Origin of the sequence: Pseudomonas sp. URMO17WK12:I12 (genome assembly GCF_000514395.1) — a bacterium.
In the GTDB taxonomy this organism is placed as follows: domain Bacteria; phylum Pseudomonadota; class Gammaproteobacteria; order Pseudomonadales; family Pseudomonadaceae; genus Aquipseudomonas; species Aquipseudomonas mucoides.
This window is the reverse complement of the sequence record NZ_AZVV01000005.1, coordinates 1-114,701: the sequence shown is the minus strand read 5'-3', so window position 1 is coordinate 114,701 and position 114,701 is coordinate 1. Positions and strand designations below refer to the sequence as shown.

The following is a 114,701-nucleotide window of genomic DNA, read 5'->3' as shown; positions in this document are numbered from 1 at the left end:
CATTTGATTTCGTTGGGGTCCAGGCGCAACGAGCGGCTGACCTGATGCACGGCCAGCCCCCACTCATAACCCTGGACCGAAATGACGTATTGCAGGCCCTGGCGGAAGTCATCGCGGTAGCGGTCGGGCATGACCCAACGCGCGGTATCGAGGACTTTCAGGTTGCCGGCCTGGCTCGGGAGAATCCCGAGGAACCACTCCGGCTGACCGAACAGCGGCGTCAGCTCGTGACCAGCCAACGAATATATCGAACCGAGGCACACCAGCGGCACCGCCAGCGTCAGGCCGGCGACATCGAACAACAGGCATTCGAAGGGCTCGGCGGCCCACGATGGACGCCCGTCAGTTTCGACCGGAGGCGGCGTGTTGCTCGGCGGGAGATGAACTTCGACAACCGGCGGCACCAGCGTTTGCAGCAGCGGTGCGATGGTCGATACCGGCGCGAGGATCGGTGCCGGTGCTTCCATGACAGGTGCTGGCGCCTTCACGACTGGCGCAACGACAGGGGCCACAACCACCGCGGCATCACGCGCCTGCTCTTCGAGCACCGCCAACTGAAACTCGTCGAGGGTGCTTTCAGGCTCGATCACTTCGACGGGCGCTTCGATGACGGGCGCCAGCTCCTCGGTCGCGTCCTGCAGCAAGCTGTCCAGATAGCTCTGGAGCGCCAGTTGCGGGCGAGAGGTGATTTTCACCGGCCGATTCATTTAAGCACCACGCAAGGAAGGTTCATCTCACGCCACCTGCGCAACGGATTGCTGCGCCAGCAAATGCTTGAGCAGCGCGCGGTAAGCCAGAACGCCGCGGCTCTTGCCGTCGAACTGCGAAGGCGTGAGCCCGGCCCGGCTTGCGTCACGCAGACGCGTGTCGACCGGAATGTAGCCTTGCCAGATTTCTTCCGGGTACAGGTCGCGCAGCACCCGCAGAGTCCCGAGGGAAGCCTGCGTGCGGCGGTCGAACAAGGTCGGGATGATGGTGAACGGCAGCGCCTGTTTGCGTGAGCGATTGATCATCGCCAGGGTGTTGACCATGCGCTCCAGGCCTTTGACGGCCAGATGCTCGGTCTGCACCGGGATCACCAATTGCTGGCTCGCCGCCAAGGCATTGACCATCAGCACGCCGAGCAACGGCGGACTGTCGATCACCGCATAATCGAAGTCCTGCCACAACTGCGCCAGGCTCTTGGCAATCACCAGGCCCAAACCACTCTGCCCCGGCGACTGACGCTCAAGGGTGGCCAGCGCGGTGCTGGAGGGCAACAGGGAAATGCTTTCGTGGCTGGTGGGCAACAGCAACTGACCGGGCAAGCCTTGCGGCACGCTGCCCTTGTGCAGGAACAAGTCGTAGCTGCTGTGTTCCAGGGTGTCGGGGTCGTAGCCGAAGTAACTGGTCATGGAGCCGTGCGGGTCGAGATCGACCACAACCACGCGCTTGCCCGCCTCGGCCAGCAAACCGGCTAAAGCGATAGAGGAAGTGGTTTTACCAACACCACCCTTTTGATTGGCAACTGCCCAGACTCTCATTCGAAGGGTTCCGCCCGGCCGACTAGGTCGACCGAGAAATAGCTCAGCGTGTTAATACGGGTGACGGAGAATTGACGGCGCTCTCTCGTACCGGCGACTTGACCGGGGTCGGTGCAGTTTGTGTGCCAGCACGCTTCAACGCGGCGTCCGGTTGTGCATGAGCGGTACCGGTGCCGGTCAGGCTGCGGCGCACATCGAGATTGCGCGACACCACCAGCACCACACGACGGTTGCGTGCGCGGCCTTCGGCAGTGGCGTTGTTGGCCACCGGCTGGAACTCGCCGTAGCCCACGGACGCCAGGCGGCTGGGGTTCACACCCTGCATCGCCAGCATGCGCACGATGCTCGCGGAACGGGCCGAGGACAGCTCCCAGTTGGTCGGGTACTGCGCGGTGCGAATCGGTTGATCGTCCGTAAAACCTTCGACGTGGATCGGGTTGTCGAATGGCTTCAAAATCCCGGCGACCTTGTCGATGATGTTGAACGCGATGTCGCTGGGCATGGCATCGCCGCTGCCAAACAACAGGCTGGAATTGAGTTCGATCTCGACCCACAACTCGTTGCCACGCACGGTCATCTGGTTGGAGCTGATCAGGTCACCAAACGCGGCACTGATGTCATCGGCGATACTTTTCAGCGGGTCGTTGGAACCGGCAACCCCGGCATCGACCTGCTCGCTGTCTTTCACCAACGGTTTTGCCGGCGTCACGGTCATCGGCCGCTCTTCACCGACCGGAATCGGTTTGAGCGAACGATCGGCGTCGGTGAAGACCCCGATCAACGCTTGCGAGATGACTTTGTACTTGCCTTCGTTGATCGAAGAGATCGAGTACATGACCACGAAGAACGCGAACAGCAACGTGATGAAGTCGGCATAGGAAACGAGCCAGCGTTCGTGGTTCACATGTTCTTCAGGTTGGCGACGACGTGCCATGGTCCATGTCTCCCATCAATCCATGAAGCCCTGAAGCTTCAACTCAATAGAGCGAGGGTTTTCACCTTCAGCGATCGACAGGATCCCTTCCAGCAACATTTCGCGATAACGCGACTGACGCAAGGCCACGGACTTGAGCTTGGAGGCAATCGGCAGCAACACCAGGTTGGCACTGGCCACACCGTAGATGGTCGCGACGAAGGCCACGGCAATGCCGCTGCCCAGTTGGGTCGGATCGGCCAGGTTGCCCATGACATGGATCAGGCCCATCACTGCCCCGATAATCCCGATGGTCGGCGCGTAGCCGCCCATGCTTTCAAAGACTTTGGCGGCCTCGATGTCGCGGCTTTCCTGGGTGTAGAAATCCACTTCCAGGATGCTGCGAATCGCTTCCGGTTCGGCACCGTCAACCAGCAGTTGCAGGCCTTTGCGCGAGTAGCTGTCAGGTTCGGCATCGGCCACCCCTTCCAGGCCGAGCAGGCCTTCCTTGCGGGCGGTCAGGCTCCAGTTCACCACGCGATCAATGCCACCGGCCAGGTCAACGCGCGGCGGAAACAGAATCCAGCCAAGGATTTGCATGGCGCGCTTGAAGGCGCTCATCGGCGATTGCAACAAGGCTGCGCCGATGGTGCCACCCAATACGATCAGGGCTGCCGGGCCGTTGGCCAGCGCGCCAAGGTGGCCTCCTTCAAGGTAATTGCCGCCAATGATGGCGACGAACGCCATGATGATGCCAATCAGGCTTAAAACATCCATCAGATACACGCCTCGACCAGGTGCTTGCCAATATCTTCCAACCCGTAGATCGCATCGGCGAGATCGGCTTTGACGATGGCCATCGGCATGCCGTAGATCACGCAACTGGCTTCATCCTGAGCCCAGATCGCGCTGCCGCTCTGTTTGAGCAGGCGAGCCCCTTCACGACCGTCGGCGCCCATGCCGGTCAGCACGACCGCCAGAACTTTGTCACCGTAGGACTTGGCAGCAGAACCGAAGGTGATGTCCACGCTTGGTTTGTAATTCAGACGCTCGTCGCCCGGCAGGATTTTCACCGCGCCACGGCCATCGATCATCATTTGCTTGCCACCCGGTGCCAGCAACGCCAGGCCAGGACGCAGGATGTCGCCATCCTCGGCTTCCTTGACGCTGATCCGGCAGAGCTTGTCCAGGCGTTCGGCGAAGGCCTTGGTGAACGCCGCCGGCATGTGCTGGATCAATACCAGCGGCGCCGGGAAGTTGGCCGGCAACTGGGTCAGGACCCGTTGCAGCGCTACCGGACCGCCCGTGGACGTGCCGATGGCCACCAGTTTGTAGGCTTTGCGTTTTGGTGCAGGCGACGATGGGCCGGACGACACAGGCGCATGGGTGCGTGCCGGAATCGGCGCCGGCGCCGGACGCGACGGTGCATGGCTGCCGTAACTGCTGGCGCTTGCAGGCGCAGGAGTTGGAGCAGGCGCGGCGACCGGGGCCGGAGCACTGTAGGTATTGGCGCGACGGTTACTGCGCGAAATGCTCAGGATCTTTTCGCACAGCAGTTGCTTGACCTTCTCCGGGTTACGGGAGATGTCTTCGAAATTCTTCGGCAGGAAATCCACGGCGCCGGCATCCAGCGCATCGAGGGTGACCCGGGCGCCTTCGTGGGTCAGCGAGGAGAACATCAACACCGGCGTCGGGCAGCGCTGCATGATGTGCCGCACGGCCGTGATGCCGTCCATCATGGGCATTTCGTAGTCCATTGTGATCACGTCCGGCTTGAGGGCCAGGGCCTGATCGATCGCCTCTTTTCCGTTGGTCGCCGTGCCGACGACCTGGATATTCGAATCCGCTGAAAGAATTTCCGAGACGCGGCGGCGGAAAAACCCCGAATCGTCCACCACCAGGACTTTGACTGCCATAAACACTCCGTTAGACGGAGCGAGGCTCAGTCGCCCCGCTCCACCAGAATCAAATACGCCGCGTGGCGTAACGCTTGAGCATGCTCGGAACATCGAGAATCAGCGCAATGCGGCCGTCACCGGTGATGGTGGCGCCCGACATGCCTGGGGTTCCCTGGAGCATTTTGCCCAATGGCTTGATGACCACTTCTTCCTGGCCCACCAACTGATCGACGACAAAGCCGATCCGCTGCGTGCCCACCGAAAGGATCACCACATGGCCTTCGCGCTGCTCTTCGTGAGCGGCGGAGCTGACCAGCCAGCGCTTGAGGTAAAACAGTGGCAGCGCCTTGTCGCGCACGATCACCACTTCCTGACCATCCACCACGTTGGTGGTCGACAGGTCGAGGTGGAAGATCTCGTTGACGTTCACCAGCGGGAATGCAAACGCCTGGTTGCCGAGCATGACCATCAGCGTCGGCATGATCGCCAGGGTCAGCGGGACCTTGATGACGATCTTCGAGCCCTGGCCCTTGGTCGAGTAGATGTTGATCGAACCGTTGAGCTGGGAAATCTTGGTTTTCACCACGTCCATGCCCACGCCACGACCCGACACGTCGGAGATCTCGGTCTTGGTCGAGAACCCTGGCGCGAAAATCAGGTTGTAGCACTCGGTGTCGCTCAAGCGATCCGCCGCATCCTTGTCCATCACACCGCGTTTTACCGCGATGGAACGCAGGACGTGCGGGTCCATGCCTTTGCCGTCATCGGAGATCGACAGCAGGATGTGGTCACCTTCCTGTTCCGCCGCAAGTACGACTCGACCGCCACGGGACTTGCCCGAGGCTTCGCGTTCTTCCGGCGACTCGATGCCGTGGTCGACCGCGTTGCGCACCAAGTGGACCAGCGGGTCGGCCAGGGCCTCGACGAGGTTCTTGTCGAGGTCGGTTTCTTCGCCGACCAGTTCCAGGTTGATCTCTTTCTTGAGCTGGCGAGCCAGGTCGCGAACCAGGCGCGGGAAGCGCCCGAAGACTTTCTTGATCGGTTGCATCCGGGTCTTCATGACCGCGGTTTGCAGGTCAGCCGTGACCACGTCGAGGTTCGACACCGCCTTGGACATGGCTTCGTCGGCACTGTTGGCACCCAGGCGAACCAGGCGGTTACGCACCAGTACCAGTTCGCCGACCATGTTCATGATTTCGTCGAGACGCGCGGTATCGACCCGCACGGTGGTCTCGGCTTCGCTCGCCGGTTTTTCCGGTGGCGGCGCAGCCGGAGCACGGGCCGGGGCCGGTGCAGCAGCGGCAGCCGGTTTCGGTGCCTCGGCTTTCGGTTCTGGTGCCTTGGCCGCCGGTGCCGCTGCCTTGGCAGTGGGCGCCGGGGCAGTAACGACAGTGCCTGTCGCCACATCGGTGAACTTGCCTTTACCGTGCAATTCGTCGAGCAGCGATTCGAACTCGTGATCGGAGATCAGATCCCCACCCACCGCCGCCGCAGTTGGCGCAGGTGTAGCCGGTACCGAAGCAATGGCCGACTCCAGCGCATCCACCGCAAAGTTGCCTTTGCCGTGCAACTGGTCGAGCAGTGCTTCAAATTCGTCGTCGGTAATGTCGGAGCTATCGCCCGCCGCTTTTGGCGCAGCCGGTGCGGCTGGCGCAGGGGCCACGGCATCAACGGCGAACTGGCCTTTGCCGTGCAATTGATCGAGCAACGACTCGAACTCGGCATCGGTGATTTCGTCGCTGGCAGCAGCATCGCTGACAGGCGTTGGTGCTGCAGCCACTGGCGCTTCGGCCTGAGCCTTGACGGCGTTCAGCGAGTCCAGCAGTTGTTCGAATTCGTTATCGGTGATGTCGCCCGATTCGCTTTCGGCGGCAGGTGCTTCAGCCACGAGAGCAACCGGTGCAGCTTCATCTGCCGTTTGCGGCTCGGCCAGACGGGCCAGGGCCTCCAGCAATTCAGGTGTCGCCGCCGTAACCGGGCTGCGCTCGCGGACCTCGCCGAACATGCTGTTCACCGCGTCCAGCGCTTCGAGGACCACGTCCATCAGTTCCGAATCGACGCGACGCTCACCCTTGCGCAGGATGTCGAACACGTTTTCGGCGATGTGGCAGCACTCCACCAGCTCGTTGAGCTGGAGGAAGCCGGCGCCCCCTTTTACAGTGTGAAAACCGCGAAAAATTGCATTGAGCAAGTCCGCATCATCCGGTCGGCTTTCCAGCTCGACCAGTTGTTCGGACAGTTGCTCTAGAATCTCGCCGGCCTCAACCAGGAAATCCTGAAGGATCTCTTCATCGGCGCCGAAGCTCATTAAGGGGGTGCTCCTACAGGTCTAAAAACCTAAAAAACCTAGAATGCTGAAACGCTAAAATCCCAGGCTGGATAGCAAATCGTCCACATCGTCCTGACCGGACACAACGTCTTCTCTTTTATCGGCATGAATCTGCGGACCTTCACCCTGAGAGAGATGTTTTTGTGGATCTTTTTCGGCGAGCATCGATTCACGGTCATGTTCGATACCCGCAAAGCGGTCTACCTGGCTGGCCATGAGGACGAGCTTGAGCAAATTGCTTTCAACTTCGGTGACCAACTGGGTCACGCGCTTGATCACCTGACCGGTGAGGTCCTGGTAATCCTGAGCCAGCAGGATGTCGTTGAGGTTGCTCGACACCGTGCGGTTGTCCTCGGTGCTGCGTGTCAGGAAACCGTCGACGCGGCGGGCCAGCTCACGGAACTCTTCAGCCCCGACTTCGCGGCGCATGAACCGGCTCCAGTCCGTGCTCAACGCCTGGGCTTCTTCGCTCAGGCTGTTGACCAGCGGCGTGGCGCTTTCCACCAGGTCCATGGTGCGGTTGGCCGCGGCCTCGGTCAGCTTGACCACATACCCCAGGCGCTCGGTGGCGTCCGTGATCTGCGACACTTCCTCGGCTTGCGGCATGTTCGGGTCAATCTGGAAATTGACGATCGCGCTGTGCAGCTCGCGAGTGAGCTTGCCCACTTCCTGATACAGGCCACGGTCACGGGTCTGATTGAGCTCATGGATCAGTTGCACAGCCTCGCCGAACCTGCCTTTTTCAAGGCTGGCGACCAGTTCGACGGCATGTTTTTTCAGGGTCGATTCAAAATCGCCCTGTGAAGATTCTTTATGCTCCATAGCTCCCCCGTGGCGCAGTGGATCAACCGATGCGTTCGAAAATCTTCTCGATTTTTTCTTTCAACGCCTGGGCCGTGAAGGGTTTGACCACATAGCCGTTTACACCGGCCTGGGCCGCTTCGATGATCTGCTCGCGCTTGGCTTCAGCGGTCACCATCAACACCGGCAGGTGCTTGAGCTTTTCATCGGCGCGCACGTGGCGCAGCAGATCGATACCGGTCATGCCAGGCATGTTCCAGTCCGTTACCAGAAAGTCGATGCTCCCGCTGTTGAGAACCGGAATGGCGGTAGTGCCATCGTCAGCCTCGACCGTGTTGGTGAACCCAAGGTCACGCAACAGGTTTTTTATGATCCGCCGCATCGTTGAGAAGTCATCAACGATGAGGATTTTCATGTTCTTGTCCAATTCGACCTCCAAGCAGTCTTAAACGCGCCCAGCACCTGGACGCGCCATTTCAATCAATTCGGCAATTCACTCGATGACTGTCTGGAGCACAACAGATCGCGACCGGTGCCGTTCAAATCCGCACCAGCCCCGTTCGCAGTGTCCCCACACTGCCTTCAGCGCGCTCGCCACTCCCCCAAACGCCCCCGCAAACGGGCCGCGCACTGGCTGTGTAACTGGCTGACCCGCGATTCGCTGACCCCCAGGACCTCACCGATTTCCTTGAGATTCAACTCTTCGTCGTAGTACAGCGCCAACACCAGTCGCTCGCGCTCCGGCAAATTGGCAATCGCGTCCGCCAGCGCCGCCTGGAAGCGTTCATCTTCCAGATCGCGTGACGGCTCGAGATGAGCACTCGCGCCATCCTCGTGCAGCCCTTCGTGTTCGCCGTCCTGCAACAGATCGTCGAAACTGAATAAGCGGCTGCCCAGGGTGTCGTTCAAAATCCCGTAATAATCGTCGAGACTCAATTGGAGTTCGGCCGCAACCTCGTGATCTTTAGCGTCACGGCCGGTTTTAGCTTCAATAGAGCGAATTGCGTCACTGACCATACGGGTATTTCGGTGGACCGAACGTGGCGCCCAGTCCCCCTTGCGTACTTCATCGAGCATGGCGCCGCGGATTCGTATGCCCGCGTACGTCTCGAAACTGGCGCCTTTGCTGGCGTCGTATTTGGTCGATACTTCGAGCAGGCCGATCATCCCGGCCTGGATCAGGTCTTCAACCTGGACACTGGCCGGCAGACGGGCCAGCAAGTGGTAAGCAATGCGTTTGACCAGTGGCGCGTAACGCTCGATCAGCTCGTACTGCGCGTCACGTGCCGACTTCTTGTAGAGGTTGTAGCCACTGGCTGTCATAGGACGGGTCCTGCGGTCTGTTGCACGAGGCGCTCGACGAAAAACTCAAGGTGCCCGCGCGGGTTGGCAGGCAGCGGCCAGGTATCAACTTTCTGCGCGATGGCCTTGAACGCCAGGGCGCACTTGGAACGCGGGAAGGCTTCATACACGGCACGTTGTTTCTGCACAGCCTTGCGCACGCTTTCGTCGTAAGGCACCGCGCCGACGTATTGCAAGGCAACGTCGAGAAAGCGGTCGGTGACCTTGGTCAACTTGGCGAACAGGTTGCGACCTTCTTGCGGGCTCTGGGCCATGTTGGCCAGGACACGGAAGCGGTTCATGCCGTAATCGCGGTTAAGCAGTTTGATCAGCGCGTAGGCGTCGGTGATCGAGGTCGGCTCGTCGCAGACCACCAGCAAGACTTCTTGCGCTGCGCGAACAAAGCTGACTACCGAGTCACCTATGCCCGCAGCGGTGTCGATCACCAATACGTCGAGGTTGTCGCCGATGTCGCTGAACGCCTGGATCAGGCCGGCGTGTTGAGCCGGGCTCAAATGAACCATGCTCTGGGTACCGGACGCGGCCGGAACAATTCGAATACCGCCCGGGCCCTGCAACAGAACGTCGCGCAGCTCGCAGCGGCCTTCGATCACGTCGGCCAGGGTACGTTTGGGTGTCAGTCCCAACAGAACGTCGACGTTCGCCAGGCCCAGGTCAGCGTCCAACAGCATGACGCGACGGCCGAGTTCAGCCAGGGCCAGTGACAAATTCACTGACACGTTAGTCTTGCCGACGCCACCTTTGCCGCCGGTCACCGCGATCACCTGTACGGGATGCATGCTGCCCATGTTATTTCTTTACCTTGTCTTGCATAGACGGAGGCCACATTACTGGCTGCGCGTTCGCAAATGGAACAATGCATGGCAGACCATCGATGTAGGTACAAAAACTGTTCATGACTACCTTAGCCAACCTGCTTGGTCGGGCTGTGGTAAATATCAGCGAACATATCAGCCATGGCTTCTTCGCTGGGTTCTTCCTGCATTTGCACGCTCACGGCGCGACTGACCAACTGATGACGGCGCGGCAGATGCAAATCATCCGGAATCCGCGGACCATCGGTCAGGTACGCCACCGGCAATTCATGACTGATCGCCAGGCTCAGCACCTCGCCCAGACTTGCCGTTTCATCCAGTTTAGTCAGGATGCAGCCAGCGAGCCCGCAGCGCTTGTAACTGTGATAAGCGGCTGTTAGAACCTGTTTTTGGCTGGTGGTTGCGAGCACCAGGTAATTTTTTGATTTGATGCCACGCCCGGCCAGGCTTTCGAGCTGCATGCGCAGGGCCGGATCGCTGGCCTGAAGGCCTGCGGTATCGATCAGCACCACGCGTTTGCGCAGCAGCGGCTCCAGCGCCTGAACCAGCGACTGGCCCGGATCGACGTGGGTCACCGACACATTGAGAATGCGCCCCAGCGTCTTGAGCTGCTCCTGGGCGCCAATGCGAAAGCTGTCCATGCTCACCAGCGCGATGTTCTGCGCGCCGTACTTGAGCACGTAACGGGCAGCGAGCTTGGCCAGGGTGGTGGTCTTGCCCATGCCGGCAGGGCCGACCATGGCAATCACGCCGCCCTCTTCCAGTGGCTCGACTTCCGGTGTGGCAATCATCCGCGCCAGGTGCGCCAGCAACATGCGCCAGGCCTGACGGGGCTCATCGATATCACCGATCATGGCCAGCAGATCGCGCGACAACGGGCCGGACAGGCCGATGCGTTGCAGGCGACGCCAAAGGTTGGCCTGGGCCGGACGACTGCCTTGCAGCTGATTCCAGGCCAGCGAACCGAGCTGTACTTCCATCAGTTCACGCAGGCTGTTGAGTTCGAAGCGCATCGAGTCGAACGCGCGTGGATCAACGCCGCCAGCAGCCGGTGCCGGGGCAGGCGCCGAGCGACGCGGTTCGGCGTAGGTCGGTTCGATCAGTGGCTCGGCAGCGGTCAGTGGCAGGCCGGCGAACAACTGGCGATTGGTGGTGTTGTCGCCTTCGGTCTCGCCATCGCCACGCAGGCTCAATTCGGCCTGGGCAGTCACAATGCGCGATTGGGTCTTGCGCAGCTCATCCTCGAGTTCCATGTTCGGAACGCGCGGGGCCAGCGCCGACAATTTGTAATCCAGCGCAGCCGTCAGCTCGACACCGCCGGCGATCCGGCGATTGCCAATAATGGCGGCATCGGCGCCCAGCTCATCACGAACCAGTTTCATGGCCTGACGCATATCGGCGGCGAAAAAACGCTTAACTTGCATAAACCACTACCTCAGCCGTTGGGCCCTACTGTCGCAACGATGGTCACTTGCTTGTTGTCAGGGATTTCCTGATAAGCCAACACATGCAAACCCGGGACTGCCAGTCGGCCAAATCGCGACAACATGGCGCGAACCGGGCCGGCCACCAGCAGAATCACCGGCTGACCTTGCATTTCCTGACGCTGCGCCGCATCGATCAACGAGCGCTGCAGCTTCTCTGCCATGCTTGGCTCCAGCAGAACGCCCTCTTCCGAGCCTTGTCCTGCCTTCTGAAGACTATTGAGCAATATCTGTTCCAACCTTGGCTCCAGGGTGATCACTGGTAGCTCGGAGTCAGTGCCTACAATGCTTTGGACGATTGCGCGGGATACACCGACCCGCACAGCGGCCACCAAAGCGGCAGTATCTTGACTCTTGGCGGCGTTGTTGGCGATCGCCTCGGCGATGCTGCGAATGTCGCGCACAGGCACCTGTTCGGCCAGCAGCGCTTGCAACACCTTGAGCAGCTGCGACAGCGAAACCACGCCCGGCACCAGCTCTTCAGCCAGTTTAGGCGAGCTTTTGGCCAGCAATTGCATGAGTTGCTGGACTTCTTCGTGACCGATCAGTTCGCTGGAGTGCTTGTACAGGATCTGGTTCAAGTGCGTGGCAACCACGGTACTGGCATCGACCACCGTGTAACCGAGCGATTGCGCCTGGGCGCGCTGGCTGATTTCGATCCAGACCGCCTCCAGGCCAAAAGCCGGATCTTTGGCGGTTATGCCATTAAGCGTGCCGTAGACCTGCCCCGGGTTGATCGCCAGTTCGCGATCCGGGTAAATCTCGGCTTCTGCCAGGATCACGCCCATGAGCGTGAGGCGGTAGGCACTCGGCGCCAGGTCGAGGTTGTCACGGATATGCACCGTCGGCATCAGGAAGCCCAGGTCCTGGGACAGCTTCTTGCGCACGCCCTTGATCCGCGCCAGCAGTTGCCCCCCCTGATTGCGGTCTACCAGCGGAATCAGGCGATAGCCGACTTCCAGGCCAATCATGTCGATAGGCGTGACGTCATCCCAGCCCAGCTCTTTGGTCTCCATGGCGCGGGCCGGCGATGGCAGCAGTTCCTGCTGACGCTTGACCTCTTGCAGCGCCTGGACCTTGACCACGTTCTGCTTCTTCCAGAACAGGTACGCACCACCGGCAGCGAGAGCAGCCATGCTCAGGAAGGAAAAGTGCGGCATGCCGGGCACCAGGCCCATCACTGCCATCAGTCCCGCCGCGACAGCCAACGCTTTCGGCGAGGCGAACATCTGGCGATTGATTTGCTTGCCCATGTCTTCCGAACCGGAAGCACGGGTCACCATGATCGCGGCGGCCGTGGACAACAGCAGTGATGGCAATTGCGCCACCAAACCGTCACCGATGGTCAACAGCGCGTACACCCGACCGGCATCGCCAAAGGTCATGCCGTGCTGGAAGATACCGACCGCCATGCCGCCGATCAGGTTGATGAACAGAATCAACAGGCCGGCAATGGCGTCACCGCGCACGAATTTGCTGGCACCGTCCATGGAACCGTAGAACTCAGCCTCCTGGGCGACTTCCATCCGGCGCAGTTTGGCCTGGTTCTGATCAATCAGGCCGGCGTTCAAATCGGCGTCGATTGCCATTTGTTTGCCGGGCATCGCATCGAGGGTGAAGCGCGCGCTCACCTCGGAAATCCGCCCGGCACCCTTGGTCACCACGACGAAGTTGATGATCATTAAAATCGCGAAGACCACGATACCGACCACGTAGTTACCGCCGATCACCACCTCACCGAAGGCCTGGATCACCTTACCGGCGGCGGCGTGGCCGTCCTGACCGTGGAGCATCACCACCCGCGTGGAGGCCACGTTCAGCGCCAGTCGCAGCAACGTCGCGACCAGCAGAATGGTCGGGAACACCGCGAAGTCCAGCGGCCGCAAGGCGTAGACGCAGACCAGCAAAACGACGATCGACAGTGCGATGTTGAACGTGAAGAACACGTCCAGCAGGAACGGCGGCACCGGCAGCATCATCATGGCCAGCATGACCAGCAGCAACAACGGCACGCCCAGATTGCCCCGACTTAAGTCGGCAACGTTTGTGCGAGCACTGTTGAATAACTGAGAGCGATCCACGGTTTTCCCCGTTCCTTTAAAGCAAACTTTTGACGCCTGAAGCTGGCGCAAAGCGGCTATTGCAAGAAGCCTTCCAACTTTTGCAGAGGAGGTAAATAGAGGGATTGATTGGAGTTTTTTTGTAGCAGCTGTCGAGCCTGCGAGGCTCGACAGCTGCTTCAGGGGTGGGTCAGGAATCGCGGCGCAGATCCGGTGGAATCGGCAGGTCATCCTTGAGCGGCTCAGGCGGCTTGCCTTTGCCGGCGCGGTGCTGGCGGATCTGGTAGACGTAAGCCAATACCTGGGCGACCGCCAGGTACAGGCCACCGGGTATTTCCTGCTCCAGCTCGGTGGAGTAATAGATCGAACGCGCCAGGGCGGGCGATTCGAGCAGCAAGACATTGTTGGCCACGGCGATTTCGCGGATTTTCAAGGCCAGGAAGTCACTGCCCTTGGCCAGCAGCACCGGCGCGCTGCCTTTGTCCGGGTCGTACTTGAGCGCCACGGCGTAGTGGGTCGGGTTGGTGATGACCACATCGGCCTCGGGAATGGCCGCCATCATCCGCCGTTGCGACATTTCGCGCTGCAACTGGCGGATGCGCTGTTTGACCTCCGGCCGCCCTTCCTGATCCTTGTGCTCGTCGCGCACTTCCTGCTTGGTCATCAGCAGTTTCTTGTGGCTTTCCCACAACTGCACCGGCACGTCGACGGCGGCGATGATGATCAGCCCGCAGGCCATCCACAAGGTGCTCCAGCCCACCACTTGCAGGCTGTGAATGACCGCCATCTCCAACGGCTCGTGCGCGATGCGCATCAGGTCGTCGATGTCGGAAGACAACACCGCCAGTGCCACGAACAGCACGATCAGAAACTTCGCCAACGCCTTGAGCAGCTCGACGATGGCCTTGGCCGAGAACATCCGCTTGAGCCCCGCGCCAGGATTCATGCGACTGAACTTCGGTGCCATGGAACCCGCTGCGAACAACCAGCCACCCAGGGAAATCGGACCGATCAACGCGGCCAGCAGCAAGGTGATCATCAACGGCTGAATCGCCACCAGCGCAATCTGCCCCGAATGCAGGAGGAAGGCGCCCATGTTGCGTTGATCCAGAATCACTTCCCGCGAGAGCGTGAAGTTCATCCGCATCAGCTCCATCATTTCCTGCGCGAGGGCGCCGCCGAAAACCAGCAGGCCGCCGGCGCCGGCGAGCATGATCGCCAGGGTGTTGAGCTCCTTGGAACGCGCAATCTCACCCTTGTCCCGTGAGTCTTTTTTGCGCTTCTCCGTGGGGTCTTCTGTTTTGTCCTGACCGCTTTCGCTCTCAGCCATGACTCAGCGCGCCCGTGCGAGTTCGCGTAAAAACTGCAAGGCCTCGGTGGCCAGCGGTTGATACTGATTGATGATGTCCGCCAGCCCGACCCAGACGATGAACAGCCCGAGCACCAGGGTCAGCGGAAAACCGATAGAGAAGATATTCAGCTGCGGCGCGGCCCGGGTCATCACGCCGAACGCGATGTTGACTACCAGCAGCGCCGTGATCGCTGGCAACACCAACAACAACGCCGCACCGAGGACCCAGCCGAGCTTGCCGGCCAGTTCCCAGAAATGATTGACCAACAATCCGCTGCCAACCGGCAGGGTGGTGAAGCTTTCAGTCAGGACTTCGAACACCACCAGATGCCCGTTCATAGACAGGAACAGCAGTGTCACCAGCATGGTGAAGAACTGCCCGATCACCGCCACCGAAACGCCGTTGGTGGGGTCGACCATCGACGCGAAGCCCATGCCCATCTGAATGGAAACGATCTGCCCGGCGACCACGAAGGCCTGAAAGAACAGCTGTAAGGAAAAACCCAGAATCGCGCCAATCAGGATCTGCTCGGCGATCAGCAGCAGCCCACTCAAGTCCAGCGCATTGACCGGCGGCATCGGCGGCAGCCCCGGAGCGATCACCACGGTGATCGCCAACGCAAAGTACAAACGCACACGTTTGGGCACCAGCGTTGTACCAAACACCGGCATGACCATCAGCAAGGCGCCGATGCGAAACAGCGGCAACATGAACGTCGCCACCCAGGTACTGATCTGGGTGTCGGTCAGTTGCAACAGCGACGGCATGGTTTAGCCAATGACCTGAGGAATGCTGCCGTACAACTGCAGGATGTATTCCATGAACGTCTGCACCAGCCATGGGCCGGCAACGATCAGCGTGACCAGCATGACCAGCAAGCGCGGGAGGAAGCTCAGGGTCTGTTCGTTGATCTGCGTGGCGGCCTGGAACATCGCCACCAACAGGCCGACCAGCAGGCTCGGGATCACCAGCACGGCAACCATCATCGTGGTCAGCCACAGCGCTTCGCGAAAGATGTCTACCGCGACTTCCGGCGTCATGGCGAGACACCGCCGAAGCTGCTCGCCAACGTACCGATGATCAACGCCCAGCCATCCACCAGCACGAACAACATGATCTTGAACGGCAGGGAAATGATCAGTGGCGAGAGCATCATCATGCCCATCGCCATCAGCACACTGGCCACCACCAGGTCGATGATCAGGAACGGAATGAAAATCATGAAGCCGATCTGGAACGCGGTTTTCAGCTCAGACGTGACAAACGCCGGCACCAGAATGGTCAGCGGCGCCTGATCGGGCGACGCGATGTCGGTGCGCTTGGACAGGCGCATGAACAATTCAAGATCGCTGCTGCGCGTCTGCGCCAGCATGAAGTCCTTGATCGGCACCTGAGCCTTGGCGACGGCATCCTGGGCGGTCAGTTTTTCCGCCAGATACGGCTGCAAGGCGTCCTGATTCACCCGGTCAAACACCGGCGCCATAATGAACAGCGTCAGAAACAGCGCCATGCCCGTGAGGATCTGGTTCGACGGTGTCTGTTGCAGGCCCAGGGCCTGGCGCAGGATCGAGAAGACAATGATGATCCGCGTGAAGCTGGTCATCAGCATGACGAACGCCGGGATGAAACTCAGCGCGGTCATGATCAGCAGGATTTGCAGGCTGACCGAGTATTCCTGAGCACCATTGGCGTTGGTGCCCAAGGTGATCGCCGGGATCGACAACGGATCGGCGGCGAACGCCAGCGGCGCAGCCAGCATCAGGGCCAGCGTCAAGACGATGCGTAACGCACCCATTACTTCTTATCCTTTTGATCCTTGCCGAGCATCTCCAATAGACGCTGGGCAAACTCCGGGGTCGCTTTTTCAGTCACGCCCGGCACTTGCACCGGCTCTTTGAGCACATGCAACGCGGTGATGGTGCCAGGACTGAGGCCAAGCAGAATCTGTTCGTTGCCGACCTGCACCAGCATCAGACGATCACGGGGACCGAGTGCGCGGGAACCGATCAACTCGATCACCTGCCCTTTGCCGGCCGGCCCGGCCTGCTGGAACCGGCGCAACAGCCAGGCGAGGAAGAAGATCAACCCCAGCACCAGCAGCAAGCCGAAGACCAACTGCGTCAATTGCCCGGCCACGCCACTGCTGACCGCCGGCGCGACCGCCGTCGTAGCGGTCGCAACCGTCTCGGCGGCCAGCGCACTGAAGGGCATCGCCAGTACACACCCCAGAACCTTTTTCACTTAGCGCAGCTTCTTGATGCGTTCGCTTGGGCTGATCACGTCCGTCAGGCGAATGCCGAACTTCTCGTTGACCACGACCACTTCGCCGTGAGCGATCAGCGTGCCGTTGACCAGTACGTCCAGCGGCTCACCGGCCAGACGATCGAGCTCGATCACCGAACCCTGGTTGAGTTGCAGCAGGTTACGGATGTTGATGTCGGTGCTACCCACTTCCATGGAAATCGACACCGGGATATCAAGGATCACGTCCAGGTTCGGACCTTCCAGACTCACCGGGTCGTTGTTCTTCGCCACGCTGCCGAACTCTTCCATCGGCAGACGGTTGGACGACGAGCCAGCGGTATCGGCGGCCAGCAAGGCGTCGATATCGTCCTGACCGGCGTCACCGGTTTCTTCCAGGGCCGCAGCCCATTCATCAGCCAGCGCCTGGTCGTCCTGCGCGTTCATATCGTCGTTCATCATTTGTCCTCGGCGGGCAAAAATTCGGTTAGTAGCAGTCTGTTAAAACAAGGAGGTTTGAGCGCCGGTCAGCGGCGCTCGATCGGCTCGATCACCTGCAACGCAAGGTTGCCTTTGTGCGAGCCCATCTTGACCTTGAACGCAGGCACGCCATTGGCGCGCATGATCATTTCTTCCGGCATCTCGACCGGGATGATGTCCCCCGGCTGCATGTGCAGGATGTCGCGCAAGCGCAACTGGCGACGCGCAACCGTAGCGCCGATCGGCACGTCGACATCCAGCACGTCCTGACGCAGGGCGTTGACCCAGCGCTCGTCCTGATCGTCGAGGTCCGACTGGAAACCGGCGTCGAGCATTTCGCGCACCGGCTCGATCATCGAGTACGGCATGGTCACGTGCAGGTCACCGCCACCGCCATCGAGTTCGATGTGGAAGGTCGACACCACCACCGCTTCGCTGGGGCCGACGATGTTGGCCATGGCCGGGTTCACTTCCGAGTTGATGTACTCGAAGTTCACTTCCATGATCGCCTGCCAGGCTTCCTTCAAATCGACGAAGGCCTGCTCCAGCACCATGCGCACCACGCGCAGTTCGGTCGGGGTGAATTCACGCCCCTCGATCTTGGCGTGACGGCCATCGCCGCCGAAGAAGTTGTCCACCAGCTTGAACACCAGCTTGGCGTCGAGGATGAACAGCGCAGTGCCGCGCAACGGCTTGATCTTGACCAGGTTGAGGCTGGTCGGCACGTACAGCGAGTGCACGTATTCGCCGAACTTCATCACCTGCACACCACCGACGGCAACGTCCGCCGAGCGGCGCAGCATGTTGAACATGCTGATGCGGGTGTAGCGGGCGAAACGCTCGTTGATCATTTCCAGGGTCGGCATGCGTCCGCGGACGATGCGATCCTGGCTGGTCAGGTCGTAGCTTTTGACGCTGCCGGGCTCAGCAACGTTATCGGTCTGTACCAGACCATCGTCGACGCCATGCAACAGCGCATCGATCTCATCCTGGGACAGCAGGTCCTGCACGGCCATGTCGTGTTCCTACTGCAGTACGAAATTAGTGAAAAGCAACTGTTCGATAACCACTTTGCCGAGTTCTTTTTGCGCCACTTCCTGCACGCTGGCCGTGGCCTTCTGACGCAACATTTCCTGGCCAACCGGCGTGGCCAGGGTGTTGAAATCCTGACCGGAGAACAGCATGACCAGGTTGTTGCGGATCACCGGCATGTGCACCTTGAGCGCGTCCAGATCGGCCTGGTTGCGGCCCTGCATGGTGATGCTCACCTGCATGTAGCGCTGACGGCCATTCTGGTTGTAGTTAGCCACGAAGGCCGGCGCCATGGGCTCGAAAATCGCGGGCTGCTTGCCGACCACGGCGGTTTCCGCCGCAACCGGTTTGCTCTGGGCGCTGTGCATGAAGAACCAGGTCGCCCCCACGGACATGCCGATCGCCAGCAGCAAGGCCACCACGATCAAAACAATCAGCTTGATCTTGCCTTTGGTTGCGGGGTCTTTTACTACTGCTTCGCTCTTCGCCATGCCAATAATCCGTCACTATTCGGGTTTTCACAGTCGCACGGCAAGGCAAGAGCAAGTGTTATGCCAGAAGTGTCGGGAGGGCGCTGGGCGGGGATTTCAGGGACACCACAAAAAATGTAGGAGCGAGCCTGCTCGCGATAAGGCAGTAACATTCAACCGCTTCGTTGACTGTTACACCGCTATCGCGAGCAGGCTCACTCCTACAAGGGTTTTGCGTTTTTATCAGGCGTAGTAGTCGACGGCGCTGGAGCCAATCACGCTGGTAGCAGCTTGCGCCACTTCAGCCACCGTCGGCGCGAGTTCTTCATCCATTGAGTCGAGGCGACCACCACTGGCATGGGTGCGACCACCCTGCCCCTGTTGCGCCTGTTCCTGGCCCTGTCCCTGCCAGCCACGGGACTGGTCGGACACGTTGACGTCGACTTGCCCCATGCCCTGCTGGGTGAACATGTCACGCAGGCGATGCATCTGGCTGTCCAGCGCTTCACGAACGCTTGGATGGGCACTCATGAAGGTGACCTGAGTCTGTTGATCCGGGACCATGTTCACCCGAATGTCCAAGCGCCCCAGTTCGGCCGGTTGCAACTGAATGTCGGCCGCCTTGAGATTGGCGCTGGAGAGGTACATGACCCGATTGACCACTTCTTCGGTCCAGCCACTCTGGTGCATGGCGATCGGCTGATTCACCGGCAAGGCGTTGGCTGTTTTCGGCGTGGCCGCCTGAGTCAATGCCGCCAGACGGTTGGCGAAGTCATCGACACGGGTGTCGCTGCTGGCGGATTTCAGGTCTTTCAGGCCGTCATCGATCAGACCGCTGAACGCCTTCTCGCCGCCCTGGCTGGTACTGTCCTTGTCGGCTTGCACGTCGAGCATGTTCGCCATGCCGGCGGCAAAATTCTGCGCCGAGGTCAGTTCGCCGTCAGCCTGGGCCTGGGCCGGCGACGCTTTGGGCTGGGACTGGCTGGACGCGGAAACGTGACCACTCTGCTCCATGGCCAGGCGCACTGCCGGCAGGGCATCGAGCGGATCGGCTTCAGGATCGAAATCACTGTCGGCGGTTGCAGCGACGGGCGCAGGAGCCGTTTGCGCAGGGGCGGCAGCCGTGGTCGCCGCAACGGGTGATGCCACTGCCGGTTGTGCGGTAACGGCCACCGGCGCAGCGGGCTCGACGGGTGCCGCGATCACCGGCTGCACGACTGCCATCAAGGCTGGATCAAGGGACGGATCGAGGCTTGGGTCGGCTGGCGCGGTGTCGGCCACCGGCGTCTCGGAGGTATCCGGTGCGACATCATCGGCAACCGCATCCTCGGCCGGTGCCGGTTTTTCGGCGGGCAAGGAATTGCCGCTATCGGCAACCACAGGTTCCGGGGCGGCAGCCTTGTCACTGCTGCCGTCTGTTTTTGCAGTGCCTTGCGGCGCATTGTCAGCCGCCGGTTTGGTTGATTTATCAGCGGCCGCGACAGGCTTGTCCTGAGCCTGATTGGCGTAGACCTCAGCAAAGCTGGACGCCTTGTCCCCTGGCTCGGCAGCCACCGCCGGGGTATTGGCGGACGCGGCAAGCGTCTTGGCCGCTGTGCTGGCCTGAAGAAGTGAATTAGGGGTAACGGGCATAAACGGTCTCCGCTGCACTGGGATCGTAGGTACAGTGAGCGAGATGTCTGCAAGGGTCGAGCCAGGTTTAACCATCCGGCGCTAAAAGCGCCGGGTGGTCAGGTTACTCGGAGAGAGAACGCTGTTTTTCTGCCTCGTAAAGCGGTCGGACGATGGCGAATTCGCCGTCGATTTCCCCCACCAGCTTTTCAATGCCCGCGAGGCTCTTTTGGTTGGCGCGCTGCTCCAGCTCATGACACAGCTCAGCCAGGCGAGTGGCGCCCATGTTGCTGCTGCTGCCTTTGAAGCTGTGGGCAGCATCCCTGAGTTGCATGGCATCGGCATAATTCTGCAGAAGCTTCAAACGCTCTTCGGAGTCGCGAATGAACGTATCCAGTAGCTCCGGATACTCATCCTCCATCACTTCCTGCAACGCGCTCAGCACGTTTGGGTCCAGATGTGTGTCAGCCACTTGCTCACTCCTTGATCAAGAATGGGTGAATTATGCCAGAGCCTCCCAGGAAAACTCCACGCGTGCGCAACGACCCTCGTCAGACCAACTGGCGTTACGGCCCAACTGGCGGACAAGACTGACACCACGTCCCGACAAACGGACGCCATCCAGGGGGCGTTCCAGCACACGCGCCACGTCAAATCCCTTGCCGCTGTCTTCAACCCGAACGACCAGGCAACCGCCCTTGCCTTCTGGCGTCACCTGCAAATGCACCCGCACAAAACCGTCCTGCAATCCCTCCAACCGCTCATTGCGTAGCTGGTAATAGCGTGCAAAACCCGACGCATCGCGCTTGAGGCTTGAGTCCAACCCCAGCACGCCGTGCTCCAGCGCATTGGAGTACAGCTCGGCGAGCACACTGTAGAGCGCGCCGCTTTGAGCCCGCAACCCGTGGACCTCAAGCAGTAACTGCAAAAGGTACGGCAGCGGATTAAAGCGTTTGAGGGTCTCGGCGCGAAACTCGAAATTCACCGACCAGTCCAGTGGACAGGACTGGCCGCTGTCGGAGTACACCAGCGCCGGCGGCGTCAGTTGCGTCGCCTCCAGCAGGCTGACCTCGACCATGCTCACATCATCCCGGGCCTCACCGCCAAAATTGCGCAGCGCCTGCTTGATTTCCCCAAACAATGCGTCAGGTTGACGATTGGCTGCAAACACCTGCTGCAACCGGTCCACACCAAACAACTGCTCATTGCCATCGCACGTATCGATGACCCCGTCGGACAACAGGAACACTCGGTCCCCGACAGCCATCGGGAACACTTCGGTGCGGTCATTGAACGTTTGCGGGCTCAGCACGCCCAGTGGCAAGTGACGGGCCGTCAGCGGCTTGCGTTCACCCGTGGCGATGGAATGCAGATACCCATCCGGCATTCCGCCATTCCAGACCTCCACCGAGCGTCGCTGAAAGCTCAGGCACAGCAAGGTTGCGCAGCAGAACATGTCCACCGGCAAGATGCGTTTGAGCTTGGCGTTCATCTCGCGCAGGGTTTCGGACAGGCCGTAACCCTTGGCGGTCATGCCATAGAAGACTTCGGCCAGGGGCATGGCGCCCACGGCCGCGGGTAAACCATGGCCGGTGAAATCCCCCAGCAGCACGTGCATGTCGCCCGCCGGGGTAAAGGCAGCCAGCAGCAGATCACCGTTGAACAGCGCATAAGGCGATTGCAGGTAGCGGATATTCGGTGCATTCAGGCAGCCGGAATGCGCGACCTTGTCGAAAACCGCCTTGGCCACCCGCTGCTCATTGAGCAAATAGTCATGATGCCTGCCGATCAGGTCGCGCTGCTGCAACACCGTGGCCTGCAAGCGACGCAAGCGATCCATCGCCTTGATCTTGGCGGCGAGGATCACTGGGTTATAAGGCTTTGCCAGAAAGTCGTCGCCGCCAGCCTCCAGGCATCGGGCCAGGGCTTCGCTTTCGGTGAGCGAGGTCAGGAAGATGATCGGCACCAGGGTTTCCCCGGCGAGCAGCTTGATTTGCCGTGCCGCCTCGAAACCGTCCATCACCGGCATCATCGCGTCCATCAACACCAGGTGCGGTTGCTGCTGACGAAACGTTTCGACCGCCTCGGCACCATTGGCGGCCGTCAGCACGTTATGGCCCTGGCGGCGGACAATGCTCGACAGCAGCATGCGATCGGCCGCGCTGTCTTCGGCGATGAGGATCGTCAGGGGTTCGAGCGACTGCATGGCAGTCAAGTGACGTTGAACAGCTTGTCGAAATTGGAGATGGCGAGGATCTTTCTCACGTCCGAATTGCTGTTGACCACGCGAATGTCGGAGTTGTCACCCCCGGCGTGATCCCGCAACAGTAGCAACATGCCCAGCGCGGAGCTGTCGAGGTAGGTCGCTTCTTTTAAGTCAACCACGACCGAATTCGGCATTTTTCCGCCATTGTGACGCTCGTACGACTCACGAAATTCCTGGTGCTTGGCGAAATCGAATCGCCCCTTGATCGAAATCGTGAGCTTTTTCCCATCCTGGGAGACTTCTGCATTGACTGACATTTAACGGCTTCCCTGTCATTGGCTAACGTGCTGTACAAGGTTTAGCACTTGGTTGGAAGGGGAGCAAGATTGATAGTTTGCAGTGTCTTCGAGTACGCCTTCGCGGGCAAGCCTCGCTCGCACAGGATTCGTGTCGTGCAAAGCAAATACGATCAACACAAGACCTGTGGGAGCGTGGCTTGCCCGTGAAGAACGATGACACGGAACCACTGATTCAATACGGATCCTGTCTGGGCAAGCGCTGCGACAACTCATCGAGCAATTTCTGCTCGCGCTTGTCTTCCAGCTGCCGTGCCTCGTCCATGTAGCGCTGTACAAGTTTTCGCAGGCCTTCGACACGGGCAAACGCCTGCTGCCAGGTATCGCGCGCCTTGTTCAGGTTGTTTTGGTGCCAGTTCAGGCTCTGCCGCTGCTGATCGATGGCCGTACCGAGTTGCGCCAGGAAGCCCTGATACCCCAGCAACCACTGGCCGGAAACGCCACTGCTGCCGCGCACGATCCATTGTTCCTGGTATTCGAGGCGGAAGGCTTCAAGGTCGGCGAGCTTGCTTTCCGCCACTCGCACCTGACCCTGAAAATGCCCGAGGCGCATGACTGCGGCTTTCTCGGCCTTTTCGGCCATGTCCACCACGGGCGCCAGGCGCGCGGCTCGGCTCAGTGCCATGGCCGGTTAGCCGCCCGCGGCAGGAGCGAAGATGGACGCGAGATGGTTGACGCTGGCGCCCATGCCGATGTTGTCGTTCAAACCCTGACGCAGGTAAGTGACCATGGCTGGCTGGAGGGAGATCGCGGTGTCGGTTTCACGATCACCGCCCGGCACGTACGCGCCGACGCTGATCAAATCGCGGCTCTGCTGATAGCGTGACCAGTACTGCTTGAACATCTGCGCGCGAGCCATGTGTTCCGGGCTGACCACCGACGGCATGACCCGGCTGATGGACGCTTCGATGTCGATGGCCGGGTAGTGACCTTCTTCGGCCAGACGCCGGGACAACACAATGTGGCCGTCGAGCACGCCTCGCGCGGCATCGGCAATCGGGTCCTGCTGATCATCGCCTTCGGACAACACGGTGTAGAACGCCGTGATCGAGCCACCGCCCTTCTCGGCGTTACCGGCGCGCTCCACCAGTCTGGGCAACTTGGCGAATACCGACGGCGGGTAGCCCTTGGTGGCAGGCGGTTCGCCGATGGCCAGCGCGATTTCCCGCTGGGCCTGGGCGAAACGGGTCAGGGAATCCATGAGCAACAGGACGTTCTTGCCCTTGTCGCGAAAATATTCGGCGATACGCGTGCAGTACATCGCCGCGCGCAGACGCATCAGCGGCGCATCGTCCGCCGGCGACGCCACGACCACGGAACGCTTGAGCCCTTCTTCACCGAGAATGTGCTCGATGAATTCTTTAACTTCTCGACCCCGCTCACCGATCAGCCCGACGACGATAATGTCGGCTTCGGTGAAGCGCGTCATCATGCCCAGCAACACCGATTTACCGACACCGGTACCGGCGAACAGCCCGAGCCGCTGACCGCGACCGACCGTCAACAACCCGTTGATCGTACGAATGCCGACGTCCAGCGGTTCGCTGATCGGTTCGCGCTTGAGCGGGTTGATGGTGGGGCCGTCCATCGGCACCCAGTCTTCAGCCTTCATCCCGCCCTTGCCGTCCAGCGCACGACCGGCGCCATCAAGCACCCGACCGAGCATGCTCATGCCCATTGGCAAACGACCGGTATCGGCCAGCGGAACCACACGGGCACCGGGCGCAATACCCGCGACGCTGCCGACGGGCATCAGGAAGACTTTGCTGCCGGAGAAGCCCATCACTTCGGCTTCGACTTGCACCGGATGGTAGCTGTCGTCGTTGATGACCATGCAGCGACTGCCCATGGCGGCGCGCAAGCCTTCGGCTTCGAGGGTCAGGCCGACCATGCGCAGCAAGCGGCCTTCAAGGATCGGCGCGCCAGCCAGTTCAGTGGCCTCGGCGTAACCGCCCAGGCGTTTGGCGAAGCTGGTGCGGTCAAGGCGCATCAGGGACGTCCAGTTCCGCGTCGACCGGCGCGACAGCAGGCTTTTCATCGACCGGCAGTTCCAGATGCAGATCCGGCGCAGACGGATGCAACGCCTGATCGTGCAACTGATCGAACAGTTTGGCCATGACCTGGGCGACGCGGGTTTCGACGGTGGCGTCGATACGGCTGTGTTCGGTTTCAACCCGGCAACCGCCAGGTAACAGCGACTCGTCTTCGACGATGCGCCAGGTTTCTTCGTGGCGCTCGCGCAGGGCTTTGACTTGTTCGAAGTCCTGCGGATTGATGTACAGGCGCACATTGCCCACGCCCAACGGCAGCAGCTTGAGCGCTTCACGCATGACGTGTTCGATCTGCGTCGAGTCGATGGCCAGTTCGCGCTGAATCACTTGTTTGGTGATGTGCTGCACGAGGTCGACCAGGGACTTCTCAATGAAGGTGTCCTGCTCGGCGATAGGCTCGAACAGGTTGACCATCAACTGCTCCAGACCGGCAATCTTCGGCGCCAACGCTGCTTCGGCTTCCTGACGAACCTTGAGCGTGGTGCTGTGGAATCCTTCTTTCTCGCCCACCGCGAAGCCTTCGTTGTAGGCTTCCTGGCGAATCGCTTCGAGTTCTTCGAGGGTCAGTGGCTGGACTTCGTCCAGCGGCACTTCTTCCATCTCCGGCGGCTCGGGCTCAGGTTCTGGCTCGGGTTCCGGGACGAAAGGGTCGAAACTGGGCAGCGCCCAGACGTCGAAACCGGCAACGTGCTTGCCGCGAATCAGGTCGGTCTGGGACTCATCATGTTTGGACGACATAGTGACCTTAGATCATCTCTTCGCCGCCCTTCCCGCCGAGAACGATTTCTCCGGCTTCGGCCATACGGCGGGCAATGGTGAGGATTTCTTTCTGCGCGGTTTCCACGTCGCTGACGCGCACCGGGCCTTTGGCCTCGAGGTCGTCGCGCAACAGTTCGGCCGCCCGTTTGGACATGTTCTTGAAGATCTTTTCCTTGACGCCTTCGTCCGAACCCTTGAGGGCCAGCACCAGCACGTCGGAAGACACTTCGCGCAGCAACGCCTGAATCCCGCGGTCGTCGACATCGGACAGGTTGTTGAACACGAACATGAGGTCTTCGATCTGACCGGACAGGTCTTCGTCGACTTCGCGGATCGAGTCCATCAGTTGACCTTCGATCGAGCTGTCGAGGAAGTTCATGATGTCGGCCGCACGCTTGATGCCACCCAGGGTGGTGCGCGAGGCATTCGAGTTGCCGGAGAACTGCTTCTCGAGAATCTGGTTGAGTTCTTTCAGGGCCGCTGGCTGCACAGTGTTCAGCGAGGAGACTCGCAAAATGATGTCCAGGCGTACCTTGTGGTCGAAGTTGCCGAGCACTTCGCCGGCCTGATCCGGGTCAAGGTACGCGACCACGATGGCCTGGATCTGTGGGTGCTCGTAACGGATCACGTCGGCGACGGCGCGCGGTTCCATCCACTTCAGGCTGTCGAGGCCGCTGGTGTTGCCACCCAGCAGGATACGGTCGATCAGGCCGTTGGCCTTGTCTTCGCCCAATGCCTGAGTGAGCATTTTGCGCACGTAGTCGTCGGAACCGACGCCCAGGCTGGTCTGGTCGCCGACGATGTCGACGAACTCGCTCATGACCTGTTCGACCTGCTCGCGGTGCACGTTGCCCATCTGGGCCATCGCTACACCCACGCGCTGGACCTCTTTAGGCCCCATGTGGCGCAACACCTGGGCAGCATCGGTCGAACCGAGGGACAGCAGCAGGATCGCGGCTTTGTCGACCTTGGTCAGTTTGGCGGCAACGGCTCGGTTATCACTCATCTGCGTTAATCCACTCTTTCACGACCTGGGCCACGCGACCCGGGTCTTCTGCCACCAGACTCTTGATTGCATTCAACTGTGCGTCATAGCCTTCGCTCGGGCTCGGCAGCAGGATGCTTTGCGGGCCGCCGAGGCTGACGCGGTCGTTGGCCAGTTCGCCGTCCAGGCCGCCCATGCCACCCAACTCGACGTCGCTGCCGATGCCGGCCAGTTGCTTGCCTTTGCCGCCACCGGTGATGTTGTTGAGCACCGGACGCAGCACACCGAACACCAGCACCAGGATGAACAACACGCCCAGCACTTGCTTGACGATGTCCCAGAACCACGGCTGCGAGTAGAACGGAATGTCGGCAATCACTTCACCGCGTTCTGCGGAGAACGGCATGTTGATCACGCTGACGCTGTCGCCACGGCTGGCGTCGAAACCGACCGCGTCCTGCACCAGGCGAGTGAAGCGCGCCAATTCGTCGGCGCTCCACGGCGCACGGGTGGTTTCGCCGTTAGCCGCGTTGACCTTGACCTGATCGTCGACCACCACCGACACCGACAGGCGATTCAATCGGCCCTGCTGTTGCTTGGTGTGGCTGATGGAACGGTCGAGTTCGAAGTTCTTGGTGGATTGTTGACGCTTGTCCGCCGGGTACGGCGCCAGCATTGGCTGACCGGTGGCCGGGTCCATGATTTGTTGACCGTTGGCATCGATCAACGGCTGGCCTGGCTGCACCATGCCGGCCGAGGCCGTCGAGCCGCCGGTGGTTTGCGGTGCCGAGGCTGGCGACGGTGGCTGGTTGCTCAAGGCACCCGGCACACCTTGCGGGCCATTGCTGGCGGTGCGTTGTTCATTGACCGACTGCTCGCTGCGCAACGCCGGCTGATCCGGGTTGAACTGCTCGGAGGTCGACTCGACGGCGCTGAAATCAACATCGGCAGACACTTCGGCTTTATAGCGATCGTTGCCCAGCACCGGTTGCAGGATGTTGTGCACGCGCTGGGTCAGCATGGTTTCCATGCGGCGGCTGTAATCGAATTGCTTGCCGGCCATGGTCAGTTCGGAGTTCTCCGCCTGATCCGACAGCAGGTTGCCCTTCTGGTCGACGACGGTGATCTGCGATTTGCTCAGTTCAGGAACACTGGTCGCGACCAGGTTGATGATCGCGATCACCTGGCCCGGTTCCAGCGAACGACCGGAATACAGCTCAACCAGTACCGAAGCGCTTGGCTTGCGTTCATCACGCACGAACACCGAGCTTTTCGGAATCGCCAGGTGCACGCGGGCACCCTTGACGTTGTTCAGGCTGGAAATAGTCCGCGCCAGTTCGCCTTCGAGGCCGCGACGATAACGGGTCGCTTCCATGAACTGGCTGGTCCCCAGACCCTGGTCCTTGTCGAGGATTTCAAAACCGATGTTGCCGTCGCTGGGAGTGACACCAGCCGCCGCGAGTTTCAGTCGTGCACGGGACAAATCATCGGCCTTGACCAACAAGGCACCGGAGTTCGGTTCAACGGTGTAAGGAATATCGGCGGAGGCCAGGGTGTCCATGACCTGCTTGGCGTCCATACCGGCAAGGCTGCCGTACAGAGGCCGGTAGTCCGGCTGCTGCGACCACAGCACCACGGCAAAACCAATCGCCACGCTCGCAGCCAGGCCGACCAACAGGCCTACCTGACGCAACATGGTCATCTCGGAGAGGTTTTCCAGGAAGGACAACCCGAACAGCGGCGGTTTGCCGTCTATTGGGGTGGCCTTGGCCGGAATGTTATCGGCGACTGCTTCTGCCATGACTCAATTCGTCCTTAAACCGGCATCTGCATGATGTCTTGGTAAGCCTGAACCAGTTTGTTGCGCACTTGCGTCAACGCCTGGAAAGACACGCTGGCCTTCTGCGAGGAAATCATCACGTCCGTCAGGTCGACGCCGCTTTTGCCGATTTCGAAGGCACTGGCCAGCTGATTGGATGCCTGCTGAGTGTCGTTCACTTTATTGACGGCCTGACCGAGCATGTCGGAAAAGCTGCTGCCACCCAATTCAGGGACTGCGGCAGTCGATTTCGGCGCAGACATGGCATCCATTTGCATGGAGCGCATATCCAGCATCAACCGATTAAATTCAATACCTTGGCTCATGATCTACTCTCGTTGGCGACCCGCAATTTTTTGACACTCACTCGGCGGGTACTGAGGTGTTAGCAACAAGGGTGCCAGCTCCGTGGCCACTGCAAACAAAAGCGCTCCCCTATTCAAGCCATAACGCACTATTTAGCAGCTGGCGAAGCCTGCGTCCGGCTGCTACAGGGGTCAGGTGGCGAACAGGTACGCTTCCACGTCCATGCCGGCGTCACGCATCTGCGCCAGCTTGTAGCGCAAGGTGCGCGGGCTGATGCCCAGGCGCTCGGCGGCCTCTTTGCGACGACCGCGCTCGGAACGCAGGGTATCGATGATCATCTGGAATTCGCGACGCCGCAGGTCATCGCCCAATGCGCCAGCCGACTCAGCATCCACCTCGACTGCTCGCAACGGTGCGGCTGCCAACGTCGGCAACGGCGCACAGGCCACCGGCCCCGACAGGCAGAAATCCTGCGGCTGGATCAAACCACCCTGCTGCAGAATCAACGCACGCTGGATCGCATTGTCCAGCTCACGCACATTGCCCGGCCACGGATAGCCGATCAGGCACGCCTGCGCCTCGGGCGACAGTTTCGCCGCCGCGTGCTTCATTTTATTGACGTGCTTGGCCAGCAGTCGCTCGGCCAACGGCAGGATGTCGGCGGTGCGCTCGCGCAGCGGACGCCAGGCCAGCGGAAACACCGACAGTCGATAGTAAAGGTCTTCACGAAAACGCCCCGCCGCCACTTCACCGGCCAGATCACGGTTGGTCGTGGCAACGACCCGAATGTCCAGGGTGATGGTTTTGCGTGCGCCAACGCGCTCGACTTCACGCTCCTGCAAAACCCGCAGCAGCTTGGCCTGCAGCCCAAGGGGCATTTCGGAGATTTCGTCGAGCAGAATCGTGCCGCCGTCGGCTTGCTCGAACTTGCCCGCCTGCGCTGCGATGGCACCGGTGAACGAACCCTTTTCATGGCCGAACAACGTGGCTTCGAGCATGTTGTCGGGGATCGCGGCGCAGTTGATCGCAATAAACGGCTGACTGGCGCGGTGGGAATGCTGGTGAATGTAGCGGGCCAGCACTTCCTTACCAGTGCCGGACTCGCCAGAGATCAATACCGTGGAATCACTGCGCGCCACTCGGGCGGCCAACTCCAGCAATTGCGCGCTGGCCGGTTCGAACGCCACCGGACCTTCGCCCTCGGCCGTACCGAGATTGCCCAACGCGTGACGCGCGACCAAATCCAGCAAGGCCTTCGGTTCGAACGGCTTGACCAGATAGTCCGCTGCGCCCTGGCGCATCGCATCGACTGCGCGCTCGACGGCGCCATGAGCGGTCATCAGCAATACCGGCAGTTGCGGCTGACGCGATCGCAGCAAGCCAAGCAACTGATGCCCGTCCATGCCCGGCATATTGACGTCGCTGATCACCAGATTGAACGCCTCGACGGCGACTGCCGCCAGCGCGTCCTCGGCCGAACCGACTGCTTTGAAATCGTGCCCCGCCAGCATCAGCGTATCGGCCAGTGCCTCGCGTAGCGCGCGGTCATCCTCGACCAGTAGAACCTTGATTGCCATGCCTTTCATTCCGCTCCCTGAGCGCCGGACTTGTCACCCGAAAAAAGCGGCAGGACCACCTGCGCACAGGTGCCGCGCCCCGGCCGCGAGCGCAGTTGCAATTCGCCCTGATGCGCACGGGCCACGGCCTTGACCACGGTCAGGCCCAGGCCGGTTCCGGTGGTCTTGGTGGTAAAAAACGGCTCACCCAGACGCGCCAGCACCGTGCTGTCGATACCACTGCCGCTGTCGCTGACGCACACGCGCAGGCTGTCCTCGCGGGTGTACAAGTGAACCTTCAAACGGACATCACCGGCACTCGCCTGGATTGCATTCTCGATCAGGTTGAGGATCGCCCCGATCAGCGTGTCGCGGTTGCACAGCAACTCGCCAGCATGACTGTCGCACTGCCAACGCACGGGCAGGTCCTGGACCTGCGTCAGTGCCGCCGCTTGCAGCGATTGCATCAGTTGCTTGGGCGTGACGCGATCGGTCAGTGGCAGCTCGCCGCGAGCAAACACCAGCATGTCGCGAACCTGATGCTCCAGCTCATGCAGACGCTCTTTCAGGCGACCGGCAAACCGCTGCTGTGTAGCGACCGGCAGTTCCTGCTCGGTCAAGTGACTGGCGTACAGCAATGCGGCCGACAACGGCGTGCGAATCTGATGCGCCAGCGAGGCAACCATTCGCCCCAGGGAAGACAAGCGTTCGTGGCGAGCCAGTTGATCTTGCAGATGACGGGTTTCAGTCAGGTCGTTAAGCAGCACCAATTGACCCGGCTCGGCGTCCAGCGAGCGAGTGGCGATCGAAAGTCGCCGACCGTCCTTGAGCGAGATTTCGTGACCGTCGTCCTTGCGAGGCGCGAAGCATCGGGCGATGACGTGACGCCAGAGTTCGCCTTCGAGCGGCAGCCCGAGCAATTCACACGCTGCCGGATTGGCTTCACGCACGATGCCTTGGGCATCGATGACGATGACACCACCGGGCAACAGGTCGAGGAGATTTTGCAGACGATTGGCCAGGCGTTCTTTTTCCGCCAGCTCTTGCATGCGCTGGGCACTGACCACCGCCAACTCGCCCTTGAGCTCGGTGACCCGGGCTTCAAGCATGCTGTAGGAATCGGTCAGCTGACTCGACATCTGGCTGAACAGCGCAAACGCCTGCTCAAGGCCAAGCCGGCTTGCCTGCTCTACGGACGACGGTTGTCCCGAAGCGTCTGGGACAGGAGACATCTGGGCGGCTTGGGGCATCGTGCTCTCTCGCTGGCTGACCGTCAGTTAAACGGAACGTTGCGAGGGATGTAGCAATACCCGTGCCTAAAAAAAACCACCCAAAAATGAAGGACTTGAAAAACAGGCGTCAATCCTCCGCCTGTTCATCTCCATCGCGACGGCTCATGCCGTACTTGCGCATCTTTTCCACCAGCGTGGTGCGTCGAATCCGCAGGCGTTCGGCGGCACGCGCGACAATGCCATTGGCATCATCCAGTGCCTGCTGAATCAGGCCCTGTTCCAGACCACCGAGGTAGTCCTTCAGGTCCAGGCCTTCGGGCGGCAGCATGGCGTTGGCGGTGAAGTCCGGGGTGTGACCGTTGATGGCCACCCGTTCTTCCAGATCGCTGCGCAGGCTGTCGACCAGTTGCTCGTCTTCGTCGTCGACGTAGCGGAATTTCTTCGGCAACTCGACCACGCCGATCACTCCGTACGGGTGCATGATCGCCATGCGCTCCACCAGGTTGGCGAGTTCGCGAACGTTGCCCGGCCAGCCGTGACGGCACAGCGACATGATCGCTGCCGAGTTGAAACGAATCGAGCCGCGCTTCTCGTGCTCCATGCGCGAAATCAACTCGTTCATCAGCAACGGGATGTCTTCGACGCGCTCGCGCAATGGCGCCATCTCGATCGGGAACACGTTCAGGCGATAGTACAAGTCTTCGCGGAAGGTGCCGATCTCGATCATGCTTTCGAGATTCTTGTGAGTCGCGGCAATGATGCGCACGTCGACGCTTTGGGTCTTGTTGCTGCCCACGCGCTCGAACGTACGCTCCTGCAGCACGCGCAGCAGCTTGACTTGCATCGGCAGCGGCATGTCGCCGATTTCATCAAGGAACAGCGTACCGCCGTTGGCCAGTTCGAAACGCCCTGCACGGCTGGTGATCGCCCCGGTGAAGGCGCCCTTCTCGTGGCCGAACAATTCGCTTTCCAGCAACTCGGCCGGGATCGCCCCGCAGTTGACCGGAACGAACGGCGCGTCACGACGCTTGGAGTGGTAGTGCAAGTTGCGCGCAACCACTTCCTTGCCAGTACCGGACTCACCAAGAATCAGCACGCTGGCGTCGGTGTCGGCCACTTGCTGCATCATCTGACGGACGTGTTGAATCGCCCGGCTGGTGCCGACAAGGCTGCGGAACAGATTGGGTTCACGGTGACGACCGCGTTCGCGGGCCTGGTCGTACATCTCGCGATAGACCTGGGCACGGTGCAGGGAGTCGAGCAATTTGCTGTAGCTGGGCGGCATTTCGAGGGTCGAAAGCACTCGGCGACGCTGGTCTTCTGGCAGGTCAACGGAAGAATTATCGCCCATTAACAAAACCGGAAGGAACTCATCCCAGGTTGCGAGTGTCTTTAACAAGCCCGTAAGTGCGCCAGGAGCATTGACCGTCCCGATCAGGACGCAGATTACTTCACGACTTGATGACAAAGAGCCGACAGCCTGCTGCCAGTCATGGCTTCCGCAGGGTAAATTTTCTTCACCGAGAAAATTTAAAATCACCGCCAGGTCGCGGCGGCGGACGCTATCGTCATCAATCAGCAGAATTTTGGTTTCACGCCACATGCAATAGCAACTTCCCTAGTCAACTCAATGCCCAAAAATGATGGGGCAAGCTAGACGCTTGCAGACACATTCTGCCTGTACACGCCTGAAATCTGTAACCAGCCACTAGTTAAGTCAAAAAACCGTGCACAGTCAAATTTATGGCGCACTATGTTTGGATTAACCGAGGATTAATTAACCAAACAGATGGTAAACCTTTGCCGCGTTCTGTGCTTGATGGATCTGCGACATCTCGTCGACTATCGCTTGCCTCTCCCCCGTCGCGGCTTCAAGCAGCTGCTTGTAGACCCCCAGCAACTCCTCAAGGTTGTCGCGCAACGCGGCCTCGTCCACCGAAGCCTCACTCAAAACGTCTTCCATGCAGGATCGGCACGCCAGATCCAACTCACCGATGGCTTCCCAATTGCGCTCGGCCAATGCACCGACCAGGGCGTCGCGGGTGTGTTCGATTCGCTGCAATACAAGACTCATGGTGATCTCCTTAAAACTGCGGACCCGGTGCGGCAATACCATCCCAACCGTCTTTGACTGTACGAAGCAAATCAGCGACTTCGTCGAGAATCTTCGGGTCAGTCTTGATGTTGGCTTCAGCCAGGCGCTTCATCATGTAGGCATAGAGATTGTCGAGCTCACCGACGGTTTCGATGGAGTTCTCAAGGTCCAGACCTTCACGCAAACCACCGATGATGCCGATGGCCTTGCCGATCAAAACACCCTTGTTAGGAATGTCTTTACGCTCCATGGCGCCTTTGGCCTGGGCAATACGGTCCAGACCACCTTCCATCAGCATCTGTACCAGTCGATGAGGGCTGGCTTCGGAAGTTTGCGCTTGAGCGCCAATCTTCTGGTATTGGCGAAGGGCTAACATTGGATTCATGTTGTACCTCATCAAAATTCTGTAGTTCGTCTAACCAGTGTATCGACAACGCGTCAAAAAACTTTAGATTCAAATGCAAAAAGCCCGGAGCGCTTGAAAACGCTGCCGGGCTTTTGGCGTTTTGCGTGTTACGAGTTCTTCTGCTGCGCGGCCATGGCCTCGAACATTCCGGTGATGTTGCTGGCGGTTGCCTTCAACTTACCGACGAGGGTATCCATGTCGTTGTACTTTTTGGTCAGTACAGCGGTCAGTGTTTCGACCCGACGATCCAAGGCAGCCTGATCAGCCGTCAGCTTGGTTTTGGTTACATTCAGGTTGGTGGTGCGAGTGTCGAGAATGCCACCGGTATCGGTGTACGGCTTGATCACATTGTTCATGCGTTCGAGCAGACCGTTGGTGCCGGTAAACAGGGTCTGGACTTCGCCACCGAGCTTCTTGTCGTTCATCGCAGCAGTGAACTTGGTGCCGTCGAAGTTCAACGCACCGGTCTTCTGGTCCGTGGTGATCCCCAACTGCGAGAGCACGGTCAGTTTGTCGCCGGCACCGGTCTGGGACAACGGCCCACGAATAGCAGCCAACAGCGAGCGCGGCAACGGGTCACCGGTCAGCGCAGCCGAGACAGTCGGCTTGCCATCGTCGTCCAGGGACGGCTTGGTCAAGGACGTCACCGCGTTGGCAACGGCGTTGTAGGCGTCGACAAACTTCTGGATCGATGCCTTCAGACCATCGTTGTTGGTCGCAACGTTAACGGTCGATGTACCGGCGCCGGTCAGGACCAGGCTCAAGCCAGAGATCGTCTTGTCGACGGTGTTGGACTTGCTGGTCATCGCCAGGCCATCCACCGAAAACACCGCATCCGCCGCCAGGCCGCCAATCGCACCCGAAGAAGTGGCGGTCGGTACGGCCGCCATAGGGGCTGTGCCGTCGATGGTCAGCTCGGGGATACCGGTCGCGGAGATATCGGAACCTGCACCCGTCGTGGTCGAACCCAACACCAGGCGCGAACCGAAGCTGTCGGTCACGATGTTGGCACTCAGGCCGCTGGCCTGGTACTGGCTGTTGATCGAATCACGCACCGATTGCAACGTGGCGCCCGCACCGACGGTCACCGGATAGCTGGTGCCGTTCTGGGTGATGGTCAGCGTGCCTGCCGTGATCGGACTGGTCGCGCCGCCAGCAAAGGCCGCAGAGGCGACTTTCGAGGAGGTAGCCAGACTGGTGACTTTGACCACGTAATTGCCGGCAACAGCGGTGTTGCTGGACGTGGAAGTCAGTACTTTGGGGTCGGAGGACGTTGCCGAATAACCCGTGAACTGAGGGGTGGTGGTGCTGCCCAGATCGGTGAGTGCTTTCTGGAACGTGGCCAGCAGCGACTTCAGCGTACCAATCCCGGAGATGCTCGCCGTGTTGGTCGTGGTCCCACGGTCGATCTGACCTTGTTTGGCCGCTTTGTCAGCGTTGACCAAGGCTTTGACGATAGCACCGGTATCAAGGCCTGAACCTAAACCCGTGCCCGGTAAAATTGGACTTGCCATGTGGAACTCCCTTCAGTGTGTCGCCGGTCTTTTGACCACTACAACGCCCAAAAGAACATAGCAACAAAATTCGTGCCAGCTGTCAGGCTTTCGCGCTGAACAACAAGCTGCTTGCATCATTCAAACTATTGGCCAGTTTCAAGACTTCTTCGTTGGGGATCTGGCGAACCACCTCACCCGACTCACTGGCAATGACTTTCACCACGACTTGCCCTGAAGGCTCATCGATCGAGAACTCCAGGTTACGCTTGACCGACTGAACGAATTTTTCAATTTCCTGGACCGCCATTTTCAGCTTGTCCTGTTCAGTTTGAGCCGTCTTGCGCGCGTCCTTGACGTCGACCACTTTCGCGGGCGCCGCTTGAGGCTTTTCCGCAGCCTTGTCGGCAACCGGAGTCGCGTGCTTGGCCGCCGGATAAGACAAGTTCAGCTTCACGCTCATATCCATGTCCATCACCTCTCAAAGTAAAAAAGCGAGAGGGCACGACCAGCGCACACCCCTCGCCAAAACTCAATCAGCTATTACTGAAGCAGTTTCAGTACAGCGGATGGCAGTTGGTTGGCCTGAGCCAGAACTGCGGTGGAAGCTTGTTGCAGAGTTTGTTGCTTGGTCAGCTGTGCAGTTTCAGCAGCGAAGTCGGTATCTTGTACGCGACCCAGTGCAGCGGCGGCGTTTTCGTTGATGTTCTGCAGGTTGGAGATGGTGCTGGTCAGACGGTTTTGTGCAGCACCCAGGTCGGCACGGCTGGTGTTGATGGTTTGCAGAGCCACGTCGATCTTGGTGATTGCAGCAGAGAACGAAGCCTGAGCAGTTGCCGAGCTGTTACCAGTGATCTGCAGGGTAGCCGAGTCAACAGACAGGGTTACGGCGTCGAAGCCGGAAGCCAGGGTCAGAGTGATCTGGTTAGCCGAACCGGTGTTGGAACCGACCTGGAAGGTCATGGTGCCAGCAGTACCGTCGATCAGGTTTTTGCCGTTCAGGTTGGTCGACTTGGCGATACGAGTCAGTTCGTCCGACATTGCCGCGAATTCTTTGTTCAGCGCGACGCGGTCTTGAGTACCGTTCGAGTCGTTTCGTGCCTGAACAGCCAGTTCACGCATACGCTGCAGAATGTTGGTCGATTCCTGCATCGCGCCTTCAGCGGTCTGAGCGATCGAGATACCGTCGTTGGCGTTTTTGATAGCCATAGTCTGACCGCGGATTTGCGAGGTCATACGGGTAGCGATTTGCAGGCCGGCGGCGTCGTCTTTAGCGCTGTTGATTTTCAGGCCGGAAGACAGGCGAGACATCGAAGTCGACAGAGCGTCGGAAGCACGGTTGAGGTTCTTCTGAACGTTCAACGATGTGACGTTGGTGTTTACTGTTAAAGCCATGACGAATTCCTCGTTGGTTGGGTACTGCGGCTTCCGGCCCTGGCAACCGCCGGGTATGGCCTAGAGAACCTTCGTAATAGTTATCGTCGCCAATGCAACTTGCTTTAGGGGATTTTCAAAAATATTTGCCATCACGTTGCCACCCCCTGTAAATCAAGGGGTTGGCAGCGTGATAACAACGAAAAGCTGACGTCAGGGAACTGTCGGCGACGGGATTGGCGAGGACTCGCCTGCACCGACAGAAGAAAAATTGCTTAAAGGGACAGGCTGTCGGTCAGCAACTCGACCAGTTCGTACTCCAGATAATCTGCCAGGGCGAGCCAGTTCTGTGCTTCCTGACACGCAAACATCTGACCGAGCACAAACGCCCATTGCTGCTGTACGTCCTGCGCCTTGGTATCGAACGTCGGGTGAACCGCACCAACCAGCTCGGTCATCGCCAGCCCCGCTTCTACATCGCGCCCCAGACGGAACAAGGTGGCGCAGTGCTGTGCTTCGGCAATAAAAGATTCACGAGCACTCATGAGGCGATCTCCGGATGAAAAACGGTTCCGGCGATCATCGCCCCTGCCCGACTGCTGTTATAGAAGCGCACCTGCGGATGGCCGGCGATAAACCGCTCCAGCTCACACAAATAGCTGCGGAAATTGAGCTGAGTCTTGATGCGCTGCCCGTGACCATCCAGCACCCAGTGTTTGGCGGCGCCCAGTTGCGGTCCCAGGTCGCCGTCGTTCCAGCCTGCGTGGGTCTTGTCGCCAGGGAAGGCGAAGTCGGCACCGAACAAAGTGATTTGCGTTGCGCCCATCTTCACCGCCAGGTCGGCGGCCGGGTGAATCACGCTACCGCCGACATACAACTCGCCCCTGGGCAATTGCGCACGCAACGACTGATAGATCGGACTGGCGGAGTAACTGCAATGACGTGTCCCTTGCCAGGCTTCGAGCACCAATGGATCGAGCATGGGCATGTACACCAGCGTGATGTCGGCCGTGTCTTCCGGCGGCAAGTGCCGGGCTGAAATGCGCTGGTCGATGCTGACCACCACGTCGGGACGGATGCCATGCTTGAGCAATGGGCGAAAAGCGGTGTCGACGCAGATGAACAACGGCCGCTCAGCCTGGCTGCGAATGACGCGCAATGTCTCGAAATGCTGTTCCAGGCTCGGGCCGGTGGCAATGACGAACACCTCCTGGCCGGGACGGGTAGCGAATAATTCGGTCACGTCAGGATCGGTTTGCACCAGCGCCAGACACGCTTGCATGCGCTCGATAATCTCAGGCGACTGCGGGTCGAACTCTCGGTTGTTGAAGGCCAGGTGAGTTTCGCTGATCAGGCGATCACGAATCTTCGCACTGAAGTCATCGGCCAGGACCAGTTCAGACGGCAAGGCAAAAAACGGCAGCTTGATTTCCGCAAGATCACCGGCATACAGCAGCTCGACTCGCGGATCGCTGAGCCACGGCTGCTGATCAAGCAATTGCAGCACCAGGTTGAACACCGCACCGTTGAGGATGTGCACGTACAAGCGCTCAAGCCCGATGCGCTCAAGCAACGCCGTTTGCAGATCGCCAAGACCGGTGCCGTAAACATGCAGCACCGGGCTGTCGAGCGGCAAGCTGTCAGCCTGGACCCTGGCCTCGCGGCTGCGATCATGGCGGCTGGTCAACTGAATGCCGTTGATGCTCAACGTCGAGCCCAGGCCTTCCACCAGATCCGCCTGCAACAGGCTCGTGTCTTCCACCAGCAAGCGCACAGCCAATGCCGGCCAGCGCTGCTGGATGACATCGACGTTGTGCTCAAAGAACTCGCTCATGCCGCCTCGCTTATTGTCCGGGCAAAAAAATAGCGCTCAAGATTACACCTTGAGCGCTTTTTTTGTGTCTGGCTTTCTTTGACTGAAGCGTCGCCGTCAAGGGCGATAGATGATCGCCGAGCCCCACGACAAACCAACGCCGAAACCACTCAGCGCTACACGCTTCCAGCTGGAATCCAGTACGTGCTTTTCCAGCAGCAATGGAATGCTCGACGACACGGTATTGCCGGTCTCGACCATGTCCTTGAGGAACTTCTCCGGCTCGCCTTCGAAGCGCCGTGCCACGGCATCGACAATGGCCGCACTGCCCTGGTGAATGCAGAACGCATCGACATCGTCAGCCGTCAGTTGCGAATCGGCCAGCAGCTCATGCAAATGCGCCGGGACTTTGAGCAACGCAAAGTTGAACACTTGACGACCGTTCATGAAGAACACGCCATCGGTCACTTTCAGGTGAGGCGCGCCGGAACCGTCGGTGCCAAACTTGGCCTTGCCCAACTGCCATGGAGCGTTTTCGCCCATCCAGGTGGCGGTGGCGGCATCGCCGAACAGCATGGTGGTGTTGCGGTCTTCGGGGTCGACGATCTTGGAATATGGATCGGCCGTGATCAGCAGGCCATTCTTCAGGCCGGCGGCTTCCATGAAGCCCTTGATTGCGTAGATGCCATAGACGTAGCCGGAGCAGCCCAGGGAAATATCGAACGCCGCCACGGTGGTGGGCAGACCGAGTTTGTCCTGAACGATGGCCGCGGTGTGTGGCAGGCCTTCTTCGTCACCGTTCTGGGTGACCACGATCAGCACATCGACCGCTTCACGTTTCAAATCAGGATTGTTGGCGAACAGCGCATTGGCTGCTTCGACGCACAGGTCCGAGGTTTCTTGCCCATCGTCTTTGCGCGGCAGGAAAGCGGAACCGATCTTGCCAAGGATGAATTCTTCATCCTTCTCGAATTTTGCACCTTGTGCGTAATTGTCTATGCCGGCTACAGGAACGTAGCTCGCAATGCTTTTTATGCCAATCATTACGGCTTCCCAATAATAAACAGCCCAATACCACCGCTCGCAAGGATTCGAGGGCGCCGACAAACAGAGAAAAACGTCGCCCCGAAGCCGCGACGGCGGGAAGAATAAAAGGCTATCACTGGGCCAGAAACAGGCCAGGCGCCACCTTCCCGATTTATACAATACAGTGAAGATGCGCGTTATGACTCACAGGTCACTCTATTTTGCCGAATCAAGCCGATAAGGTGTTATTCGACCAAGGACCAGTCCAGCGGGGTTCCACGCGTGATAGCGTGGCGGGCGCGGCGGCCCAGAAGGGTTTCAGCGTGCTTGGGGGCCAGGCCCAGCCCCGGACGGATGGCGCGCAGATTGGCCGTGGTGAAGGGCTCGCCGGCGGCCATGTCCTGGGTGACATAGAGCGAGCGACGGTAAACAAGGGATTTGCGCTCGGCTTCTGTCACGCCGTAATGCACCTGGCCCATCGCCTGCCAGGCACGCTCAGTCTCGACGACCAGACTGGCCAGCTCCGCCGGTTCCAGCGAAAAACTGGCATCCACGCCACCGGCCGCGCGGTCGAGGGTGAAGTGCTTCTCCACCACCGTCGCCCCCAGCGCCACCGCGGCCACGGAAACGCCAACCCCCATGGAGTGATCGGACAAACCGACCTGGCAACCGAACAATTCACGCAGATGGGGAATCGTTCGCACATTGCTGTTGGCCGGAGTCGCGGGATAGGTGCTGGTGCACTTGAGCAGCACCAGGTCCTTGCAACCGGCCTCACGGGCCGCGCGCACGGTTTCATCGAGCTCGGCGATGCTGGCCATGCCGGTGGAGATGATCAACGGCTTGCCCGTGCCGGCGACCCGGCGAATCAGCGGCAAGTCGGTGTTCTCGAAACTGGCGATCTTGTAGGCCGGCACGTCGAGGCTTTCGAGGAAGTCGACGGCGCTGTCATCGAACGGTGTGGAGAATGCCAGCATCCCCAGTTCCTTGGCCCGGGCAAAAATCGGTGCATGCCACTCCCACGGTGTATGCGCTTTTTCGTACAAGGCATACAGCGATGTGCCCGCCCACAGACTGTTGGGGTCCTTGATGAAGAACTCACCTTCGGACAGGTCCAGGGTCATGGTCTCGGCCGTGTAGGTTTGCAGTTTCAAGGCGTGGGCGCCGGCCTTGGCCGCCGCTTCGACGATTTGCAGCGCCATGTCCAGCGACTGGTTATGGTTGCCACTCATCTCGGCGATGATGAAGGGCGGCGCGTCAGCACCGATCAAGCGGTTGCCGATCTTGAAACTAGTCATTGCGGTGATCCTTCAATACGCGCGTGAACGCGCAGGCACTCTGAGTGAAACCGGCTTCGCGAAAGACCTTCAGCGACGGCTGGTTGGACGGCAAAACCTGAGCAGTGATGGCGGTCAGTTGTGGCCAATGACGGGTGACGAAGGCCTCGCCCCGCGCCAGCAGCGCCCTGCCCCAGCCCAGCCCGAAACGGCCTTCGAACAGATAAATCGACACTTCGGCTTCAACGCCACGCCGGTCATAACGCAGCACACCGACCGGGCCGTCATCCGCCTCGGCGATCAATAACAAGCGCTGGTCATTGCTCAGGCTGGCGGTCAGCCAGTTTTGATGGGCTTGCCGGTCAATGACACCGGTCTCCAGCGACCAGCGCCGCACGGCCTGCGCATTGCGCCCCTCGAACAACAACGTCGAATCGCCCAGGGTCGCCGGGCGTATCTGTAAAAGCGCACCGGCCAATGCCGCCGCCACACGCTGCGCGCCACGGCCATCGACCCATTGCCGGGAGCGTTCGGCGAGGCTCTGGCGCAAGCCCTGATTGTCCGCGACAAATCCCACGGCCTGACGCAGCTGTTCAACACAGACCTGCTCACGCGGCCCCAGGTAGACATGGGTCCCCGCTGCCGCCATGACTTCGCCATTGGCCTGCTGATTATTCGACACGGCGATGCAAATCGTCGGCAGCCCCAGCGCCGCCCGCTCCCAGCTGGTACCGCCACCGGCACCGACAAACAAGTCGGCCTCGGTCATCAACCGGTAGAAGTCGCTGACAAAACTGTGCAAACGCCAGTTTGGACGATCTGCCGCCAACGCCTGCATCTGTTCCCAGGCCGGATTATCGGCACCGGCCACAAAATCGACGTCCAGCTCATGGAAGTCCGCCATCGCCAACATCGCATGATGCGTCTGCATTGCCGCATCGAAACCGCCGAAATTCACCAGCACCCGCTTGGCCCGGGGTTTGATCTCGATGGCCGCGCAGTTGAACTCATCACGCAGCATCGCAAAACGTGGGCCGAGCAAGGTCTGGCAACCCCGCGGCAGCAGCGAGGCATAAGCCTCAGGTGTACCGGACAGGTTCTGATTGAGCAGCAGATCGACGCTATAGGTGCGCGTCGCAAGGTCATCCACCGCTGCGATCCGGGTTGCCCAGCGTCGGGCTGCGGTTTGCCAGTGATGATCGAGGCCATAGTGGTCGACAATGATCCAGTCGAACGCCGGCTGGTCTTCCAGTACCTGTGCCAATGCGTCGATGTCCGCTTGCCACGGCAGCATCGATTCGATGGCTTGTTGCGGATCTTCATCGGGATAACGATCCGGCAGCGCAAAGGTTTCGAAGCCCTCACCCGCCAAAACATCCAGTCGATGGCCCGGCAACAGACGACAGGCAAACGCCACGTGCGAACCCTGCTTGCGCAAGGTTCTGGCCAGTGGCAACAGGCGCGCGATATGGCCGCTGCCAATCGTCGGCGAAGCGTCGGAACGAATCAGCACTCTCATTGCACTTCACCGCCGGCTTTCAATGCCGCGTACAGATATTCGGCACGCTTCCAGTCTTCAACGGTGTCGATGTCTTGCACCAGATACCGCGGCAAAATCACTGGCAGGCTCGCCGGGGAAAACAGTACATCGCCGCGCAACCAGGCTTCGCGACGCCCCCAGTAAAACTGGCCGGCGTCCTGAAAGGCTTCGGGCAAATCCTGGGAACGGGTCGTGCGAAATTCCGGGTAAAGCGAGGTCAAGGCGCCCTCTTCGTCGAGGGTCAAGGCACGCTGCACGGGGAAGCCGAAACCGGCGACGGAAAATGCAAACGATTTGTCTGGATGCCGCTTGAGCAATTCCAGCCCCTGGCGCAGATACCGCGCTTGCAACAGCGGCGCGGTCGCATAGACGCAGCAGGCAAAGTCGAACGCCGGCAGTTCATTCAAGGCATGAACCATCACCGCCGCCGTGCCGGTGAAATCATCCGCCAACGACGCCGGACGCATGAACGGTACGTGAGCCCCATGCGCCCGGGCAACCTCGGCAATTTCTTCATCGTCGGTGCTGACAACCACCTGATCGAACAGCGCTGAATCCAGCGCCGTACGAATCGAGCGAACGATCATCGGCACGCCGTCGAACGGCTTGAGGTTCTTACGGGGAATACGCTTGCTGCCACCTCGGGCCGGAATGATCGCAACGCTGCTCAAGGTACTACTCCTCAAGGACCAGCCGTCGCAACTGCTCGACCACGTAATCCTGTTGTTCATCGCTCAGTAAAGGAAACAGCGGCAGGCTGATGGCCTCGGCGTAGTAACGCTCCGCTTGCGGGAAGTCCCCCTCGGAAAATCCCAGGTCACGATAATACGGCTGCAAATGCACCGGAATATAGTGCAGGTTCACCCCGACCCCGGCGGCTCGCAAGCCTTCGAACACCTGCCGATGACTGAGATTGATGCGCTCCGTCTGCAGGCGCACCACGTACAGGTGCCATGCCGATTCGGCCTCGGGCTGAATGCTCGGCAGGGTCACCGGCAAGTACGCCAGCAACCGCTCATAACGCGCCACCAGTTCACGACGACGGTCGATAAACCCGTCAAGTTTACCCAGCTGTGACAACCCAAGGGCTGCTTGCAGGTCAGTGATGCGGTAATTGAAGCCCAGCTCCACTTGCTGGTAATACCATGGACCGTGGCTGGGTTCGGTCATGTGCTGCGGATCGCGGGTCATGCCGTGGCTGCGCAGACGTTGCAAGCGTTCAGCCAGCTGCGGGCGATTGGTCAGCACCATGCCACCTTCGGCACTGGTGATGATCTTGACCGGGTGGAAACTGAACACCGTCATGGCGGCGAATTCGCCACAGCCCACCGGGCGACCGGCGTAGGAGGCGCCAACCGCATGGGATGCGTCTTCGATGACCGTGAAGCCATAGCGCTCGGCCAGTTCGGCGATCATGCGCATGTCACAGCTTTGTCCGGAAAAGGCCACCGCCACCAGCACTTTGGGCAGCGTGCCGCTGTCTTCGGCTGCTTCCAGCTTCGCTTTCAGGGCATAGGCATCGAGGTTCCAGGTCAACGGATCGATGTCGACGAAATCCACGTCGGCACCGCAATAACGACCACAGTTGGCCGAGGCCAAAAAGGTGTTCGGCGTGGTCCACAAACGATCGCCCGGCCCAAGCCCCGCCGCCAGGCAAGCGATGTGCAGCGCCGCCGTGGCGTTGCACACCGCCACCGCGAAACCGGCCTGGCAACGTTCGGCCATGGCCTGTTCGAAACGCTCGATGGTCGGCCCTTGCGTGAGCCAGTCAGACTGCAACACGGCAACCACCGCATCGATGTCTGCCTGATCGAGGCTTTGCCGACCGTAAGGAATCATGCCGACAACTCGGCGTGCAGGTCTGCGATCTGACCCACCGACAGGAAGTGCGGGTTGGTGTCGGAGCGGTATTCGAAGTCCTCGCTCACGGCATTCCCCTGTTCGCCCAGATTGTCCACGGCAAAATCCACGTCGACACTGGTGAAGCGGATCGACGGCTGAATCGTGTAGTGATCGGCGAACTCCAGGGTCATCCGCGCGTCGTCCAGCGGCACCATCAATTCATGGAGTTTTTCGCCCGGGCGAATCCCGACGTTCTTGTGCGGCAGGTGTTCAGCCATGCCCTGCGCCAGATCAACGATGCGAATCGATGGAATCTTCGGCACAAACACTTCACCGCCGTGCATGCGCGCAAAGCTGTCGAGCACGAATTGCACGCCGTGATCGAGGGTGATCCAGAAACGCGTCATGCGTTCATCGGTGATCGGCAGTTCAGTGGCGCCTTCACGGATCAGCTTGCTGAAGAACGGCACCACCGAGCCCCGCGAACCGGCCACGTTGCCGTAGCGGACCACGGCAAAGCGCGTTTGCTGTTCACCGGCAATGTTGTTGGCAGCGACAAACAGTTTGTCCGACAGCAACTTGGTCGCGCCGTACAGGTTGATCGGGCTGGCGGCCTTGTCGGTGGACAGCGCGACGACTTTTTTCACACCGTTGTCGATGGCCGCGGCGATGATGTTCTCGGCGCCATTGACGTTGGTACGAATACATTCAGTCGGGTTGTATTCCGCCGCCGGCACTTGCTTCAGGGCGGCGGCATGCACCACGTAATCGATACCGCGCATGGCCTGGCGCAAACGCTCGGCGTCGCGCACATCACCCAAAAAGTAACGCATGCACGGGGCATTGAACGTCTGCTGCATTTCGTACTGCTTGAGCTCATCGCGCGAGAACACGACGACGCGTTTTGGCTGGTATTGCTCCAGCAGCCGACGAATGAAGTTGCGCCCGAACGAGCCGGTGCCGCCGGAGATGAAAATCGATTTACCGTTAAACATGCCTTGAGTCCTTGTACCTGTCAGCCAGGCTTAAGCGAGCAACTGCGTCCAGTTCACACTGGAGGCTGCGCCGAGGGTAAAGCCCTTGCCGGTCAAGGCCAGGTTCTGGTTGTACGCCGCGTCTTGAGCGAAGCGCGCGCGCCACTTGTCTTGCAGGGCCGCGGCCGTTTGCGGTGCATCCGGCAACAGGCCCGGGTGCAGCATCTGCGCTTGCGGGCACCAGACGATCAGGTAACCGGCGTCGGCGGCTTTCAGGCACAGGTCGATGTCAGCAAACGCTTCGTCGAAATGCTCTTCGTCCAGACCGCCAACGGCCTCGTACAGCTCCTTGCGCACCATCATGCAAGCGCCGGACACTGCCGAGTAGTTCTGTTCAACCTGGTGACCGTTCATGTAGCCCTTGGCATCTTTGCGCTCATCGACAAACACCGAACCGACCACGCCGTTCAAGCCCAGTACCAGACCTGCTTGTGTGGTCGCTCCACGGAAGTTCATCAGCTTGCCGCCGACAATCCCGACTTCCGGACGCTGGGCCTGATTGAGCAGGCTGTCGAGCCAGTTGGAATTGACCACTTCAGCTTCGGCCGACATCAACACCACGTAGGCGCCCTTGGCTTCACTGACCGCAAAGTTATGCAGCGCCGAGGCGCTCAAGCGTTTAGCGGTGCGCAGGACGCGCAGGCGATCGCCCTTGCCTTCCAGGCTGGTCAGCCAGGTCGCCAGTTCTTCGGACTGGCTGTGGTTATCGGCGATCAGGATTTCATGCTGCTGGTAACGGGTACGTTGCAGCACGCTGACCACCGCGCGTTGCAGGTGCTCCAGATTGTCCTGACTGTGCAGGATGATCGAGACCTTTGGCCGCGCGGCGTGCTGGTAATCGATCTGCCAGGTTTGAGGCAGCCCGGAGCTGACCTGACCGCGATAGCCGCGGGCGGTCAGGTGACGGGTCAGGGTTTGACGCTCGTGAGGGTTTTCCTCGACGGACGCCGCGTTGCAGATCAGCAGCGGCTCGGCCAGATGCGCCAGGCCACCCAGGCCCCCGTCTTCGATCAGACGCAGCAACAGGTCGAACTCCAGCGCCGACAGGTATTCAGCCGAGTAGCCTCCCGCGTTCACCAATACGTCACGCTGGATCAGCCAGTGGCGGGCCATCAGCGACGGCACGGTTTGCAGCAGATCAAGGTTGACGCCCGGACGGAACACATCCGCCAGTGAGCCGTTTTCCTGACGCTGGATTTCATCCATCGCCACAGCACGAATGCCTTCGGCGCCCATCAGTTCGAGGCTGGCGCGCAGCAGACCGCTGGCGGTGAACTGATCACCGGCCTCAGCCAGTACCAGCCAGTCGGCGGTGGACTGGTTGACGCTCTGGTTGATGCGCTCGACGTAATTGGTGGCGGTGACTTTGACGAAATGCACGGTGTCACGCGGTGTGGTGGTCGCCGGCAAATCACCGGTGGTGAACACCACGACCTTGAACGCCTTGCAATTACCAGCGACCAGGCTGTCGAAGGTGGCCTGCAACTTGACCATGTCGGCGTCGAGGTCCAACAGCATGATGCCGAACTGCGGGCCGCCATTGCGTTTACGCAGCTGCGCCTCAATCACCTTGAGCTGCTTGGCATCCGGGTTGCGGGCATCGAGCCAGTTCAGCAAGCGCCCGGACGGCATGTTCTCGAACAACGATTGCTCGTCCTGTGCCGGCACCGACGCCAGGCGTTCGGCCCAGGCTTGCAGCTTGAGGCCTTCTTCGGGCTCATCGGAATCCTTCAACGACTCGACCAGACGCGACACCACCGTGCGGTTGAACGCATACAGGCTCAGGGCTTCCCACAAACGGCTGCGCAAGGTGCGCTCGTTGTCGTTGGGGTGCACGCGCATCAGCTCATGTTGCTTGAGCAAGAGGCCTTCCAGTTCCTGCAGCTGCAACTTGCCGGCCGGCATGGTGTGCAGCAGGAATTCGAACTCGGTCAGCAAATCGAAAACCGGCTGGTTGTAGAACGGCATCTCGACAAACTGCATCTGACCAAACAGACGCGAAGGGTCGTTGCCAGCCTGTAGCCAGGTCGAGGTGAAAATCATCGTGCCCTGCAACGAACGCATGTTGGTCAGGCAGTCGGCCATGGTGGCGAAACTGTCCAGCGCCACCTGCTTGCCTTCGGCCAGTGTCTTGTGGGACATGCCGGTCGGCAACGACGCCAGAAACTCGGCAAAGCGCTCGCGATCGGCCACGGTTTTTGCGTCCTTGAGCGTCAACACCGTCAGCACGTTGGTGTTGTGCTCCGAGGCACCGTAAGGGATTTCCCGCACGGCGAACGGGATCGGCAAGATCCGCGCCTTGGCGCGCGCGAGCATGTAATAGGCATGGCCGATTTCCTGCCATTCGAAGCTGGTGCCCGGCAGCAACGCGTTGTGCCAGTCCTGCAACAACTCGGTACGGCTGACCGCGTAGAACGGCGGCAGGAAGTGCCCCATGAATTGCGTCAGGCGTTCTTCGGCCGACTCCGAGCAATAGTCCTCCGGGCCCTTGCGGTCGCGGCGGAAGTAATTCACTTCCGTGGCGCGCGCCAGGTACATGATCCCGTAGCCGTGGCACATGCCGTAGTCGGCGTTGTCTTCGAGAAACTCCAGCGACTCGGTGACCGCATCGTGCAGCAGGAAATCGTCATCGGCGGCCAGCACCATGTACGGCGTGGTCACCTGATTCACGCCATAGGCGAGTTTGTCCTGCAACCCGGTGTAGGTGAATTGCGGCAGGTGCCGGTAATCGACCATCGGGTAATCGCGGGCGATGTTCTCGTCGCTTTTCAGCGAAGAGTCCAGGACCAGAATCGTGCAGGGATAGCTGCTGTAATACTGCAAGGTGCGCCGCAGGTAGGCGTTGCGGTTGTGGGAAATCACCACCACCGTCAACCGTTCATTCAGCGGTGCCACATCGTTTCGAGCAGTGTTTTGAACGCGCATATTTCTATCCCCACAACCGGCCAGAAGCCGAGAACCTACATTCAATTCAAAAGTGATTAACGAACGCGACGCAGATAGCCATCCGGCGCCACGGTGATCAGCAGCTTGTTCTGCAACTGACGGTCGATTTCGAAGTCAGCGTTTTCTTCCAGGTATTTCCACACGGCGGTCTTCGGGTTGTCGCCCGGGCCCCATGGACGATCCGGGAAGAAATCGGCCGGCATGTCCTCAACCACGGTGTCCATAACCACGCAATAGCTGTCTACCGACACCAGCGGCGCGTACAGACGCAGCTCTTCCAGTACGTGATCGTGGGTGTGGTTGGAGTCGAGTACGAGGATGACTTTCTTGCCTTCGGCGGCAGCGCGGACTTGTGCGGCGATCGCCTCGTCGATGCTCGAGCCTTCGATCATTTTGATGCGCTTGCTCATCGGGTGGCTTTCGATGGCTTCGCGGTTGTGCGGGCGAATGTCGAGGTCGATGCCCAGCACTTCGCCGTGGCCTTGCAGCTCCAGCAACGAGGCGTAGTAGATGATCGAACCGCCGTGGGCGATGCCGCATTCAATCACCAGGTCGGGTTTGACCTGCCAGATGATTTCCTGCATCGCCATCATGTCTTGCGGCAGCTGGATGATCGGACGGCCCATCCACGAGAAGTGGTAGCTGTACTTGTGCTTGGCCGACTGGTTGAAGAAATCCTGGGCCAGACCGGTGAGTTTCTGGTCGTCGCCCTGAGCGGCGATTTGTTCTGCGCACTCGGCTTCGAAGGCTTTATTGATGGTGTTGTCAGTCATTTTTCTAATCTCAATAGTCACTGGAACGAAGCGCTGTCGACGGCGTGATAGACGTAGCGTCCATCGGTCATCCGCTTGATTTCTTCGAGGTAGTTGGAATTCATTACAAACAGGTGGGCGCCTTCGGGCAGCGCGTCCATGGCCTCTTGCGGCGAGGACACACGCACACCGCTCAGGGGCAGATAACGGCCCTGCTTCGCCGGGTTGATGTCAACCACGCGATCCACTGCCACACCGGCCCTTTGCAGGAACAGCGAATAGATCACGCCTTTGGACGATGCGCCCCAGATCGCCGAACCGTGCTCGGGTGCGTCCTGGATAATCTGTACCGCACGCGCAAGGCTTGCGGTGAAGCCGTCAGGCAGCGCCAGGCGTGGCACCGGTTGTTCCGGGGTCAGGCGCAAGGTCGCCAGGTCGGCAACGATGTACAGGTACTGGCCGCCGAACAGGTGCCCGGCCTCGTGCACGGTGCCGAACATCCGGCGCAGGTCATCGAGGCGGAAGTAATTGACGTGCTCGTAGAACAGGTCGAACCAGGCTTTGTGCTCGAGGATCCAGTCGAAGCACGGCACTTCGATGTAGATCTGCCCGCCCTGATTGGCGTCGGCGATCTCGGCAAGAAAACTCACCGGGTCCTGAATGTGTTCCAGCACATGGCGCAGCACGATGGCATCCGCCGCCAGGCCTAGGCCACGGGTGAACGGTGCTTTGATCACGTCGGCATTGTCGCCTTCGTAGGCCGGGTCGATGCCGGTGATGGCGTAACCCAGCCCTTTGAGCAGTTCGAGGAAGTAGCCCTTGCCGCAGCCGACTTCGATCAGTTCCCGGCCCTTGAAGTGGCGGGCAATGATGCCTTCGACATCGCCCAGGTGCTTCTGGAACTGGCCCGAATGCGCCTGCTCGTTCTGGTAGTCGGCGTCGTAGCTGAGCTTGTCGGCATCGAAGGCCTGGTTGAAGATCAACCCGCTCTTTTCATCCTGTACCAGGACCATGTCGGCACACGCCGAAGCCTTGGCCGACGCGGGGTCGGCAAAGGTGCGGTTTTGCAACACCGGCAGGTCGGCGACCCGATACAACTCATGCCTCATGCTCTGCTCCCAGTAGCTGTTGCAAACGGTCCGCCACGCCCCAGAACGCCATCGGTTCGTGGGTCGGATATGGGTAGTGACCGAGGTTCAAATGGATCGACGCGCCGCGCTCACGCAGCCGCTGTTCGACCAGCGCCCGCACCGAAACCGGCTGGCCGCTGGCGCAATTGATCACGCCATCGAATTCACGCTGTTGCACGATGGCGGCGAGGTAACCGGCCGCGGTTTCAATCGCCAGGTAATCGCGCAATTGCTCACCGGCCGACATGTTGAAGCTGTCATCGCCAGCGTCGATGGCGCGGTCCAGCGCGGCGAGCAAACTGTTCGGGTTTTGCCCTTCGCCATGCAGGTAAAACAACCGCGCCCATTGCAGGGTGAACGGTTGAACCCGCTGCAGGTTTTGCAGAAACAGGCGCAGTGTATTTTTTGCCAACCCGTACGGATTGCTCGGCTGCGGCGCGGTGTGCTCGCTGAGCGGACCGCTTTGCATGCCGTATTCGAAACAGGTGCCAGTGACCAAGACTTGGGAGACGCCCGCCTCGACCGCGCCCTTGATGAACCGGTAGTCGGCCATCAAGTTGTGTTCGAAGTGGAACAGCGCCCGATAGTTCGGCAACCCTGGCCAGGCCAGATGCACCAGCGCGTCGACGCCATCGGTCAATGCGGCGATGTTCAGATCCTCGGCATGAATATCCGTCGCAACGAATTCCACTGCATTGATCCACGGCATGGTCGCGGCAGTCTCGGCATTGCGCGCCACGGCGCGGACTTCGCAGCCACGGGCGAGCAAGGCGTCGACCAGATGACGGCCGACAAACCCGGTGGCGCCGGTCACGAGCACTTTCACAGCACGGTCAACTCAGGCACGGCGATCACGAAACGGCCATCCCACTGACGCACCTGCGCCAGTTGCTGACTGACTTCGGTCAGCAGGTTCCACGGCAGCACCAGGACGTAATCGGGTTTCTCGAGGTCGATCTGTGCCGGCGAGACAATCGGAATGCGACTGCCCGGCAAATACTTGCCCTGCTTGTGCGGGTTGGCATCGGCCACCCACGCCAGCAAATCCGGTTTGACTCCGGCGTAGTTGAGCAAGGTGTTGCCCTTGGCCGCCGCGCCGTAACCGACCACACGCTTGCCGTCGGCCTTGGCCTGCAGCAGGAAGCGCAGCAGTTCGTGTTTGATCCGTTCGGCGGCGGGTGCGAGGGTCGCGTAGTACTCGGTGGTTTTTACCCCGGCGGCGAGTTCGGCCTGCAACTGCTGTTGAACGGCTGGTTGTACCGGACGACGTACACCATCGGCACGCTGGACGAAAACCCGCAGCGAACCGCCATGGGTCGACAGCTGACTGACGTCGAACACTTCTAGTCCATTGCGCTTGCACAAGGTCTGCACGGCGGTCAGCGACAGGTAGGAATAATGCTCGTGATACAGCGTGTCGAACTGCTGGCCGGCCATCAACGTCAGCAGTTGCGGAAACTCGAACGTCGCCACCCCGGTCGGCTTGAGCAGGGTCGCAAAACCACCGAGGAAATCATTGATGTCCGGAACGTGGGCCAACACGTTGTTGGCAGCCATCAGGTCGGCGGACCAGCCTTCGCTGACCAATTGCGCGGCCGTATCGCGACCGAAAAACAGTTCACGAATCTCCAGGCCTTTGTCCCGCGCCGCTTGTGCGGTGCTGCGGGTCGGCTCGACACCCAGGCACGGAATGCCGCGTCCGGCGACGTACTGCAACAGGTAACCGTCGTTGGCAGCGATTTCCACCACGCGGCTGTCAGCGGTCAGGCCGAAGCGCTCGGTCATCTCGGCGACGTAACGCTCGGCATGGGCCAGCCAGGTGCTGGAGAACGAACTGAAATACGCATACTCGGCGTCGAACAGGCTGTCGGCGCTGGTGTAATCCTCGGTCTGCACCAGCCAGCATTGCTGACACACCGCCACCTTGAGCGGCACCCATTGCTCGGCTTGCTCCAGCTGATCGGCGCGCACATAAGCGTTGGACGGCGGCGAGGTGCCGAGGTCGATCAGCGGCAAGGCCAGGGAAGTCCCGCAACCACGGCAATTCATACACGCACTCCAGCGAAGTGGTCATCAAGCAAGGGATGGCTGGAATCCCGCGCCGACAGATTATTGACAGGCAACGGCCAGGCAATCGCCAGCCGTGGATCGTTCACGCTCAAACCACCCTCATGCACTGGCGTGTAATCCGCGCTGTGCAGGTAGAGCAATTCGGCATCGTCGCTCAGGGTCTGGAAACCGTGGGCGAAGCCGGCCGGGATCAGCAGGCTGCGACCGTCACCGGCGCGCAGGTACTCGGCGTGCCAGTGCAGGAAGGTCGCGGAATCGGGGCGCAAATCCACCGCTACGTCCCAGACTTCGCCGCGCAGGCAGGTGATCAATTTGGCTTCCGGCGCGCTCGCGTTTTGATAATGCAGGCCACGCACACTGCCCCGCTCACGGGTGCAGGAATGGTTGATCTGACGGATATGAAACGGCTCGCCGAAGGCGCTCAGGCTGCCTTCACAGAACAGACGGGCGAAGTGTCCGCGCTCATCCTCGAAGCGTTTGTGCTGCACGCTGAACAGACCGGCCAGCGGCAATGGCGTTATCGAAAACTCGCTCACAACGCGCCTCGGTACAGGTTCAACTGGCCCAAAGTGATGGCGCGCATGTCGTCGCCGTTTTGCCAGGCCAGGTGCCAATCCAGCGTCTGGGTCAGGCACTGTTGCAACGACCAGCGCGGCTGCCACGCCAACAGTTGACGGGCGCGGCTGCTGTCCAGGCGCAACAGGCCGGCTTCATGCAACTCACTCGGTTCGATGCGCAGGCCGCGGGCTTGTGGCCAGCGGTTGGCGAGCAATTCGACGACTTCGCCGACGCTGCACATGTCCGCTTCACTCGGGCCGAAGTTCCACGCACCGGCAAACTCGGGGCCTTGTTCATACAGGCCGGCCGCCAGTTGCAGGTAACCGGCCAGCGGTTCCAGCGCGTGCTGCCACGGGCGCACGGCTTGCGGGTAACGCAGGGTCACCGGTTCGTCGGCGGACCAGGCCTTGAGCACATCGGGAATCAACCGCTCAGGTGCAAAATCACCGCCACCCAGTACGTTGCCGGCGCGGGCGGTGGCGAGGGCCAGACCGTGCTCGGCGTACTTTTCAGCCGGGAAGAACGACGCCGCGTAAGACTGCGCCAGCAACTCGCAGCAGGCTTTGCTGCTGCTGTACGGGTCGTGGCCACCGAGGGCTTCGTTTTCGCGGTACGGCCACAGCCATTCCTGATTGGCGTAAACCTTGTCGGTGGTCACTAGCACGCAGGCGCGCACGCCGCCGACCTGGCGGATGGCTTCGAGCAGATTGAGGGTGCCCATGACGTTGCTGGAATAAGTCCCCAACGGGTCGCGATAACCTTCACGCACCAACGGCTGGGCCGCCAGGTGCAAGACGATTTCCGGCTGGGTCTCGGCGATCAGCTCCAGCAATGCGCCGAGGTCACGCAAATCGCCGCGCTGATCGTTGATGCCTTCGTGCACGCGCGCCAGTTCAAACAGGCTCGGTTCGGTGGACGGGTCCAGCGAAAAACCGCTGACCTTGGCACCGAGGCTTTGCAGCCACAACGTCAACCAACTGCCCTTGAAGCCGGTATGGCCGGTCAGCAGAACCCGCTTGCCGCGCCAGAACTCCTGACTCAGTCCCATTGCTTCCATGGGGCCTCCCCGCTCAGCCACAGCTGCTCAAGGTGGTTTTTGTCGCGCAGGGTGTCCATCGGGTGCCAGAAGCCGTCGTGCTGGAACGCTTGCAACTGTTGCTCGTTGGCCAGCGCGGCCAATGGCTCGGCTTCCCAGGAGGTCTGGTCGTCAGCAATATAGGGCAAGACCTTGGGCGACAGTACGAAGAAGCCGCCATTGATCCAGCCGCCGTCACCGCGTGGTTTTTCAATGAAACCTTTGACGCTGTCACCGTCGCGCTCCAGGGCGCCGTAACGTCCCGGTGGCTGCACGGCGGTCACGGTCGCGAGTTTGCCGTGGCTCAGGTGGAAGTCCACCAACGCGCCGATGTTCAGGTCCGAGACGCCGTCGCCGTAGGTGAAGCAGAACGCTTGTTCGCCTTCCAGGTAACGGGCGGCGCGACGCAGGCGGCCACCGGTCATGGTGTCTTCGCCGGTGTCGATCAGGGTCACGCGCCACGGTTCGCTGTAGTTCTGGTGAACGTCCATGCGGTTGTTGGACATGTCGAACGTGACGTCGGAGGTGTGCAGGAAGTAGTTGGCGAAGAAATCCTTGATCGCGTAGCCCTTGTAGCCAAGGCAGATCACGAAGTCGTGAATGCCGTGGGCGGAGTACTGTTTCATGATGTGCCAAAGAATTGGCTTGCCGCCGATTTCGATCATTGGCTTGGGCTTGAGATGCGACTCTTCGCTGATCCGCGTACCGAGACCACCCGCCAGAATTACTGCCTTCATCGCTGTCCTCTTGCTCTTCGCGCGGTTTGGCCAGCCCCGCTAGGGTTGGCGAACCGTCAGATGCACATCATTAACCCGCAGCCACTGGGGCCTTCACGCCTGTTGAGGTGAAGGATTTATGGCGATATGTGGGGGACTTGCAGGAAGTGAGCCAATTGCTTGGGGTGGGCGACTGATGGGGTTTGGGTTCTGTGGTTTGGGATTTGCGTGCATATCCATTTCTGCGATAACGGCTGCTGGCGGTTTCGCTCTTACAGCGACTCACTTTTCCAGACGCCGAAAAGTAAGCAAAAGGCTTTGCCCCTCCATTCGGTGCCTCGCTGTGGCTCGGCATGCCCTCACTCCGGCATTGCTCCGGGGGCCCGCCGCCATCGGCCATCCATGGCCGGGGGCGGCTACCGCGGCATCCTTGCCGCGGTGCCCCCTACGCAACGCCTGCGTTCGGCCTCTGGGAAAGGGGCAACAGATCAAGATCAAGATCAACGTCAAAAGCCGAAGCAACGGCAACGACAACGGCAAGATCAACAGCTTCGCGAGCAAGCCCGCTCCCACAGTTGGACTGGGTGCATCCCAGAGAGATTGGTTGGCTGACAGGACGCCATCGCTGGCAAGCCAGGCTCCGACAATAGATCGGTATACCGCCCTTGCTTCTCACCACTCATCAGGCCGAGCGTTAGCTCGCCTTCAGCTTTTGATCTTGATGCACCGCCCCCTCGAGAGGCCGAGTGGAGGTTCTGCGCAGTGGGCAACCCGGCAAGGATGCCGGGTTAGCCGCCCCCGGCCATGGATGGCCGGTGGCGGCGGGCCCACGGAGCAGGACCGGAGCGAGGGCATGCCGAGCCACAGCGAGGCACCGAACGAAAGGGGCAAACGCGCTTTGGTTACTTTGGTCTGGGCCGGCATTCCGGATTTTCCAAAGTGACTCGCTGTAAGAGCGAAACCAATAGAAGCCGTTACCGAAAAACGGATATGTACACCGAATCAGTCCGGCAACCAACCCCACAACCAGTGCTGAAGATTATCCCCGCGCAACATGAAATCCCGATGCACCGCCTCACGTAACTGATCCCCCATGCGATAACTCGCATCCGGATCCGCCAGGTGCATGCGAATCGCCTGCAACCACTCCTCCGTGCTATTGCTCAGAATCTTGGTGCAAGGCAAAAACCCGTCATACGCACGGGTATCCGTGCAAATCACCGGATACCCACAAGCCCCATACTCCAGCAACCGCAAGTTGCTCTTGCAGTCGTTGAAGATATGAAACTCCAACGGCGCCAACGCCAAATCAAGGTTCAGGCTCGCCAGCTTGTACGGATAACTCTGCAGATCGATCGTGCCATGGAACTCATGAATGTACGGACGCAACGCATCCGGACACATGCCGAAGAACACCCACTCCACCTCATTGGCCAACTCCCGAACCACATCGGCAATGATCTCCAGGTCACCGGTGTGACTGGTGCCACCCCCCCAACCAACCCGCGGCTTTTTCGAGGTACGGCGCTGACTGGTCAACGTCGCCCATGGCTCGGGAGGCAACATGTTCGGCACCACACGAATCTCGCTGTGCATGCTCGACAACACATCAGCCAGTGCCTGGGTAGTCACCACCACGCGATCACACAGACCAATACCCTCACGCAACATCTGCTCAGTGTTGGCCGGCTTGTTGCGGGCGTGGCTGTTCTTTTTCGGCGTGCTGACAATGTAGTCATCCAGCTCGAAAATCCGCAGCGCATTGGAGTACTTCTTCATGCGCAGAATGTCGGCCGCCGAACCTTCGCTGTAGCGCCCCTGCAAAATAATGGTGTCCGGCGACAGGCGCTCGATTTCCACCGTCGAAGGCGACTCGTAAGCCACCCGTGAAATGACCCGCCCGGCCGCCTCAAGCTCCGCCAGCGGCGCGGTCACGCGGTAATGCCCGATCGCCGACTCGTTGACCGGCAAGCCGAGAATCAGCGGCAGGTCGCGATGGCAGAACGGATTCCAGTTGTGGCGCAGCGAAGGCTCCAGGCTGAAGCTCGCGACGCCGAGTGTCAGGGCCGGGTTGTACGCCGGATCACGGGAAATCTTCGGCAGCCACTTCAGGTAGAAACTTTCCTGCTCGGCCTGCTGCGCCTGCACATCGACCTGCGTCAGGGCTGGCGCGCTGTCTTCGCCGATCATCACGGTCGCGAACGGCGTCCAGACGATCAGGTAACCGTTTTTATCCGCCTTAAGGCACAGGTCAACACCCCCGAGCCCGAGGCTGAATTCAGCCTCATCCAGCTGACCGAGGCTGTCGAACACCTCTTTGCGCACCATCAGGCAATCACTGCTGACCGCACTCCAGTTCTGCGCCACTTGCAGACGCTGCATGTAGCCACGCGAACTGACGTGCTCGCCGATAAACGGCGAAGTCGCAGGCCCGGCCATGCCCAGGATCAAACCGGCGGAAACAATCGCGCCGTTGGCGTTCATCTGCCGTGCGCCAACCACGCCGACTTCCGGACGCTGAGCATGATTGAGCATTTCGGCGAGCCAGTCACCCGCGTAAATCACGCTGCGCGGGTTGAGCGTCAGCAGGTACTCGCCCCGCGCATGGCTGGCAGCGAAGTTGACCAACGCCGCCTCGCCGGTGCCCCCGTCAAAACGCAGGACGCGCAGCATCGCGGCGCCCAGTTGAGACATCGCGCCCAGCCACTCGGCCATCGCCGCATCACCGCGTCCTTCATCGACAATCAGGATTTCGTACTCGGTGTACGAGGTCTGCTCGATCAGGCTTTCGGTGCAACGCTGCAAAGCGCCCAGCGAAGAGCCCGCGCCTATGATGATCGAGACCACCGGCCGGTGCGCGTGCAGGTAATCGATGCGCTTGAGCAGCGGCAACTCGCCATCGCGAATCCGGTGTTCAAGACCGATGCGGTCGAGGTGCGCGCTGACGACAGCTTCGCTGCCCTCGATCACCTCAGGCAACGACAGCCAATCGGCGTAGGTCTGCGTCGACTCCACCTGAATCTCTGCAATGTGTTCGATGGTGTGCAACCCGGCCTCTTCCACCAGACGCCAGAGCAAATCATGCGGGGCCAATTCGCCGTGAGCCGAATCGAAACCGCCCACCGCCAAAAAGCGCTGACGCTCGAATGCGAGAGTCCGGCCAACGTAGGGGTAGGAACGCATGAGGTCGAGGTTGAAGCCTGGCTTGAACACTGGCTCGGCGGACTCACCTTCCACCAACGCGCCTTCATCGCTGTAGGCGCAGAGCATGCCCGGCGTACCGGCAATGCGCTCGGCCATCACCAGCAACGACGACACGCGCAAGGTGTCGCCGGCACGCAGCAGGTAGAACCAATGCGCGCCTTCCAGTTGCGGTATCACGCCATTGAGCTGGTGCGCCCAGTTGTCCTCAAGCGGCAATTGCAGCACGTTATCGGCGCCATCGAAGTCCGCGTTCGACAGCACCACCACCGCTTGCGGGGCGTACAGTTGCGTGGCGAGGCTGGCCAGCGTGGCGTTCAGGGCGACGCTGTCAGACTCGGTGTCGATGATGATCGGCACCAGGTTCGGACGCATGGCCCAGCGGCTGATCGTACCCGGCATGTGCCGGGTTTCCGCCGGAGTGAATTGGCGGCTCGCCAGCCACTCGCGATAGAACTCGGCGTAGCTGTCGCTGTTTCCGCCCACGCGACCGTTGACCACGGTGTTGCGACTGCCGAGCACGCGCACCACACACAACTCTTCCCACTGGCGCGGCTCTTCAAGGGCCTTTCTCAATTCGACGCAGCGCACCCAGCCCGACGCCGGGGCCGATTCGCCACCGCGCGAGGTCAGCATTTGCATCAGCCATTCCCATTCCTGCACGGCGGCCCGGGTCATTTCCGTGGTCTTGCTCAGGCGTTCCGGGTACAGACGCTCGGTGCTCAGCACGGTGTTCAACACCGCCATGTTGCCGCGGCGCAGCAGGCACACGAACAAGGCGAAATCGAGCATCGCGACAAAACCCGTACCGTCCTGGGTCAGCGCCGGCAACAGTTCCAGCACATCGGCACGGCGCATCAGGGTCGAGCTGAAATTGCCGATGAAGTTCTTCGGCGTGTTCTCGAAAATCGCCAACATGTCATCGCCCTTGAGCAATGCATCAAGGGGCGAAAAACGGCAGTTATCGATGCGGGGCGGCAAGATGAAATTGTTCGCGTCGCTCATCATGCGCAGGCCGCACACCAGGGTGGCCTCGGGATAGTCGATCAGCGCCTGGGCTTGCATCGCGATGCTCGGCGTGAACAGCCGGTCATCATCGCACAGCACTTTGATGAACTCGCCGCGTGCTTCGTTGACGCAACGCAGCACGTTTTTTGACAGGCCCAGACGCTTGGGGTTACGCAGGTAACGAACAGGGTGAGCAGGGTCGGCAAACGATTTGACGATTTTGTGGATCTCGTCAGAAGACGAATCGTCACAGACGACGATTTCAACGTTCTCATAGCTTTGAGCGAGCGAGCTTTCCAGCGCCTGACTGAAGAAGCGCGGGTTGAAGGCGGGGATGACGATGCTGACTAGAGGGCGTTGATTCACGACAGAACTCTCGAGCGGCGAGCCTCTGCCCTTTCAGGCAGAGGCTGCGGAACCGCTTAGGAAAAGACGGTTGGTAGCTCGACAGACACAGACTCAGATCTTGTTGAACAAGCCCAGCTGAGCAATCTTGCTGAAGGCCAGTTGCGACGCTTGCAACATGGTTTGCTGCAAGGTCAGGCGGGTCATGACTTCGGCCGGATCGGAATCGCGGATTGCCGACTGGGTCTGGGTGTTGGCCAGGACCAGGCTCTGGTTGGTCTCGCTCTGGGTGTCCAGGGCGGAACCGCGACCACCCACCGAACTCAGAGAGGTCGACAACTGATCGGCGCCGCTCGCCAGGTTGCCGATGCCCGAAGCCAGTGCGGCCTGAAACTTCTGGATCGCGATCGGGTTGCCACTGATTGGTGTGTTCAGTGCGGTTTTCAGCTGGTTCACGGTGTCCAGAATGTTCTGGGTTTCGTGGGTGTTGACCGCCACGCTGAACTGATCACCCGCGCCCGGCGTACCGGCCAGGGTGAAGCTCACGCCCGAGGCCGTGGCGACGCCGGCAACCACAGTGCCGGAAGAAACCGGCTGGCTGTTAGGCGTCAACGGTGCGGCATACAGGTCGAACGCGGTGGCGCTGGTGAATTTCATCACCGCCGAACCGGTCGGGAAACTGGCGTGGTAATTCGCCGGGTTGGTGATGTTGCTGGCAGTGACCTGAGTCGCGGTCGGGTTACCCGGGCTGCGCGTCGCGGTGAAGGTGTCAGGCTTGGCCGCCAGGGTAAAGGTGTGGCCCGGCAGCACGGCGGCAGCGGTATCACCGGCCGCCAGGTTGATGTTCAGGTTCAGGTCGACACCACGGAACGACACGGTCTGGCCGGTTTTCGTGGTCGGGTCGAACGCACCGCCCTGACTTGCTTCAGCGGTCACATCGTTGCCGCCCGAATCGGTGATTTTCAACTGGGTGCCGCTGACGAAATCGACGGTGTACGGCTCGCCTGCGCGGAACTTGTTGTTGTAGGTGACGCCCGACGACACCTGACCGTTGGACAGGACCACACGACCGTCATCCACCGCCGGTGCGGTCATGGTGACCTGGCTGCGGCTGGTGTTGATCGCCTGCTGGAACACTTCCCAACCGGTGCTGTTGGTGGCCATCGACATGGTGTCGCCGACCGCCAGGTCAAGCGTTACCTGATCACCGTTGTAGCTGTAGGTGCCGTCGGCGTTTTGCGTGAACGGAACGGTGTCGCCCTTGGAACCGGCGAAGATGTACTTGCCGTTCTCGTCCTTGCTGTTCATCAGGCTCAGCAACTGACCTTCGATCTCGCCCAGCTCCGAAGCGTTGGCTTGACGGTCGGCGTCGGTGTAACCGGCGTTGCCGGCACCGATGGCCAGTTCCTGGGCGCGCTGCAGCACGTTGGTGATGCTGGTCATGACCGACTCGGTCTGGCCCAGGGTCGCCTTGAGGGTGTTGGTGTTGGCTTTGTACTGATCAAGCATCGAAGCCTGTTGACCCAGTTGCAGCAGGCGCGAGGCACCGACCGGATCATCGGCCGCAGTGTTGACGCGAACCAGGCTGCTCGCCTCTTCGCTGCTCTTGACCACGTTGGAGAAGTTCTTCTGATAGTTGGCAGCAGAGGACTCGTAAAACTGGGCGGTAGAAATGCGCATGGGCTACGACTCCTTAAAGACTGTTGATCAGTGTGCTGAAGATTTCTTGCGCAGCCTTGATGATCTGCGAAGAGGCGGTGTAGTACTGCTGGTATTTGACCAGGTTGCCGGTTTCCTCATCGAGGTCGACACCGGACAGCGAGTCGCGGGCATTCTTGGCGTTGTCCAGAATGGCGCCGGTCGCCGCGCTGTCGAGCTTGCCCTGCGCCGCCTTGGCGCCAACACCCTCGACCAGTTTGCCGTAGGCGTCGGTCAGGGAAATACCCTTGCTGGCGGTACCGGTGTCCACTACCTGCTTGGTCTGCAAGCCGGCCAGTGCAGTGCCGTTACGGTTGTCCAGGGTGCCTGGCTGCGCGATGTTGATATCAATCGCAGTGCCTGTGCCTGGCGAACCGGCCACGGTCATGTCGAAGCTGACGGTACGCTGCACGGCGGGCGGGCCCGGGTCCATGATCGGCGCACCCGTGCCGTCCTTGAGAGGCACGGTCAGGTTCAGGGTGTTGTTCTGGTTCGGCTTGATGGTGCCAGTGCTGATCTGCACGCCTTTGGCATCGAGCAACTGGTAAGGCTGGCTGGAACCGTCGGCCGCTGCGGCACCGAACACCACTTTGACCGGCATGGAGGTGTTCATGCCGTTCTGGATAAGGGTGGTCGTGGCCGTGTCGTAGATATCGAACTTCGTGGTCAGGGTTGGCTGACCGCTGGACGAGATGGTCAGGGTGCCGCTGCCGCCCGGCGCAATCGCCGCGCTCAACGGTGCCGCAATGGCCAGACGCTTGGAGTCGGTCATCTCGGTCTTGATGTTCGTCGCCGCGTTGCGGGTCGGCGTGATCTTGAACGTGTCACCGGCCGCAGCCCCCCCACCGCTGAGCTTCAACGAGAAACCGTCAATCACCGGCGGCGGCGTGGTCAGGGTGCTGAAAGCGCCCATCGCTGTACCTTCCGGCAGGCGCTGCACGGTGTAGTTGGTGGCGCTGGTGAAGGTGACTTTGTAATCGTTGATGGTCAGCTTGCCGCTGTCCTCGATGCTGACATCGAAGTTGCCGGAACCGGCGCTGTTGCCAACGGTGGCCACACTGCGGTCGGCCATCTGTGCGGCGCTGTTGATGCTGTTGAACAGGTTCGAACCGAACGCACCGTTCTTGTCGATGCCTTGGGCCTGAAGGCTGTTCATCTGGTCGGCAACGACCAGGGCTACGCGGCCCAGTTCGTTCATGGCCGGGTCCAGCACGGTGCTGCGATAGCGCAGCAGACCGCCCATCTCGCCACCGGTCATTACCGAAGTAATGTCGACGGTGCTCGAACCACGATTGAGCTGAATGCCCATGCGCGATGGATCGGCCTGGCTCGGCACCACTTGCAGAGTGCTGGCGGTGCCGCCCATGACCAGCGGCTGACCGCTGCCCAGGTACACATCAAGGTTACCGTCGCGTTCGATGACTTGTGCGCCGGTGAACGTGGAGAGCTGACGCACGGTTTCGTTGCGCGCGTCGAGCAGCTCGTTCGGCATGCCGCCGGCCTTGGAAACTTCGGAAATCTTCTGGTTCAACTGCGCCACGGTGGCGGCGAGTTTGTTGACCTGATCGGCCATGTTCGTCAGGTTGCCGTTGATGTTCGCGTTCTGCGCGGTCAACTGGGCGGACACTGAGTTGAAACGGTTGCTCAAGGCCTGGGCATCGCTGAGCAGCAACTGACGGGACGCATCGTCACCCGGCTTGGCGTTGACGTTCTGCACCGAGGCGAAGAACTTGGTCAGCGCGCCGTTGAGGCCGGTGCCGCTGTCCGACAGCAAGGCGTCGAGCGGGCTGATCTGCCCGGCGTAGGCGGCCGCGTCGCTGTTGAGCGAGGTGGTGGTCTGCAATTGCGCATCGAGGTAGCTGTTGTAGACGCGACGCACATCGGCCAGGGTCGTGCCGGTGCCGATGTAGACGTTGCCGAACTGATTCGAGGCTTTGGTGCCCTGCACGGTTTGCTGGCGTGAATAACCGGCGGTGTCGGCGTTGGCAATGTTATTGCCGGTAGTCATCAACGAGGATTGGCCAGCGGCCAGACCCGACATCCCGATATTGAGCAAACTCATGGTTCAGACCTTATGCCTTGTGCCTATAGAGGCGTGGTGGAAGCGCCCGCCGCAGCGTAGTTTTGGTAACTCGTCATCTGTTTGGCTATCTGCGAGATCTTGCTTGCGTAATCCGGGTCGGTTGCATACCCGGCTTTCTGCAACTCGCGTACAAACTGTTCTGGGTTATCGGCCGACTTCACAACATCTTGATAGCGATTATTGGTTTGCAGCAACGTCACGAGGTCGTGGAAGCTGTCTTTGTACGAGTCGTAGGAACGGAACTCGGCCGTCTCCTTGACCCTCTCGCCGTTGCGGAATTCGCTGGTGATGGCCCGCGCCGAATCGCCCTTCCAACTGGTGCCGGCCTTGATGCCGAACAGGTTGTGGCTACTGCTGCCATCCTGGGCACGCATGACCGATTTACCCCAACCGGTTTCCAGTGCGGCCTGAGCCACCAGGTAGCGAGGATCGACACCGATGCGCTCGGCGGCTTCCTTGGCCATCGGCAGCATGGTGTTGACGAATTCGTCGGCGGAGCTGAAGGCTTTCTTCGGCGGCGCGAGAGGAATCTGCGCCATCGCACGTCCGTAAATCTGCATCTGCCCGCTGGACTTATTGTCCGTTTGCGAGGCCAGCCAATCGCCGTTGAACAGCGGGCCGGCACCGGTCGTGGCCGTCGTCGTGGCACGCTCTGGCAACAGGGTTTTGTTCGGCGTCGCAGCAGCAGTCGTGGTGGCTGAAGGCACCAGACCGGCGAGCAAGCGATCCGCCAGTTTCGGCGGCAAGGCCAGACGGCGCTGATTAATCAGCTCCATGTCATTGCGATGCGTGCCCTCGCCTGTCGGCGCTTTCACCGAACGCGAAGCCCACAACGGACGCTGGCCATTGAGCCGCGATAGCGGACCGTCAGTGGCCACGGTGCCGGCCGCAATCGGCGTTGGCACGGCCGCTTTCGCCGCTTCCTGCTTGGCTGCGGACAGGGCCGCCGCCTCGCCTGGCGCGAGCGGTTTGTTCTTCGACATCTGCCGCATCAGCACGTCCGCCAGACCAATACCACCGCCTTCGCGGGACATGGAAATGGCCAACTGCTGGTCGTACATTTCCTGGTACTGTTTGGCCGCCGGCGTATTGAGCGGGTTGTCCTTGCCCAGCGCTTCGGTGGCCGAACGCATGGACTTGAGCATCTCACCGAGGAACAGCGATTCGAACTCCTGCGCCACCTTGCGCATGTTGCCGTCGCTGTTCTTGTCGCCCACCTTGAGCTGGTTCAAACGATTCAAGTCCGAATAGGAGCCGGAGTCGCTGCTGCTGACCAGACCGCTCTTGCGCATATCCATGACAGCCGTCCTCAGATCACGATCAGGTCGGCTTGCAATGCGCCAGCCTGTTTCAGTGCTTCGAGGATCGCCATCAAGTCGCCCGGCGCCGCGCCGACCTGGTTCACCGCACGGACGATTTCGTCGAGGGTGGTGCCCGGGCCGAACTTGAACATCGGCTTGGCTTCTTGCTGTGCGTTAACCCGCGAGCGCGGCACGACGGCCGTCTGACCGTTGGACAGAGGGCCGGGCTGGCTGACAATCGGGTCTTCGGTGATGGTCACGGTCAGGCTGCCGTGGGTTACGGCGGCTGGTGACACCTTGACGTTCTGGCCGATCACGATGGTGCCGGTACGCGAGTTGATGATGACTTTCGCCACCGCCTGACCCGGATCGACTTCAAGGTTTTCCAGGATCGACAGGTAGTCGACACGCTGGCTCGGATCTAGCGGCGCGCTGACGCGAATCGAACCGCCGTCAATGGCCTGGGCAACGCCCGGGCCGAGCATGTTGTTGATCTTGTCGACAATGCGTTTGGCGGTGGTGAAGTCCGAACGGTTGAGGTTCAGCGTCAGGCTGTTGCCCTGGTTGAAACCGCTCGGCACCGAACGCTCGACCGACGCACCGCCGGGGATACGACCGGCCGACGGAACGTTGACGGTGATCTTCGAACCGTCACGACCTTCAGCATCAAAACCACCGACCACCAGGTTGCCCTGAGCGACGGCGTAGACGTTGCCGTCGATACCTTTGAGCGGAGTCAGCAGCAAGGTGCCGCCGCGCAGGCTTTTGGAGTTACCGATGGAGGACACGGTGATATCGACCTGCTGACCCGGCTTGGCAAACGCCGGCAAATCGGCACTGATCGAGACCGCTGCAACGTTCTTCAACTGCACGTTGCCCGAACCCGGCGGCACCTTGATGCCGAACTGCGAGAGCATGTTATTGAAGGTCTGCAGGGTGAAAGGCGTCTGCGTCGTCTGGTCACCGGTGCCGTTAAGCCCGACCACCAGGCCGTAGCCGATCAATTGGTTGGAACGCACGCCAGAAATACTGGCGATATCCTTCAGCCGCTCGGCCTGCGCGTTGAACGCGGCAGACAGCATCAGGGCGGCCACCATGAGGTGTTTAAGATTCAAACTGGCCACCTAGAAAGGGAACAGCGGGCTGAGGAAGAAACGGTCGAACCAGCCTGGCTGACTCGCATCGGCAAACGAACCGGTGCCCGAGTAGGTGATGCGTGCATCGGCGACGCGGGTCGACGACACGGTGTTGTCGGTGGCGATGTCATCGGCGCGCACCAGGCCGGCAATCCGCACCAGCTCATCGCCGGTGTTGAGGGTCATCCACTTCTCGCCGCGTACCGCGATGATGCCGTTGGGCAGCACATCAGCCACGGTGACAGTGATCGAGCCGGTCAGGGTGTTGCCCTGCGCGGCCTTGCTGTCGCCCTTGGTCGCGCGGTCGCCTTCATAGCTGGCGCTCAGGTTCAGGTCGCCACTGCCAAACGGGTTGTTGGTGTTGGGCGAGGAGCCGAACAACGAGGTCAGGCCGATGCCTGTCTTGCTGTTCTTGTCGATTTGCGAGTTGGCGTTTTTGCTCGCCTGGGTCTTCTCGTTCAGGGTAATGGTGATGATGTCACCGATCCGGAACGCCTTGCGGTCGCTGTACAGGTTCTGTTCAAAACCGGCCTGATAAATCGAGCCATTGTTCGCGGCAGCCGGCAACGGCGTGCGCGGCAACACCGGCGCGTAATACGGGTCATTGGGCTTGGGCGTCGTTGGAACGCAGCCTGCGAGCACAACAGCCCCACTCAGTGCCAGAACAGATACAAAGCGATTCATGACCCTACCTCACGGTGTTGCAGGCGACCTCATGGTCGCCTCATAGACTTGATTACAGATTCTGCGTTACGAACGAGAGCATCTGGTCGGCGGTGGAGATCACCTTGGAGTTCATCTCGTAGGCGCGCTGAGTGGTGATCATGTTGACCATCTCTTCAACGGTGCTGACGTTGGACGTTTCCAGGGTGTTCTGCAGCGTGGTGCCGAAACCGTTCAGGCCCGGAGTACCGACTTGCGGTGCGCCGGAAGCAGCGGTTTCCAGGAACAGGTTGTTACCCACGGCCTGCAGACCGGCCGGGTTGATGAAGTCGGCGGTTTGCAGGTTGCCGATCACCTGGTTGGCCGGGTTACCCGGAACGGTGATGGACACGGTGCCGTCGCGACCGACCGTGAAGGTCTGCGCGTCGTTCGGAATCACAATGGCCGGCTCCAGGGCGAAGCCGCTGGCATTCACGATCTGACCGTTGGAATCGAGGTGGAAGGTACCGTCACGGGTGTAGGACGTGGTGCCGTCCGGCTGCAGGATCTGGAAGAAACCGCGACCGTCGACCGCCAGGTCAAGCGGCTGTTCGGTGGTTTGCAGGCTGCCGGCGGTGAAGTTTTTCTGGGTGCCGACGATGCGCACACCGGTACCCACTTGCAGACCCGACGGCAGTTCGCTGTCCTGGGTCGACTGGGCGCCTGGCTGGCGCTTGATCTGATAGAGCAAGTCCTGGAACTCGGCGCGGTCACGTTTGAAACCCGTGGTCGACACGTTGGCCAGGTTGTTGGAAATAGTGGTCAGGTTGGTGTCCTGGGCGGACAGACCTGTTTTGGCAACCCATAGAGCCGGAAGCATTCGATTCTCCTCGTGCGCCTGTTTTACGGCGCGACGTTCTGATAATTAGCTGATCTGCAAGACCCGAGCCATGGCCTGGTCATCGTCTTTGGCGGTGTTCATCATCTTGATGTGCAGCTCGAACTGCTTCGACAAAGCTAACACCGAAGTCATCTCTTCCACGGCGTTGACGTTGCTCGACTCAAGGAACCCGGACACCAGTTTGACGCCGGCGTCGGCTTGCGCCGGCTTGCCGTCCTTGGTGTGGATCGAACCATCCAGGCCTTTGGTCATGTTCTTCAGGTCAGGGTTGACCAGTTTGATGCGGTCGACTTCAGCCATCACACGCGGGCCTTCGCCCATCGCACGGATGCTGATGGTGCCGTCTTCGCCGACTTCGATTTGCTGCTCGGGCGGCACGGCGATCGGACCGCCATTGCCCATCACCGGCATGCCGTTGCCGGCGCGCAGTACGCCGAGGGCGTCCACGTTCAGGCTGCCGGTGCGCACATAGCTTTCAGCGCCATCGGGCGTCTGCACGGCAATCCAGCCGTTGCCTTGCACCGCGACATCGAGGTCACGACCGGTTTCAACCAGCGAACCAGGGGAGAAGTCGGTGGCCGGGCGTTCGGTCATCGCAAACGCACGCGCCGGAAAGCTGTCACCAAACACCGGCATCGAACGGGCCTGTTCCAGGTCCTTCTGAAAACCGTTGGTGGAGATGTTTGCCAGGTTGTTGGCATGAGCCTTCTGCGCCAGTGCATTCTGGCTGGCGCCGGTCATTGCCACATAAAGGTACTTGTCCACACTCTTTCCTCTGCATGCCGGACGTTTGCCGCCCACCGCTGTACTGATGAGCGATAAGCAATTTGCAGACCAACTTTTTTCTGGCGGCGCCGGGCCCGGCAAACAAAGGACTTGAGGGGATTCAGAGGGGAATGGGGGATTGGGTCAAAGTCGAAAAACCGGCGCGGATATGCCGCCAGGCGGCAACGGAGTGAAAGCCAGGGCTGATTCGACTACCAGCCTTTGACCCCGCTCATGTCGGGTAACTTATGGGCGATGCCCTTATGACAGTCGATACAGGTCGCCTGGCCGCTAGCCAGCGACGTGGAGTGCATATTGGCGGCGCGCTTGCCTTGACGGGTGAAGTCCATGAATTCGAAGTTATGGCAATTGCGGCACTCTCGGGAGTCGTTTGCCTTGAGTCGCCCCCACTCGTGCTCGGCCAGTTCACGCCGCATATCGAGAAACTTGTCCCGGGTATCGATCGTTCCGAACACTTTCCCCCACACTTCTTTGGACGCCTGCATCTTGCGGGCAATCTTGTGCGTCCACTCATGGGGGACGTGACAGTCCGGGCAGGTTGCGCGTACGCCAGAGCGATTGGTGTAGTGAATGGTGTCCTGCAACTCGACAAAAACGTTATCGCGCATTTCATGACAGGAAATGCAGAATTTCTCGGTGTTGGTCGCTTCCAGCGCGGTGTTGAACCCCCCCCAGAAAATCACCCCGGCGATAAATCCGCCGAGCGTCAGAAAGCCCAGGCTGTAATGAACACTGGGCCGACGCAAAACCCTCCAATAGTCTTTGAACAGGGCGAGCAAGGATTTCATGGCCTCTCCTTATCGTTTCTGCTGGCCGTTGATTTCGTCTTGCAGCACCTGGTCAATGTTCTTGAAGCTGTTGTTCACCAGTGGCTTAACGTCTGTTTGTGGCACATGACACTGATTGCAGAAATACCGGCGCGGAGAAACCGCGGCCAGCGCCTGACCGTCACGGTCCATGTAGTGAGTGATACTGATCATTGGCGCCTGGGTACGTGCGCTGTTGGCTCGGCTGTGACAGGACAGACACTTATTACTGTTCTTGTCGATGTGATACCCCGCAATGCTGTGGGGAATGGTGGGTGGCTGTTCGGGATAATTGCGCTCACGCTTGAGGTCCTTGTTCTCTTCATCAGCAATCGGTGGCGCCGGCAACTCCTGGGTCAGCGTCCCTCCGATTCGCCGACCATCCGGCGCAGGCGCATCCAGCGGGTAACCGGGCTCTGCCGGGAATGCCGCTGGCATCCATAGCAGCAGCGCGGCAAGCAAGGACAGCGAACGACGCTTCATCTGAGCTCTCCTTATGCCGTCTTGATCAACTCAATCCTGATCGCGCATTTTTTGTAATCAGTTTGTTTGGAGATAGGGTCCGTCGCATCAAGCGTGACTTTGTTGATGAGCCGGTTGGCATCGAAGAACGGTACAAACACCAAGCCTTGCGGTGGTTTGTTGCGTCCTCGGGTTTCGATGCGCGCACGCATCTCACCTCGTCGGCTGATCAGCTTCACTTCGCTGCCGCGACGGGCATTCAAGGCCTTGGCATCGGCCGGATGCATGTAGACCAACGCGTCGGGGACGGCCTTATAGAGTTCCTCGACCCGCTGAGTCATCGTGCCGGTGTGCCAATGTTCAAGCACCCGACCGGTACTCAACCAGAATGGAAATTCCGCGTCGGGGGATTCCGCCGGTGGCTCGTAGGGAAGCGCGAAGATGATGGCCTTCTTGTCGGGATAGCCATAAAACTGCACACCACTGCCCTTCTCAACGTAAGGGTCATACCCTTCCCGGAAACGCCAGCGTGTTTCCTTGCCCTCCACGACGGGCCATCGCAACCCGCGCTCGGTGTGGTAGCGGTCAAACGGGGCGAGGTCATGACCGTGACCACGCCCGAATTGGGCATATTCTTCGAACAGACCTTTTTGCAGGTAAAAACCAAAATCCCGGGCCTCATCGTTTTGATAGCCCGCCTCCATCTGTTCAAGCGGGAACTGATCGACCTGGCCGTTCTTGAACAACACTTCGTACAGAGTCTTGCCCTTGTACTCCGGTGAGGCGGACAACAACTGCGCAGACCAGACCTCGTCCGTTTTGAAGCGCTTGGAAAACTCGACCAACTGCCAGAGATCCGATTTGGCGTCGCCCGGCGCCGAGACCAATTGATGCCAGAACTGTGTACGGCGCTCAGCATTGCCGTAGGCGCCCTCTTTCTCCACCCACATGGCGGTGGGCAGGATCAGATCGGCCGCCTGGGCAGAGACAGTGGGGTAAACATCCGAAACCACCACAAAATTCTCGGGGTTGCGCCAACCCGGCAACACTTCCTGCATGATGTTGGGGCCGGCCTGCATGTTGTTGCTGGCCATCGTCCAATACACATTGAGCACGCCATCCTTGAGCATGCGGCTCTGCTGCACGGCGTGGAAACCGACCTTCTCATTGACGGTGCCCGCAGGCACTTTCCAGATTTGCTCTGCCTTGGCGCGATGTGCCGGGTTGGTGACCACCAGGTCGGCAGGCAAGCGATGGGAGAATGTTCCCACTTCGCGTGCCGTCCCGCAGGCTGAGGGTTGGCCCGTCAGGGAGAAAGGGCTGTTGCCCGGCTCACTGATTTTCCCGGTCAGCAGGTGAATATTGTAAATCAGGTTATTGGCCCATACGCCGCGTGTGTGCTGGTTAAAACCCATGGTCCAGAATGAAACCACCTTGCGCTTGGGGTCGGCATACAACTCGGCCAATGCCTTGAGGCGCTCGGCTGGCACACCGGTTTCCTTGGCGGTACGTTCAAGGGTGTAGGGTTTTACGAAAGCGGCGTACTGCTCAAAGTCGATATCGCTCCAGGTGTTCGCCTTGGCGGCATTGCGGGCCTTCATCTCCAGCGGATTATCGGGACGCAAGCCATAGCCGATGTCATCCGTTCCTTTGGCGAAGCGGGTGTATTTGCTGACAAAGTCTTTGTTGACCGAGCCACTTTCGATGATGTGGTTGGCAATGTAGTTGAGGATAAACAGGTCCGTCTGGGGCTTGAACACCATGGGGATGTCGGCTAACTCAAAACTGCGATGCTCGAAAGTCGACAGCACCGCAACCTTGACGCTGGGCTGGCTTAACCGGCGATCTGCGACCCGACTCCAAAGAATCGGATGCATCTCCGCCATGTTTGAACCCCACAGCACAAACGCGTCAGTAACCTCAATATCGTCATAACACCCCATCGGCTCATCGATACCGAACGTACGCATAAACCCCATGACCGCAGAGGCCATGCAATGACGCGCATTAGGATCAATGTTATTGGAGCGAAATCCCGCCTTCATCAACTTGTTGGCCGCGTACCCTTCCCAAATGGTCCACTGACCGGAACCGAACATGGCGACAGACTCGGAACCCTTGTTTTTTATCGCTTCCTTAAACTTTAACTCCATGACATCAAACGCCTGGCTCCAGGACACCGGCTGAAACTCGCCCTGTTTGTCATAGTGCCCGTTAGTCATGCGCAACAGCGGCTGAGTCAGTCGATCAACGCCATACATGATCTTCGACAAGAAGTAACCCTTGACGCAGTTCAACCCGCGATTGACCTCGGCTTTCACATCACCATGAGTCGCGACCACTCGATTGTCCTTGGTCGCCACCATGACGCTGCACCCGGTACCGCAAAAGCGGCAAGGGGCTTTATTCCAGTCCATGGTGACACGGTCTTCTTCAGTGATCAGGTTGCTGGCAGACGTAAACACCGGAAGCCCCGCCGCCGCTGCAGCAATCCCGGCCGCCTGGGCTTTGACAAACTCGCGCCGAGTCATTGGCATGTACTTTCTCCCGTCACATCGAGAATCTCGTGATAAACGAGGGCTGCATTGAGTACTCCAGGCAAACCGTTGATCTGAGTGATTCGCTTGGAAATTTCGCTTTCTTCTTCCATTTCCAGCACAACCACCAGCTTGCCGACGGGGCTTTCGTGATGCAGCTCAACGCCTGTGAGTAAACGCAAGTTGGCTTTCACCGCCTCGAACAACTCAGGACGGGCCAGTACCACGAGACTGGCAATATGGAGCGTTTCTGCCATGACCTGTACTCCTCTTCTTATGCTGAAGATGGACCGCGATCAATGAGGTGAACCAGGAGGGCCGAGCAGCATTTGCAGAAACCAGACAAAAAATCCGTAACCACCCACTATCGCCACCGAGAGCAATGGAAAGAGGACAACAATCAGAAAAAAGAACAGGCGAGTTTCTTTGCGGACTTGCTGGGTAGAGTCATCCGTTGATGGCATGGTTATCGCTCCTGCCGAACTTTGAAATGAGCCTAGATGGCTTGCCTGGCAAATTCCACGATTCAGATCAACGGCATGACGGTAGCGCTTCAAGTGGCATTTTGAAGCGCCAGTGAATGACTGACTCCAACTCAGTATTCTTGTTTATTGGTTCGGCGCTGGATAACGTTACTGCTCACGTCTTGCCAATTTCATAGTCACGCAACTTATTGGCAATGGTGGTGTGAGAGACCCCCAGGCGCTTACCTAACAGCCGACTACTGGCATGCTCGGAATACAGCCGCTCCAACACCGCTTTCTCGAACCGTCCGACGATCTCGTCAAGCCCGCCCTCCAGCGAGAAATCGCCAAGCGGCTGACGCACACCGTAATCCGGCAGACGAATATGCTCGGCCTTGACCGTCCCGCCTTCGCACAACGAAACCGCCTGGAACAACACATTTTCCAATTGCCGGACATTACCCGGCCAATGGTAATGACTGAGCCGCTCCATCGCCGCCGGTGCCAGCTTCGGCAGCGGGCAACCGATCTGCCGGCTGGCCTGATCGAGGAAGTGCTCCACCAACGGCGTTAACCCATCGAGGCATTCACGCAGTGGCGGAATGTGCAGCGAGAGCACGTTCAAGCGGTGATACAAATCCTGGCGAAACTCACCCCGCGCGCACAGCTCGGACAAATCCACCTGGGTGGCGCAGATCACCCGCACATCCAGATACACCTCTTCATCACTGCCGACACGACGGAAGCAACCGTCCTGCAAAAAGCGCAGCAACTTCACCTGCAAGCGCGGGCTCATTTCGCCCACGCCATCAAGAAACAGCGTTCCGCCCGCCGTCAGTTCCAGCAGACCAAGCTTGCCTTCGGCGCGTGCACCTTCGAAGGCGCCGGGGCCGTAGCCGAACAATTCGGTCTCGGCCATCGACTCCGGTAAACCGGCACAATTGAGCGCCATCAACGGCGACTGCCCGCGTGGGCTGGCGAGGTGGCAGGCGCGGGCCAGCAATTCTTTACCGGTACCGGTTTCGCCTTCTATTAATAGCGGTGCATCCAGCGGTGCCATGCGCCGCGCTTCGCGCACCACCGCGGCCATGACTTTCGAACTTTGGAAGATGCTGTCGAACCCACGCAGTTCCTGCTTGCGTACGTTATAGATGCGCTCCCCCACCCGATCAGCGCGGTGCAGCGTCAGGACGGCACCGGCCATGGCTTCGCTGTCGTCATGCTCGGATTGCAGCGGCGCGATGTCAGCCAGAAACACGTCACCCTTGACCTTGACCCGCAGCCCGTTGATGCGCGACTTGTTGGCACGTACCAATTCCGGCAAATCAAAATCCTCGGCGTAACGCGACAGCGGAATCCCCGGCACCTCGTCCACCCGCACCCCGAGCAACTGCGCCGCCGCCCGGTTAGCCGCGACGATGGAGCCGCCCATGTCGATCGACAGCACCGGAAACTCCAGGGCGCCGAGCAAGGCATTGAGCTCCATGTGCCGACGCTCGCTGGGCATCAGCCCTACCCGCTTGACGCCGAATACACCGGCAATCGATTCGAATTTCGGGCGCAGGGCCTGGAACTGAATGTTGATCAGGTTCGGGCAATGCAGGTAGATCGCATTGCCATGCTCACCGCCGACCTCACCACGGGCGACGTTGATTCCGTACTCCACCAGCAAGTTGAGAATGTCGCGCAGGATGCCGATGCGGTTCTGGCAGTGGACTTTGATACGCATATAAAGGCCCGAAGAAAGGGGAATCGAGGTCCCATGCGCAAATTTTCTGCGCGGGCGCCAAGTTAGTCGTCAAGATTATGTGACACCTGGACGCCATTTCAAACCCGCAAATCTCAATAGCTGCGCCATAGCCGTCAAAGCGTAACGAATACTTTACGAAAAACGGCGAATTTTCCTACAAGGAGTGCCGGACACCTGCTGCAACGCCGCACGCCTTGGGGTATTTCTAGGTCCATAGCAGCACATAACAAGAACGAAATCCCTCGCAGGAGAGCAGCATGAAGCAGACGCAGTACGTGGCTCGCGAGCCCGATGCGCAAGGTTTTATCGACTACCCCGCTGAAGAACATGCGGTGTGGAACACGCTGATCACTCGTCAACTGAAAGTGATCGAGGGCCGTGCGTGCCAGGAATACCTGGACGGTATCGAAAAACTCGGTCTGCCCCACGACCGCATTCCGCAACTCGGTGAAATCAACAAAGTCCTCGGTGAAACCACCGGTTGGCAAGTGGCCCGAGTCCCGGCGCTGATCCCCTTCCAGACGTTTTTCGAATTGCTGGCCAACAAGCAGTTTCCAGTGGCAACGTTTATTCGTACCCGCGAAGAGCTGGATTACCTGCAAGAGCCGGACATTTTCCACGAGATCTTTGGTCACTGCCCTCTGCTGACCAACCCCTGGTTCGCTGAATTCACCCACACCTACGGCAAACTTGGCCTGCAAGCGACCAAGGAAGAACGCGTGTACCTGGCGCGCCTGTACTGGATGACCATCGAGTTCGGCCTGGTCGATACCGCCGAAGGCCTGCGCATTTACGGCGGCGGCATTCTTTCTTCGCCAAAAGAAACCGTTTACTGCCTGTCCAACGAACCTGAGCATCAGGCGTTCGATCCGCTGGAATGCATGCGCACGCCGTATCGCATCGACATCCTGCAACCGCTGTACTTTGTCTTGCCGAACCTCAAGCGACTGTTTGATGTGGCCCATGAAGACATCATGAGCATGGTCAAACAAGGCATGCAGCTGGGCTTGCACACCCCGAAATTTCCGCCAAAGGCAGCGTGATCCGCTGCTTTTAGAAACAAGTGAGCCTGTCAGGAACCGACGCTTTGGTTTAGCGTGGAGTGACTGACGGCCGATTTCCAATTATTTGATTTCAGGAATTCAACATGTCCACATTGAACCAAGCCCACTGCGAAGCCTGCCGCGCCGACGCCCCTCAGGTCAGCGACGAGGAATTGCCGATCCTGATCAAGCAGATCCCGGACTGGAACATCGAAGTCCGCGACGGCGTCATGCAGCTGGAAAAGCTGTTCCTGTTCAAAAACTTCAAGCACGCGCTGGCGTTCACCAACGCCGTCGGTGAAATCTCCGAGGCCGAAGGTCACCACCCGGGCCTGCTGACCGAATGGGGCAAAGTCACCGTCACCTGGTGGAGCCACTCCATCAAGGGCTTGCACCGCAACGACTTCATCATGGCCGCGCGCACTGACGAAGTGGCCAAGGACGCCGAGGGCCGTAAATAATGCATTTCGACGCCATAGGTCGAGTACCCGGCGATCCGATTCTCGGCTTGATGGAAGCCTATGCGCAGGACCCGAACCCGCGCAAATTCGACCTCGGCGTGGGCGTCTATAAAGATGCCCAGGGCCTGACGCCGATTCCGCAGTCGGTGAAGCTGGCCGAGCAGCGTCTGGTGGATCGCCAGACCACCAAGACCTACATCGGTGGTCACGGCGAACCGGCCTTCGGCAAAGCCATCAGTGAGCTGGTGCTCGGTGCGGACTCCGCACTGATCGCCGGTCAACGCGCCGGCGCGACCCAGACACCGGGCGGCACCGGCGCATTGCGCTTGAGCGCCGACTTTATCGCCCAGTGCCTGCCGGGCCGTGGCGTGTGGCTGAGCAACCCGACCTGGCCAATCCACGAAACGATTTTCGCGGCGGCCGGGGTCAAGGTCAGTCATTACCCGTACGTGGGCAGCGACAACCGCCTCGATGTCGACGCCATGCTCGCGGTACTGAGCGAAGCACCGAAGGGCGACGTGGTGTTGCTGCACGCCTGCTGCCACAACCCGACCGGTTTCGATCTGTCCCATGACGACTGGCGCCGAGTACTGGACGTGGTGCGCAGTCGCGATCTGCTGCCATTGATCGACTTCGCCTACCAGGGCTTCGGCGATGGCCTGGAACAGGATGCCTGGTCGACCCGTCTGTTCGCAGACGCGTTGCCGGAAGTGCTGATCACCAGTTCCTGCTCGAAGAATTTCGGCTTGTACCGCGACCGCACTGGCGCACTGATTGTCTGCGCGAAAACCGCTGACAAGCTGGTGGACATCCGCAGCCAGCTGGCCAACATCGCCCGTAACCTGTGGTCGACCCCGCCGGATCACGGTGCCGCCGTGGTCGCAACGATTCTTGGCGACCCTGAGCTGAAAAGCCTCTGGGCCGACGAAGTGGAAGCCATGCGCTTGCGCATTGCCCAGTTGCGCAGTGGCCTGGTTGAAGCGCTGGAACCGTATGGTTTGCGCGAGCGTTTTGCGCACATTGGCGTGCAGCGCGGAATGTTCTCGTACACCGGTTTGACGGCGGCGCAGGTTAAACAGCTGCGCGATCATCACAGCGTGTACATGGTCAACTCCGGCCGGGCCAACGTGGCGGGGATTGATGCAACGCGTCTGGATTTGCTGGCTGAAGCGATTGCTGAAGTCTGCAAGTAACCCCAAGTACCTGCACCGTCCCCTGTGGGAGCGAGCTTGCTCGCGATGAGGACCTGACAGTCGACATCAATGTTGCCTGTCAGTCCGCAATCGCGAGCACGCTCGCTCCCACAGTTGTTTTGTGTTGTTCCCTCTTCCAGACCTGTCTAGACAACCCCATCCGTCGAAACAAATGGATATAAAAGTCTATTTGTCATTTTCAGTGCTGTATCCTGCCCAAGCTTTGTATAAGCGCGGATCTACCAGATCTATCAACAGACTTTGCGAGGAGCGCGAAACATGCACGAGATCCCTAATCTCCCCTTCCCAAGCCTGCACGAAACTGAGCAGACAACCACGCAACAAGCCGGCGCCCAACAGCCCGAGCCCAAAGAAGCCACTGAACGCCGCCAGGCCGACAGCGAAGACTGAAACACCTGCAATGCCAGACCGTGTGGAAAGCGCTAACATGCGCTTTCCACACCGCCTGAACCCTTGAGCTACGCACCATGACCGACGAATTCAATGAGAGCCAGGCCAGCGTCCTGATCGGCACCGCCGAGAAGATGATCGAGATCTGGAACCGTCTCTCTCCCGAGAAACAAGCCGCACTGCTCGCCCGCTTCGGTACTCAAGAAAACGCCTTGGCCGCCCTGGTCACAACGCAACTGGTTGCCCCCGCCAAGCCCTGATTCAGCCCGCTGGCAAATAGTTTTACTTTTTCCACGACCCGCGAGCGCTCGCGCCGTTATCATAAGCAGCCTATCTATCCTGCTTTCCCGTGGACCTTTACCCATGCCTGAAAACCAGCGCCCCCTGGCGGTCACGCTGCAAGTTGTTTCCATCGTTCTGTTTACCTTCATCGGCTACCTGAATATCGGCATTCCCCTGGCCGTATTGCCCGGCTATGTCCACAGCGACCTCGGTTTCGGCGCGGTGATCGCCGGGCTGGTGATCAGCGTGCAATACCTGGCCACCCTGCTCAGCCGGCCTTATGCCGGGAAAATCATCGACAACAAGGGCAGCAAACTGGCGGTGATGTACGGACTGGCCGGCTGCGGCTTGAGCGGTGTGTTCATGCTGATTTCGGCCTGGACGCAGAGCCTGCCGACTGTGAGCCTGATCAGCCTGTTGATTGGCCGTCTGGTGCTCGGCAGCGCGGAAAGCCTGGTCGGCTCCGGATCGATTGGCTGGGGCATCGGCCGGGTCGGCGCGGCCAACACTGCCAAGGTGATTTCCTGGAACGGCATCGCCAGTTACGGCGCACTGGCCGTCGGCGCGCCGCTGGGGGTGCTGTTGGTTCATCAGTTGGGCTTGTGGAGCATGGGCGTGAGCATCGTGCTGTTGGCCGTGCTTGGCCTGGCACTGGCCTGGCCAAAAGCTGCCGCGCCGATTGTGGTCGGTGAACGTTTGCCGTTCATGCATGTGCTGGGTCGGGTGCTGCCACACGGTTGCGGCCTGGCACTGGGCTCCATCGGCTTCGGCACCATCGCCACCTTCATCACCTTGTATTACGCCACGCAACACTGGGACAACGCGGTGTTGTGCCTGAGCTTGTTCGGCGCCAGCTTCATCGGCGCGCGCCTGCTGTTCGGCAACCTGATCAACCGCCTTGGCGGATTTCGCGTGGCGATCGCCTGTCTGTCGGTGGAAACTTTGGGGTTGCTGCTGCTGTGGCTGGCGCCTGATGCCCATTGGGCACTGGCCGGTGCGGCGCTGAGCGGTTTCGGATTTTCGCTGGTGTTCCCGGCGCTCGGCGTGGAAGCGGTCAACCTGGTGCCAGCTTCCAGTCGTGGTGCCGCGGTCGGGGCTTATTCGTTGTTCATTGATTTGTCGCTGGGGATTACCGGGCCATTGGCCGGTGCCATTGCGGCCGGGTTTGGTTTTGCTTCGATCTTCCTGTTTGCCGCGATGGCCGCGCTGAGCGGTTTGGCATTGAGTGTGTACTTGTACCGGCAAGCACCTAAACAACGCGAAGCGCGGGCGCGTTAAAAGTCGACCTTGCCGCGCCCGGCCTTGATGCTGCCGCGCTTGGTCTTGGATTCGAGCCGACGTTTTTTTGAACCCAGCGTTGGCTTGGTCGGGCGACGCTTCTTTTCGACCTTGGTCGCGCTGAGGATCAGCTCGATCAAGCGCTCCAGCGCATCGGCGCGATTGGCCTCCTGCGTACGGTACTGTTGGGCCTTGATGATCAACACCCCTTCGCTGGTGATGCGGCTGTCGCGCAGCGCCAGCAACCGTTCCTTGTAAAACTCGGGCAAGGACGAGGCCGGAATGTCGAAGCGCAGGTGCACGGCGCTGGAGACCTTGTTGACGTTCTGCCCGCCGGCGCCTTGCGCGCGAATGGCCGTCAACTCGATCTCGGCATCCGGCAGATGCACGTTGTTGGAAATCACCAGCATGGAAAAACGTCCGTATTCAGAGTGCGCAGGATACCGCGAATGGAAAGAAGGAATACGCTCTCACAGGTTTTATAGCGCGCACAAAAAACCCGGCACTTGGCCGGGTTTGTTGTTGTTGCGTACCGCGTTACTTCACTGAAGCCTGCAACGCATGCTGCGCACTGCGTTTGTTCTTGATGCCGTAGCAGATCCACATGAACACGACCCACACCGGAATCGCGTACACCGAGATCTGGATCCCCGGAATCAGCAGCATCACGCACAGGATGAACACCACGAACGCCAGGCAGATGTAGTTCCCGTACGGGTACCACAGCGCCTTGAACAGCGGCGTTTGCTTGGTCTTGTTCATGTGCTGACGGAACTTGAAGTGCGAAAAGCTGATCATCGCCCAGTTGATCACCAGGGTCGCAACCACCAGCGACATCAGCAGCTCCAGCGCGTTTTGCGGGATCAGGTAGTTCAACAGAACGGCAATCAGCGTCACCGCCGCCGAAGCGAGGATCGAACGCACCGGCACGCCACGCTTGTCGATCTTCGACAAGGCCTTTGGCGCATCACCCTGCTCGGCCATGCCCAACAGCATGCGGCTGTTGCAGTAGGTGCCGCTGTTGTACACCGACAACGCCGCAGTCAGTACCACGAAGTTGAGGATGTGCGCGGCGGTGTTGCTGCCGAGCATCGAGAACACTTGCACGAACGGGCTGCCGCTGTAGGAATCACCCGACGCGTTCAAGGTCGCCAGCAGGCTGTCCCATGGCGTCAGCGACAACAGAATGACCAGCGCGCCGATGTAGAAAATCAGGATCCGGTAGATCACCTGGTTGATGGCTTTCGGGATCACGGTTTTCGGCTTGTCGGCTTCTGCAGCGGTGAAACCGAGCATTTCCAGACCGCCGAAGGAGAACATGATGATCGCCATGGCCATCACCAGACCACTGACACCGTTCGGGAAGAAACCACCGTGGGACCACAGGTTGCTGACCGACGCTTGCGGGCCGCCGTTACCGCTGACCAGCAAATAGCTGCCCAGGGCAATCATGCCGACAATGGCCACAACCTTGATGATCGCAAACCAGAACTCGGCCTCGCCAAAGACTTTGACGTTGGCCAGGTTGATCAGGTTGATCAAGACGAAGAACCCCGCAGCCGAGACCCAGGTCGGGATGTCCGGCGCCCAGTAGTGGATGTATTTGCCGACCGCGGTCAGCTCCGACATGCCCACCAGGATGTACAGGATCCAGCAGTTCCAGCCCGACAGGAAGCCGGCGAAACCGCCCCAGTATTTGTGCGCGAAGTGGCTGAACGAACCGGCGACCGGCTCTTCAACGATCATTTCGCCGAGCTGGCGCATGATCATGAACGCGATGAAGCCGCAGATGGCGTAGCCGAGGATCATCGACGGGCCAGCGGATTTCAGGACCCCGGCCGAGCCGAGGAACAAACCGGTACCGATCGCGCCACCGAGGGCGATCAATTGAATGTGGCGATTTTTCAGGCCGCGCTTCAGCTCGCCTGACTGCGAGTTTTGTCCACTCATGAAAAGGGTCTCACGTTCTGCATCGTTACAACGTTCATGCGTCACCTGTTTGTTTTTATCTGTGACGAAATCGAACCCGGCACACTCGTGGCGTGGCGGAGTGAACAAGGCGAATAGCCTTGAAGTTTGCGCATTTGCGCAGGAGGTCACAGGTAAAACGCGGCGCATTGTACACCGCTAACCCCCTGCTGCCAGACCCGCTGGATCAGCGTGTTGTAAGCCGGGATTGCCGGTGTCCGCCCCGGGTGTCCCGGGCGGCTGCAAATAGAGAGTCAGACCCTTGCGGGCCATCGACGGGAACGATTGAAAAATCGCCCCACGGGGAGAGATGGGCTTGAATCACGGCGTACATTGCGCCTCCTTCTTGTTATGCACCTGCACGACAGGCATGGGACGCATCTGACCCTTCCTGCGCCGCTGAAACAAGCGGGCCAGAGCCTTGGGCGATGGTCGAGCGGATTGATTTCGGCAGGTTTTCCTTACACCCGCTCCGCAAGCGTCAACCCACAGGGTTTCAGGCGAAATTTCGTCAGCATTTCTTTACAAGGCGTAACGATTATTTTCCGAATCGGATTTATCTGTAGGACGACTGCAAATTGACGATAGGAAGCTTCCTAAGGAAAAAGCCGAGTTAGTTTTTGTTTTTTATTAATAAATAATGATTAAAAAAACAAACCAAACAGTTCAATGAAAATCTTATTTGATTATTTTTTTGCATTCTAAAAATCCCTCAACTAGGTTTGCAGCGACTTGCCGAGCCGCATCGACCGGCAAGTTGTTTCTACTCAAAAGTCATTAAGGAGTTTCACCATGCAAGCACTGGACAACGACTTGGAAACTGAACTTCAACTGGACGAATGGTTTGAAGCACCGACCCATGAAGCCGCCGTAGAAATGATGCAAGCCGACGCGGTCGTTCCGTTCGGCACGGCGATGTGGCCTCTGTAAGACCTCCCGGCAGGCGTAATCCGGCCGGTTGTGCCTGCCACTTTTTCCCGGTTCGTCACGGAGGACACCATGGACAAGCATCGCGCCATTACCCATTTTCTTTACTACCTCGAACAACACCCAGCCCTTGCCGGCATCAACCCGGCGAAGGTCTTGCTTGGCCACACCGCCGATTACGAGGCGCTGACCGGCGCCATTGCCGAACACGCCGGTGGCCGCCAACCCTTCCGTTTCAACACGCTACGCCTTGATCTGGAACCCACGGCTTTGCTGGCCCAGGCCATTGCCGACAGCGATCTGTACATTTTCTTCTACGACTCTTCCACGCTGCCCAACCCACGCCCCGAAGGCCCGGAATTTGTCCGCGCACTGCAAGGGGTGATGGCCGAGAACTGGAAGAAGTCGCTGCTGTTCAAGGATTACGGTGACTACTTCTACGACACCTTCAGTGTCACCCCGCAACGCATTGCCGGGCTGAACAGCCACTTGATCCAGCGCCTGTCCCAGGCCAAGACGTTAAGTTTCAAAGATGAACACGGTTCCTGGTTTGACGCTCCGCTGAACAGCATTAAAAAGTGGACTGACATCAACGGTGTCGGCAACTTTGATCTGGCACCCGGTGAAATCGCCACGCACAGCGAAGCGATTAATGGGCGTGTGAAGTTCATGGGGACTTTTCTCAGTACAATTCCGTTTGCGCGCAAATATGGCGTATTGGAATCACCGCTGGAGTTATGGATCGAGAACTCGACCATCCATAAAATCGCCACCGATGTTCCGGGGCTGGAACATGACTTCAATCAATACCTGGAGGCCAATCCGTCGAATCGCAGGATTGAAGAACTGGGGATTGGCACCAATGAGGGGGTGAAAGCCTTGTATGCGCGCAATGCCGGGTTCGAGGAGCGCCATTGCGGGCTGCACCTTGGGTTGGGCGGTGGCGCCAAGGGCAGCCATCATCTGGATTTGATCTTCTCCGGTGGCGTGTTGGCGTTGGATGATGAGCCGGTGTTTGATGGGCGGTTTGTGTTCTAAATGATCGTTCCCACGCTCCGCGTGGGTATGCAGCCGGGAACGCCCCGCGTCCTTTCGAAGCGGACGCAGAGCGTCCATTGAGGCATTCCGATCAGTCAGGCAAAAAAAAACGCCATCCCGAGGGATGGCGTTTTTTATAGGGTGCTTACCGATTACTCAGGCTTGCGACGACCAAAGCCCGGACGCTGGCCCGAACCGGCTGGCGCACCGCGACGCTTGCCCGATGGCGCGTCCTTGTCGACCAGGACGATGCCTGGGCGCTTCTTCGGCGCTGGCTTGGCCGGGCGCTTGGTATCAGCAGGACGGTCCGCCACTGGCGTACCGCGACCCGACTCACCGCGACCTGCCGGAGCACCGCGATCACTGCGACCGCCGCTTGGCGCACCACGGCCTTCGCCGCGCTCGGTGCGACCGTTGGCCGGACGTGGCGTGCGTGGACCGCGCTCGCCATCAGCACGAGGGGCTGCTGGCTTGCGGGCTGGACGTTCACCTTCGAAATGCGGCTCACGGGAATCACGCGGAGCAACCGTTGGCTGTGCACCGGCCGCTGGACGCAGGGTGCGCACGCGCTCGGTCTTGCCCATCGGACGCGACGATTTACGCTGCATACGGTCGAGCTTGTCTTTGCTCTTCGCGTTCATCTGCGGCATTGCAACCGGCGTCAGGCCGACTTCAGCACTCAGAATGTCGACTTCGTACTGGCTCATTTCGCGCCAGCGGCCCATCGGCAGGTCGGAGTTGAGGAACACCGGACCGAAGCGCACGCGCTTCAGACGGCTGACCACCAGGCCCTGGGATTCCCACAGACGACGAACTTCACGGTTGCGACCTTCCATCACCACGCAGTGGTACCAGTGGTTGAAACCTTCGCCGCCTGGCGCCTGCTTGATGTCGGTGAACTTGGCCGGGCCGTCTTCAAGGACGACGCCTGCTTTCAGACGCTCAATCATCTCGTCATCGACTTCGCCACGTACACGTACCGCGTATTCACGGTCCATTTCGTAGGAAGGGTGCATCAGGCGGTTAGCCAGCTCACCGTCGGTGGTGAACATCAGCAGACCGGTGGTGTTGATGTCCAGACGGCCGATGTTGATCCAGCGACCTTCTTTCGGTTTTGGCATCTTGTCGAATACGGTCGGACGGCCTTCCGGGTCGAGGCGGGTGCAGATTTCACCGTCGGGCTTGTTGTACATGATCACGCGGCGTACCGACTCGGCGGCTTCTTCGCGCTTGATCACGCGGCCATCGATGGTGATGGCGTCATGCATGTCGACACGCTGACCGAGCGTGGCGTCTTTGCCATTGACCTTGATGCGGCCGTGGCTGATCCAGGCTTCTACGTCACGGCGCGAGCCGACGCCGATACGGGCGAGGACTTTCTGCAGTTTTTCGCCTGCTGGGCCGATTTCCTGGTCGTCTTTCTGGTCGTTGATACTCATCTGGGCACCTCCCGGTGTGGTCTGTTCAGGAAGCTCTGAAGTGAGGGTCCTGAAGCGATGTAAATCTGTTCACTTGGGCGAAGGGATCGCCGAAGGGTCGCGAATCATACGCTCATGTGGGCATTTGCGCATCAGAGACTAGCTGATGAACGCGGACTTACTTGTTTTTCCGCCGACCGGTGGCGCCGAGTTTGATCAACCTGAGCGATGCTTCAGCGAGAACGGTGTGTTTGTCGGGCTTGTCGAGTTTCTTCCAGGCCCTGATTTCACGCTTGCTGCGGCCGCAGCCGAGGCAGATGTCGTCGGTGAATTTGCAGAGGTTGATGCAGGGGTCTTTGGTTGAGCTCATCGCAAATGTCTCTATACACACGAAACCCTGTGGGAGCGAGCTTGCTCGCGATAGCGGTGGGTCAGGCAGCAATGATGTTGACTGACACGCCCTCATCGCGAGCAAGCTCGCTCCCACAAGGATCTCCATGGACCTCAGGGATTGCGTCAATCGTCGAACTCGCGGCGTTCGGCTTCGATGGCTTCGGCGAGCGCCCGGGCTTCGGCTTCTTCGTCGCTCAGCTCGGGCTCGGGTTTCGGTTGTTCGAGGGCGGCAACCGCGGCCAATAGTTTTTCGCGAGCTTCAGCGACGCCCAGAATATCGTCTTCGAGCTCCGGTTCCGGCTCTGTTTCGACTGCGGCTTCGGGCTCAACCGGAGGTGCACTGTCGATGTCAGGCTCAACCGCAGTCATCTCGCCATCGCGCAACAAATCGTCGAAGTCGGTCTTGAGCCCCTCCTCCATGGTGTCCAGCTCCAGCAACAACGTGTGGAAACTGGTTTCTTCCTTGGGTTCTTCCGGCTCGGCACTGGCGTCCGCCAACGCTTGCAGGCTGGCAGGCACGGGCGCGTCGTCGAAATCGAGCACCGGGTCCGGTTCCAGCTCGCGCAGTTCGGCCAGCGGCGGCAGATCGTCGAGGTTTTTCAGGTTGAAGTGATCGAGAAACGCCTTGGTGGTCGCGAACATCGCCGGTTTGCCGGGCACATCGCGGTAGCCGACGATGCGGATCCACTCGCGTTCCATCAGCGTCTTGACGATCTGACTGTTGACCGCCACGCCCCGCACGTCTTCGATCTCGCCCCGGGTGATCGGCTGGCGATAGGCGATCAGCGCGATGGTTTCGAGCATGGCGCGGGAATATCGCTGCGGCCGCTCTTCCCACAAACGCCCAACCCACGGGGAGAATTTTTCGCGGATTTGCAGGCGATAGCCGGAGGCGACTTCTTTCAGCTCGAACGCGCGCCCGTCACAGGACTTGGCCAGGATCGTCAGCGCTTTCTTGAAAACCGGCGGCTCCGGCCGCTCGCCCTCTTCAAAGAGTTCGAACAGGCGTTCAAGCGATTGCGGTTTTCCCGAGGCCAACAGAAAGGCTTCAAGCAGTGGCGCCAGCTCGCGGGGTTCAGTCAGGTTCATGATTCAACTCGTTATTCGGCTCGGGCCCGCACGTGGATCGCTGCGAACGGCTCATTCTGCACCAGCTCGACCAAGGATTCCTTGACCAGTTCGAGGATCGCCATAAAGGTCACCACCACCCCGAGTCGCCCCTCTTCTGCCGTGAACAGCTCGACAAAGGGCACGAAACCTCCGCCCTTGAGCCGATCCAGCACATCGCTCATACGCTCGCGGGTGGACAACGCCTCGCGGCTGACCTGGTGACTTTCGAACATGTCGCCACGGCGCAGGACTTCGGCCATGGACAACAGCAATTCAGACAGGCGCACATCCGGCAACAGTTTGCGCGCCCGTGCTTCCGGGGCATCCAGCTTGGGCACCACCACGTCACGCCCGACACGGGTCAGGCCATCGATGCCTTCGGCGGCCGCCTTGAAACGCTCGTATTCCTGCAAGCGGCGGATCAGCTCGGCGCGCGGGTCCTCTTCTTCGTCTTCGATGGTTTCGGCGCGGGGCAACAGCATCCGCGACTTGATCTCGGCCAGCATCGCGGCCATCACCAGGTACTCGGCGGCCAGCTCCAGGCGCACCGACTGCATCAGCTCGACATAGCCCATGTATTGGCGAGTGATTTCCGCCACCGGGATGTCGAGGATGTTGATGTTCTGTTTGCGAATCAGGTACAGCAGCAGGTCGAGCGGGCCTTCGAAGGCCTCGAGAAAGACCTCGAGCGCATCCGGCGGGATGTACAGGTCCAGCGGCATTTCCAGCACCGCCTGGCCATACACCATCGCGAAGGGCAGCTCTTGCTGGGCTCCGGCCTGACTGTCGACTGCGGGTTCTACTGCAGACATCTACGCCTCGGCCATGAACGGCGCAGGGTCGCCGCAACCGACACGGATCACTTCCGGGTCGTCGCCGGTCAGGTCGATCACGGTGGACGCCTTGATCCCGCCGAAACCGCCGTCGATGATCAAGTCCACCTGATGCTCAAGCAATTGACGCATTTCGTACGGATCGCTCAACGGGTCTTCGTCGCCGGGCATGATCAGGGTCACGCTCATCAGCGGCTCGCCGAGTTCGGCCAGCAAGGCCAGCGCAATCGGATGACTCGGTACTCGCAGGCCGATGGTGCGCTTTTTCGGATGCAGCAGCAGACGCGGCACTTCGCGGGTGGCGTTGAGAATAAAGGTGTAAGGCCCGGGCAGGTGCGCCTTGAGCAGACGGAACGTGCCGGTATCGATCTTGGCGAACAGCCCCAGCTGCGACAGGTCGCTGCAAATCAGCGCAAAGTTGTGTTTGTCATCCAGCCCGCGTAAACGGCGTACGCGGTCCACGGCATTCTTGTCGCCGATCTGGCAACCAATGGCGTAGGACGAGTCCGTGGGATAAATCACCACCCCGCCTTTGCGGATGATCTCAACCGCCTGTTTGATCAGGCGCGCTTGCGGGTTTTCCGGATGAATCTGGAAAAATTGACTCACATTCTCTACCTGTTCAGACGGCGGCAATAATTGGGTCATGTTTGAATCGACACCACAGTGGTGGCAGATCCTCCGGGAGCGGGCGATATTCGCCGATCTCGGACCAGCCTCCAGGGCCATGAAAATCACTGCCGGCGCTGACCAGCAGACCGAACTCACGGGCAAGAATGGCCAGGCTGCCCACTTGTTCGGCGGGCTGATGACCATTGACCACTTCAATCGCGTGGCCCCCGGCTTGAATATAGTCAGAAATCAGGCGACGACGCTTGCTGCGAGTGAAATCGTAGTGCCAGGGATGCGCCAGGCTGACCCAGGCCTTCGCCGCGCGCAGGGTTTCGACGGTTTCTTCGAGGGTCGGCCAGTGTTGCTTGACGTCGCCCAGCTTGCCGGCGCCCAGCCATTTGCGGAAGGCTTCGGCGCGATCCTTTACGAACCCTTCACGCACCATCCAGTCGGCAAAGTGCGGACGGGCCGGCGCGTTGCCGCTATCGCCCAGCTCCTGCTGCATGGCGCGGGCACCTTCCAGCGCTCCCGGCATGCCTTTCAACGCCAGCTTGCGGCTTATTTCTTCGGACCGTAGCCAACGGCCATCGTGCAATTTTGCGATCGCCTCGACCAACGGCGGCGCCGTGACATCAAATCCGTAACCCAACACGTGAATGGTCGCGCCGCCCCAGGTGCAGGACAATTCGACGCCATTGACCAGTTGCATCCCCAGCGCCGTCGCGGCTGTGCGGGCCTCATCGAGGCCCTCAAGGGTGTCGTGATCGGTCAAGGCCAGGACTCGCACGCCTTTCTCGAACGCACGCGCAACCAGTACCGCAGGCGCCAGGGCGCCGTCGGAGGCCGTGCTATGGCAGTGCAAATCAACATTCACAGGACTTTGTTACCTCAAATCAGCTGGCGCTATCGCGCGCCCATATGTTTGTTATTATGCCGCCACATCCTGCTTCTGGCTGCCACTGTGAAACAATTCATCGATTTCATCCCGCTTCTGCTGTTTTTCATCGTCTTCAAACTGGACCCACGGGTCGTCGACATCGGCGGTCATGAGTTGACTGTAGGCGGTATCTACAGCGCCACCGCGATGTTGATCATCAGCTCGCTGGTGGTTTACGGCGCGCTGTTCATCAAGCAGCGCAAGCTTGAGAAGAGCCAGTGGCTGACCCTCATTGCCTGCCTGGTCTTCGGTAGCCTGACCCTGGCGTTCCACAGCGAAACCTTCCTCAAGTGGAAAGCGCCGGTAGTGAACTGGTTGTTTGCCCTCGCGTTCATTGGCAGCCACTTCGTCGGTGACAGCCTTTTGATCAAGCGCATCATGGGCCATGCACTGACCCTGCCAGAGCCCGTCTGGACGCGCCTGAACATCGCCTGGATCGCTTTTTTCCTGTTTTGCGGCGCCGCCAACCTGTTCGTCGCGTTCACCTTTCAGGACTACTGGGTCGACTTCAAAGTCTTCGGCAGCCTGGGCATGACGCTGCTGTTCCTGGTCGGCCAGGGCATTTACCTGTCCCGCCACCTGCACGACACCGACACCACTACGCCAAAAACCGAGGACTGACATGCTCTACGCAATCATTGCCACAGACGTCGCCAACTCGCTGCAAGCCCGGCTGTCCGCGCGCCCTGCCCACCTTGAGCGCCTGCAAGTGCTCAAGGGCGAAGGCCGCATCGTATTGGCCGGTCCGCACCCGGCGGTCGACAGCAATGATCCGGGCGCTGCGGGTTTCACCGGCAGCCTGATCGTCGCCGAATTCGACTCCCTGAGCGCCGCACAGGCCTGGGCCGACGCCGACCCGTATATCGCTGCAGGCGTCTACGCCAACGTTTCAGTCAAGCCGTTCAAGCAAGTCCTGCCGTAACTTCCCCCCACAAATGCCCCCCGCGCGTTGAACCTTGTCGGTTCATCGCGCTCTCAACGCTCATTATTCTTGTTTGCCTGCCGACAACCTGCCCAATCACTCGATTGGAATCAGGAGTCGCGATGCGCAAGGGTCCGTTGTGTCTGTTGTTGGTGACGTTGTCGATCATGGCCCCGGCCCACGGTGAAGAAAGCGCCGAGGGCGCTAATTCGACGCCTTTGTCCCTGAGCGCCGGCAGCCAGATTAGCGAGTTGCAGCAACGCTTGAAGGTCAGCGAGCAGCAACGGGAAGAATTGAGCAAGCAACTGCAAAATACCGATGCCGAACGCGAAAGCGCTCAACTGAGCCGGTTGCGCCAAGAGAATCAGCGCCTCAAGCTGCAACTCAAGGAAGCGCAGGCCAGTAGCCCGTTGCCACGTCTGCTGACTGATCAGCAGCAATGGTTTGTTATCGGCGGTGGAGTAGCGCTATTGGCCCTGCTCTGCGGTATCTTCGCCAGTGGTGCCACCAGAAAACGTCGGCAATGGCTAAATTGAGTGATTCATGAGCGAGCTGTTACTAATTGATGATGACCAGGAGCTGTGCGAGCTTCTGAGCAGTTGGTTGAGCCAGGAAGGCTTTCAGGTCCGTGCCTGCCACGATGGCCAGAGTGCCCGCCGCGCGTTGGCCGAAACCTCTCCCGCCGCCGTGGTGCTGGACGTGATGCTGCCCGACGGCAGCGGTCTGGAGCTGCTCAAGCAATTGCGCAGCGATCACCCGGACCTGCCGGTGCTGATGCTGTCGGCACGCGGCGAGCCACTGGACCGCATCCTCGGCCTGGAACTGGGCGCCGACGATTACCTGGCCAAACCCTGCGACCCACGGGAACTGACAGCCCGCCTGCGCGCGGTGTTGCGTCGCAGCCATCCGGCGGCAGTGTCCAGCCAGCTGGAACTGGGCGACCTGTGTTTCAGCCCGGTGCGCGGCGTGGTCAGCATCGATGAACAGGAATTCACCCTCACCGTCTCCGAAAGCCGTCTGCTTGAAGCCCTGCTCAAGCAACCCGGCGAGCCGCTGGACAAACAGGAACTGGCGCAAATCGCCCTCGGCCGCAAGCTGACCCTGTACGACCGCAGCCTGGACATGCACGTCAGTAACCTGCGCAAGAAAATCGGCCCGCACCCCGACGGCCGCCCGCGCATCGTTGCGCTGCGCAGCCGTGGTTACTACTACAGCCTCTAATCCCGAACGCGATTCCCTGCAGCAGCTGTCGAGCCTCGCAGGCTCGACAGCTGCTACATGGGCCATGTGTGTCCAAAAGGTGGTGGAAGTGTCAGGTCGGCGGGAAATCGTCTTTACCCAAGCTTTACGCTCCGCTGACCGCCGCTGACCTTGATCTGCGTAATCTGTACTCATCCGGAACGTACCGGGAACGAGACAAGGAGATTCACCATGCGCAAGACTCTTATCGCTCTGATGTTCGCCGCCGCTTTGCCGACCGTTGCCATGGCCATGCCTGAGGGCACCGGCCCGATGGATGGGCCGATGGATGGCTCGCACCACGGCGGTCAGATGCACGGCATGCACGGTAAAGGCCCGTACAGTCAGCTTGACCTGAGCCGCGAACAGCGCGAGCAGATCCGCAAGATCATGGGCGAGCAGATGCACGAGCGTAAGCAACTGGTCGACAAGTACCTGGAGAAACTCTCGCCAGCCGACCAGAAAGCCCTGAAAGACGAAATGACCGCCAAGCATCAGAAAGCCGAAGCCGATGTACGCGCCGTGCTGAAACCGGATCAACAGAAGAAATTCGACGAGATCCAGAAAAAGCAGGCTGAGCGTCGCGCCGAGTGGGCCGAGTTCAAGGCCTGGAAAGCGCAACAACCGCAAAAAGCGCAATAATGCGCTGACCCCGGACCCAACGGCCAACCCCGTTGGGTCTGTTACCACTGCAGAAGCAAGGCTTGCCCGCGAAGGCGATTTCATAATCAACAGAGATGTTGAATGTTAAATCGCCTTCGCGGGCAAGCCTCGCTCCTACAAGGATCTTGCGTCAGCTTGAGGATTTTCTGTGCGTTCATTGTTCTGGCGTATCCTGGCCAGCTTCTGGCTGGCCATCGCTCTGGTGGCAGGGCTCTCCATTCTGCTGGGGCACATGCTCAATCAGGACGCGTGGATCCTCAGTCGCCATCCAGGCCTCAATACCCTCGCGCAAGAGTGGACGCAAACCTACGAATCCCAGGGCGAAGAAGCCGCCCAAAACATTCTGGAACAGCGCAAACGTCAATATCACATCGACGTTCAGGTGTTGAACGAAAGCGGCGACCCGGTCGTCCGTGGGACCTTTCCGCGTCGCGCAGCCGCGTTCGAAGCGCGGCAGAACAACGATGACCGGCGCCTGCCATGGCGTCGTTTGACCGCGGAATACACCAGCGAGAAAACCGGCGACACCTACCTGCTGATCTATCGCATTCCGCACCCGGAACTGGATTCCTGGCACCGCGAAAGCCTGCTGTGGCCGTTGAGTGCGCTGGGCATCGCGTTGGTGGTGCTGACCTTGTTCAGCCTGTTCGTCACCCTGTCGATTACCCGCCCGCTCAGCCGTTTGCGCAGCGCCGTGCATGACCTGGGACAAACCACTTATCAGCAGAACAGTCTGGTGAAACTGGCCAACCGGCGCGATGAGTTTGGCGTGCTGGCCAACGATTTCAACCGCATGGGCTCACGCCTGCAAAGCTTGATCGGCAGTCAGCGGCAGTTGCTGCGCGATGTGTCGCATGAATTGCGCTCCCCGCTCGCTCGACTGCGCATTGCCCTGGCATTGGCGGAACGGGCCAACCCTGAAGAACGGGAAAAACTCTGGCCGCGCCTGACCCGCGAATGCGACCGGCTGGAAGCGTTGATCAGCGAAATCCTCGTACTGGCGCGGGTCGACGCCGACAACGCCAGTGCCGAAGAGGTCGACCTGAACGCGATGCTTCATACGCTGCAAAAGGATGCGCAACTGGGTTCACCGGAACAGAACGTAAGCCTTGAGGCAGAACCGCAACTGAACCTCAAGGGCTGGCCGACGATGATCGAGCGCGCCGTCGACAATCTGCTGCGCAACGCCCAGCGCTTTAATCCGGTGGGGCAGTCGATTGAAATGAAGGCCGTGCGTCAGGGTGAGCGCATTGTGGTCAGCGTGCGTGACCATGGACCGGGCGTGAACACCGAGCATTTGAATCAGTTGGGTGAGCCGTTTTATCGAGCTCCAGGGCAAACGGCCGCCGGGCATGGCCTGGGTTTGGCGATCGCGCGCCGCGCGGCAGAACGTCATGGCGGGAGTCTGGTACTGGCCAATCATCCGCAGGGCGGGTTTGTGGCCAGTCTGGAATTGCCGCTGGTGCCAGGGGCGGTCGTCCAACCGTAAAAAGCACGCAGCCTCGTTTCACTCGACAGCTGCTACAGAGGTCTGTGTGCACCTGTAGCAGCTGTCGAGTGAAACGAGGCTGCGATTCTTTTGATCTTCAGGACTTGGCAGGCCACGCGCTGACGAACTCGGCGAGGTCGGCTTTTTCGGCCACACGCGGTTCTTTTTGCGGTGTGCCCAGGTAAAGGAACGCAATCACCTCTTCCCCTTCCGCCAACCCCAGCCCTTTGGCCACATGCGCCGAGTAGGCCAGTTCACCGGTACGCCATACCGCGCCAATCCCTTGCGCATACGCCGCCAGCAAAATTCCGTGCGCTGCACAGCCTGCGGCCAGCAGTTGCTCGGATTTCGGGTACTTGACGTGATCCTGCACCCGCGCAATCACCACCACCACCAACGGTGCGCGCAGCGGGCCGTTGCGCGCCTTGTCCAGCGCCGCCTCCGACACCTCGCTGTCTTGCAACTTCGCCGCTTCGGCCAGCAATTCGCCCATTTGCTCGCGCGCCGCGCCCTCGACGGTCAGGAAGCGCCAAGGCTGCAAATGACCATGGTCCGGGGCGCGCATGGCGGCGCCAAACAGGACTTCGCGTTGCGCCGCAGTCGGTGCCGGGTCAAGCAGTCGTGGAACGGAAACACGGTTGAGCAAAGCGTCGAGAGCCTGCATCGGCCACCTCCTGAAAAAATGTTTGGCTATTCTAGCTGCATGTGCGCAAGCGGCGTCGGTTTACATGCCCTGCCCCGCAGGTAGAATGGCGCCCACTCCCACCACAGCCCGAGCGGATTTCATGGCGTTGCCGACCTTACGGATTATTGGTTTTATCATCGGCATCTTCCTGATTACGCTGGCCATTGCCATGGTCGTGCCCATGGCGACCCTGGTGATTTTCGAGCGCACCCACGAGCTCCCTTCGTTCCTGTGGTCGAGCATGATTACCTTCGTCGCCGGCCTGGCGATGGTTATCCCTGGTCGCCCCGAACACATCCACCTGCGTCCACGGGACATGTACCTGTTGACCGTCAGCAGTTGGCTGGTGGTCTGCCTCTTCGCCTCACTGCCTTTTATGCTGGCTCAACACGTCAGCTTCACCGACGCGATCTTTGAAAGCATGTCCGGCATCACCGCCACCGGTTCGACGGTCCTCAGCGGCCTGGACTCCATGTCACCCGGCATCCTGATCTGGCGTTCGCTGCTGCACTGGCTCGGCGGCATCGGTTTTATCGGCATGGCGGTGGCGATTCTGCCGTTGCTGCGCATCGGTGGCATGCGCCTGTTCCAGACCGAGTCCTCGGACCGTTCGGAAAAGGTCATGCCTCGCTCGCACATGGTGGCGCGTCTGATCGTGGCGGCTTATGTCGGCATCACCATCATCGGCAGCCTCGCGCTCTGGTGGGCCGGGATGAGCCTGTTTGATGCGATCAACCACGCGATGTCAGCGATCTCCACTGGCGGGTTTTCCACCTCGGACCAGTCGCTGGCCAAATGGACGCAGCCGGCGGTGCACTGGGTGGCGATTGTCATCATGATTCTCGGCAGCCTGCCCTTCACCCTGTACGTCGCAACCTTGCGCGGCAACCGTCGGGCCTTGATCAAGGATCAACAGGTTCAAGGGATGCTCGGCATGTTGCTGGTGACCTGGCTGGTGCTTGGCACCTGGTACTGGTGGACCACCCAACTGCATTGGCTCGAAGCCTTGCGGCACGTGGCGTTTAACGTGACATCGGTGGTCACCACCACCGGTTTTGCGCTGGGAGATTACAGCCTGTGGGGCAATTTCTCGCTGATGCTGTTCTTTTACCTGGGCTTTGTCGGCGGCTGCTCAGGCTCGACGGCCGGCGGGATCAAGATTTTCCGCTTCCAGGTCGCCTATATCCTGCTCAAGGCCAACCTTAACCAATTGATTCACCCGCGCGCGGTGATCAAGCAGAAGTACAACGGTCACCGTCTCGACGAAGAAATCGTGCGTTCGATCCTGACCTTTTCGTTCTTCTTCGCCATCACCATCTGCGTCATCGCGTTGCTGCTCTCACTGCTCGGCGTGGACTGGATGACTGCCCTGACCGGCGCGGCCAGTACCGTGTCCGGTGTCGGGCCGGGGTTGGGGCCGACCATCGGGCCGTCGGGTAACTTTTCGTCGTTGCCGGACGCCGCCAAGTGGATTCTGTCGTTTGGCATGCTGCTCGGCCGACTGGAGATCATTACGGTGTTTGTTCTGTGCATTCCTGCGTTCTGGCGCCACTGACCTGCGCCGCCGCTTCGGTCATGTGCGCCCGGTACTCGCCGGGGGTCGCATCAAACCAGCGGCGGAACGCGCGGAAGAAATTGCTCGGGTCAGCGAACCCCAGCAGGTAGGCAATTTCCAGCAGGGTCATGGTGGGCTGGGCCAGGTACTGCTCGGCCAATTCGCGACGGGTGTCATCGAGCAAGGCCTGGAAACTGGTGCCCTCTTCCTGCAAGCGTCGCTGCAAGGTGCGTTGTGAAAGGTGCAGCGTCTGCGCCACGGTATCGCGCTTGGGTTCGCCTTGGGGCAGCAAACGGCACAATACCTGTCGCGCCTTGTGCGTCACACGGCTCTCGGAAAACCGCGCCAGGTACTCGCCGGCAAACCGGTCATGCAACAGCGCCATTGCTTCATTGGCGGTCGGCAATGGTGCTTCCATATCTGCCCGTTCGAAGATCAACGCGTCGTAAGGCGCGTTGAACAGCAACGGCGCATGAAAGGCTTGTTTATAGGGTTCGAGGTCGACAGGTTGATCGCCCTGTAACAGCACCTTGAGCGGTTGCAAGGTCCGCCCGGTCAACCAGCCGCACAATGCCAGCGCACAGGCCAGTGACGCCTCGGCACTTTGCCGGGTCGGCGGCAAGTGGTCGCCGTGGACCGTCAGAATCAGCGCATAACCTTCATCCAGCAGACGGAAACTCAGGTCGGCACTTTCGGCAATGATCCGCTGATAGCGCACCAGCCGCTGAAAGCCTTCGGCCAGGGTCTGACTGGACATCAGGGCGTAACCGGCGACATGGAAAGACGCCGGTCGCACCACCTTGCCCATGTTCAGGCCGATCGCCGGGTTGCCGGACAGCTCGACCGCGCGCTGCCACAGTCGCGTCATGGAATCTTGCGGAAAACGCGCATCCGGATCATCCAGTGAGGCGTAGTCGAGCCCTAGCTGCTTGAACAGTGCCCGGCAATCCAGGCCGTCCATCTCCAGTGCTTTGACAATCCCCATCGCCCAGCTTGCAGAAGTCGTTCGTTCGCTCATGGCGTTTGCTTACTGTTCAGTGAGCCGTCTGACGCGGCTAGTTTTCGAAGGATACTAAAGTGGCGCCTATTGTCACTGGCTGATGCCAATGATCACTCTAGACTCAAATAAGCTACCCGCAGAACATCTTGCAATCAGAACAACAACCACAGAGATCGCTGTCGTGGAAAACATCAAACGTTTCAACAGCTTTGCTGAGTTCTACCCGTATTACCTCAGCGAGCACAGTGACAGCACTTGCCGACGACTGCACTTCATCGGCACGACACTGGTCATCTTCATTCTCGCCCTGACCATCGGCAAAGGCGCGTGGCTGCTGCTGTGGGCCCTGCCGCTGGCGGGTTACAGCTTCGCCTGGGCCGGGCATTTTTTCTTCGAGAAGAATCGGCCTGCGACCTTCCAGCATCCTCTTTATAGCCTGCTCGGTGACTTCGTCATGTACCGCGACATGATTCTGGGTCGCGTGCCGTTTTAAGCGTCGTGAACACGAAGAGAGAAGAGTCAATGAATGCCAACGCCCGTTTCACCCACATGAAGGATGGCACCCAGGAAGACTGGGCGATCATCGCCGCCGACTTCAGTGCCTACGCGAAACAATTGCCTTCAAGGATTGTGGCGCACCTGAAGTTGCTGGAGGGCGATTTTGGTGGCTTCCCGGTGGACCGTCTCACCCACTCCCTGCAAACCGCCAGCCGCGCCTGGCGCGATGGCCGGGATGAGGAATATGTGGTGTGCGCGTTGCTGCATGACATCGGCGACACTTTGGGTTCCTACAACCATCCGGACATTGCCGCGGCGATTCTCAAGCCGTTCGTCAGCGCCGAGAATCTGTGGATGGTGGAGAAACACGGGATTTTCCAAGGCTATTACTTTTTCCACCATTTGGGCATGGATCGGCACCTGCGCGAGCAGTTCAAGGACCATCCGCAGTATCAGGCTACCGTCGAGTTCTGTGCCAAATACGATGCGGCGGCCTTTGACCCGGCCTATGACACGCTGCCGTTGAGTTTCTTTATGCCAATGATGGAACGGTTGTTTGCGCAGCCGAAGAACTCGATCTACAAAGCGGCGATGGAAGAATATTCGCCGGCCTGATACACCTCAGGGGACCGCTGCGCGGTCCATCGCGAGCAGGCTCACTCCTACAGTTGACCGCGCTCTCAAGGCAGACTCAGTTCAATGCAGGAGTGAGCCTGCTCGCGATGAGGCCCCAGCCCAGTCACCGCAAATTTCAGGCCGGCTCGGCAACCTTCAGCGCCTTCAACTCCGCCTCACGCGCCTGCGCATCCGCCAGCCGATACAACTCGATCGACCCGTCCCAATGCTCGATCAGCGCCGTACACGACTCCACCCAATCCCCGCAATTGAGGTAATCCACCTCGCCCACCTTGCGAATCTCGGCATGGTGGATGTGCCCGCACACCACGCCATGTAACTCGCGCTTCACGCATTCGTGGGCGATGGCTTCCTCGAAATCGCTGATGAAGCTGACTGCAGTCTTAACCTTGTGCTTGAGGTACGCCGACAACGACCAATAGCCGTAGCCATAGCGGGCGCGCCAGTGGTTGAGCCAGCGGTTGAGGGTCAGGGTGAACTCGTAGGCCGAGTCCCCGAGGAAGGCCAGCCAGCGGTGATAACGGGTGATGACATCGAACTGATCGCCGTGGATCACCAGCAGATGACGGCCGTCGGCGGTGACGTGCACGGCTTCGTCGACCAACTGGATGTTGCCCAGGATCAGCTTGGAGTAACGACGCAGGAACTCGTCGTGGTTGCCGGTGACGTAGATCACTTCGGTGCCGCGCTTGCTCATGGTCAGCAAGCGACGAATGACGTTGGTGTGCGCCTGGGGCCAGTACATGCCGCCGCGCAGTTTCCAGCCATCGATGATGTCGCCGACCAGGTAAATCTTGTCCGCGTGGTAGCCCTTGAGAAACTGCGACAGGTGCTCGGCCTGGCAGTCTCGAGTGCCCAGATGCACATCTGAAATCCACAAGGTCCGCACACGTTGCTTACGACTGGGTTTGGCGAGCTCGGCGCTGGTCATGGGCAACCCTCTGCGATTGTTTTTCCAAGCTTGCGCCGGTCGGGTTAATCGGTCATGACAGGGGTGAGTCATTCCTGTGACAGCAACCGGCCGGTGTAGACTGGCCCCATCTTGCCCAGGAGAGCGGTGATGCGACCGATCCTCACACTACGCCAGTACACCCACGACCTGATCGTCCACAGCCACGACCACGCCCAACTGGTGTTCGGGCTGTCGGGCGCGCTGGATTTCGAAGTCGACGGGCGTGGCAGTCAGGTGGTGCAGCAGAGTTTCGTGGTGGTGCCGTCCGGTTTCCATCACGCCTGCGGCAGCAGCAATGGCAGCCGCTGCCTGGTGCTGGATGTGCCGAGCGATCAATGGATTTCACAGTCGCTGGGCGATCACGCCGAGGCCAGTCGCCGTCTGCTCGACAACGCTGGACGCTTGCCGCTGGATGCCGGGCAGAGCCAATTGGTCAGTTGGTTGGCGAGCAGTCAGGTCCACGATCCGTTGATCGCGCAACAAGGCGCGGTGCTGTTATTGGCCAGCCTCAACAACGCCAAACCAGCCAGCGTGGGCGGACGACGCCTGCCGTATGCAGCGATGAATGCGCACATCGATCAGCATGCAGCTTATCCGTTGCAAGTGGCGGACCTGGCCGGTGTCGCCGGGTTGTCCAGCGCCCGGTTGCACGCACGGTTTGTGGCTGAATGCGGGCAGACGCCGATGGACTATATCCGCAGTCGACGGCTGCATATTGCGGTGGGGTTGCTGCGGGATTCGCCATTGCCCATCGGCGAGATTGCCAGTCGGGTCGGCTACAGCTCACAGAGCGCCTTCGCCGCCGCAGTGTTGCGCGAGTTTGGCGCCTCTCCCGGCAAACTGCGGCGCGAGGCTGGCGACAAATGAGGCGAGTCTGACGACAGAAAAACCGCGCATCACGCGATTAAATGTAGCAGCTGGCAAAGCCTGCGTCCGACTGCGAAGCGGTCGCCATCGGGACAAATGCAATGTGTCTGATACACCGCGTTTTCAGGTTTTACGACCGCTCCGCAGTCGGACGCAGGCTGCGCCAGCTGCTACAAATCCGTAGTTTCTGTCGGTTTGGTTTACTCGTTTATCAAGGATTGCAATGACTCCCCGTACCGCCCTTGGCGCCCTGCATATCGGCGCATTAATGTTTGGCCTGACCGGTGTGTTCGGCAAACTCGCCGCCGCGTCCCCCGCTGTCATCGTCTTTGGCCGCGCTGCGTTTGCGGTGCTGGCACTCGCGGTTTTCGCGCGTTTCGCCAGCAACACCCGTTGGCAGAAACTTGAAGCCGTGGATTGGCGCCGCCTGCTGCTCAGCGGTTTGCTGCTGGCCGGACATTGGGTGAGTTTTTTTATTGCGGTGAAAGTCGCGGGCGTGGCGATTGCGACCTTGGGCTTTGCCAGTTTCCCGGCGTTTACCGTGATCCTCGAAGGGCTGATCTTCCGCGAGCGGATTCGCGCCAATGAAATCCTGCTGGTGGTATTGGTCAGTGTCGGGCTGGTGTTGGTCACACCGGACTTCGATCTGGCGAGCGGCGCGACCACCGGTCTGCTATGGGCCGTCGGTTCCGGGTTGTTGTTTGCCCTGCTGTCGCTGACCAACCGGGCCAGTTCCGGACGGATCCCGCCGGTACAGGCCGCGCTGTGTCAAAACGTGGTGGTCGCGCTGTGCCTGCTGCCCGTGGCGGTACCGCAGTTGAGCGAAGTGCGTGGCATCGATTGGCTGTGGATCAGTCTGCTCGGGGTGTTCTGCACCGGCGTCGCCCACAGTCTGTTCGTCGCCAGCCTGGCGGTGATCAAGGCCCGCACGGCGGCGGTGGTGTTCGCCCTGGAACCCGTTTACGGGATCACCATGGCCTGGCTGCTGTTCAATGAAAACCCGACGTTGCGGATGCTGATCGGCGGCGCGCTGATCATTGTGGCGATCGTGGTTTCCAGCCGGCTGTCCGGTGGTTCAAGCAAAAAAACCGTGGCGGCGGAAGCGGCGTCTCACTGAGTGCGATCGTTGTGGCCCAGGTCGCGGTCCGGATCGATCTGATCGCGGACTCGCTGCTTGAGCACCTTGGCCTCGGGAAAACCGCCATCGCCCTTACGCTCCCAGAGTTGCACGTCGTCACAAAAAATATGGAACACCCCACCGGTGCCGGGCACCAGCGACACTTTGCCCAGGTCATCACCGAAGGTGCTGAGCAGTTCCTGAGCAAGCCAGGCGGCACGCAACAGCCATTGGCATTGCGTGCAATAGGTGATGATGATTTCCGGTTTGTGCGCGGTCATGACAGGCAAGTCTCTGAGTCTGGGAGCGCAGCCATCATAGAGCCTCAGCCGATACCGGCCAACAGACTGCGGGCGGTCTGCTTGAGCGGTTCGTCGCCGTCCTTGAGCAATTCGTTGAGCAGCGTGATCGCGCGATCCAGGTCGCCATCGTCGATGCAGGTCTGCGCTTGTTCCAGTTTGCCGGCGTTGGATGGCGCCGCCGGGGCCAGGCTCAGCGGTTCAAGGTGCAGCGACTGAGGCGCCTCGCTGAATTCGTCGAGGAAGTCGTCATCCAGTGATGGAGTGTCAGGCACGGGGTCCCATTCCAGTTCGGGCGCTTGCTGCGACGATTCGCCGGGCAGTTCGTACACCTCGGGCAACACGTGCAGGTTCGAGGTGAAGGTCAGCTCGTCCGACGGTTTGGCGCAAGCCGGTGGGCTGTCAAAAGGGCTGACCAGATCCCAATTTGAATCCATCGATAACTCATCCAGGTTCAACTGGAATTCATCGTTGGGCACAGCTTCCGCCGGTGCGACTACGGGCGCGGCCACCACGGGTGCGGCACTGCTCAGTTTCGGATGGCTGGCGCGGATGTCCTGCAGTTTTTGCGGGTCGAACCCGGCGTCGCGCAGGCTGCTTTCCTGCGCGTCATAGGCCGTCACATTGCCTTGTTTGCCGAGCACCTCCAGCAGTTGCACCGCCAGCTCCGTGCGCTCAGGCTCTTTGATCAGCGCCTCTCGCAACATGGCAGCGGCTTCGGAAAACCGGCCATACGTCAGGTAGATGCCGACCCCTTCCAGCACATCACCCGCTGAGGTTTCTTCACGATGATCGGACGCCGGTTTGAGCAGGGTCTTTTGGACTAACGGTTGCACAGCAGGATCAAGCATCGGCTCCTGCCGTGACGGCAAATCGGGGGTTGCCTCGGGCAAGGCCGCGACCTGCTGACGTCGATGACGAAGGAACAACCCGAGCAGCACCAACGCCACCAGTGCCAGCAGGCCGATGATCAATTGCCAATGGGTCGCTTCCTCGACAACCACAGGCGCGGGCACGACCGCCGTCGGCGCAGCGGGCTCGGCTGGCGCTTGTCTGACGTCGGCCAATTGAGTCTGCAGTTCGGTGATCTGCTTTTTCTGACCGGCGATCTGCTCATCCTGAGCCGCCAGCTTCGCCTTCAACTCATCGATGGTTTTTTGCAGTTGCTGGTTTTGCAGGACAGCGGCGGCCAGTTGCTCGGCCACAACGGGATCACTCACCGGCGTGACAGCAGGTTGCGGGGGAGCGGGGTTCTTCGCAGGTGCAACTGGCGAACTGGCCGGTTTGACGACCGGAAATGCAGAAGGCTGGGGTTCGCCAACCGGCTCATCAGCGGCGGGTTCAATCCCCGGGGTGCCCGGCGGATCAATCAGTACCGTGTATTCGCGCAGCAAGCGCCCGTTGGGCTGATTGAGCTGCACCACGAAATTCAGGAAAGGTTCTTTGACCGCTTTGGTGGAGGTCACCCGGATCAGGTTGCGATTGCCTCGCAGGATCGGGGTGAACTTCAGATTGTTGAGGAAGAACACCCGCTCGACGCCGGCACGGCTGAATTCATCCGCCGTCGCCAGGCTGACGGACAACTCGCCCTCCTCCAGACCACCGACATCCACCAGGGCGATGTCGGCACTCAACGGCTGGTTCAGCGCGGAGTGGAGCGTGATGTCCCCCAAACCCAGCGCAGGTGCCAATGCCGAGTAGGTGATAGCGCCACTGACCAGAAACGACCTGACGCCACACCGTAAAACCAACCGCCAACTCTCAAGCATGAGCATCCCTTAGAGAACAGAACCAACCTATGCGTGTTTGCACATCCGGTACGAACACGATATTGCCTAGTAGTTCTTTATAGTCTGCCCAACGGGGGTATCTCAAAAGTCTGGCGGGTGGTTATGCCTCAAGATTTTTCCAGGTTGGCCAGAATGTGCCCGTGAACCCGCATGCACACCTTCAGATCCGCCTCATCGACGCCCGCGAACAATTCGTGGCGCAGTTGCGTGGCAATGGTTTCAATTTGTTCGATCAGGGGACGGGCCGGCGCGCAGAGGACAATTTTTTTCGCCCGACGGTCTTCCAGAACAGCTTGGCGCTGTACCAGGCCCTGGGATTCAAGGCTGTCGAGCAAACGGGCCAGCGTCGGCCCTTCGACACCGACGCTTTGCGCCAGCTCACGTTGGGTCGGGGCTTCCTCGAAACGGGCCAGGTGCAGCAGCACCAGCCAGCGTGCCTGGGACAATCCCAGCCCGGCGAGACGGCGGTCCAGTTCGGCACGCCAGCCACGCGACATCTGGGCCAGTTGCATGCCAAAGCGGTGTTGATCGGTTAACGGCATAAAACACTCATGATTAGACTGAAATTAATTAAAACTAATTATTAGTCAGCTAAGCATGGCCGTTGGCTTGAGGCAAGGTTTGGTCTGTAGTGAATCGTTACATCAACCTACAGGGCCACTCAAACCTCAAATTCCGATTGCAGGGCGGCACGCACGCAGTACAAAACGCCTTCCGGCACTCGCCCGGCAAACAGGGCAGCGATCTCAGAAACCGCTGGCAATTCACCTTCGCCGTCGAGGAACGCATCCTGGACTTCGCCCATCAATTCTTCCGGCAAGTCCAGCGCTTGTTCCAAAGACAGCTGCTGCTTGCCAATCGCTTCGGCGAGCATGGTGTAGACGTTCTTTTCCGAGCATTGCAGCTGACCGGCGATTTGCACCGGGGTCATGCCGGCGCGAGCCAGGGTGATCAGTTCGTGGCGCACGTCGGCCACGACTTTCGGTGCCTCGACCTGACCGCCCAGCACTTCGAGGAAGGCCTCGCCGTAACGCTCGAGCTTGCGTGCACCGACACCGCTGACCGTGGCCATTTCTGCCAGCGACGTCGGCTGGCTGCGGAGCATTTCCAGCAACGTCGAATCGGGGAAGATGACGTACGGTGGCACGCCATGTTCTTCGGCCAGTTTGCGCCGCAAGGCACGGAGCGCCTCCCACTGCTCGCGCTCTTCGCCACGCACCAGTTGGCTCGCCTGGCTCTTGCTGCTTTTCGCGGTGGTTTGCGGCTTGAGGTCGCGGCGCAGCTCCAGGGTCACTTCACCCTTGAGCAGCGGCCGGCAGGTGTCGCTCAGGCGCAGGCCGCCATAGCCTTCGAGGTCGATGTCGGCCAGCCCACGGGCCACCAGCTGTCGGAACAGGGAGCGCCATTCGCTCTCGCCCATCGCCTTGCCGACCCCGAACACTGAAAGATGCTGATGACCAATGCTGCGGATTTTTTCGTTGTCCTTGCCCAGCAACACGTCGACCAGATGCCCGACGCCATAACGCTGGCCGGTGCGGTAAATCGCCGAGAGCGCCTGACGGGCCGGCTCGGTGGCGTCCCAGGTCTGCACGCCGTCGACACAGTTGTCGCAATGGCCGCACGGCTCGGGCATGTCTTCGTCGAAGTAGGCCAGCAATGTCTGGCGACGGCAGCGGGTTTCTTCACAGAGCGAGAGCATCGCGTCGAGCTTGTGCTGCTCCAGACGCTTGTGGCGCTCGTCGCCTTCGGAGTTCTGCAACATTTGCTTGAGCATCACCACGTCTTGCAGGCCGTAGGCCATCCAGGCGTCTGCTGGCAGACCGTCACGGCCACCGCGACCGGTTTCCTGGTAATAGGCCTCAAGGGATTTCGGCAAATCGAGGTGAGCGACAAAGCGCACGTTGGGTTTGTCGATGCCCATGCCGAACGCCACGGTGGCAACCATGATCAAGCCTTCCTCGTTAAGGAAGCGCTTCTGGTGATGGGCCCGGGTTTCGTTGGGTAAACCCGCGTGATACGGCAGCGCCGGGAAGCCTTGCTCGCTGAGGAACACCGCCACTTCGTCGACTTTCTTGCGCGACAGGCAGTAAACAATACCGGCATCGCTGCGTCGCTCGGCAAGGAACGCGAGCAACTGCTTGCGCGGCTGCTCCTTGGGCACGATGCGGTAGAAAATATTTGGGCGGTCAAAACTCGACAGGAAGCGTTCGGCGTCTTGCAGATGCAGGCGCTCGACGATTTCTTCGCGGGTACGCTTGTCGGCCGTGGCGGTCAGGGCGATGCGCGGAACGTTCGGGAATAACTCCGCCAACTGCCCCAATTGCAGGTATTCGCGACGGAAGTCATGGCCCCATTGCGACACGCAGTGCGCTTCGTCGATGGCGAACAGGGCGATTTCAAGGCTTTGCAGGAAGGCCAGCATGCGCGGCTGGACCAGACGCTCGGGCGCGAGGTAGAGCATCTTCACTTCGCCGCGCTTGATGCGGGCCGCCAGATCGCGCTGTTGCTCGGCGCTCAGCGTCGAGTTCAAGGCTGCGGCCGCGACGCCCAGCTCTTCGAGGGTGGCGACCTGGTCGTCCATCAGTGCGATCAGCGGCGACACCACCACGGCCAGGCCTTCGCGCAACAGCGCCGGCACCTGGAAACACAAGGATTTGCCGCCACCGGTAGGCATCAGTACCAGGGCGTCGCCACCACTGGCCACGCGCTCAATGATTGCACCCTGACGGCCACGAAAACTGTCGTAGCCGAAGATGTCCTTGAGGACGCGTTGAGCCTGTTCGAGCATAAAAACTCCAAAAATCACAAAAACATCCCTGCAAGGCTGGTTCAGAACCACGCACGCTGCACTGACAAATCGTAAGTGCGCGTTGCATGACGCTTCACATTCCAGCCGCGACGCCAGCAGGGCATCACAAAACGCGCGAGTATACCCGAGCCCTCCCTTGCGCAGGGCACCGCTGATAAGACACATCAACCCAATGCAACAAAGAACCCTGTAGGGGAGTGAGACCGGCTTGCCGGCGATGTCGGTGGGTCAGTCAACATTGATGTTGAATGTGGCACCGTTATCGCGAGCAGGCTCACTCCTATAGGGAATGCGGTGTTCTGAGGCTGCAAATATGCCGCGCGGCTGGCCTGAGCGCTCAAGAAGGCCTAGAATTCCCGCATCTGTTTATTTCCCAAGGTAGCCCTTTAATGTCCTTCGCTGAGCAACTAACCCGTTTGCAAGTCTTCCTCGACGCCGACGAACTGCATGACGAGGCGCTGGACTACGTGGCCGCCCACGGCTACCTCACTGCGCTGTCGATCTGCTCCGAAGAAGTACCGGACCGCGAATGGATCGACGCCCTCTTCGCCGAAGAGCCGCACTACGCCGACGACACCGAGCGTGAAGCCATCGAATCCACCCTGCTGGCCCTCAAGGCTCACATCGCCCGCCAACTGGCGTCCGATGAAGAGTTCGAGCTGCCGTGCGAGCTGGACCTGGGCGAAGATCCGGATGACTCCGACCTGCGCGGCTGGTGCATCGGTTTCATGGAAGGCGTGTTCCTGCGCGAAGCCGCCTGGTTCGAAACCGCCGAAGACGAAGTCAGCGAAATGCTCCTGCCGATCATGGTCGGTTCGGGCCTGTTCGACGAACAGCCAGAGTTCGAAGACATCGCCAAAGATGCCAACCTGATGGACGACATGATCGTACAGATCCCGGAAGCCCTGACCGCGCTGTACCTGCTGTGCAACGCGCCAGACGAAAAACCGGCGATCCTCAAGCCACGTCATCACTAAGGTCTTGCCTATGGACAACCCCATAGGCAACCGCTCCCTGATGTTGCGTTACGTGCTGCTGGCCATCGGCTGGCTGAGCGTAGCGCTGGGGGTGATCGGGATTTTCCTGCCGGTTTTGCCCACCACGCCCTTTCTGTTACTGGCCGCTGCGTGCTTCGCCCGCAGTTCGCCGCGTTTTTATCAGTGGCTGGTGGAGCATCCATGGCTGGGCCCGTGGATTCGCGACTACCTCGACGGCAACGGCATCCCCCTCAAAGGCAAGGTCTACGCCATCGGGCTGATGTGGGTAAGCATCCTGTTCTCCTGCTACCTGGTGCCCCTGCCGTGGGCGCGCGGCTTCATGCTGACCAGCGCCGTGCTCGTCACGATCTACATCCTCAAGCAAAAAACCCTGCAAAAACCTCGATCCCTGTAGCAGGTCCGTGCAGGTCCGTGTACCCACCCGACAATTTGTCCATCCTCGCCCAAAACACCGCCTAGACTTCAGTCATCTGCACGCGAGCAGCCAGACATGTCACGTCGTCCGCGTAGTCCAGGATGGTCAACGCTCCGACTTCGGCTCGGCGGCTGGTTGCTGTTGTCCAGTTTTCTACTGACAGGGTTGGGCAGTGTCCTTGCCGACTGGGACTTTGCGCAGATTCTGCAAACCGCCGAAAAGCGCTATGGCCCTCTCGGCCCCGCCAAGGGAAGAGTCGAGGCCTGGAGTCAAATGCTCAAAAGCGAACTCAAGCAACCCGAGCGCGAGCAACTGAATGCGGTCAATCAGTTCTTCAATCAGCAGCTGAATTTTCAGGATGACATGCGCATCTGGCATCAGACCGATTACTGGGCCACGCCAGAAGAATCGCTGATCAAGGGCGCCGCCGACTGTGAAGACTACGCGCTGGCAAAGTATTTCAGCCTGCGCTACCTCGGCGTTCCCAGCGAAAAACTGCGCATCACCTACGTCAAGGCCCTGGCCCAAAACCAGGCGCACATGGTGTTGACCTTCTACAGCAGCCCCACGGCCGAACCGCTGGTGCTGGATAACCTGATCGGCGAAATCCGCCCCGCGTCCCAGCGTAAAGACCTGTTGCCGGTGTACGCCTTCAACGCCGAAGGCCTGTACTTGCCCGGTGCCAACGGCGGCAAACGCAGCGGCGACACAAAAAAGCTGTCGCGCTGGCAAGACGTGTTGAAAAAGATGCAAGCCGAAGGATTCGCCGTGGGCGACGGCTAGCCGTTATAGCAAGGAGCGTTTTATGTCACTGCGCAAACAGTTGTTTCTCGCCATTTGCCTGTTCCTGCTGGTGGCCTTCAGCGGCAGTTTTTTTGTCAGTCTGGAAAGCTCCCGCGAACAGATGCTCGGCCAGTTGCGCTCGCATGCCCAGGACGCCGCCACCGCACTGGGTCTGTCGCTGACCGCGCAGATCGACGACCCGGCCATGATCGAGTTGATGGTCAGCTCGATTTATGACAGCGGCTACTTCCGCAGCATTCGCGTCGTCAACATCGTCGACGAACAGGTGTTGGTGGAACGCAGCGCCCCCGCAAAAATCGACGGCGTTCCAGGCTGGTTCGTCAGGCTCGTCAACCTGCGCCCCGAAGGCGGCGACGCGCTGATCATGCGCGGCTGGGAACAGGTGGCCCGGGTCGAAGTGTTGAGCAATCCGCAATTTGCCCTGGCCAAACTCTGGGACAGTACCCTTGGCAGCCTGCTCTGGCTGTTGGTCTGTGGGTTGCTCAGCGCGATATTCGGCGGTTGGCTGTTGCGTCGGCAATTGCGCCCGCTCGACAAAATGGTCAAACAGGCCGAGGCCATCAGCAAACGCGAGTTCCTGAGCCTGCCAAAACTGCCGCGCACTCCGGAATTGCGCCGCGTGGTACTGGCCATGAACCAGATGGTCGAGAAGCTCAAGGCGCTGTTCGCCGAAGAAGCCACGCGCAGTGAAAAACTGCGGGCCGAGTCCTATCAGGACAGCCTCACGGGCCTGGCCAATCGCCGTTTGCTGGATGAACAACTGGCCGATCATCTGTTGATCAGCGAACAGAGCAGCACCGGCCATTTGCTGATGCTGCGAGTCAACGACCTGATCGGCCTCAACCAGCGTCTGGGTGGTCAACGCACCGACGCGTTGATCAGCGCCGTCGGCGAGCTGCTCAAGCGCCTGACGCATTTGCCGGAACGTCGGACCTGGCTGGCGGCACGCAACCGCGGCGGTGAGTTCAGCCTGCTGACGCCGGGCCTGGATGGCGCCGACGCCGAACGCCTGGCCTCGGAAATCAGTGCAACGTTGGAGAACCTGCGCCTGACCGGCGCCAGTGATTGCATGCCGGTGGCGCATTTGGGCATCGTCCCCTACCACCCCGGCGAACCGGCCAGCGACGTGCTGCTGCGTCTCGATCAGGCGCTGACGCAAGCCCGGCAACATCCCGAGCGGCCGTGGGTGCATCTGGCCGACACTGCCACCGCGAACAACCACTCCCAACATGACTGGCGCGCCTGGATCGACGACGCCCTGACCCACGGCAAACTGCAGCTGTATTTCCAACCCGTGGTGCAATGCGCCGACACCAGCCAGGTGCTGCATCACAAAGTCCTTGCGCGCCTGCTCGACCCCAACGGCGAAGCCATTGCCGCCGGGCATTTCCTGCCGTGGATCGAGCGCCTCGGCTGGTCAGCGCGGTTTGACCTGGCGATGCTCGAAGCGACCCTCGACTACCTCGTCGTCAACCGCTGGCCCCTGGCGTTGAGCCTGTCCGGCAGCACCCTGCGCGACCCGGCGCCGCTGCGACACATCATCGACTTGCTTGATTCGCTGCCGGAACTGGCACCGCTGCTGACCCTGGAAATCGACGAACGCCAGTTGCCGCCGCCCGAAGAACTGCAGCGCCTGAGCCATAGCCTGCTCGATACCGGTTATGGCCTCGGCTTGCAGCACTTTGGTGGCAGCTTCAGCCAGATCGGCAACCTCACGCAGCTCGGGTTGGCGTATCTGAAAATCGATGGCGCGTACATCCGCCGCATTGATGTGCAGCCTGACAAGCGGCTGTTTATCGATGCGATTTTCCGCGCGACCAACAGCATTGATCTGCCGTTGATTGCGGAGATGGTCGAGACGCAGGGGGAGTTGGAGGTGATTCGGGAACTGGGGTTGTTTGGGGTGATGGGACGGTTGATTGGGCCGCCGGAGCCGATGTGAAGGGTTCGACCGCTCGTCTTACTGCCGACATCCGATGCGGAATAAACAGCGATGTTTAAAACACTTCCAGACACTCACTCCGGCTACGCATCCTTGCGCCGTTGCCTACGGCTACGTCAGAATCCGCCGGCTTGTGTGCTTTGACCCTGATCTTTATCGTTTCCGCATCGCTGCCAATCAGCGATCGGGTTTAGCGACCCGACCAGGTATAAGCGCAACACTTCAGTCTTACTGCAGGCGAACGTCTGCAGTTTCGATATGGCGGCTGTGCGCGGGAGACCCTCGGGTCTGCCGGGTCTTATACCTCTCGGTTCGCTAACCTGCGAACAGCCGCCACCCTTACTTGTTTAGCGACAGGTTCTGGTGGCTCCATCAGGTATAGGCGCTTCACCATGTTCAAAATCCCACCCACCCCACCAGAAACCGAAACCGACGACGTTTCCCCCTACGAATCCACCGATTCCAAAAAGCTCAACTCCGCCGCCGACCGCGCCCTCGACTACTACCTCAAACCGGTCATTCCCAAAGACACCCCGCGCAAACCCAGCACGATCTACTTCGTCAGGCCCGACACCGATAACGAAACCCTGCTGGTGAATGCCTGTGAGACGTTGGCGTCAGCGAGTGTGATGTTGAGTGATTTCGCGGGACAGTTGAATGGCCCGCAGCGCCACACGCTGCTGGGGATTCAACACTCGGTCATGCTGGGTGAGTTGGCGGTGAACCGGATGCTCGATAACGTCGATCCGCACGGCTAACTCTCCGCCCCCTCGCCACAATGACCGGGTTGGTAGTAGAGGTTTGTGGTGGTTGCTCGCGATTGCTTTCTCACAGACAACAAAAAACCCGCCATTCCTGACCCAGGAATGGCGGGTTTTGTCGTTTCAGCCTTCAGGTCACACGGTGTCCACCTTCAACGAATGGTCATTCAACATGCCATTGATGATGGTCGCCGTATCGTGCCCGCCCGCCACCACACCACCCGCCCCCGGCGTGACGCCATAGTGGCTGGCGAGGTTGACGCCGGCCAGGTCGATGGTCTGGTTCGGCGTGGCACCGGCCATGGCGCTGACGTCGATGCTGGTGACCAGCGAGGCGCCACTGCCGGTGACTTTGAAGTGCAGGTAGTCATCCAGCGACGCCGACGTGCCGTTTTCACCTTGCAGCAGTTGCGACAAATCGAGTTTGTCGGTGCCAGGAGTGAAGTCGGTGACGACGTCGTGGCCGCTGTTGCCTTTGAGCCACTGGAAGGTGTCGGCCCCTGCCCCGCCGGTGAGGGTGTTGTTGCCCAGGCCGCCGATCAGGAAGTCGTCACCACCGCCACCGTTGAGGATGTCATCGCCCAGACCACCGTTGATGACGTTGCTGCTGTTGTCGCCGGTGAGGCTGTCGTTGAAGTTGGAGCCGACCAGGTTTTCGATCCCGGTGAGGGTGTCGGTGCCGGCGCCTCCGGTGTTTTGCGGGGTGAGCAGGCTCAGGTCGACGGTGACCCCGGCGGTGGCGTGGGCGTAGCTCACGGTGTCGATGCCGGTGCCGCCGTCGAGCAGATCGTTACCGGTGCCGCTGAACAGCAAGTCATTACCGGCGCCGCCGTGCAGTTCGTTGTTGCCGGAACCGGCGGTGAGTACATCGTTGCCGTCGCCGGCATTGATGATGTTGTTGCCGGTGCCGGCTATCAATGTGTCATCGCCCGCAGTGCCGGTGAGGGTGTGGCCGTCCTGGTAGGTGATGGTCACGCCCGCGGTGTCGCTGCCGCCATGGTTGTCGCTGGCGGTGTAGGTGCCGTGGGCGTCCGGTGCGATGTCGTGGGCGCCGGCGTAGTTGACGGTCATGGTCAACTGGTAGTTCTCTGCGCCTTTGGGGTTGCTGCCACTGTTGTTATCAATGTTGGTGATGTGGATCTGATAGGTCCCATCCGACGAGGCAGTGATCGTCCCGCCGTCCGCGATGGTCGTGAAGGCGCCACCATTGAGCGAATACTCCATGGTGATGTGTCCGCCCGCCAGATTGTGATCCAGATTGAGGGTTTCACCCGCTTTCAGCTTCACGGTGATGAGGTCTTCATCATTGGCGTTGTTGGCAGCCACCTGGCCCAGATACCCGCTGACCACCAGCAGTGCCGTCATCGCGGCGGTGTTGGCCGCAAAAGAACTACGCACGTCTGCCAGGGCCTGGTTGGCCAAGGTGTCATTGGTGCCTTTGAAATTGATCGCACCGCTGCCGGTGAAGTCCGCGCCCTTGGCCACCCAGCCGGTGGTGAAGTTGGTCGGCGATGCGGTCAGCGGATCCTTGTCGGCATCGGTGTCGTTGGCCAGCAACAGCTCGCCCGGCACCACGATGTTGCCCGACAGCACGTTGGTGATGATGTGGTCATCGACTGCCACCGGCGCCGCGTTGGGAATGACTTTGACCGTCAGCGTGGAGCTGGCCAGGTCGCCGTCGTTGTCGCTGACGGTGAAGCCGATGTTTTCGGTGATGACCACGGCGGTGGTTTTTTGCGAAGTGTAGTTGTACTCGCCGGTGTCGAGGTTCACCACCAGCGTGCCGCCATTGTTGGTGGCGATGCTGATGCTGTTGTTCACCGTGTTGAACGTGCCGTGGTTAGCGCCGCCGCTGAAGTTCAGCGACCCCTGGTTAGCGTTGCCTTTCGGGTCGAAGGTGTACGTGGTGCCGTCGACCGTGAGGGTTTTGATGAAGCCGCCATCGGCGCCGAACGTACCGTTCTCCAGCAACGTACCCGTGACCGGCGCGCCGGCCACAGTGCCCGAAAGCACCGAGTTGAGTTGGGTGAGATCGGTCACCACCACCGCATTGGTGTCGGTGTGGGTGCTGCCGTCATAGGCCAGCGGATTGAGGTTGGCATTGCTCACGCCACTGCCCAGGCCGATCGCGTAGTTCTTGATGCCGTTGGCGTCGAGGAAGGCTTTGAGTGCGGCCTCGTCGGTAGTACCGATGTCGCCTTCGTTGGGTTTGCCGTCGGAGAAGAAGTAGCCGACATTCTGCGCACCGGTGAGTTTGCCGGACGTATTGAACGCCGTCTGCATGGTGGCCACGGCAGCGTCGTAGTTGGTGCCACCGCCCGCGGACAGCCCGGCGAGCAGCGTCTTCGCGGTCGCCACGTCGACCCACACCGAGGTCCGGTCAGTGGCGTTGCTGCTGAAGGTGACGAGTTGCACTTTCACATCGCCAAGGTCGTCGTACTTGTCGAGCAAGGCGCTGATGGCCTGTTTGGCCAGGTCCAGCCGTGACAGCCCACCCACCCCAGAGGGGTCGATCATGCTGCCGGAGATGTCGAGCACGATCAGTATGTTGGAGTCGATTTCCACCGCGGCCACCGAGCGATCCGAGGCCACCGCTTTGGGCACGTCATCAACAATGTTGACGACGATCGTGCTGGTGGTGCTGTTGCCCAGGGCATCGGTGGCTTTGTAGGTGAAGCTTTCGCTCAGGGTGTTGGGCCCGTCGTTGGCGTCCGGCGAGGTTTTCGGTGCCGACGTCAGGGAGTAGGTGTACGTGCCGTTGGGGTTGAGCAGGATTTGCCCGTACGTGCCGGTGGCGCTGCCGACCAGGCTGTAAGTGAGCGCGCCGCTGCCGCCGGTGACCGAGCCGACCAGCGTCCCGGTGGCGGTTTCCCCGGTGTTGCCCGGTTCGCTGCCGGTGACGGTGCCCGGCGCCAGGTCCTGACCGTCCTGGTTCAGGTCGAGGGCTTTTTCGTAAACCGTCACGTCCTGATCCACCACGGCTTTGAGACCGGTGTCGGAGACGTTGATGGTGATGGTCGTGGTGCTTTCATCGCCATCGGAATCGCGAATGGTGTAGGTGAACGTGTCAGTGGCGCCCTCCGGCCCCACCGAGTTCGGGTTGCTGTGGTACACGGCGTTGCCGGCGGCATCCAGGGTCAGGTAACCGTAGGTGCCATTGATATTGGTGCCCAGGCCGCCGACCGCCGAGGTCGAGGTGTTGCTGCCGGCACGTACACCAATCACCGCGCCATCGACCGCCGGACCGTCGGCGCCAAACACGTCGTTGCCCAGCACGCTGATATTGACCGTTGCGCCTTCGGCCGCACTCGCCGTATTCGGTGCGGCGGTAGGCAGGTCATCGACGATATTGACGTTGATCTGACCCGACGCGGTGCTGCCGTCAGTGTCCGTGGCCACCACGTTGAAGTTCTCGGTGAGGCTGTTGGCGCCGTTGGCGGTTGGATGGGTTTCGTTATCCACCAGGGTGTAGCTGTAGCTGATTACACCTGTAGTCGGGTTGTAGCCGGTGATGGTCAGCGTGTTGCCCAACGCGGTGACGAGGGTTTGCGGAAAGCCCGCCGCCACGCCACCGGCCACCACATGGATGCCGCCAACGTCGAGGGTTTGCAGGCCGTCGAGCGCGGTCACGGTGAAGGTGCCGCTCTGGGTCAGAGCCGGGGTGTTGGGGCTGGTGCCATCGCTGAGGTTTTTCTCGTAGACGGTCAGTTCGCCACCACTGACGTCGAGGCCGTTGAGGGTCACTGGATCGTTGGCGTTCTGGATGTTCAGCACCAGCGTGGCGGTGCTGGTATCGCCGTCGGCATCAGTAAGGGTGTAGGTGAAGGTTTCGGTGCCATTGCCGCCGCCGTGCAGGTTTTTGAAGTCGGCATCATTGGTGTCAAGCGTGTAGGTGTAGGTGCCATTGGCGTTGAGCACGAGGGTGCCGTACGTGCCATTCAGTGTGGCAGGCGTGATCGGCCCGGCATTCGGACCGGTCGCAACGTGGTCCGCCCCTTGAATGTCGTTGGTCAGGACGTTGCCGGTGAGGGTCAGCGCGTTCTCCGTCGCGGTCGCAGAGTTCGTGTCGTTCACCGCTTTTGGCACGTCATCGACGATGCTCACCACGATGGTGCTGGTGGTGCTGTTGCCCAGCGAATCGGTGGCCTGGTAGGTGAAGCTTTCGGTCAGGGTATTGGCGCCGTCGTTCGCGTGCGGCGTGGTCGTCGCCGGCGACGTCAGGGTGTAGGTGTACGTGCCGTTGGGGTTGAGCTGGATCTGCCCGTAGTTGCCCGTGGCGCTGCTCACCAGGGTGTAGGTGATCGCGCCAACCGCGCCGGTGACCGAACCCACCAGCGTGCCTTTGGCGGTTTCGCCGGTGCTGGTCGGGTCGCTGCCGGTGACGGTGCCAGCGGCCAGGTCCTGCCCGTCCTGGGTCAGGTCCAGGGCTTTTTCGTAGACCGTCACGTCGGTGTCGCGGGCCGCGACGATGCAGCTGTTCGAGACGTCGATGGTGATGGTGGTGGTGCTTTCATCGCCGTCAGCATCACGCACGGTGTAAGTGAACACGTCGGTTGCGCCCGCTGGGCCGACGCTGTTCGGATTGCTGTGATAGGTCGCGTTGCCATTGGCATCCAGCGTCAGGTAACCGTAGGTGCCATTGATGTTCGAACCCAGGCCACCGATGGCCGAGGTCGAGGTGTCGCTGCCGGCACGCACGCCGATCACTGCGCCACTGGCCGCCGGGCCATCGGCGCCGCCGATGTCGTTATCCAGCACGTTGCCCGTGACTGTTGCGCCTTCCGCCACCGAGGTGTGATCCGGGTTGGCCTTGGGCAGGTCATCGACGATGTTGACGTTGAGCTGGTTGCTCGCGGTGCTGCCGTCGGTGTCTGTCGCCACCACGTTGAAGTTTTCGGTGATGCTGTTGGCACCGTTGGCGGTTGGATGGGTTTCGTTATCCACCAGGGTGTAGCTGTAGCTGACCACGCCGGTGACCGGGTCGAACCCGGTGATAGTCAGCGTGTTGCCCAATGCCGTGACAATCGACTGCGGGAACCCCGCCGCTACGCCGCCGGCCACCACATGAATGCCGCCGACATCGAGGGTTTGCAGGCCATCGAGCGCGGTCACGGTGAAGGTGCCGCTCTGGGTCAGTGCCGGGGTGTTCGGGCTGGTGCCGTCGCTGAGGTTTTTCTCGTAGACGGTCAACTCGCCACCGTACACATCGAGACCGTTGAGGGTCACCGGATCGTCGTTGTTGTGGATCTGCAGCACCAGGTTGGCAGTGCTGGTGTCGCCGTCGGAGTCGGTGATGGTGTAGGTGAAGGTTTCCGTACCGCTGCCATTGCCGTGCAGCGCTTTGAAATCGGCGTCGCTGGTGTTCAGGGTGTAGGTGTAGGTGCCGTTGGCGTTCAGCACCAAAGTGCCGTAAGTCCCGGCGAATGTGCCCGGGGTGATCGGGCCGGC

General features: G+C 60.2%; 108 protein-coding genes (1 of these 108 running past the window's edge). 24 read left to right on the top strand and 84 right to left on the bottom strand.

Features of this window, described 5'->3' with window-relative positions; all coding sequences use genetic code 11:
• From D882_RS0105875 to D882_RS0105535, 68 genes are all read right to left on the bottom strand, one after another.
• A protein-coding gene (locus D882_RS0105875) for a CheW domain-containing protein (protein ID WP_027922377.1) crosses the window boundary here: on the bottom strand, positions 1–707 show its 5' portion. 154 nt of this gene lie to the left of the window's left edge; only the first 707 of its 861 coding nucleotides appear in the window; the start codon lies at positions 705–707; its stop codon lies off the left edge, out of view.
• Between the two features lie 27 nt (positions 708–734).
• Positions 735–1,523, bottom strand: a complete 789-nt coding sequence (locus D882_RS0105870) for a ParA family protein (RefSeq protein WP_027922376.1) — start codon at positions 1,521–1,523, stop codon at positions 735–737.
• Positions 1,524–1,566: 43 nt separating this feature from the next.
• Entirely contained in the window at positions 1,567–2,457 is an 891-nt protein-coding gene (gene motD, locus D882_RS0105865) for a flagellar motor protein MotD (protein ID WP_027922375.1), read from the bottom strand.
• A 15-nt stretch (positions 2,458–2,472) separates the two neighbouring features.
• Positions 2,473–3,213 (bottom strand): flagellar motor protein, encoded by a 741-nt coding sequence (locus D882_RS0105860; RefSeq protein ID WP_027922374.1) that lies wholly within the window; start codon positions 3,211–3,213, stop codon positions 2,473–2,475.
• Positions 3,213–4,352: a chemotaxis response regulator protein-glutamate methylesterase gene (locus D882_RS0105855; protein WP_027922373.1), complete on the bottom strand. Its 1,140-nt coding sequence runs from the start codon at positions 4,350–4,352 to the stop codon at positions 3,213–3,215. The genes D882_RS0105860 and D882_RS0105855 overlap by 1 nt, the downstream gene beginning before the upstream one ends.
• Positions 4,353–4,401: 49 nt before the next feature.
• A complete protein-coding gene (locus D882_RS0105850) occupies positions 4,402–6,642 on the bottom strand; it encodes a chemotaxis protein CheA (RefSeq protein ID WP_027922372.1) in 2,241 nt (746 codons plus the stop codon).
• 54 nt (positions 6,643–6,696) lie between these two features.
• Positions 6,697–7,485: a protein phosphatase CheZ gene (locus tag D882_RS0105845; RefSeq protein ID WP_027922371.1), complete on the bottom strand. Its 789-nt coding sequence runs from the start codon at positions 7,483–7,485 to the stop codon at positions 6,697–6,699.
• Positions 7,486–7,507: 22 nt separating this feature from the next.
• The gene (locus D882_RS0105840; protein ID WP_003183998.1) at positions 7,508–7,879 is read right to left on the bottom strand and encodes a chemotaxis response regulator CheY; all 372 of its coding nucleotides are present in this window, start codon (positions 7,877–7,879) and stop codon (positions 7,508–7,510) included.
• Positions 7,880–8,046: 167 nt separating this feature from the next.
• Positions 8,047–8,787 carry an RNA polymerase sigma factor FliA gene (fliA, locus tag D882_RS0105835; protein WP_007894214.1) on the bottom strand — a complete coding sequence of 247 codons (741 nt, stop codon included), beginning with the start codon at positions 8,785–8,787 and terminating at the stop codon, positions 8,047–8,049.
• The gene (fleN, locus tag D882_RS0105830; RefSeq protein ID WP_003222917.1) at positions 8,784–9,614 is read right to left on the bottom strand and encodes a flagellar synthesis regulator FleN; all 831 of its coding nucleotides are present in this window, start codon (positions 9,612–9,614) and stop codon (positions 8,784–8,786) included. The genes fliA and fleN overlap by 4 nt, the downstream gene beginning before the upstream one ends.
• 116 nt (positions 9,615–9,730) lie before the next feature.
• Entirely contained in the window at positions 9,731–11,065 is a 1,335-nt protein-coding gene (gene flhF / locus D882_RS0105825; RefSeq protein WP_027922370.1) for a flagellar biosynthesis protein FlhF, read from the bottom strand.
• A gap of 11 nt (positions 11,066–11,076) precedes the next feature.
• Complete coding sequence (flhA, locus tag D882_RS0105820; protein WP_027922369.1) at positions 11,077–13,206, bottom strand: flagellar biosynthesis protein FlhA; 2,130 nt, start codon at positions 13,204–13,206, stop codon at positions 11,077–11,079.
• Positions 13,207–13,375: 169 nt separating this feature from the next.
• Positions 13,376–14,515 carry a flagellar biosynthesis protein FlhB gene (gene flhB, locus D882_RS0105815; protein WP_027922368.1) on the bottom strand — a complete coding sequence of 380 codons (1,140 nt, stop codon included), beginning with the start codon at positions 14,513–14,515 and terminating at the stop codon, positions 13,376–13,378.
• Positions 14,516–14,518: 3 nt separating this feature from the next.
• Entirely contained in the window at positions 14,519–15,304 is a 786-nt protein-coding gene (gene fliR / locus D882_RS0105810; protein ID WP_027922367.1) for a flagellar biosynthetic protein FliR, read from the bottom strand.
• Between the two features lie 3 nt (positions 15,305–15,307).
• Positions 15,308–15,577, bottom strand: a complete 270-nt coding sequence (gene fliQ / locus D882_RS0105805) for a flagellar biosynthesis protein FliQ (protein ID WP_007948918.1) — start codon at positions 15,575–15,577, stop codon at positions 15,308–15,310.
• Entirely contained in the window at positions 15,574–16,332 is a 759-nt protein-coding gene (gene fliP / locus D882_RS0105800) for a flagellar type III secretion system pore protein FliP (RefSeq protein WP_027922366.1), read from the bottom strand. Before fliP ends, fliQ begins: the two co-directional genes overlap by 4 nt.
• Positions 16,332–16,778, bottom strand: a complete 447-nt coding sequence (gene fliO, locus D882_RS0105795; RefSeq protein WP_027922365.1) for a flagellar biosynthetic protein FliO — start codon at positions 16,776–16,778, stop codon at positions 16,332–16,334. Before fliO ends, fliP begins: the two co-directional genes overlap by 1 nt.
• Entirely contained in the window at positions 16,779–17,237 is a 459-nt protein-coding gene (gene fliN, locus D882_RS0105790; RefSeq protein ID WP_027922364.1) for a flagellar motor switch protein FliN, read from the bottom strand. It lies immediately after the preceding gene.
• A 68-nt stretch (positions 17,238–17,305) separates the two neighbouring features.
• Positions 17,306–18,274 carry a flagellar motor switch protein FliM gene (gene fliM / locus D882_RS0105785; protein ID WP_027922363.1) on the bottom strand — a complete coding sequence of 323 codons (969 nt, stop codon included), beginning with the start codon at positions 18,272–18,274 and terminating at the stop codon, positions 17,306–17,308.
• A gap of 9 nt (positions 18,275–18,283) precedes the next feature.
• Complete coding sequence (fliL, locus tag D882_RS0105780; protein WP_027922362.1) at positions 18,284–18,781, bottom strand: flagellar basal body-associated protein FliL; 498 nt, start codon at positions 18,779–18,781, stop codon at positions 18,284–18,286.
• 222 nt (positions 18,782–19,003) lie between these two features.
• Positions 19,004–20,392: a flagellar hook-length control protein FliK gene (locus D882_RS0105775; RefSeq protein WP_027922361.1), complete on the bottom strand. Its 1,389-nt coding sequence runs from the start codon at positions 20,390–20,392 to the stop codon at positions 19,004–19,006.
• A gap of 103 nt (positions 20,393–20,495) precedes the next feature.
• Positions 20,496–20,843, bottom strand: a complete 348-nt coding sequence (locus tag D882_RS0105770) for an Hpt domain-containing protein (protein ID WP_027922360.1) — start codon at positions 20,841–20,843, stop codon at positions 20,496–20,498.
• Positions 20,844–20,873: 30 nt separating this feature from the next.
• Positions 20,874–22,577, bottom strand: a complete 1,704-nt coding sequence (locus D882_RS0105765; protein ID WP_027922359.1) for a fused response regulator/phosphatase — start codon at positions 22,575–22,577, stop codon at positions 20,874–20,876.
• Positions 22,578–22,582: 5 nt separating this feature from the next.
• A complete protein-coding gene (locus D882_RS0105760; RefSeq protein WP_027922358.1) occupies positions 22,583–22,894 on the bottom strand; it encodes an STAS domain-containing protein in 312 nt (103 codons plus the stop codon).
• Between the two features lie 214 nt (positions 22,895–23,108).
• Positions 23,109–23,558, bottom strand: coding sequence for a flagellar export protein FliJ (gene fliJ, locus D882_RS0105755; RefSeq protein ID WP_027922357.1), 450 nt, complete (start codon positions 23,556–23,558; stop codon positions 23,109–23,111).
• Between the two features lie 6 nt (positions 23,559–23,564).
• A complete protein-coding gene (gene fliI, locus D882_RS0105750) occupies positions 23,565–24,923 on the bottom strand; it encodes a flagellar protein export ATPase FliI (RefSeq protein WP_027922356.1) in 1,359 nt (452 codons plus the stop codon).
• Complete coding sequence (gene fliH / locus D882_RS0105745; RefSeq protein ID WP_027922355.1) at positions 24,913–25,722, bottom strand: flagellar assembly protein FliH; 810 nt, start codon at positions 25,720–25,722, stop codon at positions 24,913–24,915. Before fliH ends, fliI begins: the two co-directional genes overlap by 11 nt.
• Before the next feature lie 7 nt (positions 25,723–25,729).
• A complete protein-coding gene (gene fliG / locus D882_RS0105740) occupies positions 25,730–26,749 on the bottom strand; it encodes a flagellar motor switch protein FliG (protein WP_007894195.1) in 1,020 nt (339 codons plus the stop codon).
• A complete protein-coding gene (fliF, locus tag D882_RS0105735) occupies positions 26,742–28,529 on the bottom strand; it encodes a flagellar basal-body MS-ring/collar protein FliF (RefSeq protein ID WP_027922354.1) in 1,788 nt (595 codons plus the stop codon). Before fliF ends, fliG begins: the two co-directional genes overlap by 8 nt.
• A gap of 14 nt (positions 28,530–28,543) precedes the next feature.
• Positions 28,544–28,873 (bottom strand): flagellar hook-basal body complex protein FliE, encoded by a 330-nt coding sequence (gene fliE, locus D882_RS0105730; protein WP_008072611.1) that lies wholly within the window; start codon positions 28,871–28,873, stop codon positions 28,544–28,546.
• A gap of 171 nt (positions 28,874–29,044) precedes the next feature.
• Positions 29,045–30,430, bottom strand: coding sequence for a sigma-54 dependent transcriptional regulator (locus tag D882_RS0105725; RefSeq protein WP_027922353.1), 1,386 nt, complete (start codon positions 30,428–30,430; stop codon positions 29,045–29,047).
• Positions 30,431–30,435: 5 nt separating this feature from the next.
• Positions 30,436–31,641 carry a PAS domain-containing sensor histidine kinase gene (locus tag D882_RS0105720; protein WP_172825915.1) on the bottom strand — a complete coding sequence of 402 codons (1,206 nt, stop codon included), beginning with the start codon at positions 31,639–31,641 and terminating at the stop codon, positions 30,436–30,438.
• Positions 31,642–31,768: 127 nt separating this feature from the next.
• A complete protein-coding gene (locus D882_RS0105715; RefSeq protein WP_027922351.1) occupies positions 31,769–33,244 on the bottom strand; it encodes a sigma-54 dependent transcriptional regulator in 1,476 nt (491 codons plus the stop codon).
• A 174-nt stretch (positions 33,245–33,418) separates the two neighbouring features.
• Complete coding sequence (locus D882_RS0105710; protein WP_008044601.1) at positions 33,419–33,715, bottom strand: hypothetical protein; 297 nt, start codon at positions 33,713–33,715, stop codon at positions 33,419–33,421.
• Between the two features lie 10 nt (positions 33,716–33,725).
• Positions 33,726–34,121, bottom strand: a complete 396-nt coding sequence (gene fliS, locus D882_RS0105705) for a flagellar export chaperone FliS (RefSeq protein WP_027922350.1) — start codon at positions 34,119–34,121, stop codon at positions 33,726–33,728.
• A 128-nt stretch (positions 34,122–34,249) separates the two neighbouring features.
• Positions 34,250–35,656, bottom strand: coding sequence for a flagellar filament capping protein FliD (gene fliD / locus D882_RS0105700; RefSeq protein ID WP_027922349.1), 1,407 nt, complete (start codon positions 35,654–35,656; stop codon positions 34,250–34,252).
• An 82-nt stretch (positions 35,657–35,738) separates the two neighbouring features.
• Positions 35,739–36,104: a flagellar protein FlaG gene (locus D882_RS0105695; protein WP_027922348.1), complete on the bottom strand. Its 366-nt coding sequence runs from the start codon at positions 36,102–36,104 to the stop codon at positions 35,739–35,741.
• A 74-nt stretch (positions 36,105–36,178) separates the two neighbouring features.
• Entirely contained in the window at positions 36,179–37,030 is an 852-nt protein-coding gene (locus D882_RS0105690; protein ID WP_027922347.1) for a flagellin domain-containing protein, read from the bottom strand.
• Between the two features lie 254 nt (positions 37,031–37,284).
• On the bottom strand, positions 37,285–37,554 hold the full coding sequence (locus D882_RS0105685) for a hypothetical protein (RefSeq protein ID WP_027922346.1): 270 nt from the start codon (positions 37,552–37,554) through the stop codon (positions 37,285–37,287).
• Positions 37,551–38,843 (bottom strand): motility associated factor glycosyltransferase family protein, encoded by a 1,293-nt coding sequence (locus D882_RS0105680; RefSeq protein ID WP_027922345.1) that lies wholly within the window; start codon positions 38,841–38,843, stop codon positions 37,551–37,553. Before D882_RS0105680 ends, D882_RS0105685 begins: the two co-directional genes overlap by 4 nt.
• A gap of 96 nt (positions 38,844–38,939) precedes the next feature.
• On the bottom strand, positions 38,940–39,866 hold the full coding sequence (locus D882_RS0105675; protein ID WP_027922344.1) for a ketoacyl-ACP synthase III: 927 nt from the start codon (positions 39,864–39,866) through the stop codon (positions 38,940–38,942).
• A 227-nt stretch (positions 39,867–40,093) separates the two neighbouring features.
• Complete coding sequence (gene pseI, locus D882_RS0105670) at positions 40,094–41,146, bottom strand: pseudaminic acid synthase (RefSeq protein ID WP_027922343.1); 1,053 nt, start codon at positions 41,144–41,146, stop codon at positions 40,094–40,096.
• Positions 41,139–42,644, bottom strand: coding sequence for a UDP-2,4-diacetamido-2,4,6-trideoxy-beta-L-altropyranose hydrolase (gene pseG / locus D882_RS0105665; RefSeq protein ID WP_027922342.1), 1,506 nt, complete (start codon positions 42,642–42,644; stop codon positions 41,139–41,141). The genes pseI and pseG overlap by 8 nt, the downstream gene beginning before the upstream one ends.
• Positions 42,641–43,336: a pseudaminic acid cytidylyltransferase gene (gene pseF, locus D882_RS0105660; RefSeq protein ID WP_027922341.1), complete on the bottom strand. Its 696-nt coding sequence runs from the start codon at positions 43,334–43,336 to the stop codon at positions 42,641–42,643. The genes pseG and pseF overlap by 4 nt, the downstream gene beginning before the upstream one ends.
• A 4-nt stretch (positions 43,337–43,340) precedes the next feature.
• Positions 43,341–44,504 (bottom strand): UDP-4-amino-4,6-dideoxy-N-acetyl-beta-L-altrosamine transaminase, encoded by a 1,164-nt coding sequence (pseC, locus tag D882_RS0105655; protein ID WP_027922340.1) that lies wholly within the window; start codon positions 44,502–44,504, stop codon positions 43,341–43,343.
• Complete coding sequence (pseB, locus tag D882_RS0105650) at positions 44,501–45,502, bottom strand: UDP-N-acetylglucosamine 4,6-dehydratase (inverting) (protein ID WP_027922339.1); 1,002 nt, start codon at positions 45,500–45,502, stop codon at positions 44,501–44,503. Before pseB ends, pseC begins: the two co-directional genes overlap by 4 nt.
• 30 nt (positions 45,503–45,532) lie before the next feature.
• Complete coding sequence (locus tag D882_RS0105645) at positions 45,533–48,466, bottom strand: TIGR00180 family glycosyltransferase (protein WP_027922338.1); 2,934 nt, start codon at positions 48,464–48,466, stop codon at positions 45,533–45,535.
• 56 nt (positions 48,467–48,522) lie between these two features.
• Positions 48,523–49,260 (bottom strand): cephalosporin hydroxylase family protein, encoded by a 738-nt coding sequence (locus D882_RS0105640; protein ID WP_027922337.1) that lies wholly within the window; start codon positions 49,258–49,260, stop codon positions 48,523–48,525.
• 17 nt (positions 49,261–49,277) lie between these two features.
• The gene (locus tag D882_RS0105635; RefSeq protein WP_027922336.1) at positions 49,278–50,348 is read right to left on the bottom strand and encodes a class I SAM-dependent methyltransferase; all 1,071 of its coding nucleotides are present in this window, start codon (positions 50,346–50,348) and stop codon (positions 49,278–49,280) included.
• Entirely contained in the window at positions 50,338–51,195 is an 858-nt protein-coding gene (locus D882_RS0105630) for an NAD(P)-dependent oxidoreductase (protein WP_027922335.1), read from the bottom strand. Before D882_RS0105630 ends, D882_RS0105635 begins: the two co-directional genes overlap by 11 nt.
• Positions 51,192–52,418 (bottom strand): class I SAM-dependent methyltransferase, encoded by a 1,227-nt coding sequence (locus tag D882_RS0105625; RefSeq protein ID WP_027922334.1) that lies wholly within the window; start codon positions 52,416–52,418, stop codon positions 51,192–51,194. The genes D882_RS0105630 and D882_RS0105625 overlap by 4 nt, the downstream gene beginning before the upstream one ends.
• Positions 52,415–52,975, bottom strand: a complete 561-nt coding sequence (locus D882_RS0105620) for a dTDP-4-dehydrorhamnose 3,5-epimerase family protein (protein ID WP_027922333.1) — start codon at positions 52,973–52,975, stop codon at positions 52,415–52,417. Before D882_RS0105620 ends, D882_RS0105625 begins: the two co-directional genes overlap by 4 nt.
• Entirely contained in the window at positions 52,972–54,054 is a 1,083-nt protein-coding gene (rfbG, locus tag D882_RS0105615; protein ID WP_027922332.1) for a CDP-glucose 4,6-dehydratase, read from the bottom strand. The genes D882_RS0105620 and rfbG overlap by 4 nt, the downstream gene beginning before the upstream one ends.
• Positions 54,036–54,809, bottom strand: a complete 774-nt coding sequence (rfbF, locus tag D882_RS0105610) for a glucose-1-phosphate cytidylyltransferase (protein WP_027922331.1) — start codon at positions 54,807–54,809, stop codon at positions 54,036–54,038. The genes rfbG and rfbF overlap by 19 nt, the downstream gene beginning before the upstream one ends.
• Before the next feature lie 981 nt (positions 54,810–55,790).
• Positions 55,791–59,363 carry a glycosyltransferase gene (locus tag D882_RS0105600; protein WP_027922330.1) on the bottom strand — a complete coding sequence of 1,191 codons (3,573 nt, stop codon included), beginning with the start codon at positions 59,361–59,363 and terminating at the stop codon, positions 55,791–55,793.
• 93 nt (positions 59,364–59,456) lie between these two features.
• On the bottom strand, positions 59,457–61,022 hold the full coding sequence (locus tag D882_RS0105595) for a flagellar hook-associated protein 3 (RefSeq protein WP_027922329.1): 1,566 nt from the start codon (positions 61,020–61,022) through the stop codon (positions 59,457–59,459).
• A gap of 13 nt (positions 61,023–61,035) precedes the next feature.
• Entirely contained in the window at positions 61,036–63,102 is a 2,067-nt protein-coding gene (flgK, locus tag D882_RS0105590) for a flagellar hook-associated protein FlgK (protein ID WP_027922328.1), read from the bottom strand.
• Positions 63,103–63,125: 23 nt separating this feature from the next.
• Positions 63,126–64,421: a flagellar assembly peptidoglycan hydrolase FlgJ gene (gene flgJ / locus D882_RS0105585; RefSeq protein ID WP_027922327.1), complete on the bottom strand. Its 1,296-nt coding sequence runs from the start codon at positions 64,419–64,421 to the stop codon at positions 63,126–63,128.
• 11 nt (positions 64,422–64,432) lie between these two features.
• Complete coding sequence (locus D882_RS0105580) at positions 64,433–65,521, bottom strand: flagellar basal body P-ring protein FlgI (protein ID WP_032833447.1); 1,089 nt, start codon at positions 65,519–65,521, stop codon at positions 64,433–64,435.
• A gap of 27 nt (positions 65,522–65,548) precedes the next feature.
• A complete protein-coding gene (gene flgH / locus D882_RS0105575; RefSeq protein ID WP_027922325.1) occupies positions 65,549–66,244 on the bottom strand; it encodes a flagellar basal body L-ring protein FlgH in 696 nt (231 codons plus the stop codon).
• A gap of 52 nt (positions 66,245–66,296) precedes the next feature.
• Entirely contained in the window at positions 66,297–67,082 is a 786-nt protein-coding gene (gene flgG / locus D882_RS0105570) for a flagellar basal-body rod protein FlgG (protein WP_027922324.1), read from the bottom strand.
• A gap of 45 nt (positions 67,083–67,127) precedes the next feature.
• A complete protein-coding gene (locus D882_RS0105565) occupies positions 67,128–67,868 on the bottom strand; it encodes a flagellar basal body rod protein FlgF (RefSeq protein WP_010457018.1) in 741 nt (246 codons plus the stop codon).
• Positions 67,869–68,080: 212 nt separating this feature from the next.
• The gene (locus D882_RS0105560) at positions 68,081–68,677 is read right to left on the bottom strand and encodes a cytochrome c3 family protein (RefSeq protein WP_027922323.1); all 597 of its coding nucleotides are present in this window, start codon (positions 68,675–68,677) and stop codon (positions 68,081–68,083) included.
• A 9-nt stretch (positions 68,678–68,686) separates the two neighbouring features.
• The gene (locus D882_RS0105555; RefSeq protein WP_027922322.1) at positions 68,687–69,178 is read right to left on the bottom strand and encodes a nitrate reductase cytochrome c-type subunit; all 492 of its coding nucleotides are present in this window, start codon (positions 69,176–69,178) and stop codon (positions 68,687–68,689) included.
• 11 nt (positions 69,179–69,189) lie between these two features.
• Complete coding sequence (napA, locus tag D882_RS0105550; protein WP_027922321.1) at positions 69,190–71,694, bottom strand: nitrate reductase catalytic subunit NapA; 2,505 nt, start codon at positions 71,692–71,694, stop codon at positions 69,190–69,192.
• Complete coding sequence (locus D882_RS0105545; RefSeq protein ID WP_027922320.1) at positions 71,685–71,951, bottom strand: chaperone NapD; 267 nt, start codon at positions 71,949–71,951, stop codon at positions 71,685–71,687. Before D882_RS0105545 ends, napA begins: the two co-directional genes overlap by 10 nt.
• Before the next feature lie 39 nt (positions 71,952–71,990).
• Positions 71,991–72,158 (bottom strand): periplasmic nitrate reductase, NapE protein, encoded by a 168-nt coding sequence (locus tag D882_RS0105540; RefSeq protein WP_027922319.1) that lies wholly within the window; start codon positions 72,156–72,158, stop codon positions 71,991–71,993.
• Positions 72,159–72,333: 175 nt separating this feature from the next.
• Positions 72,334–73,887, bottom strand: a complete 1,554-nt coding sequence (locus D882_RS0105535; RefSeq protein WP_027922318.1) for a sigma-54-dependent phenylalanine hydroxylase transcriptional regulator PhhR — start codon at positions 73,885–73,887, stop codon at positions 72,334–72,336.
• Positions 73,888–74,165: 278 nt separating this feature from the next.
• On the opposite strand from D882_RS0105535, the gene phhA reads away from it, so the two are divergent.
• The 6 genes from phhA (at position 74,166) to D882_RS0105505 (ending at position 78,576) form a co-directional block, all read left to right on the top strand.
• Positions 74,166–74,951: a phenylalanine 4-monooxygenase gene (phhA, locus tag D882_RS0105530; protein ID WP_027922317.1), complete on the top strand. Its 786-nt coding sequence runs from the start codon at positions 74,166–74,168 to the stop codon at positions 74,949–74,951.
• Positions 74,952–75,055: 104 nt separating this feature from the next.
• Complete coding sequence (locus D882_RS0105525; RefSeq protein ID WP_027922316.1) at positions 75,056–75,412, top strand: 4a-hydroxytetrahydrobiopterin dehydratase; 357 nt, start codon at positions 75,056–75,058, stop codon at positions 75,410–75,412.
• A complete protein-coding gene (locus D882_RS0105520) occupies positions 75,412–76,605 on the top strand; it encodes an amino acid aminotransferase (RefSeq protein ID WP_027922315.1) in 1,194 nt (397 codons plus the stop codon). The genes D882_RS0105525 and D882_RS0105520 overlap by 1 nt, the downstream gene beginning before the upstream one ends.
• Positions 76,606–76,884: 279 nt before the next feature.
• The gene (locus tag D882_RS1000000133105; protein WP_010461912.1) at positions 76,885–77,016 is read left to right on the top strand and encodes a hypothetical protein; all 132 of its coding nucleotides are present in this window, start codon (positions 76,885–76,887) and stop codon (positions 77,014–77,016) included.
• A 77-nt stretch (positions 77,017–77,093) separates the two neighbouring features.
• Positions 77,094–77,276 carry a hypothetical protein gene (locus D882_RS0105510; RefSeq protein WP_027922314.1) on the top strand — a complete coding sequence of 61 codons (183 nt, stop codon included), beginning with the start codon at positions 77,094–77,096 and terminating at the stop codon, positions 77,274–77,276.
• Positions 77,277–77,379: 103 nt separating this feature from the next.
• The gene (locus D882_RS0105505) at positions 77,380–78,576 is read left to right on the top strand and encodes an MFS transporter (protein WP_027922313.1); all 1,197 of its coding nucleotides are present in this window, start codon (positions 77,380–77,382) and stop codon (positions 78,574–78,576) included.
• Here the strand turns inward: D882_RS0105505 and arfB are convergent.
• Together arfB and D882_RS0105495 are read right to left on the bottom strand one after the other, a co-directional pair.
• Positions 78,573–78,986 carry an alternative ribosome rescue aminoacyl-tRNA hydrolase ArfB gene (arfB, locus tag D882_RS0105500; RefSeq protein ID WP_017337147.1) on the bottom strand — a complete coding sequence of 138 codons (414 nt, stop codon included), beginning with the start codon at positions 78,984–78,986 and terminating at the stop codon, positions 78,573–78,575. The genes D882_RS0105505 and arfB overlap by 4 nt on opposite strands.
• Before the next feature lie 127 nt (positions 78,987–79,113).
• On the bottom strand, positions 79,114–80,526 hold the full coding sequence (locus tag D882_RS0105495) for an amino acid permease (RefSeq protein WP_027922312.1): 1,413 nt from the start codon (positions 80,524–80,526) through the stop codon (positions 79,114–79,116).
• Positions 80,527–81,336: 810 nt separating this feature from the next.
• Between D882_RS0105495 and D882_RS1000000132845 the strand changes: the two genes are divergently transcribed.
• Both D882_RS1000000132845 and D882_RS0105485 read left to right on the top strand, forming a co-directional pair.
• Entirely contained in the window at positions 81,337–81,474 is a 138-nt protein-coding gene (locus D882_RS1000000132845) for a hypothetical protein (protein ID WP_027922311.1), read from the top strand.
• Between the two features lie 69 nt (positions 81,475–81,543).
• A complete protein-coding gene (locus D882_RS0105485; RefSeq protein ID WP_027922310.1) occupies positions 81,544–82,509 on the top strand; it encodes a hypothetical protein in 966 nt (321 codons plus the stop codon).
• Positions 82,510–82,661: 152 nt separating this feature from the next.
• On the opposite strand, the gene rluB is transcribed toward D882_RS0105485, so the two are convergent.
• The 6 genes from rluB to D882_RS0105455 form a co-directional block, all read right to left on the bottom strand.
• Complete coding sequence (gene rluB / locus D882_RS0105480) at positions 82,662–83,948, bottom strand: 23S rRNA pseudouridine(2605) synthase RluB (RefSeq protein WP_027922309.1); 1,287 nt, start codon at positions 83,946–83,948, stop codon at positions 82,662–82,664.
• Between the two features lie 157 nt (positions 83,949–84,105).
• Positions 84,106–84,297: a DUF1289 domain-containing protein gene (locus D882_RS0105475; RefSeq protein WP_027922308.1), complete on the bottom strand. Its 192-nt coding sequence runs from the start codon at positions 84,295–84,297 to the stop codon at positions 84,106–84,108.
• 146 nt (positions 84,298–84,443) lie between these two features.
• Complete coding sequence (scpB, locus tag D882_RS0105470; protein ID WP_027922307.1) at positions 84,444–85,409, bottom strand: SMC-Scp complex subunit ScpB; 966 nt, start codon at positions 85,407–85,409, stop codon at positions 84,444–84,446.
• Positions 85,410–85,420: 11 nt separating this feature from the next.
• Positions 85,421–86,242, bottom strand: a complete 822-nt coding sequence (locus D882_RS0105465; protein WP_027922306.1) for a ScpA family protein — start codon at positions 86,240–86,242, stop codon at positions 85,421–85,423.
• Entirely contained in the window at positions 86,243–86,872 is a 630-nt protein-coding gene (locus D882_RS0105460; protein WP_032833461.1) for an L-threonylcarbamoyladenylate synthase, read from the bottom strand.
• Positions 86,873–86,885: 13 nt separating this feature from the next.
• On the bottom strand, positions 86,886–87,749 hold the full coding sequence (locus tag D882_RS0105455; protein WP_027922304.1) for a PHP domain-containing protein: 864 nt from the start codon (positions 87,747–87,749) through the stop codon (positions 86,886–86,888).
• Positions 87,750–87,836: 87 nt separating this feature from the next.
• Here D882_RS0105455 and D882_RS0105450 point away from each other — a divergent pair, with 87 nt between their 5' ends.
• The 6 genes from D882_RS0105450 to D882_RS0105425 all read left to right on the top strand — a co-directional run bounded on the left by D882_RS0105450 (position 87,837) and on the right by D882_RS0105425 (position 92,125).
• Positions 87,837–88,433: a septation protein A gene (locus tag D882_RS0105450; RefSeq protein WP_027922303.1), complete on the top strand. Its 597-nt coding sequence runs from the start codon at positions 87,837–87,839 to the stop codon at positions 88,431–88,433.
• A gap of 1 nt (position 88,434) precedes the next feature.
• Positions 88,435–88,734: a YciI family protein gene (locus D882_RS0105445; RefSeq protein ID WP_027922302.1), complete on the top strand. Its 300-nt coding sequence runs from the start codon at positions 88,435–88,437 to the stop codon at positions 88,732–88,734.
• Positions 88,735–88,856: 122 nt separating this feature from the next.
• Positions 88,857–89,270: a translation initiation factor 2 gene (locus D882_RS0105440; protein ID WP_027922301.1), complete on the top strand. Its 414-nt coding sequence runs from the start codon at positions 88,857–88,859 to the stop codon at positions 89,268–89,270.
• A 7-nt stretch (positions 89,271–89,277) separates the two neighbouring features.
• On the top strand, positions 89,278–89,955 hold the full coding sequence (locus D882_RS0105435; protein ID WP_027922300.1) for a response regulator transcription factor: 678 nt from the start codon (positions 89,278–89,280) through the stop codon (positions 89,953–89,955).
• A gap of 210 nt (positions 89,956–90,165) precedes the next feature.
• On the top strand, positions 90,166–90,615 hold the full coding sequence (locus tag D882_RS0105430) for a Spy/CpxP family protein refolding chaperone (protein WP_027922299.1): 450 nt from the start codon (positions 90,166–90,168) through the stop codon (positions 90,613–90,615).
• Positions 90,616–90,784: 169 nt separating this feature from the next.
• Positions 90,785–92,125, top strand: coding sequence for a cell wall metabolism sensor histidine kinase WalK (locus D882_RS0105425; protein WP_027922298.1), 1,341 nt, complete (start codon positions 90,785–90,787; stop codon positions 92,123–92,125).
• Between the two features lie 97 nt (positions 92,126–92,222).
• On the opposite strand, the gene D882_RS0105420 is transcribed toward D882_RS0105425, so the two are convergent.
• Entirely contained in the window at positions 92,223–92,789 is a 567-nt protein-coding gene (locus D882_RS0105420; RefSeq protein WP_027922297.1) for a nitroreductase family protein, read from the bottom strand.
• A 121-nt stretch (positions 92,790–92,910) separates the two neighbouring features.
• On the opposite strand from D882_RS0105420, the gene D882_RS0105415 reads away from it, so the two are divergent.
• The gene (locus D882_RS0105415; protein WP_027922296.1) at positions 92,911–94,365 is read left to right on the top strand and encodes a TrkH family potassium uptake protein; all 1,455 of its coding nucleotides are present in this window, start codon (positions 92,911–92,913) and stop codon (positions 94,363–94,365) included.
• Here D882_RS0105415 and D882_RS0105410 read toward each other — a convergent pair.
• Positions 94,322–95,383 carry an AraC family transcriptional regulator gene (locus D882_RS0105410; protein ID WP_081743913.1) on the bottom strand — a complete coding sequence of 354 codons (1,062 nt, stop codon included), beginning with the start codon at positions 95,381–95,383 and terminating at the stop codon, positions 94,322–94,324. The two genes, D882_RS0105415 and D882_RS0105410, sit on opposite strands and share 44 nt — an antisense overlap.
• 163 nt (positions 95,384–95,546) lie before the next feature.
• Between D882_RS0105410 and D882_RS0105405 the strand changes: the two genes are divergently transcribed.
• Entirely contained in the window at positions 95,547–95,858 is a 312-nt protein-coding gene (locus D882_RS0105405) for a DUF962 domain-containing protein (protein ID WP_027922294.1), read from the top strand.
• A 29-nt stretch (positions 95,859–95,887) separates the two neighbouring features.
• Entirely contained in the window at positions 95,888–96,478 is a 591-nt protein-coding gene (locus D882_RS0105400; RefSeq protein WP_027922293.1) for an HD domain-containing protein, read from the top strand.
• A 136-nt stretch (positions 96,479–96,614) separates the two neighbouring features.
• Here D882_RS0105400 and D882_RS0105395 read toward each other — a convergent pair whose 3' ends face one another.
• Positions 96,615–97,430 carry a UDP-2,3-diacylglucosamine diphosphatase gene (locus D882_RS0105395; RefSeq protein ID WP_027922292.1) on the bottom strand — a complete coding sequence of 272 codons (816 nt, stop codon included), beginning with the start codon at positions 97,428–97,430 and terminating at the stop codon, positions 96,615–96,617.
• Between the two features lie 129 nt (positions 97,431–97,559).
• Here D882_RS0105395 and D882_RS0105390 point away from each other — a divergent pair, with 129 nt between their 5' ends.
• Complete coding sequence (locus tag D882_RS0105390) at positions 97,560–98,318, top strand: AraC family transcriptional regulator (protein ID WP_027922291.1); 759 nt, start codon at positions 97,560–97,562, stop codon at positions 98,316–98,318.
• Between the two features lie 223 nt (positions 98,319–98,541).
• On the top strand, positions 98,542–99,435 hold the full coding sequence (locus D882_RS0105385; protein ID WP_027922290.1) for a DMT family transporter: 894 nt from the start codon (positions 98,542–98,544) through the stop codon (positions 99,433–99,435).
• Here the strand turns inward: D882_RS0105385 and D882_RS0105380 are convergent.
• From D882_RS0105380 to recQ, 4 genes are all read right to left on the bottom strand, one after another.
• Entirely contained in the window at positions 99,429–99,716 is a 288-nt protein-coding gene (locus tag D882_RS0105380; RefSeq protein WP_027922289.1) for a SelT/SelW/SelH family protein, read from the bottom strand. The two genes, D882_RS0105385 and D882_RS0105380, sit on opposite strands and share 7 nt — an antisense overlap.
• Before the next feature lie 44 nt (positions 99,717–99,760).
• A complete protein-coding gene (locus D882_RS0105375; protein ID WP_027922288.1) occupies positions 99,761–101,503 on the bottom strand; it encodes a FimV/HubP family polar landmark protein in 1,743 nt (580 codons plus the stop codon).
• A 128-nt stretch (positions 101,504–101,631) separates the two neighbouring features.
• A complete protein-coding gene (locus tag D882_RS0105370; protein ID WP_027922287.1) occupies positions 101,632–102,066 on the bottom strand; it encodes a MarR family transcriptional regulator in 435 nt (144 codons plus the stop codon).
• Between the two features lie 119 nt (positions 102,067–102,185).
• Entirely contained in the window at positions 102,186–104,312 is a 2,127-nt protein-coding gene (gene recQ, locus D882_RS0105365) for a DNA helicase RecQ (protein ID WP_027922286.1), read from the bottom strand.
• Positions 104,313–104,722: 410 nt separating this feature from the next.
• Between recQ and D882_RS0105360 the strand changes: the two genes are divergently transcribed.
• The 5 genes from D882_RS0105360 (at position 104,723) to D882_RS0105340 (ending at position 109,250) form a co-directional block, all read left to right on the top strand.
• The gene (locus tag D882_RS0105360; RefSeq protein WP_027922285.1) at positions 104,723–105,310 is read left to right on the top strand and encodes a YecA family protein; all 588 of its coding nucleotides are present in this window, start codon (positions 104,723–104,725) and stop codon (positions 105,308–105,310) included.
• 10 nt (positions 105,311–105,320) lie between these two features.
• Positions 105,321–105,725 carry a YbaN family protein gene (locus D882_RS0105355; protein ID WP_027922284.1) on the top strand — a complete coding sequence of 135 codons (405 nt, stop codon included), beginning with the start codon at positions 105,321–105,323 and terminating at the stop codon, positions 105,723–105,725.
• Between the two features lie 96 nt (positions 105,726–105,821).
• On the top strand, positions 105,822–106,529 hold the full coding sequence (lapG, locus tag D882_RS0105350; protein WP_027922283.1) for a cysteine protease LapG: 708 nt from the start codon (positions 105,822–105,824) through the stop codon (positions 106,527–106,529).
• A 22-nt stretch (positions 106,530–106,551) separates the two neighbouring features.
• Complete coding sequence (gene lapD, locus D882_RS0105345) at positions 106,552–108,492, top strand: cyclic di-GMP receptor LapD (protein WP_027922282.1); 1,941 nt, start codon at positions 106,552–106,554, stop codon at positions 108,490–108,492.
• Positions 108,493–108,884: 392 nt separating this feature from the next.
• Positions 108,885–109,250 carry a DUF6124 family protein gene (locus tag D882_RS0105340; protein WP_027922281.1) on the top strand — a complete coding sequence of 122 codons (366 nt, stop codon included), beginning with the start codon at positions 108,885–108,887 and terminating at the stop codon, positions 109,248–109,250.
• A 138-nt stretch (positions 109,251–109,388) separates the two neighbouring features.
• On the opposite strand, the gene D882_RS0105335 is transcribed toward D882_RS0105340, so the two are convergent.
• Positions 109,389–114,701, bottom strand: a 5,313-nt coding sequence (locus tag D882_RS0105335; protein WP_027922280.1) for an Ig-like domain-containing protein, incomplete at its 5' end; no start/stop codon positions are given.

What these genes read in the sequence shown, in the direction of transcription:
- D882_RS0105440 (WP_027922301.1), top strand. Translation starts at nt 88,857, where the DNA reads ATGCGCAAGGGTCCGTTGTGTCTGTTGTTGGTGACGTTGTCGATCATG.
- D882_RS0105535 (WP_027922318.1), bottom strand. Translation starts at nt 73,887, where the DNA reads ATGCGTATCAAAGTCCACTGCCAGAACCGCATCGGCATCCTGCGCGAC.
- D882_RS0105760 (WP_027922358.1), bottom strand. Translation starts at nt 22,894, where the DNA reads ATGTCAGTCAATGCAGAAGTCTCCCAGGATGGGAAAAAGCTCACGATT.
- flgK (WP_027922328.1), bottom strand. Translation starts at nt 63,102, where the DNA reads ATGAGTTTGCTCAATATCGGGATGTCGGGTCTGGCCGCTGGCCAATCC.
- D882_RS0105860 (WP_027922374.1), bottom strand. Translation starts at nt 3,213, where the DNA reads ATGGATGTTTTAAGCCTGATTGGCATCATCATGGCGTTCGTCGCCATC.
- rfbG (WP_027922332.1), bottom strand. Translation starts at nt 54,054, where the DNA reads ATGGAAGCAATGGGACTGAGTCAGGAGTTCTGGCGCGGCAAGCGGGTT.
- motD (WP_027922375.1), bottom strand. Translation starts at nt 2,457, where the DNA reads ATGGCACGTCGTCGCCAACCTGAAGAACATGTGAACCACGAACGCTGG.
- D882_RS0105720 (WP_172825915.1), bottom strand. Translation starts at nt 31,641, where the DNA reads ATGTCTCCTGTCCCAGACGCTTCGGGACAACCGTCGTCCGTAGAGCAG.
- D882_RS0105845 (WP_027922371.1), bottom strand. Translation starts at nt 7,485, where the DNA reads ATGGAGCATAAAGAATCTTCACAGGGCGATTTTGAATCGACCCTGAAA.
- D882_RS0105355 (WP_027922284.1), top strand. Translation starts at nt 105,321, where the DNA reads ATGGACAACCCCATAGGCAACCGCTCCCTGATGTTGCGTTACGTGCTG.
- scpB (WP_027922307.1), bottom strand. Translation starts at nt 85,409, where the DNA reads ATGAACCTGACTGAACCCCGCGAGCTGGCGCCACTGCTTGAAGCCTTT.
- D882_RS0105360 (WP_027922285.1), top strand. Translation starts at nt 104,723, where the DNA reads ATGTCCTTCGCTGAGCAACTAACCCGTTTGCAAGTCTTCCTCGACGCC.
- fliP (WP_027922366.1), bottom strand. Translation starts at nt 16,332, where the DNA reads ATGGGTGCGTTACGCATCGTCTTGACGCTGGCCCTGATGCTGGCTGCG.
- fliE (WP_008072611.1), bottom strand. Translation starts at nt 28,873, where the DNA reads ATGAGCCAAGGTATTGAATTTAATCGGTTGATGCTGGATATGCGCTCC.
- arfB (WP_017337147.1), bottom strand. Translation starts at nt 78,986, where the DNA reads ATGCTGGTGATTTCCAACAACGTGCATCTGCCGGATGCCGAGATCGAG.
- rfbF (WP_027922331.1), bottom strand. Translation starts at nt 54,809, where the DNA reads ATGAAGGCAGTAATTCTGGCGGGTGGTCTCGGTACGCGGATCAGCGAA.
- rluB (WP_027922309.1), bottom strand. Translation starts at nt 83,948, where the DNA reads ATGAGTATCAACGACCAGAAAGACGACCAGGAAATCGGCCCAGCAGGC.
- pseB (WP_027922339.1), bottom strand. Translation starts at nt 45,502, where the DNA reads ATGTTTAACGGTAAATCGATTTTCATCTCCGGCGGCACCGGCTCGTTC.
- D882_RS0105375 (WP_027922288.1), bottom strand. Translation starts at nt 101,503, where the DNA reads ATGCTTGAGAGTTGGCGGTTGGTTTTACGGTGTGGCGTCAGGTCGTTT.
- fliS (WP_027922350.1), bottom strand. Translation starts at nt 34,121, where the DNA reads ATGAATCCAATGTTAGCCCTTCGCCAATACCAGAAGATTGGCGCTCAA.
- D882_RS0105420 (WP_027922297.1), bottom strand. Translation starts at nt 92,789, where the DNA reads ATGCAGGCTCTCGACGCTTTGCTCAACCGTGTTTCCGTTCCACGACTG.
- fliN (WP_027922364.1), bottom strand. Translation starts at nt 17,237, where the DNA reads ATGAACGACGATATGAACGCGCAGGACGACCAGGCGCTGGCTGATGAA.
- D882_RS0105775 (WP_027922361.1), bottom strand. Translation starts at nt 20,392, where the DNA reads ATGCCCGTTACCCCTAATTCACTTCTTCAGGCCAGCACAGCGGCCAAG.
- D882_RS0105625 (WP_027922334.1), bottom strand. Translation starts at nt 52,418, where the DNA reads ATGAATTGCCGTGGTTGCGGGACTTCCCTGGCCTTGCCGCTGATCGAC.
- D882_RS0105695 (WP_027922348.1), bottom strand. Translation starts at nt 36,104, where the DNA reads ATGGATATGAGCGTGAAGCTGAACTTGTCTTATCCGGCGGCCAAGCAC.
- lapG (WP_027922283.1), top strand. Translation starts at nt 105,822, where the DNA reads ATGTCACGTCGTCCGCGTAGTCCAGGATGGTCAACGCTCCGACTTCGG.
- D882_RS0105435 (WP_027922300.1), top strand. Translation starts at nt 89,278, where the DNA reads ATGAGCGAGCTGTTACTAATTGATGATGACCAGGAGCTGTGCGAGCTT.
- fliF (WP_027922354.1), bottom strand. Translation starts at nt 28,529, where the DNA reads ATGGCAGAAGCAGTCGCCGATAACATTCCGGCCAAGGCCACCCCAATA.
- D882_RS0105465 (WP_027922306.1), bottom strand. Translation starts at nt 86,242, where the DNA reads ATGTCTGCAGTAGAACCCGCAGTCGACAGTCAGGCCGGAGCCCAGCAA.
- D882_RS0105580 (WP_032833447.1), bottom strand. Translation starts at nt 65,521, where the DNA reads ATGGTGGCCGCCCTGATGCTGTCTGCCGCGTTCAACGCGCAGGCCGAG.
- D882_RS0105415 (WP_027922296.1), top strand. Translation starts at nt 92,911, where the DNA reads ATGGCGTTGCCGACCTTACGGATTATTGGTTTTATCATCGGCATCTTC.
- fliL (WP_027922362.1), bottom strand. Translation starts at nt 18,781, where the DNA reads ATGGCGAAGAGCGAAGCAGTAGTAAAAGACCCCGCAACCAAAGGCAAG.
- D882_RS0105430 (WP_027922299.1), top strand. Translation starts at nt 90,166, where the DNA reads ATGCGCAAGACTCTTATCGCTCTGATGTTCGCCGCCGCTTTGCCGACC.
- fliH (WP_027922355.1), bottom strand. Translation starts at nt 25,722, where the DNA reads ATGTCGTCCAAACATGATGAGTCCCAGACCGACCTGATTCGCGGCAAG.
- D882_RS0105495 (WP_027922312.1), bottom strand. Translation starts at nt 80,526, where the DNA reads ATGAGTGGACAAAACTCGCAGTCAGGCGAGCTGAAGCGCGGCCTGAAA.
- D882_RS0105445 (WP_027922302.1), top strand. Translation starts at nt 88,435, where the DNA reads ATGCTCTACGCAATCATTGCCACAGACGTCGCCAACTCGCTGCAAGCC.
- D882_RS0105675 (WP_027922344.1), bottom strand. Translation starts at nt 39,866, where the DNA reads ATGATTGGCATAAAAAGCATTGCGAGCTACGTTCCTGTAGCCGGCATA.
- D882_RS0105765 (WP_027922359.1), bottom strand. Translation starts at nt 22,577, where the DNA reads ATGCAGTCGCTCGAACCCCTGACGATCCTCATCGCCGAAGACAGCGCG.
- D882_RS0105685 (WP_027922346.1), bottom strand. Translation starts at nt 37,554, where the DNA reads ATGAGTGCTCGTGAATCTTTTATTGCCGAAGCACAGCACTGCGCCACC.
- D882_RS0105340 (WP_027922281.1), top strand. Translation starts at nt 108,885, where the DNA reads ATGTTCAAAATCCCACCCACCCCACCAGAAACCGAAACCGACGACGTT.
- fliJ (WP_027922357.1), bottom strand. Translation starts at nt 23,558, where the DNA reads ATGGCACTGAGCCGAGCCGCGCGCCTGGCGCCCGTGGTGGACATGGCC.
- D882_RS0105715 (WP_027922351.1), bottom strand. Translation starts at nt 33,244, where the DNA reads ATGTGGCGTGAAACCAAAATTCTGCTGATTGATGACGATAGCGTCCGC.
- D882_RS0105555 (WP_027922322.1), bottom strand. Translation starts at nt 69,178, where the DNA reads ATGAAGCGTCGTTCGCTGTCCTTGCTTGCCGCGCTGCTGCTATGGATG.
- D882_RS0105635 (WP_027922336.1), bottom strand. Translation starts at nt 50,348, where the DNA reads ATGAGGCATGAGTTGTATCGGGTCGCCGACCTGCCGGTGTTGCAAAAC.
- D882_RS0105390 (WP_027922291.1), top strand. Translation starts at nt 97,560, where the DNA reads ATGCGACCGATCCTCACACTACGCCAGTACACCCACGACCTGATCGTC.
- D882_RS0105370 (WP_027922287.1), bottom strand. Translation starts at nt 102,066, where the DNA reads ATGCCGTTAACCGATCAACACCGCTTTGGCATGCAACTGGCCCAGATG.
- D882_RS0105850 (WP_027922372.1), bottom strand. Translation starts at nt 6,642, where the DNA reads ATGAGCTTCGGCGCCGATGAAGAGATCCTTCAGGATTTCCTGGTTGAG.
- flhF (WP_027922370.1), bottom strand. Translation starts at nt 11,065, where the DNA reads ATGCAAGTTAAGCGTTTTTTCGCCGCCGATATGCGTCAGGCCATGAAA.
- D882_RS0105380 (WP_027922289.1), bottom strand. Translation starts at nt 99,716, where the DNA reads ATGACCGCGCACAAACCGGAAATCATCATCACCTATTGCACGCAATGC.
- D882_RS0105395 (WP_027922292.1), bottom strand. Translation starts at nt 97,430, where the DNA reads ATGACCAGCGCCGAGCTCGCCAAACCCAGTCGTAAGCAACGTGTGCGG.
- flgJ (WP_027922327.1), bottom strand. Translation starts at nt 64,421, where the DNA reads ATGGATATGCGCAAGAGCGGTCTGGTCAGCAGCAGCGACTCCGGCTCC.
- pseG (WP_027922342.1), bottom strand. Translation starts at nt 42,644, where the DNA reads ATGAGAGTGCTGATTCGTTCCGACGCTTCGCCGACGATTGGCAGCGGC.
- fliI (WP_027922356.1), bottom strand. Translation starts at nt 24,923, where the DNA reads ATGCGCCTTGACCGCACCAGCTTCGCCAAACGCCTGGGCGGTTACGCC.
- D882_RS0105595 (WP_027922329.1), bottom strand. Translation starts at nt 61,022, where the DNA reads ATGCGCATTTCTACCGCCCAGTTTTACGAGTCCTCTGCTGCCAACTAT.
- fliR (WP_027922367.1), bottom strand. Translation starts at nt 15,304, where the DNA reads ATGCCGTCGCTGTTGCAACTGACCGACACCCAGATCAGTACCTGGGTG.
- fliG (WP_007894195.1), bottom strand. Translation starts at nt 26,749, where the DNA reads ATGAGTGATAACCGAGCCGTTGCCGCCAAACTGACCAAGGTCGACAAA.
- fliA (WP_007894214.1), bottom strand. Translation starts at nt 8,787, where the DNA reads ATGACAGCCAGTGGCTACAACCTCTACAAGAAGTCGGCACGTGACGCG.
- flgH (WP_027922325.1), bottom strand. Translation starts at nt 66,244, where the DNA reads ATGAATCGCTTTGTATCTGTTCTGGCACTGAGTGGGGCTGTTGTGCTC.
- flhB (WP_027922368.1), bottom strand. Translation starts at nt 14,515, where the DNA reads ATGGCTGAGAGCGAAAGCGGTCAGGACAAAACAGAAGACCCCACGGAG.
- D882_RS0105710 (WP_008044601.1), bottom strand. Translation starts at nt 33,715, where the DNA reads ATGAGTCTTGTATTGCAGCGAATCGAACACACCCGCGACGCCCTGGTC.
- D882_RS0105855 (WP_027922373.1), bottom strand. Translation starts at nt 4,352, where the DNA reads ATGGCAGTCAAAGTCCTGGTGGTGGACGATTCGGGGTTTTTCCGCCGC.
- fliD (WP_027922349.1), bottom strand. Translation starts at nt 35,656, where the DNA reads ATGGCAAGTCCAATTTTACCGGGCACGGGTTTAGGTTCAGGCCTTGAT.
- fliQ (WP_007948918.1), bottom strand. Translation starts at nt 15,577, where the DNA reads ATGACGCCGGAAGTCGCGGTAGACATCTTTCGCGAAGCGCTGTGGCTG.
- napA (WP_027922321.1), bottom strand. Translation starts at nt 71,694, where the DNA reads ATGCCAATGACTCGGCGCGAGTTTGTCAAAGCCCAGGCGGCCGGGATT.
- D882_RS0105525 (WP_027922316.1), top strand. Translation starts at nt 75,056, where the DNA reads ATGTCCACATTGAACCAAGCCCACTGCGAAGCCTGCCGCGCCGACGCC.
- D882_RS0105505 (WP_027922313.1), top strand. Translation starts at nt 77,380, where the DNA reads ATGCCTGAAAACCAGCGCCCCCTGGCGGTCACGCTGCAAGTTGTTTCC.
- D882_RS0105385 (WP_027922290.1), top strand. Translation starts at nt 98,542, where the DNA reads ATGACTCCCCGTACCGCCCTTGGCGCCCTGCATATCGGCGCATTAATG.
- D882_RS1000000132845 (WP_027922311.1), top strand. Translation starts at nt 81,337, where the DNA reads ATGCAAGCACTGGACAACGACTTGGAAACTGAACTTCAACTGGACGAA.
- D882_RS0105475 (WP_027922308.1), bottom strand. Translation starts at nt 84,297, where the DNA reads ATGAGCTCAACCAAAGACCCCTGCATCAACCTCTGCAAATTCACCGAC.
- D882_RS1000000133105 (WP_010461912.1), top strand. Translation starts at nt 76,885, where the DNA reads ATGCACGAGATCCCTAATCTCCCCTTCCCAAGCCTGCACGAAACTGAG.
- D882_RS0105540 (WP_027922319.1), bottom strand. Translation starts at nt 72,158, where the DNA reads ATGCCATCAACGGATGACTCTACCCAGCAAGTCCGCAAAGAAACTCGC.
- D882_RS0105690 (WP_027922347.1), bottom strand. Translation starts at nt 37,030, where the DNA reads ATGGCTTTAACAGTAAACACCAACGTCACATCGTTGAACGTTCAGAAG.
- D882_RS0105520 (WP_027922315.1), top strand. Translation starts at nt 75,412, where the DNA reads ATGCATTTCGACGCCATAGGTCGAGTACCCGGCGATCCGATTCTCGGC.
- D882_RS0105545 (WP_027922320.1), bottom strand. Translation starts at nt 71,951, where the DNA reads ATGGCAGAAACGCTCCATATTGCCAGTCTCGTGGTACTGGCCCGTCCT.
- D882_RS0105510 (WP_027922314.1), top strand. Translation starts at nt 77,094, where the DNA reads ATGACCGACGAATTCAATGAGAGCCAGGCCAGCGTCCTGATCGGCACC.
- recQ (WP_027922286.1), bottom strand. Translation starts at nt 104,312, where the DNA reads ATGCTCGAACAGGCTCAACGCGTCCTCAAGGACATCTTCGGCTACGAC.
- D882_RS0105410 (WP_081743913.1), bottom strand. Translation starts at nt 95,383, where the DNA reads ATGAGCGAACGAACGACTTCTGCAAGCTGGGCGATGGGGATTGTCAAA.
- D882_RS0105725 (WP_027922353.1), bottom strand. Translation starts at nt 30,430, where the DNA reads ATGGCAATCAAGGTTCTACTGGTCGAGGATGACCGCGCGCTACGCGAG.
- D882_RS0105640 (WP_027922337.1), bottom strand. Translation starts at nt 49,260, where the DNA reads ATGACTGACAACACCATCAATAAAGCCTTCGAAGCCGAGTGCGCAGAA.
- pseI (WP_027922343.1), bottom strand. Translation starts at nt 41,146, where the DNA reads ATGACTAGTTTCAAGATCGGCAACCGCTTGATCGGTGCTGACGCGCCG.
- fliM (WP_027922363.1), bottom strand. Translation starts at nt 18,274, where the DNA reads ATGGCCGTGCAGGACCTGCTGTCCCAGGATGAGATCGATGCGCTGTTG.
- D882_RS0105645 (WP_027922338.1), bottom strand. Translation starts at nt 48,466, where the DNA reads ATGCGCGTTCAAAACACTGCTCGAAACGATGTGGCACCGCTGAATGAA.
- fleN (WP_003222917.1), bottom strand. Translation starts at nt 9,614, where the DNA reads ATGGGCAGCATGCATCCCGTACAGGTGATCGCGGTGACCGGCGGCAAA.
- D882_RS0105840 (WP_003183998.1), bottom strand. Translation starts at nt 7,879, where the DNA reads ATGAAAATCCTCATCGTTGATGACTTCTCAACGATGCGGCGGATCATA.
- D882_RS0105485 (WP_027922310.1), top strand. Translation starts at nt 81,544, where the DNA reads ATGGACAAGCATCGCGCCATTACCCATTTTCTTTACTACCTCGAACAA.
- D882_RS0105870 (WP_027922376.1), bottom strand. Translation starts at nt 1,523, where the DNA reads ATGAGAGTCTGGGCAGTTGCCAATCAAAAGGGTGGTGTTGGTAAAACC.
- D882_RS0105560 (WP_027922323.1), bottom strand. Translation starts at nt 68,677, where the DNA reads ATGAAATCCTTGCTCGCCCTGTTCAAAGACTATTGGAGGGTTTTGCGT.
- lapD (WP_027922282.1), top strand. Translation starts at nt 106,552, where the DNA reads ATGTCACTGCGCAAACAGTTGTTTCTCGCCATTTGCCTGTTCCTGCTG.
- D882_RS0105400 (WP_027922293.1), top strand. Translation starts at nt 95,888, where the DNA reads ATGAATGCCAACGCCCGTTTCACCCACATGAAGGATGGCACCCAGGAA.
- flgG (WP_027922324.1), bottom strand. Translation starts at nt 67,082, where the DNA reads ATGCTTCCGGCTCTATGGGTTGCCAAAACAGGTCTGTCCGCCCAGGAC.
- D882_RS0105680 (WP_027922345.1), bottom strand. Translation starts at nt 38,843, where the DNA reads ATGAGCGAGTTCTTTGAGCACAACGTCGATGTCATCCAGCAGCGCTGG.
- phhA (WP_027922317.1), top strand. Translation starts at nt 74,166, where the DNA reads ATGAAGCAGACGCAGTACGTGGCTCGCGAGCCCGATGCGCAAGGTTTT.
- pseC (WP_027922340.1), bottom strand. Translation starts at nt 44,504, where the DNA reads ATGATTCCTTACGGTCGGCAAAGCCTCGATCAGGCAGACATCGATGCG.